Origin of the sequence: Pseudarthrobacter niigatensis, from assembly GCF_030812615.1 — a bacterium.
GTDB classification, from domain to species: Bacteria; Actinomycetota; Actinomycetes; order Actinomycetales; family Micrococcaceae; genus Arthrobacter; species Arthrobacter niigatensis.
Genome location: NZ_JAUSTB010000013.1, coordinates 1 through 114973 on the forward strand (window position 1 = coordinate 1; position 114973 = coordinate 114973).

General features: G+C 67.3%; 95 protein-coding genes, 5 tRNA genes, 1 pseudogene and 1 riboswitch (1 of these 102 cut by a window edge). Of the genes and pseudogenes, 55 read left to right on the top strand and 46 right to left on the bottom strand.

Going from position 1 to position 114973, the window contains the following annotated elements; all coding sequences use genetic code 11:
- From J2T23_RS16420 to J2T23_RS16450, 7 genes are all read right to left on the bottom strand, one after another.
- A partial coding sequence (locus J2T23_RS16420) for an amino acid permease (RefSeq protein WP_307361718.1) occupies positions 1-686 on the bottom strand: 686 nt, incomplete at its 3' end.
- A 46-nt stretch (positions 687-732) separates the two neighbouring features.
- Positions 733-1692 carry a glutaminase gene (locus J2T23_RS16425; protein ID WP_307361721.1) on the bottom strand — a complete coding sequence of 320 codons (960 nt, stop codon included), beginning with the start codon at positions 1690-1692 and terminating at the stop codon, positions 733-735.
- Positions 1689-3284, bottom strand: coding sequence for a PucR family transcriptional regulator (locus J2T23_RS16430; protein WP_307361723.1), 1596 nt, complete (start codon positions 3282-3284; stop codon positions 1689-1691). Before J2T23_RS16430 ends, J2T23_RS16425 begins: the two co-directional genes overlap by 4 nt.
- Positions 3285-3524: 240 nt before the next feature.
- Positions 3525-4301, bottom strand: a complete 777-nt coding sequence (locus J2T23_RS16435; protein ID WP_307361726.1) for a maleylpyruvate isomerase family mycothiol-dependent enzyme — start codon at positions 4299-4301, stop codon at positions 3525-3527.
- The gene (locus J2T23_RS16440; RefSeq protein WP_307361728.1) at positions 4301-5143 is read right to left on the bottom strand and encodes a fumarylacetoacetate hydrolase family protein; all 843 of its coding nucleotides are present in this window, start codon (positions 5141-5143) and stop codon (positions 4301-4303) included. Before J2T23_RS16440 ends, J2T23_RS16435 begins: the two co-directional genes overlap by 1 nt.
- On the bottom strand, positions 5143-6273 hold the full coding sequence (locus J2T23_RS16445) for a cupin domain-containing protein (protein ID WP_307361731.1): 1131 nt from the start codon (positions 6271-6273) through the stop codon (positions 5143-5145). The genes J2T23_RS16440 and J2T23_RS16445 overlap by 1 nt, the downstream gene beginning before the upstream one ends.
- Before the next feature lie 108 nt (positions 6274-6381).
- A complete protein-coding gene (locus J2T23_RS16450) occupies positions 6382-7188 on the bottom strand; it encodes an IclR family transcriptional regulator (RefSeq protein WP_307361734.1) in 807 nt (268 codons plus the stop codon).
- Between the two features lie 48 nt (positions 7189-7236).
- On the opposite strand from J2T23_RS16450, the gene J2T23_RS16455 reads away from it, so the two are divergent.
- The 5 genes and pseudogenes from J2T23_RS16455 to J2T23_RS16475 all read left to right on the top strand — a co-directional run.
- A complete protein-coding gene (locus J2T23_RS16455; protein WP_307361737.1) occupies positions 7237-8532 on the top strand; it encodes an MFS transporter in 1296 nt (431 codons plus the stop codon).
- On the top strand, positions 8525-9772 hold the full coding sequence (locus tag J2T23_RS16460; protein ID WP_307361740.1) for an FAD-dependent oxidoreductase: 1248 nt from the start codon (positions 8525-8527) through the stop codon (positions 9770-9772). Before J2T23_RS16455 ends, J2T23_RS16460 begins: the two co-directional genes overlap by 8 nt.
- Before the next feature lie 117 nt (positions 9773-9889).
- Positions 9890-10930: an LLM class flavin-dependent oxidoreductase gene (locus tag J2T23_RS16465; protein WP_307361743.1), complete on the top strand. Its 1041-nt coding sequence runs from the start codon at positions 9890-9892 to the stop codon at positions 10928-10930.
- A 37-nt stretch (positions 10931-10967) separates the two neighbouring features.
- Complete coding sequence (locus J2T23_RS16470) at positions 10968-11594, top strand: alpha/beta hydrolase (RefSeq protein ID WP_307361746.1); 627 nt, start codon at positions 10968-10970, stop codon at positions 11592-11594.
- Positions 11595-11827: 233 nt separating this feature from the next.
- Positions 11828-12070 (top strand): annotated as a pseudogene (locus tag J2T23_RS16475) (CocE/NonD family hydrolase C-terminal non-catalytic domain-containing protein); the annotation flags it as partial.
- Here J2T23_RS16475 and J2T23_RS16480 read toward each other — a convergent pair.
- Positions 12071-13126, bottom strand: a complete 1056-nt coding sequence (locus tag J2T23_RS16480; protein ID WP_246839777.1) for a LacI family DNA-binding transcriptional regulator — start codon at positions 13124-13126, stop codon at positions 12071-12073. It abuts the pseudogene before it with no gap.
- A 222-nt stretch (positions 13127-13348) separates the two neighbouring features.
- Here J2T23_RS16480 and J2T23_RS16485 point away from each other — a divergent pair, with 222 nt between their 5' ends.
- From J2T23_RS16485 to J2T23_RS16535, 11 genes are all read left to right on the top strand, one after another.
- Complete coding sequence (locus tag J2T23_RS16485) at positions 13349-14707, top strand: ABC transporter substrate-binding protein (RefSeq protein ID WP_307361749.1); 1359 nt, start codon at positions 13349-13351, stop codon at positions 14705-14707.
- Between the two features lie 6 nt (positions 14708-14713).
- Positions 14714-15724, top strand: a complete 1011-nt coding sequence (locus J2T23_RS16490) for a carbohydrate ABC transporter permease (protein ID WP_307361751.1) — start codon at positions 14714-14716, stop codon at positions 15722-15724.
- Positions 15721-16644: a carbohydrate ABC transporter permease gene (locus tag J2T23_RS16495; protein WP_018762443.1), complete on the top strand. Its 924-nt coding sequence runs from the start codon at positions 15721-15723 to the stop codon at positions 16642-16644. Before J2T23_RS16490 ends, J2T23_RS16495 begins: the two co-directional genes overlap by 4 nt.
- A 2-nt stretch (positions 16645-16646) precedes the next feature.
- On the top strand, positions 16647-17495 hold the full coding sequence (locus tag J2T23_RS16500; protein WP_141158153.1) for a sugar phosphate isomerase/epimerase family protein: 849 nt from the start codon (positions 16647-16649) through the stop codon (positions 17493-17495).
- Positions 17492-18652, top strand: coding sequence for a Gfo/Idh/MocA family protein (locus tag J2T23_RS16505; protein ID WP_307361755.1), 1161 nt, complete (start codon positions 17492-17494; stop codon positions 18650-18652). The genes J2T23_RS16500 and J2T23_RS16505 overlap by 4 nt, the downstream gene beginning before the upstream one ends.
- A 3-nt stretch (positions 18653-18655) precedes the next feature.
- Entirely contained in the window at positions 18656-19561 is a 906-nt protein-coding gene (locus J2T23_RS16510) for a sugar phosphate isomerase/epimerase family protein (RefSeq protein ID WP_307361758.1), read from the top strand.
- Positions 19562-19564: 3 nt separating this feature from the next.
- Complete coding sequence (gene uxaC, locus J2T23_RS16515) at positions 19565-20968, top strand: glucuronate isomerase (RefSeq protein WP_307361760.1); 1404 nt, start codon at positions 19565-19567, stop codon at positions 20966-20968.
- A complete protein-coding gene (locus J2T23_RS16520; protein ID WP_307361762.1) occupies positions 20965-22377 on the top strand; it encodes a mannitol dehydrogenase family protein in 1413 nt (470 codons plus the stop codon). The genes uxaC and J2T23_RS16520 overlap by 4 nt, the downstream gene beginning before the upstream one ends.
- A 36-nt stretch (positions 22378-22413) precedes the next feature.
- Positions 22414-23643 (top strand): D-mannonate dehydratase ManD, encoded by a 1230-nt coding sequence (gene manD / locus J2T23_RS16525; protein ID WP_109044767.1) that lies wholly within the window; start codon positions 22414-22416, stop codon positions 23641-23643.
- A 31-nt stretch (positions 23644-23674) separates the two neighbouring features.
- A complete protein-coding gene (locus tag J2T23_RS16530) occupies positions 23675-25954 on the top strand; it encodes a gluconokinase, GntK/IdnK-type (protein ID WP_307361765.1) in 2280 nt (759 codons plus the stop codon).
- A gap of 76 nt (positions 25955-26030) precedes the next feature.
- Positions 26031-26768 (top strand): hypothetical protein, encoded by a 738-nt coding sequence (locus tag J2T23_RS16535; protein ID WP_307361767.1) that lies wholly within the window; start codon positions 26031-26033, stop codon positions 26766-26768.
- A 13-nt stretch (positions 26769-26781) separates the two neighbouring features.
- On the opposite strand, the gene J2T23_RS16540 is transcribed toward J2T23_RS16535, so the two are convergent.
- Positions 26782-27132 (bottom strand): DUF7793 family protein, encoded by a 351-nt coding sequence (locus J2T23_RS16540; RefSeq protein ID WP_141180746.1) that lies wholly within the window; start codon positions 27130-27132, stop codon positions 26782-26784.
- A gap of 440 nt (positions 27133-27572) precedes the next feature.
- Between J2T23_RS16540 and J2T23_RS16545 the strand changes: the two genes are divergently transcribed.
- Positions 27573-28607, top strand: a complete 1035-nt coding sequence (locus J2T23_RS16545; protein WP_141180747.1) for a zinc-dependent alcohol dehydrogenase family protein — start codon at positions 27573-27575, stop codon at positions 28605-28607.
- Positions 28608-28720: 113 nt separating this feature from the next.
- Here the strand turns inward: J2T23_RS16545 and J2T23_RS16550 are convergent.
- Positions 28721-28810: transfer RNA gene (locus tag J2T23_RS16550), tRNA-Ser, on the bottom strand.
- A 109-nt stretch (positions 28811-28919) separates the two neighbouring features.
- Between J2T23_RS16550 and J2T23_RS16555 the strand changes: the two genes are divergently transcribed.
- From J2T23_RS16555 to J2T23_RS16570, 4 genes are all read left to right on the top strand, one after another.
- Positions 28920-30509 (top strand): HNH endonuclease signature motif containing protein, encoded by a 1590-nt coding sequence (locus J2T23_RS16555; RefSeq protein WP_307361771.1) that lies wholly within the window; start codon positions 28920-28922, stop codon positions 30507-30509.
- Between the two features lie 69 nt (positions 30510-30578).
- Positions 30579-31607, top strand: a complete 1029-nt coding sequence (locus J2T23_RS16560; RefSeq protein WP_307361773.1) for a zinc-dependent alcohol dehydrogenase — start codon at positions 30579-30581, stop codon at positions 31605-31607.
- A gap of 3 nt (positions 31608-31610) precedes the next feature.
- Positions 31611-32006: a 6-pyruvoyl trahydropterin synthase family protein gene (locus J2T23_RS16565; RefSeq protein WP_141158141.1), complete on the top strand. Its 396-nt coding sequence runs from the start codon at positions 31611-31613 to the stop codon at positions 32004-32006.
- Entirely contained in the window at positions 31973-33091 is a 1119-nt protein-coding gene (locus tag J2T23_RS16570) for a glycosyltransferase family 4 protein (RefSeq protein WP_307361776.1), read from the top strand. Before J2T23_RS16565 ends, J2T23_RS16570 begins: the two co-directional genes overlap by 34 nt.
- Positions 33092-33138: 47 nt before the next feature.
- Here the strand turns inward: J2T23_RS16570 and J2T23_RS16575 are convergent, their stop codons facing one another.
- Positions 33139-33654 carry a nucleoside deaminase gene (locus tag J2T23_RS16575; RefSeq protein WP_141180750.1) on the bottom strand — a complete coding sequence of 172 codons (516 nt, stop codon included), beginning with the start codon at positions 33652-33654 and terminating at the stop codon, positions 33139-33141.
- A gap of 55 nt (positions 33655-33709) precedes the next feature.
- Here J2T23_RS16575 and J2T23_RS16580 point away from each other — a divergent pair, with 55 nt between their 5' ends.
- The 3 genes from J2T23_RS16580 (at position 33710) to J2T23_RS16590 (ending at position 35690) form a co-directional block, all read left to right on the top strand.
- A complete protein-coding gene (locus J2T23_RS16580; RefSeq protein ID WP_307361778.1) occupies positions 33710-34534 on the top strand; it encodes a phosphatase PAP2 family protein in 825 nt (274 codons plus the stop codon).
- A gap of 12 nt (positions 34535-34546) precedes the next feature.
- The gene (gene upp / locus J2T23_RS16585) at positions 34547-35182 is read left to right on the top strand and encodes a uracil phosphoribosyltransferase (RefSeq protein ID WP_141158139.1); all 636 of its coding nucleotides are present in this window, start codon (positions 34547-34549) and stop codon (positions 35180-35182) included.
- Between the two features lie 103 nt (positions 35183-35285).
- Positions 35286-35690: a VOC family protein gene (locus tag J2T23_RS16590; RefSeq protein WP_307361781.1), complete on the top strand. Its 405-nt coding sequence runs from the start codon at positions 35286-35288 to the stop codon at positions 35688-35690.
- Between the two features lie 175 nt (positions 35691-35865).
- Here the strand turns inward: J2T23_RS16590 and J2T23_RS16595 are convergent, their stop codons facing one another.
- The 6 genes from J2T23_RS16595 to J2T23_RS16620 all read right to left on the bottom strand — a co-directional run bounded on the left by J2T23_RS16595 (position 35866) and on the right by J2T23_RS16620 (position 44893).
- Positions 35866-36564: an aggregation-promoting factor C-terminal-like domain-containing protein gene (locus tag J2T23_RS16595; protein WP_307361782.1), complete on the bottom strand. Its 699-nt coding sequence runs from the start codon at positions 36562-36564 to the stop codon at positions 35866-35868.
- A gap of 5 nt (positions 36565-36569) precedes the next feature.
- A riboswitch (cyclic di-AMP (ydaO/yuaA leader) is annotated at positions 36570-36733 on the bottom strand.
- A gap of 199 nt (positions 36734-36932) precedes the next feature.
- Positions 36933-39086, bottom strand: a complete 2154-nt coding sequence (locus J2T23_RS16600) for an ArnT family glycosyltransferase (protein WP_307361784.1) — start codon at positions 39084-39086, stop codon at positions 36933-36935.
- Between the two features lie 6 nt (positions 39087-39092).
- Complete coding sequence (locus J2T23_RS16605) at positions 39093-41186, bottom strand: glycosyltransferase family 39 protein (protein WP_141180754.1); 2094 nt, start codon at positions 41184-41186, stop codon at positions 39093-39095.
- Positions 41183-42577, bottom strand: coding sequence for a bifunctional glycosyltransferase family 2/GtrA family protein (locus J2T23_RS16610; protein ID WP_246857348.1), 1395 nt, complete (start codon positions 42575-42577; stop codon positions 41183-41185). Before J2T23_RS16610 ends, J2T23_RS16605 begins: the two co-directional genes overlap by 4 nt.
- An 86-nt stretch (positions 42578-42663) precedes the next feature.
- The gene (locus J2T23_RS16615; RefSeq protein ID WP_370871452.1) at positions 42664-44175 is read right to left on the bottom strand and encodes a sensor histidine kinase; all 1512 of its coding nucleotides are present in this window, start codon (positions 44173-44175) and stop codon (positions 42664-42666) included.
- Positions 44153-44893 (bottom strand): response regulator transcription factor, encoded by a 741-nt coding sequence (locus J2T23_RS16620; RefSeq protein WP_141158133.1) that lies wholly within the window; start codon positions 44891-44893, stop codon positions 44153-44155. Before J2T23_RS16620 ends, J2T23_RS16615 begins: the two co-directional genes overlap by 23 nt.
- Positions 44894-45119: 226 nt before the next feature.
- Between J2T23_RS16620 and J2T23_RS16625 the strand changes: the two genes are divergently transcribed.
- The 3 genes from J2T23_RS16625 to J2T23_RS16635 all read left to right on the top strand — a co-directional run bounded on the left by J2T23_RS16625 (position 45120) and on the right by J2T23_RS16635 (position 48179).
- Complete coding sequence (locus tag J2T23_RS16625; protein WP_307361788.1) at positions 45120-46115, top strand: hypothetical protein; 996 nt, start codon at positions 45120-45122, stop codon at positions 46113-46115.
- 558 nt (positions 46116-46673) lie between these two features.
- Complete coding sequence (locus J2T23_RS16630) at positions 46674-47540, top strand: winged helix-turn-helix domain-containing protein (protein ID WP_141158132.1); 867 nt, start codon at positions 46674-46676, stop codon at positions 47538-47540.
- Between the two features lie 111 nt (positions 47541-47651).
- On the top strand, positions 47652-48179 hold the full coding sequence (locus J2T23_RS16635) for a SixA phosphatase family protein (RefSeq protein WP_141158131.1): 528 nt from the start codon (positions 47652-47654) through the stop codon (positions 48177-48179).
- Here the strand turns inward: J2T23_RS16635 and J2T23_RS16640 are convergent.
- On the bottom strand, positions 48157-49086 hold the full coding sequence (locus tag J2T23_RS16640; protein WP_307361791.1) for a LysR family transcriptional regulator: 930 nt from the start codon (positions 49084-49086) through the stop codon (positions 48157-48159). The genes J2T23_RS16635 and J2T23_RS16640 overlap by 23 nt on opposite strands.
- Before the next feature lie 72 nt (positions 49087-49158).
- Between J2T23_RS16640 and J2T23_RS16645 the strand changes: the two genes are divergently transcribed.
- A complete protein-coding gene (locus J2T23_RS16645) occupies positions 49159-50163 on the top strand; it encodes an EamA family transporter (RefSeq protein ID WP_307361795.1) in 1005 nt (334 codons plus the stop codon).
- Positions 50164-50731: 568 nt separating this feature from the next.
- Here J2T23_RS16645 and J2T23_RS16650 read toward each other — a convergent pair.
- The 5 genes from J2T23_RS16650 to J2T23_RS16670 form a co-directional block, all read right to left on the bottom strand.
- Positions 50732-51379, bottom strand: a complete 648-nt coding sequence (locus J2T23_RS16650) for a TetR/AcrR family transcriptional regulator (protein WP_141180758.1) — start codon at positions 51377-51379, stop codon at positions 50732-50734.
- On the bottom strand, positions 51376-53412 hold the full coding sequence (locus J2T23_RS16655; protein ID WP_141180759.1) for a YhgE/Pip domain-containing protein: 2037 nt from the start codon (positions 53410-53412) through the stop codon (positions 51376-51378). The genes J2T23_RS16650 and J2T23_RS16655 overlap by 4 nt, the downstream gene beginning before the upstream one ends.
- Positions 53409-54131: an ABC transporter ATP-binding protein gene (locus tag J2T23_RS16660; protein ID WP_141158126.1), complete on the bottom strand. Its 723-nt coding sequence runs from the start codon at positions 54129-54131 to the stop codon at positions 53409-53411. Before J2T23_RS16660 ends, J2T23_RS16655 begins: the two co-directional genes overlap by 4 nt.
- 67 nt (positions 54132-54198) lie before the next feature.
- Positions 54199-55653, bottom strand: a complete 1455-nt coding sequence (locus tag J2T23_RS16665) for a dihydrolipoyl dehydrogenase family protein (RefSeq protein ID WP_307361798.1) — start codon at positions 55651-55653, stop codon at positions 54199-54201.
- Positions 55654-55729: 76 nt separating this feature from the next.
- Positions 55730-55806, bottom strand: a tRNA-Arg gene (locus J2T23_RS16670).
- A gap of 276 nt (positions 55807-56082) precedes the next feature.
- On the opposite strand from J2T23_RS16670, the gene J2T23_RS16675 reads away from it, so the two are divergent.
- Positions 56083-57915, top strand: coding sequence for a phosphoenolpyruvate carboxykinase (GTP) (locus tag J2T23_RS16675; protein ID WP_141158124.1), 1833 nt, complete (start codon positions 56083-56085; stop codon positions 57913-57915).
- Between the two features lie 139 nt (positions 57916-58054).
- Here the strand turns inward: J2T23_RS16675 and J2T23_RS16680 are convergent, their stop codons facing one another.
- The 4 genes from J2T23_RS16680 to J2T23_RS16695 all read right to left on the bottom strand — a co-directional run bounded on the left by J2T23_RS16680 (position 58055) and on the right by J2T23_RS16695 (position 61742).
- On the bottom strand, positions 58055-59215 hold the full coding sequence (locus J2T23_RS16680; protein ID WP_307361801.1) for a globin domain-containing protein: 1161 nt from the start codon (positions 59213-59215) through the stop codon (positions 58055-58057).
- A gap of 139 nt (positions 59216-59354) precedes the next feature.
- Positions 59355-59804 carry an RrF2 family transcriptional regulator gene (locus J2T23_RS16685; RefSeq protein WP_141158122.1) on the bottom strand — a complete coding sequence of 150 codons (450 nt, stop codon included), beginning with the start codon at positions 59802-59804 and terminating at the stop codon, positions 59355-59357.
- A 15-nt stretch (positions 59805-59819) separates the two neighbouring features.
- The gene (locus J2T23_RS16690; protein WP_307361803.1) at positions 59820-60317 is read right to left on the bottom strand and encodes a hypothetical protein; all 498 of its coding nucleotides are present in this window, start codon (positions 60315-60317) and stop codon (positions 59820-59822) included.
- 6 nt (positions 60318-60323) lie between these two features.
- Entirely contained in the window at positions 60324-61742 is a 1419-nt protein-coding gene (locus J2T23_RS16695) for a phosphomannomutase/phosphoglucomutase (protein ID WP_307361805.1), read from the bottom strand.
- Positions 61743-61893: 151 nt separating this feature from the next.
- On the opposite strand from J2T23_RS16695, the gene J2T23_RS16700 reads away from it, so the two are divergent.
- On the top strand, positions 61894-64098 hold the full coding sequence (locus J2T23_RS16700; RefSeq protein ID WP_307361807.1) for a RecQ family ATP-dependent DNA helicase: 2205 nt from the start codon (positions 61894-61896) through the stop codon (positions 64096-64098).
- Here the strand turns inward: J2T23_RS16700 and J2T23_RS16705 are convergent.
- The 4 genes from J2T23_RS16705 to J2T23_RS16720 all read right to left on the bottom strand — a co-directional run bounded on the left by J2T23_RS16705 (position 64022) and on the right by J2T23_RS16720 (position 68602).
- On the bottom strand, positions 64022-65503 hold the full coding sequence (locus tag J2T23_RS16705) for an MFS transporter (RefSeq protein WP_141158118.1): 1482 nt from the start codon (positions 65501-65503) through the stop codon (positions 64022-64024). The two genes, J2T23_RS16700 and J2T23_RS16705, sit on opposite strands and share 77 nt — an antisense overlap.
- Before the next feature lie 117 nt (positions 65504-65620).
- A tRNA-Ser gene (locus J2T23_RS16710) sits at positions 65621-65709 on the bottom strand.
- A 92-nt stretch (positions 65710-65801) separates the two neighbouring features.
- Positions 65802-66341, bottom strand: coding sequence for a GNAT family N-acetyltransferase (locus tag J2T23_RS16715; protein ID WP_307361809.1), 540 nt, complete (start codon positions 66339-66341; stop codon positions 65802-65804).
- Positions 66342-66346: 5 nt separating this feature from the next.
- Positions 66347-68602, bottom strand: coding sequence for a prolyl oligopeptidase family serine peptidase (locus tag J2T23_RS16720; RefSeq protein ID WP_307361811.1), 2256 nt, complete (start codon positions 68600-68602; stop codon positions 66347-66349).
- 84 nt (positions 68603-68686) lie between these two features.
- Here J2T23_RS16720 and J2T23_RS16725 point away from each other — a divergent pair, with 84 nt between their 5' ends.
- A complete protein-coding gene (locus J2T23_RS16725) occupies positions 68687-70621 on the top strand; it encodes an FAD/NAD(P)-binding protein (protein ID WP_307361813.1) in 1935 nt (644 codons plus the stop codon).
- Between the two features lie 88 nt (positions 70622-70709).
- Here J2T23_RS16725 and J2T23_RS16730 read toward each other — a convergent pair whose 3' ends face one another.
- Together J2T23_RS16730 and J2T23_RS16735 are read right to left on the bottom strand one after the other, a co-directional pair.
- Positions 70710-75227: an ExeM/NucH family extracellular endonuclease gene (locus J2T23_RS16730; protein WP_307361816.1), complete on the bottom strand. Its 4518-nt coding sequence runs from the start codon at positions 75225-75227 to the stop codon at positions 70710-70712.
- Between the two features lie 419 nt (positions 75228-75646).
- Positions 75647-75734, bottom strand: a tRNA-Ser gene (locus tag J2T23_RS16735).
- Positions 75735-75841: 107 nt separating this feature from the next.
- Between J2T23_RS16735 and J2T23_RS16740 the strand changes: the two genes are divergently transcribed.
- The 9 genes from J2T23_RS16740 to J2T23_RS16780 all read left to right on the top strand — a co-directional run bounded on the left by J2T23_RS16740 (position 75842) and on the right by J2T23_RS16780 (position 85901).
- A complete protein-coding gene (locus tag J2T23_RS16740) occupies positions 75842-76825 on the top strand; it encodes an NAD(P)H-quinone oxidoreductase (protein ID WP_307361820.1) in 984 nt (327 codons plus the stop codon).
- A gap of 116 nt (positions 76826-76941) precedes the next feature.
- Entirely contained in the window at positions 76942-77547 is a 606-nt protein-coding gene (locus tag J2T23_RS16745; RefSeq protein ID WP_307361822.1) for a PadR family transcriptional regulator, read from the top strand.
- Positions 77544-78281 (top strand): ABC transporter ATP-binding protein, encoded by a 738-nt coding sequence (locus J2T23_RS16750; RefSeq protein WP_307361825.1) that lies wholly within the window; start codon positions 77544-77546, stop codon positions 78279-78281. The genes J2T23_RS16745 and J2T23_RS16750 overlap by 4 nt, the downstream gene beginning before the upstream one ends.
- Positions 78281-81136 (top strand): permease-like cell division protein FtsX, encoded by a 2856-nt coding sequence (locus tag J2T23_RS16755; protein ID WP_307361828.1) that lies wholly within the window; start codon positions 78281-78283, stop codon positions 81134-81136. The genes J2T23_RS16750 and J2T23_RS16755 overlap by 1 nt, the downstream gene beginning before the upstream one ends.
- Before the next feature lie 146 nt (positions 81137-81282).
- Positions 81283-83580, top strand: coding sequence for a carbon starvation CstA family protein (locus tag J2T23_RS16760; RefSeq protein ID WP_307361830.1), 2298 nt, complete (start codon positions 81283-81285; stop codon positions 83578-83580).
- Positions 83580-83783 (top strand): YbdD/YjiX family protein, encoded by a 204-nt coding sequence (locus tag J2T23_RS16765; protein WP_141158108.1) that lies wholly within the window; start codon positions 83580-83582, stop codon positions 83781-83783. Before J2T23_RS16760 ends, J2T23_RS16765 begins: the two co-directional genes overlap by 1 nt.
- Before the next feature lie 78 nt (positions 83784-83861).
- Positions 83862-84488, top strand: a complete 627-nt coding sequence (locus tag J2T23_RS16770) for a bacterial proteasome activator family protein (RefSeq protein WP_141158107.1) — start codon at positions 83862-83864, stop codon at positions 84486-84488.
- Positions 84489-84495: 7 nt separating this feature from the next.
- Positions 84496-84939 (top strand): hypothetical protein, encoded by a 444-nt coding sequence (locus J2T23_RS16775; RefSeq protein WP_141158106.1) that lies wholly within the window; start codon positions 84496-84498, stop codon positions 84937-84939.
- 116 nt (positions 84940-85055) lie between these two features.
- A complete protein-coding gene (locus J2T23_RS16780) occupies positions 85056-85901 on the top strand; it encodes an aldo/keto reductase (protein WP_141158105.1) in 846 nt (281 codons plus the stop codon).
- A 143-nt stretch (positions 85902-86044) separates the two neighbouring features.
- Here the strand turns inward: J2T23_RS16780 and J2T23_RS16785 are convergent, their stop codons facing one another.
- The 3 genes from J2T23_RS16785 to J2T23_RS16795 form a co-directional block, all read right to left on the bottom strand.
- Complete coding sequence (locus J2T23_RS16785; RefSeq protein ID WP_141158104.1) at positions 86045-86230, bottom strand: hypothetical protein; 186 nt, start codon at positions 86228-86230, stop codon at positions 86045-86047.
- A 94-nt stretch (positions 86231-86324) separates the two neighbouring features.
- Positions 86325-87275, bottom strand: coding sequence for an NmrA family NAD(P)-binding protein (locus J2T23_RS16790; protein ID WP_307361873.1), 951 nt, complete (start codon positions 87273-87275; stop codon positions 86325-86327).
- Positions 87276-87400: 125 nt separating this feature from the next.
- Positions 87401-88435 (bottom strand): hypothetical protein, encoded by a 1035-nt coding sequence (locus J2T23_RS16795; RefSeq protein ID WP_307361833.1) that lies wholly within the window; start codon positions 88433-88435, stop codon positions 87401-87403.
- A 117-nt stretch (positions 88436-88552) separates the two neighbouring features.
- Here J2T23_RS16795 and J2T23_RS16800 point away from each other — a divergent pair, with 117 nt between their 5' ends.
- On the top strand, positions 88553-89794 hold the full coding sequence (locus J2T23_RS16800) for an NAD(P)/FAD-dependent oxidoreductase (RefSeq protein ID WP_141180776.1): 1242 nt from the start codon (positions 88553-88555) through the stop codon (positions 89792-89794).
- 52 nt (positions 89795-89846) lie between these two features.
- Here the strand turns inward: J2T23_RS16800 and J2T23_RS16805 are convergent, their stop codons facing one another.
- From J2T23_RS16805 to tmk, 6 genes are all read right to left on the bottom strand, one after another.
- Positions 89847-90494, bottom strand: a complete 648-nt coding sequence (locus J2T23_RS16805; RefSeq protein WP_307361835.1) for a hypothetical protein — start codon at positions 90492-90494, stop codon at positions 89847-89849.
- A gap of 141 nt (positions 90495-90635) precedes the next feature.
- Positions 90636-91571 (bottom strand): polysaccharide deacetylase family protein, encoded by a 936-nt coding sequence (locus J2T23_RS16810; RefSeq protein WP_307361839.1) that lies wholly within the window; start codon positions 91569-91571, stop codon positions 90636-90638.
- Positions 91572-91863: 292 nt separating this feature from the next.
- Positions 91864-91936: transfer RNA gene (locus J2T23_RS16815), tRNA-Thr, on the bottom strand.
- A 106-nt stretch (positions 91937-92042) separates the two neighbouring features.
- Complete coding sequence (locus J2T23_RS16820; RefSeq protein WP_307361842.1) at positions 92043-93611, bottom strand: alpha/beta hydrolase; 1569 nt, start codon at positions 93609-93611, stop codon at positions 92043-92045.
- Positions 93608-94771, bottom strand: coding sequence for a DNA polymerase III subunit delta' (locus J2T23_RS16825; protein WP_141158098.1), 1164 nt, complete (start codon positions 94769-94771; stop codon positions 93608-93610). The genes J2T23_RS16820 and J2T23_RS16825 overlap by 4 nt, the downstream gene beginning before the upstream one ends.
- Positions 94768-95478: a dTMP kinase gene (gene tmk, locus J2T23_RS16830; protein ID WP_246839771.1), complete on the bottom strand. Its 711-nt coding sequence runs from the start codon at positions 95476-95478 to the stop codon at positions 94768-94770. Before tmk ends, J2T23_RS16825 begins: the two co-directional genes overlap by 4 nt.
- A 132-nt stretch (positions 95479-95610) precedes the next feature.
- Here tmk and J2T23_RS16835 point away from each other — a divergent pair, with 132 nt between their 5' ends.
- Both J2T23_RS16835 and J2T23_RS16840 read left to right on the top strand, forming a co-directional pair.
- Complete coding sequence (locus tag J2T23_RS16835; protein ID WP_307361844.1) at positions 95611-96801, top strand: trans-sulfuration enzyme family protein; 1191 nt, start codon at positions 95611-95613, stop codon at positions 96799-96801.
- A 9-nt stretch (positions 96802-96810) separates the two neighbouring features.
- Positions 96811-97164 (top strand): DUF2516 family protein, encoded by a 354-nt coding sequence (locus J2T23_RS16840; RefSeq protein WP_141158096.1) that lies wholly within the window; start codon positions 96811-96813, stop codon positions 97162-97164.
- On the opposite strand, the gene J2T23_RS16845 is transcribed toward J2T23_RS16840, so the two are convergent.
- Positions 97149-98003, bottom strand: coding sequence for a class I SAM-dependent methyltransferase (locus J2T23_RS16845; protein WP_307361848.1), 855 nt, complete (start codon positions 98001-98003; stop codon positions 97149-97151). The genes J2T23_RS16840 and J2T23_RS16845 overlap by 16 nt on opposite strands.
- A gap of 103 nt (positions 98004-98106) precedes the next feature.
- Here J2T23_RS16845 and J2T23_RS16850 point away from each other — a divergent pair, with 103 nt between their 5' ends.
- A complete protein-coding gene (locus J2T23_RS16850) occupies positions 98107-98853 on the top strand; it encodes a phosphoglyceromutase (RefSeq protein ID WP_141158094.1) in 747 nt (248 codons plus the stop codon).
- A 68-nt stretch (positions 98854-98921) separates the two neighbouring features.
- Here J2T23_RS16850 and phoU read toward each other — a convergent pair whose 3' ends face one another.
- Positions 98922-99584, bottom strand: a complete 663-nt coding sequence (gene phoU / locus J2T23_RS16855; protein WP_307361850.1) for a phosphate signaling complex protein PhoU — start codon at positions 99582-99584, stop codon at positions 98922-98924.
- Between the two features lie 204 nt (positions 99585-99788).
- Between phoU and J2T23_RS16860 the strand changes: the two genes are divergently transcribed.
- Together J2T23_RS16860 and J2T23_RS16865 are read left to right on the top strand one after the other, a co-directional pair.
- Positions 99789-101033, top strand: a complete 1245-nt coding sequence (locus tag J2T23_RS16860) for a sensor histidine kinase (protein ID WP_141183266.1) — start codon at positions 99789-99791, stop codon at positions 101031-101033.
- On the top strand, positions 101030-101710 hold the full coding sequence (locus J2T23_RS16865; RefSeq protein ID WP_141180782.1) for a response regulator: 681 nt from the start codon (positions 101030-101032) through the stop codon (positions 101708-101710). The genes J2T23_RS16860 and J2T23_RS16865 overlap by 4 nt, the downstream gene beginning before the upstream one ends.
- Positions 101711-101787: 77 nt before the next feature.
- Here the strand turns inward: J2T23_RS16865 and J2T23_RS16870 are convergent, their stop codons facing one another.
- Positions 101788-102375: a hypothetical protein gene (locus J2T23_RS16870; RefSeq protein ID WP_307361876.1), complete on the bottom strand. Its 588-nt coding sequence runs from the start codon at positions 102373-102375 to the stop codon at positions 101788-101790.
- A 271-nt stretch (positions 102376-102646) separates the two neighbouring features.
- Here J2T23_RS16870 and J2T23_RS16875 point away from each other — a divergent pair, with 271 nt between their 5' ends.
- From J2T23_RS16875 to J2T23_RS16910, 8 genes are all read left to right on the top strand, one after another.
- On the top strand, positions 102647-103129 hold the full coding sequence (locus J2T23_RS16875) for a CarD family transcriptional regulator (RefSeq protein WP_011690592.1): 483 nt from the start codon (positions 102647-102649) through the stop codon (positions 103127-103129).
- 105 nt (positions 103130-103234) lie between these two features.
- On the top strand, positions 103235-104017 hold the full coding sequence (ispD, locus tag J2T23_RS16880) for a 2-C-methyl-D-erythritol 4-phosphate cytidylyltransferase (protein ID WP_141180783.1): 783 nt from the start codon (positions 103235-103237) through the stop codon (positions 104015-104017).
- Positions 104014-104526 carry a 2-C-methyl-D-erythritol 2,4-cyclodiphosphate synthase gene (ispF, locus tag J2T23_RS16885; RefSeq protein ID WP_141158090.1) on the top strand — a complete coding sequence of 171 codons (513 nt, stop codon included), beginning with the start codon at positions 104014-104016 and terminating at the stop codon, positions 104524-104526. Before ispD ends, ispF begins: the two co-directional genes overlap by 4 nt.
- Before the next feature lie 9 nt (positions 104527-104535).
- Positions 104536-106005, top strand: coding sequence for a cysteine--tRNA ligase (cysS, locus tag J2T23_RS16890; RefSeq protein WP_307361856.1), 1470 nt, complete (start codon positions 104536-104538; stop codon positions 106003-106005).
- Between the two features lie 80 nt (positions 106006-106085).
- Entirely contained in the window at positions 106086-107075 is a 990-nt protein-coding gene (gene rlmB, locus J2T23_RS16895) for a 23S rRNA (guanosine(2251)-2'-O)-methyltransferase RlmB (RefSeq protein ID WP_141158088.1), read from the top strand.
- Between the two features lie 89 nt (positions 107076-107164).
- Positions 107165-109264, top strand: coding sequence for a glycogen debranching protein GlgX (glgX, locus tag J2T23_RS16900; RefSeq protein WP_307361859.1), 2100 nt, complete (start codon positions 107165-107167; stop codon positions 109262-109264).
- A 30-nt stretch (positions 109265-109294) separates the two neighbouring features.
- A complete protein-coding gene (locus tag J2T23_RS16905; protein ID WP_307361861.1) occupies positions 109295-109783 on the top strand; it encodes a guanyl-specific ribonuclease in 489 nt (162 codons plus the stop codon).
- A 7-nt stretch (positions 109784-109790) separates the two neighbouring features.
- Positions 109791-110147: a barstar family protein gene (locus J2T23_RS16910; RefSeq protein ID WP_307361863.1), complete on the top strand. Its 357-nt coding sequence runs from the start codon at positions 109791-109793 to the stop codon at positions 110145-110147.
- Between the two features lie 75 nt (positions 110148-110222).
- Here the strand turns inward: J2T23_RS16910 and glgP are convergent, their stop codons facing one another.
- Positions 110223-112841, bottom strand: coding sequence for an alpha-glucan family phosphorylase (gene glgP / locus J2T23_RS16915; RefSeq protein ID WP_307361865.1), 2619 nt, complete (start codon positions 112839-112841; stop codon positions 110223-110225).
- 191 nt (positions 112842-113032) lie between these two features.
- Between glgP and J2T23_RS16920 the strand changes: the two genes are divergently transcribed.
- On the top strand, positions 113033-114973 hold the 5' portion of the coding sequence (locus J2T23_RS16920; protein ID WP_307361866.1) for an alpha-1,4-glucan--maltose-1-phosphate maltosyltransferase. Its footprint extends 102 nt past the window's final position; 1941 of the gene's 2043 nt are visible here — the first part of the coding sequence; its start codon is at positions 113033-113035; its stop codon lies off the right edge, out of view.

The window sequence follows — 114973 nt, forward strand, 5'->3', positions numbered from 1 at the left end:
TTGGGGAAGATTCCGCCGTTGTCGGACAGGAGGCTGATGCCGACCTGCTGGCCGTCGACGGGGGTGCCGAAGATGACGAAGTAGGTGCCGATGATCAGGAACGCGACGAGGGCGGCGACTTTGATGAGGGCGAACCAGAATTCCATTTCGCCGAAGACTTTCACGGAGACCAGGTTCAGGGCCAGGACGACGAGGAGGGCGGTCAGGGCCCAGGCCCACTGCGGGACGTCGGCCATCCAGGGGATGTAGTTGCCGAAGAAGTGCATGTAGAGGGCGGCGGCGGTGATGTCCACGATGGTGGTGGTGGCCCAGTTGATCCAGTAGAACCAGCCGGAGACGAACGCGGCTTTTTCGCCGAAGAATTCGCGGGCGTAGGAAACGAACGAGCCCGATGAGGGCCGGTGCAGGACCAGTTCGCCCAGGGCGCGCAGGATCAGGAACGCGAAGAACCCGCACACCGCGTAGGCGATGACCAGGGACGGGCCGGCCGCGTTGAGGCGGCCGCCGGCGCCCAGGAACAGGCCGGTACCGATCGCGCCGCCGATCGCGATCATCTGGATCTGCCGCGGCTTGAGGTTCTTGTGGTAACCCTTGTCCTCCGCGTGCAGGGAGGTCTCGGACGCATGCGCGTGACCACCATCAATCAGGTGGTCGAACTCAACCTCGTCATTGGGGTTGTTGGGCATGGGGATTCCTTTCGATCCGGAAAAGATCTTGGTGGATGGGGGAAACTTAGAAGACTGACCAGCCGGTGCGGTCGGAGAGGTCGGCCAGGGCGGCGGTGCCGGCGAGGGAGTTGCCTTTGGCGTCCAGGCGCGGGCTCCAGACGCAGATGGCGCATTGTCCCGGGACGATGACCAGGATGCCGCCGCCTACTCCGCTTTTGCCGGGCAGGCCCACCCGGTACGCGAATTCGCCGGCGGCGTCATACATGCCGCAGGTCAGCATGATGGAGCCGATCCGTTTGGCCTCGCTCGGGGACAACACGGCTCCGGGGGCTCCCTGGCCGTCGTTGGCAAGGAACAGGCCTGCCTTGGCCAGCTGGACGCAGGTCATCATGATGGAGCACTGGCGGACGTAGTTCTCCACCACTGCCGCGGCCGGCTGGGTGAGGTTGCCGAAGTCCTTGAGGAAGTGGGCCAGGGCCAGGTTGCGGCTGCTGCCGGCGAGTTCACCGGCAGCAGCGGCCTCGTCGATGAACGGCGCCGGCCCTCCCTCCTGGCCTGTTTGTCCTCCGGTACCCGCCTGCCGGGTGAGGAACTGCAGGAGGTGCGCGGCGGCGTCGGGCGTCTCTTCCATCAGGTGGTCCGTGACCACCAGGGCGCCGGCGTTGATGAAGGGATTACGCGGAATACCGTGCTCGGCTTCGAGCTGGACCAGCGAGTTGAAAGCTGTTCCGGATGGTTCGCGCAGCACCCGTGACCACAGCAGGCCGGACCGGCCGCGCTGCAGCGCCATGGCCAGGGTGAACACCTTGGAGATGCTCTGGATGGAGAACGGGACGTCCGCGTCGCCGGAGCTGAAGACCTTGCCGGAGGTGGTGGCAACGGCGATGCCAAAACGGTTGAAGGGGACGGCCGCCAGGACCGGGATGTTGCCGGGTACGGCACCGGTTTCCTTTCGGGGCCGGTGTTCCCGGACGATCTCCTCGAGGAGGATGTCCAGGGGCGGTGCGCTGAGTGTGGTGCTCATTTCCTGCCTGAAGTGTTGTTGGAGTCGGCCCACTCCTGGAGATGGAGCAGGGCCACCAGTGAGTCGCGCGGGTTGCTGAAGTCCAGGCCGGTCACCCGGGCCGCCTTGGCAACGCGGTAGTAGACGGTGTTTTTGTGCAGGTTCATGTGTTTGGCGCATTCGGAGACGTCGAAGCAGGCGTCGAAATAGGCCTGCAGGGTTGCTGCGAGTTCGGTATCCTCCTGGAGCAACGCCGCCATGCTGCGGTGCCGGAAGGGTGAGCTGTGGAAGTTCCGGACCGCCTCGCGGTACAGGATTTCCGCCTCGAAATCATCAACGGTGGCCACCGTGCCCGGCGTGGCGTTCCGCACGCAGGCCAGCAGCGCTTCAGTGATGCCGGTGACCCCGTGGATGGACAGCAGGTCCGGCGCCAGCGGTCCGACGGCGGCGAAGGGAATGATGCCGAGGTGTTTGCGGGCATCCTTGACCACCGCTTCGGCAAGTGCCCTCAGCCCCGCCTCCGCCGTGCCGGACTGGAGGTCCGGCAGGATGATGGCGGTGTCACCGTTGAACTGGCCCACGACGGCGGACGCCTTGTATGCAGCGGCGTGAATGGAGGCCAGGTTGGCCAGTTCTCCGTGCTTGAGCGCGGCGTCGTCAGCCCGGGAGTCGGCGTCGGACATGCCGATCAGGAGAAGCGCCGCGGGACGCTCCGAGGGGATCTTTCCGCTGTGGGCGCTGGCGGCGGCCTCGGCGGGACCTGACAGGATCCGTGCCACCCGGTCCTCCCGCATGTGGACGGACTGCTGGTTGCGGTATCGGATCAGTTCGGCGGAAACCCTGGCTGCGGCTCCGGTGAGGACGTACTCCACGTCCGGGCCGAAGCCTTCTCCGGTCTCCTGGAGCCAGATGTAGCCCATGATCCGCTCCCCGGCGAAGAGCGCGATGGCCACCCGTTCACGCAGCCCGTCCTGGGGCCGGGCAGGCACGCGGACGGGCTGCCGGGTGCGGTGGAGTTCGCGGTACGCGCCCAGGTCCTTGAGCAGCAGCTCGTACTTCCGCGGGCCGCGGCGGGACAGGATGGACGCTTTGCGGAGCTCATCGATGTCGTTGGTGACGGTGGAGTACGCCAGGACCTTGTTGGCCGCGTCCTCGATCAGCACGTGGCTGGAGGTGAGCCTGGCCGTGGTCTGGGCGATGGCGAACAGGTCTTCCTCGAGCAGGGTGAGGACTTCGCTTTCGTAGCTGCGCGGCTGGATCCGGTCTTTTGCGATGGACAGCAGGCGGTCCCAGTCGGCGGCCGGATCAACCAGCAGGAGGCCCGAGCCCGCTGCCTGCAGGAGTTCTTCCGCTTCGGAGAGGCCTTCGCGGTTGCCTTTGACGGCTACTACCGGGGGCGGGTCTTTCAGGAGCCGCCGGAGCGCCGGCAGGGCGGAGCGGCCGCGGACACCGATGAGCAGGACAAACGCGCCGGCAGCCTGGACGGACTCGTCGTCGGCGTCGACAATCAGGAACCGTTCGATGGCCGGCGCCGAGGGGGCGGGGCGGAGGATGAGGCTGGCGAAGCCAAGGGGAAGATCCGAGAGGATGTCGTCCACCGTAACCGCGGCCATGGGTTGTCCTTTTGCGTCGATCCCGCCGGACGGCTCTGTCCGGTGACCTCATGCTATCCAGCGGCCGCCGTCCTGATTATGTGCCGGGTCCCAAACTCGGGCACGGATTTTTGGTTTCCAGCCCGAGGCGCAGGTCCGCTGCCTGGGAGCCGCCCGGACAGCAACACCAAAGGCGGGCCAGCGTATGCTGACCCGCCTTTGGGAGTGTGGCGATGGCTTGCCTGGACTTTGGATCTACAGCTAGATCCAGGCGGGTGCCGGGGGCGCGGGGGTGACCGATTCCCCGTCGCCGCCTTCCATTGTTGGACGCTGTGCCGTCGTGCCGTCCGTGCCGCGGCCGGTGGCCCACTGCGCGATGGCGGCCAGGGAGCCGGACACCACGGTGGGGGAAGCGGATGACGTGTCCCCGAAGATGAGCGGGGACGGCTGCCCGGTGACCTCGACCACGAGGTCCTTGTCCGTGCCGCGGGTGTGCCAGGCGCCGGTGATGTCCGTCAGGAGCCGTTCCAGGACGGGGGCGGGGATGTCCTTGAACGTGGCCCCGTTGTCCAGGTCCACGGCGTGCACCCACACTTCCCGGGTGCGCATCCACACGGTCTCTTCGGCCGGGACGGTCCTGCCCTGGACGGTTTTGACCTTGTGGTGCCAGTTGTCGGCGGGCAGGTCGCGCCATTCGACGTTCAGGTGCACGGCGGAGTGGTCGAACAGGTTGCGCAGGGCGATCGGGGACAGCGTCGCGCCGAAGTCGATCTCGTGGTTGCGGACCTCAACGGACGGGTACATCGGTGTTTCCACCCCGGTGGCTGCCCACTCGACCAGCCGGGCGATGGCCCGCGCGTTGTAGCCCACGTGGGCTACAACGTGGCGGCGGGTCCAGCCCGGCAGGAGCGAGTCCCCGTCCAGTTCCGCGTCGCTGAGCTCGTTGAGCTTGCGGGCGAAGAACGCGGTGCCGCGCCGGGCCTGCAGGAGCCCGTCGAGCAGGACGGGATCAGTGGCCTGGTCGTGCCGGGCAACCATCAGGCTTCCTTGACCACGCGGTTGGTCAGCTGGCCCAGGCCCTCGATGGTGGTGACCAGGACCTGGCCTTCCTGCAGGTAGCGCTTGGGGTCCTGGGCGTGGCCCACGCCGCCGGGGGTGCCGGTGGCGATCACGTCGCCCGGGTTCAGGGTGATGATGGTGGAGATGTAGGAGACCAGGAACTCCGGGGTGAACACCAGGTCCGAGGTGGGGGTGGACTGCTGGACTTCACCGTCCACGGCGGAGGTCATCAGCGGGCCCGCGGTGAACTCGTCCTTGGTGACCAGGGCCGGTCCGAACGGGGTGGACTTTTCCCAGGTCTTGCCCTGCAGCCACTGGATGGTGCGGAACTGGTAGTCGCGCATGGAGACGTCGTTGAGCACGGAGTAACCGGCGATGTGCGCAGCGGCTTCGGCTTCGGGGATGCGGCGGCCGGCCTTGCCAATGACGACGGCGAGTTCGGCTTCCCAGTCCACGGTGTCCGATTCCTGCGGCAGGGCCAGGTCGTCGTTGGGACCGATCAGCGACTCGGCGTACTTGGCGAACAGGGTGGGGTACTCCGGAACTTCCCGGCCCATTTCCTTGATGTGGTTGCGGTAGTTGTGGCCCACGCAGATGATCTTGCCGGGGGAAGGCACGACGGCGGCGAGATCGGCGCCGGCCAGGGCGTGGGTTGCGCCCTTGGCTTCCTTGGCGGTGGTTTCCCAGGCGGGGTCCTGCAGCAGGGCCCCGACGTCGGAGAACCCCGGGATTTCGGTGAGGGTGTCGCCGTCCTGGCGGACCGCCGTCGTGCTCTTGCCGTTGCCGGTGCCGGCGGGGAGGCGGAGGGTGAGGAGTTTCATTACTTGCTGCGTCCTTCGATGTAGGTGCGGTTGAAGTTCAGGCGCTCAAAGATGGGTGCGTCGCTGAACCGGAACAAATCAAACTCGGATTCGGCCTGCAGTGACCAGGCGGCCCAGGACGGGACCACGAACAGGTCGCCCTTGGCGAGGACCCTGGTTTCGCCGTTGAGGGTCACGGTGCCGGTGCCTTCGAAGACCTGCCAGACACTGGAGCCCACCTCGCGGACGGTCTCGGTCCAGGCCCCGGCGCGCAGCCGGTGGAACTCGGCACGGATGGTGGGCATGACATCCCCGCCGGTGGTGGGATTGGTGTAGCGGACCGCGGCGTGGCCCTGGGACACGGTGGCCGGATGGCCCTCGTCTTCCAGGAGCAACTGCTCGCGCAGCGCGGCGTCGGTGTACTTCCACCGGTAGGCGGCGATGGGGGAGTTGGTGGTCTCATCCAGTCCGGAGAGCGGGCGCAGTCCGGGGTGGGCCCAGAGCCGCTCGGAGCGGGAGATGTCCGGGGTGGCCTCGTCCGTGACGCGCTCGGTGCCGAACTCGAAGAACCCGGCATCGGCGTAGTGGACGAACGGGATGTCCAGCCCATCGATCCAGGCCATGGGCTCATCGGTGTCATTGTGGTGGCCATGGAAGTTCCAGCCCGGGGTGAGCAGGAAGTCGCCGCGGGACATCCGGACCGGGTCACCGTTCACCACGGTCCACACTCCCTCGCCTTCGACGACAAAGCGGAAGGCGTTCTGCGAGTGGCGGTGCTCGGGGGCGGTTTCGCGGCCGCCCAGGTACTGGATGGCGGCCCAGAGGGTGGGGGTGGCGTACGGGGTGCCGGCCAGGCCAGGATTGGCCAGCGCGATCGCCCGGCGCTCCCCGCCCCGGCCCACGGGCACCAGGTCGCCGGCGCGGGCGGCGAGCGGGTACAGGTCGTTCCACCGCCAGACGTGCGGTACCGCCTTGGGGGAAGGGACCATGGGCATCAGGTCCGCGATCTCCGTCCACAGGGGAATCAGGTTTTCCTTGTTGAAGTCCTTGTACAGCTGCTCGAGCTGGGCAGCCTCCTCGGGGGTGGGCTCGGGAACATGGTGTTCCTGTGCCACGGATTCGTGCGTTTGGTTTTCAGCGCTGATCGACACTGGCCTTCTCCTTGCGTGCGGACTGACTGCGACGTGGATTCGACCCTAAGGAATGAGCGCTGTGATCCCCAGCATATTCTGTACAGCAGAAAGAGCTGCCAGTCGTGGTCAGGCGCCCGCACCGCCGTCGGCCGGATTGGCCGCGATGTCCATCTCCAGTTGGCGGCGGGTTTCCATCATCACGCCCACCAGCCCTGCGTCGAACAGCGGCCGGAACCTGGCCACCGGAGTGGCCACGCTCAAGGCGCCCACCACCATGCCCCTGCCGTTGTGCAGCGCCATCCCGAAGGCGCTGATGCCCTCCTCGGTGCCCTCGAAGTTGGCAGCGAATCCGTTGGCCCGCACCGACTCAAGTTCGCGCAGGAATGCCGGGTACTCGGCGTCGGGAATGTAGTCGCCGGCCAGCTCCGCGTTGGGGCCGCGGAACAGCTGTTCCAGCGCGGCCGGTTCCAGCTCCGCCAGGATGGCTTTGCCTCCCGATGCCTTGTGCGCCGGGAGCAATGTCCCCTGGCGGTCACCCACGCGCAGGATATTCGAGCTTTCCACCGTGTCCAGGAACCGGACCTTGGTGCCCACCCGGATCATCAGGTTGACTGTCTCGTTGGTGCGGGCGCACAGGACTTCCATGTGGGGCCGGGAGATGTCGCGCAGCTGCCGGGTCCAGCTGAACCCGGCAGGGCCGGCGCCCATGGCCGGGCCCGGCACGTAACGGCGCGTTTCGTCCTGCACCGCGAAGCCGCGGTAGACCAGCATGGCAAGCAACCGGTGGGCTGTGGACGGGGCCACGCCCAGTTCCGCCGCGGCGTCCTTGAGTCGCAGGCTGCCCACGTCCCGCAGGAGCTGCAGCAGCTGCAGGGCGTTGTCCACCGCCTCAATGGAGTAGGTGGGCTTCCGTCGGGCCGGAAGATTCTGCATAACAGAATCTTATGTGCGGAGCGGTATGGCTGCCAGCACAGTGGTGGGATGAATCACACAACTTCCGCTGCAGCGCCGCAGCGCACGGCCGTCCCCGCCCCGGGCGCCGGCCGTTCCGGGTTTCCCCGGCGTTCCGTGCTTGCCGTCCTGGTGTGCTGGCTGCTGGTCGTTTTCGACGGCTATGACCTGATCGTCTATGGGACGGTCCAGGGCTCGCTCATCAGCGATACCGGCTGGGGCCTGACCAAGGCCACCGCCGGCACCATCGGGTCGATGGCCTTCATCGGCATGATGATCGGAGCGGTCTTCGCAGGCCGCATGTCCGATAGCTGGGGCCGCCGGCGCACCATCATCGGCTGCGCCGCCGTGTTCTCCCTCTTCACCATCCTCTGCGCCTTTGCCCCCAACGCGCCCGTCTTCGGCGGCCTGCGGCTCCTGGCAGGCATTGGCCTGGGCGGCCTGGTGCCGTCGGCCAATGCCCTGGTGGCAGAACTCGTTCCCGAAAAGTGGCGGTCCACCATCGCCACCCTGATGATGTCCGGCGTCCCCATCGGCGGTTCCATCGCCGCCCTCGTCGGCATTCCGCTGATCCCGGCCTTCGGCTGGCCGGTCATGTTCCTGGTGGCCGTCGTCGCCCTGGTGGTGGTTATCCCGCTGGGCATCCGCTACCTGCCGGAGACGCTGGCGCCGGACCACAAGCGCGGAGCCCGGGGCGGTGCCGCCAAGGAAGCCGTCGGATTCGGGTCCCTGCTCCGCGCGCCCTACCTCGGCACCAGCCTGCTGTTCGCCGTCGGCACCCTGGTGACCCTCTTCGCCTGGTACGGGCTGGGCACCTGGCTGCCCAGCCTCATGCAGCTGGCAGGCTACAACCTCGGGTCCGCCCTGACGTTCGCCCTGGCCCTCAACCTTGGCGCGGTGGCGGGTTCGGTGCTCACCGCCTGGGCGGGCACCCGCTTCGGCCCCATCCCCACCGCCATCGCGGCAGCGGCCGTGGCCGCCGTCGGATTGCTGGTCCTGGTCACCGGGCCGCCCGTCGCCGTCGTCTACCTCATGCTGGTGCTTGCCGGCGTGGGCACGCACGGCACCCAGTGCCTGATCATCGCCGCCGTGGCAAGCCACTACCCGGCACACCTGCGCGGCACCGCCCTTGGCTGGGCGCTTGGCGTGGGCCGGATCGGGGCCGTGGCAGCGCCCCAGGCCGGCGGGCTCCTGCTCGCAGCGGGCCTGGGCGTCAACTCGAACTTCCTGGCATTTGCCGGAGCAGCCGCAGCAGCAGCAGTCCTGCTCGCAGCCGCCGGTACCAAAATCAAGAAATCAACAGCAGTAGGAGTTTCCAATGTCTAACCTCAAAGCGTCCACCGACGTCCTGGTAGTTGGCGGCGGCATGGCCGGACTTGCCGGAGCGCTGGCGCTTCGCGAAAACGGTGCCGATGTCACCCTGGTTGAAGTGGCACCCGCCTTCGGTGAAGTCGGCGCCGGCCTGCAGATGGCGCCCAACGCCTCCCGCGTCCTCAAGCGCTGGGGCCTGCTGGAGAAGGCACTGGAAATCGGCGTCCAGCCCAAGCACCTGGTGTTCCGCGACGCCATCACCGGCGAGGAACTCACCCGCCAGACCGTGGGCGGCGAGTTCGAGGAACGCTACGGCGCCCCCTACGTGGTGATCCACCGCAGCGACCTGCACCGGATCCTGCTCGAAGCCTGCCAGGAAGCCGGCGTTACCCTGGTGAACGACGTCCTGGTGCAGAAAGTGGAGACCGACGGCGACCGCGCCCGCGCCTACACCGCCAAGGGCGAGGTGTTCGAGGCTGACGCCATCCTGGCAGCGGACGGGCTGAAGTCCACCCTGCGCGCCATCGTTGCCAGCGACGGCCCGGTCAACTCCGCCTACGTGGCGTACCGCGGCACCGTGCCCATCACCGAGGAAACCCCTGCGGCGGACCTGGAGGACGTCATCGTCTACCTTGGCCCGAACTGCCACCTGGTCCAGTACCCGCTCCGCAAGGGCCAGCTGCTCAACACCGTGGCAGTGTTCAAGTCTCCGTCGTTCGAGCGCGGCGAAGAGCAGTACGGCGGCGTGGACGAACTCCAGGCAGCCTACAAGGACTGCGTCCCCGCCGTGCAGGAAGCCCTGAAGAACCTGGCCACCGGCATCCGCTGGCCCATGTACGACCGCAACCCGATCGAGACCTGGGTTTCCGGCCGCATGGCACTGATCGGCGATGCCGCCCACCCGATGCTGCAGTACCTGGCCCAGGGCGCCTGCCAGGCGCTGGAGGACGCTGCAGTGCTGCAGGACGCCGCCAGCAACCGCGTCTTCACGGCCGAAGGCATCGACGCCGGTGCGTGGGAGGACGCCTTCCGCGAGTTCAACGAAACCCGCGCAGCCCGCACCGCCCGCGTCCAGCGCACCGCCCGTATCTGGGGCGAGTCCTGGCACGTGGACGGCGTGGCACGCGTCCTGCGGAACATGCTGTTCAAGAGCCGCGGCGACAACAACTTCCAGTACAACGACTGGCTGTACGGCCGCAACGAGCCCGGTGCCCCGGCTGAGGTTCCGGCCGGAGCCAAGCTGGTGGAAGCCTAAGCACCGCCAGCCAAGGCGGGCGTACGACGGCGGGTGGCCCCCGGCGTCGTACGCCCGCCTTCTTGGATGGAAGGGAAGGTGCCGGAATAGATCCACACGGTTGAATGTTCAACCAATATGGACTTTGGCATTTTTACTTTTGGCGAACTGTCGCGCAACGGACAAACCGGGCTGGCCCAGTCGCCGCACCAGCGGCTGGAAGAGATCATTGGGCTGGCCAAGCTGGCCGACCAGGCGGGCATCAGCTTCCTGGGCCTGGGCGAGCACCACCGCAGCGACTTCGCGTTGTCCGCCCCCGAAATGGTGCTGGCCGCAGTTGCCCGCGAGACCACCAACCTGAGGCTGGGCACTGCCGTCACCGTGCTCTCCACTCAGGACCCGGTGCGGCTCTTCGAACAGTTCGCCACCCTGGACCTCATATCCGGCGGCCGCGCCGAGATCATCGCCGGGCGCGGAGCGTTCATCGAGTCGTACCCGCTGTTCGGCTACGACACCGCGGATTACGACGCCCTCTTCGACGAAAAGCTGCGCATGCTGCTGGAGCTGCGGGACAACGCCACCCTGGAGTGGCAGGGCACATTGACCCAAAGCATCCCCGGCATGGACATTGCCCCCCGGCCGCTGCAGGAAAAGCTTCCCGTCTGGGTGGGGGTGGGCGGGACGCCGGCGAGTTTCGCCCGTGCGGGACGCCTGGGCCTGCCGTTGTTTGTTGCACTGCTGTCCGGACCCGAGCGGTTCCGCCGCCTGGTGGAGCTGTACCGGCACACCGCGGCCGAGGCCGGGCATGACGCCTCCGCCCTTCCGGTGGGTGCCGGCGGCCACTTCTACGTGGCGCCCACCTCCCAGCAGGCACGCGATACCTTCTATCCCTATTACCGGGCCTATTTCGAACAGAACATGCCCCGGCCGGTGGACCACTTCCCGCGCTCAACCTTCGATGACTGGTCCGAACCCGGCGGCGGCCTGCTGGTGGGGAGCCCGCAGCAGGTGGTGGAGAAGATCCTGGCCATCCACGAGGCGCTGGGAACCAGCCGGTACATGGCCCAGATCGGACTGGGCGGGCTGCCGTTTGCCGAGACGGCGCGTTCCATCGAGCTGCTCGCCACCGAGATCATGCCCGCCGTCAACCGGGAAATCGGGGCCCCGGCCACTGCCTGACCCAAGCCATTTCCACCACCAACACCGAGGAAAAGATATGCACGCACCGTTCGCCGAACCCACCGTCGCCTGGCAGAGCCCCGACGATCCCAACCGCCCGCTCGTGGTGCTGCTGCACGGGCGCGGATCGGATGAATCAGGAATCATCGGGCTGGCCAGCCACCTTCCCGCAGGCCCCTCCTACGCGGCCGTCCGGGCACCGATCCCGGCAGGGGGCGGGTTCGCCTGGTTCGCGAACCGGGGGACGGGGCGGCCCGTGGCCGGGTCCCTGGCCCAGACAATGGAATGGTTCAGGACGTGGCTGGAGCCGATCGCCCCGGAAGGCCGGCCGGTGATCCTGGTTGGCTTCAGTGGCGGTGCGGCGTTCGCGGGCGGGTTGCTGCTGGCTGATCCGCAGCGTTTTGCGGGCACGGCAATCCTTTACGGGACGCTGCCGTTCGACGCAGGCGTCCCGACGTCGCCGGACCGGCTTGCCGGCGCCCCGGTGTTCCTGGCCCACGGTGAAGCCGACACCGTCATCCCGGCCGACCTGCTGGGCCGCACCTGGGACTACCTCCTGGGGGCCTCCGGTGCGGACACCCACGCCCGCAAGGACCCGGGCGGGCACGCCCTCACCGCGGAAACTGCCGCCGGGCTTGGTGCGTGGATCTCCGAACGGGCCTAGCTTGCGCTGCCCTGGTCAGCCTTCGTCGCAGAGCAGGTGGTACCAGCTGTCCGCCAGCACTTCCAGGGCGTGCTCGCGGTTTGGCTCCATCTTGCGGCGGGTCCACAGCGTCGCCACGTAGTCCAGCTGCGTGAAGGCCAGGGTGCCGCGGATGTGGCGGGTTTCCCCGGCGAAGCGTCCGGCGAGCTGACCGCACCACCGAGGGCAACCCCTACCATCCGCACACCCGCGCGGTTCCGGTGGAGCCGGGGAGGATCGAGGAATACGTGGTCCGCCTCTACCCGTTCGCTAACACCTTCAACCCGGGGCACCGCCTGGTAGTGGAGCTGTCCAACGGCGAGCCGCTCGCCGACGAACACAACTCGCTGCTCCCGCCTGACGCCTTCCACCTCCCGGTGGGCAGGCCGGTCACACACAAGATCTACCGCGACGCGCACCACCAGTCCCGCCTGGTCCTGCCGTTTACCGTGGGCTGATCAGGCAGGCGCCGGACCCGTTGACTCCCTGACAGTCAGGTGGGTGGGCATGACGGCGAGCTGCCGGCTGGCACTTCCCGACAGCGGGTTGAGCTGTGCCAGCAGCATGGACACCGCCACCCTGCCCGCCTGCTCTATGGGGCTGGAAATGGTGGTCAGTGGGGGATTGCAGAAGTCCGCGCCGAAAATGTCATCGGACCCGACGATGCTTATGTCCTCCGGAACCCGAATGCCCCGTGCTTTGAACCGCTGGAGCATGCCAATGGCAAGCAGGTCATTAAAGACGATGCAGGCTGTTGCCCCCGTCCTGACTGCAGCATCAGCGGCAGCAGCCCCCGACGTCGTCTTCGGGGTGTAGGGGCCGATCCGGTGGATCTCCATGCCGCGCTTAGTGGCGTCCTCTTCGAAAACCTTCCACCGCATCTGGTTGGACCAGGAGGTGGGCGGTCCGGCCACATAGCAGACTTTGTGGTGGCCCAGCGAGGCCAGGTGCTCAAGGGCCTGGATGATGGCCGAGGGTGTATCGATCATCACCGTCGGTGCGCTGGTGGACGCGCGGTTGAACGTCACCAGGGGCTGCGACTGCGAGACCTCCGCAAGCTGGGCGTCCGTCAGGCGTGAAGCGGCAAGGATGAAGCCGTCCGCGGACTTGCGCATCTTGTGCAGGGCATCGAGTTCCATCTCGCTGGACTCCTCGGTGTCCACCAGGAGCTGGGTGACCCCGGCCGCCTTGAGCTGGTGCTGGGTGCCGCGGATGATGTCGAAATAGAACGGGTTGGTGATGTCGGGTACCAGGACGGCCACCGCATTGGTTCGTCCGGAACTGAGGCCGCGGGCCTGGGAGCTGGGCACGTAATTGAGCTCCGCGGCCGCTTCCTCGATCCGGGCCCGGGTCCGCGGGTTGACCCGGTCGGGCCGCGCGAGGGCCCGCGACACGGTGGAGGTGGCCACCCCGGCGAGTTCCGCCACGTCCCGGATGGTGGGTGGGCGGTCCCGCCGGGCGCCTGCGTCAAGGCTTGCCGGGACTGACGACGCCGTGGTTGCTGGGTCTGCCATCGCTGGGCCTTCCTCGCGGACCGGGATAAGACCGGCCATCTGGGGTTTCCAAGGCTACTCGTTCCCGGAATCCTGTTGAACTCAATCTGAGCATTTATGGCAACTTTTGGCAACCGCTTGCCAGTCGCGTTGCCATCTTCCTAGACTGACTCTCGAGTCGCCTGCAGTGATCTCCGCCACAGGACGGATGTGGCCATGCGGGTGTCCTAGAGGAGAAAAACAATGAGGTTTAAATCGACTACTGGGCTTGCGGCGATAGTCACAGCTGCAGCGCTCGCCTTGACCGGGTGTGGATCGAGCTCCGGCAACGGGGGCGGCTCAACCAGCTCGGACGGCAAAGTGGACGGCACCGGGAAGACGCTGAGCGTCCTGGTGAACGTTTCCAGCCAATACCCGGAACAGCAGAAGCAGTGGCAGTCCGATATTGCCGCGAAGTTCAAGGCCGAGACCGGCGCCGACGTGAAGTTCGAAACCTTCGCTTCGGCCAACGATGAACTCACGCGCATCCAAACGTCCGTGGTCTCGGGCCAGGGCCCGGACGTCTACAGCCTCGGAACCACGTTCACCCCCACGGCATATGCCACCAAGGCCTTCGTGACCCTCTCCGACGACGACTGGAAGAAGGTGGGCGGCAAGGACCGCTTCAACCCGGCAACCCTGGGAATTTCCGGACCGGACAAGGACCACCTTGCCGGCATCCCGTTCGTCAGCCGGCCGTTCGTCATGGCGTACAACAAGGACCTGCTGGCTGCGGCGGGCATCGACAAACCTGCCACCAACTGGGATGACCTGGCTGCCCAGGCGAAGAAGATGACCAAGGACGGCACCTACGGCATCGCCACGGGATACAAGGACAGCTTTGATCCCTGGAAGTTCATCTGGGCCATGTCCGTCCAGGCAGGCAACCCGCTGGTGGACGGCAACAAGCTGAAAATGGACGACCCCACGGTCAAGAAGGCCTACGAAACGTACTTCGGCTGGCTCACCAACGACAAAGTGGTTGACCCCGCATCCATTGGCTGGAGCAACAGCAACGCCGTGGCCGCCTTTGCCAGCGGCAAGGCCGGGTACCTGATGATGACCACGTCCAGCTCGATTCCCACCCTCGACAAGTCAGCCGTCGCCGGCAAGTACGAGTACGCCCTGATGCCTACGATCGCTCCGGGCCAGACCCAGTCCAAGTCCGATGGCGACGCCGCCAGCATCCTCTCCGGCGACAACCTGGTGGTGGCCGATTACTCCAAGCAGAAGGACCTGGCGTTCGCCTACATCAAGCTGATCACCTCCAAGGACGAGCAGCTGAACTACCAGAAGGTCTTCGGCGACCTTCCGGCCAACGCGGAGGCCCTCGCCACCCTGACCGATGCCAAGCTCAAGCCGCTGGCCGATGCCGCCGCCAAGTCCAAGGCCACCCCGTTCACGGGCGCCTGGGGCGACATCCAGCTGGGCCTGCTCAACGTCACTGTCCAGTCGATCCCGGACCTGGCCGCCGGCAAGGTGGACGAATCCGCGCTCGACTCCCGAATCAAAGATGCCCAAAACAAGGGCCAGGCTTCCCTGGACCGGGCCTCCAAAGGATAAGTTCTGATGTCAACCGACGCCTCCCATGAAGTACGGCCTGCGGTGGAATCCGCCGCAGGCCGGGCGCCCCGGGCCGCCAATGACGCCGGGCAGCAGCCCGGCCCCAGAGACGGCCTGCGGCGCAAGGGCCTGAGCGAGCGGAACCGCCCGCTCTGGATGCTGATCCCCGGCGGGGTCCTGATGATCATCATCATCGTGGTACCGCTGCTGCTGGGCATTTACATGTCCATCCTCAACCTGGACCAGTACACGCTGCGGAAGTGGGTCAGTGCACCAATCATCGGAGCCGAAAACTTCGTTGAAGCCGTCACGAACTCGCCGCTGCTGCATGCCGTGTGGCTCAGCGTCAGCTACTCGCTGCTTGCCATGGTTGTGACCCTGCCGCTGGGCATTGCCGCTGCCGTGGCAACCCAGAACGCCTTCAAGGGCCGCGCCCTGATCCGTTCGGTGTTCCTCATCCCGTATGTCCTGCCGTCCTTCGTGGTGGCAACCGTCTGGCGGACCATGCTCCAGCCCGGCGGCATCGTGGACGAAGCCCAGGCCACCGTGGGAATCCACGTGGGACTCTGGCTCAACGGGCCGCAAACGTTCTGGACACTGGTACTGGTCCAGATCTGGGCTTCCTGGCCGTTCATCTACCTGCTGGCGTTGTCCGGCCTGCAGTCCGTGGACCACGAGGTGCACGAGGCCTCAGCCCTGGACGGGGCGTTGTGGTGGAACAAGCTCCGCTACGTGATCTTCCCGTACCTGAAGGGACCGCTGGCCTTGGCTTTCCTGATCGGAATGCTGCACCACATCAACAACTTCACCCTTCCGTTCGTGCTGTTCGGCGTCCCGGCTCCGTCGGACGTGGAAGTCCTCCCCATCCTGACCTACGTCACCAGCTTCCAGAGCTTCCGCTTTGGCCTGAGTGCTGCGATGGCCTTCATCTCCCTGGTGCTCATCGCCATCCCGCTGTTCGTCTACCTCCGCGCCGTGAAGCTTGACGACGCCGACACCCCAGGAGCGAAGAAATGAGCGCCACCATCGCCGGGCGCCGGAGCGCGCCGACCGCGGACGTCGACCGTCCGGGCTCACACCGCCAGCACGAGGTGCTGCGGCTCCTGCCCGGCCCCCTGCTGGTCATCATCCTTGTCTTCCTGGGTGCACTCGTCCTGATTCCGGTGCTCTACATCTTCCTGGCATCGGTGAACTCGGACATCGGGGTTGCCAACGGCGAGTTTTGGCCGTCGTCGGTGACGTTCGAGAACTACTCGAAGATCTGGACCAGCGTGGGCCTTGCCACCGGCCTGACCAACAGTGTCCTGGTGGCCGGATCAACCGCCGTGGTATCGGCGGCCTTGTCCGTGTCCACCGCGTTCGTCCTGGTCCGGTACAGCTTCCGTGGCAGGCTCAGCATCCTGCGCGGCCTGCTGGCACTGCAGTCCGTCCCGGGAACCCTGATGGTGCTGCCGGTGTTCGTGCTCTTTTCCTCGGCGGCAACCTACCTCGGCATCCAGGTGATCGGAACCCAGTGGGGCCTGTTCGTGACGTACCTGACCTTCGCCATGCCGTTCTCCACCTGGGTGATGGTCACCTACCTCCGCGGGCTCCCCAAGGAGCTGGAGGAAGCAGCCAAGATCGACGGCGCGTCCAACCTCGGCGTCCTCTTCCGCATCGTCCTGCCCCTGAGCTGGCCCGGCATCGTCGTCTCCGGCATCTTCGCTTTCCTGCTCGGCTGGAACGACGTGCTGTTCGCCTCGGTGATGACGCGCCCCGAAAGCCAGACCGCCGCCGTCGCCCTGCAAATCTTTGGGGCCTCGCAGGAAGGCGGCGCCATTCCCTACTACGGCCAGATGATGGCCGCAGCCCTGGTGTGTGCAGCACCGGTGGTCATTCTCTACCTGATTTTCCAGCGTTACCTAGTAGGCGGGCTGACCGCCGGAGGAGTTAAATAACCATGGTTTCGACCACCCAGGTCACGTGGCAGCTGTCAGGCTTCGGCGACGAAATCGACGACGACCCCGCAGTCCAGATAGCCGTGCTGCAGGCCCTCGGCGCCAACCACATCGAGGTCCGCAGCGCATGGGGAACCAACATCGTGGACCTCAGCGACGGGCAGCTGCAGGCACTTGCCGCCCTCCTGGCAGATAAAGGCATGAAGGTCTCGGCCATTGCCTCGCCCATTGGAAAGGTGGACGTCAGCCTCCCGGTGGAGCATGAGGTGGAGCGGCTGCGCCGGGCAGTCAATGCAGCCAGGGTGCTGGACGCGAAGTACATCCGCATCTTCTCCTTCTACTACGGCGAGTCAGTCCAGGTGGACAGCATCCGGGATGACGTCATGGAACGTATGCGGGCCCTGGCCGATGTCGCTGAGGAAGCCGGCGTGATCCTCCTGCACGAAAACGAAAAAGACATCTTTGGGGACGTCCCGGACCGTGTGCTGGACATCATCGAGACCGTGGACTCACCAGCCCTGAAAGTGGCCTGGGACGCCGCCAACTTCGTCCAGGTGGGCGTCAAGCCCTTCGACGAGGGATACGCAAAGCTGCGGCCGCACCTGGAATACCTCCAGGTCAAGGATGCCCTCTTCGCCAACGGCCACGTGGTGCCTGCCGGCGAAGGAGACGGGGACGTCCTGAAGACCGTGGAGGCGCTCAAAGCCGACGGCTACGAAGGCTTCGCTTCCCTTGAGCCGCACCTGGCAGGTGCCCACGGCCTGGGCGGATTCTCCGGCCCCACGGCCTTCGGCATCGCAGCACGCGCCTTCGCCAAAGTCACCGCAGAAGCAGGAGTCCAGACCGCATGAGCACCTTGAACGCAGCCATCACCGGGTGCGGCGTCATTGGCCGCACCCACGCCGTAGCCCTCCGCGAATTCCCGGAAGTCCGCATTGTCGCCCTCATCGATGCCATCCCGGCAGCCGCCGAAGCACTCGCAGACTTCATCGAACAGCAGGGCGGTACACGGCCGGCCCTGTACACCACCCAGGCCGAGGCCTTCGCCAATGAAGACATCCACCTCGTGGCACTGGCGACTCCCAGTGGCCTGCACATCCAGCAAAGCCTCGAGGTGCTGGCGGCAGGCAAGCACGTGGTCATCGAAAAGCCCCTCGACGTGGACCTCAGCCGGGCCCAGGAAATCGAGGCAGCCGCGAAGGAAGCAGCCGGCAAGGGCGTCGTTGCCTCGGTCATCAGCCAGCACCGGTTCGACCAGTCCAGCGTGGCGGTGTCCCAGGCCATCGCCGATGGGCGCTTCGGCAAACTGACGTCCGCCATCGCCTCGGTGGCGTGGTGGCGCAGCCAGGGCTACTACGACTCCGGCGACTGGCGCGGCACGTGGGCGATGGACGGCGGCGGCGCCCTCATGAACCAGGGCGTGCACACCGTGGACCTGCTCCTGTGGTTCATGGGACGGCCGGTGGAAATCTTCGCGCACACCGCCCGCCTCGCGCACGAACGCATCGAAGTGGAGGACACGGCAGTAGCCACCGTGACCTTCGAGAACGGCGGCCTGGCCGTCCTTCACGCCACCACTGCCGCCTACCCGGGATTGACCGTGCGCGTGCAGCTCATGGGCTCCGAGGGCTCGGCCGTGGTGGACAACGACCGGCTGGAGTACTTCCACAGCAGGGCCGCAGGCGGTGCCTCGGCGGACATGGGACTCCAGGGCGGCGGCAACCAGGCGGAGGAAGAACTGGCCAAGTACCCCGAGGAAGACTACAAAGCAGCCGATCCCACCGTGTACCCGGCCGGCCACGTCCGTCAGTACCGGGACATCCTGGCCGCCATCGCCGGTGGGAAACAGCCCGGCGTAACCGTCAGCGACGCCGTCAATGCCCTGGCCGCGGTGCGTTCGGTGTACGTCTCGGCCACCCTCGGCCAGCCCGTCCTCTTCGAGGATGTCCTGGCAGGCAAGTACAACGACCTCGAAGTCCGCACCGGCACCGCGGCAGAAAGCGCCTGAGCCATGAAGTTTTCAGTATTTACCGCATCAACCCCCGAGTGGACCCCCGAGGATGCCGTCCAGCAGCTGGCCGGCCAGGGCTGGGACGGCGTCGAATGGCGCATCACGGACCAGGGCGACGCCCCCGAGCCCGGCTTCTGGGCCGGGAACAAAGCCACCGTGCCGCTGGCCGGAATGGAAGACCACCTGGACCGGATCGCCGCCATTACCAGCGACGCCGGCCTGGAGTTCTCCGGCATCGGCGGGTACGCGCGGTGCGACAACCACGGTGATGTGGACCGCATGCTCGCCGCCACCGCCAAGCTCGGAGCCGGCCAGGTGCGGGTGACCACGCCGCCGCTCGGAACCGCAGCCTGGGGCAACGAACCGGCCAGCGGCACCCCGTACCCGGAGCTCTTCGCCGCTGCCCGCCGCGATTTCGAATGGATTGCCGAGCGGGCGGCGCACCACGGGGTGAAGGCGCTCGTGGAGCTGCACCACCGCACCATCACCGCATCGGCATCATCGGCGCTGCGGCTCCTGGACGGCCTGGACCCCCGGCACGTCGGCGTCATCCATGACCTGGGAAACCTGCTGATCGAAGGGCAGGAGGACTACCTCCCCGCCTTCGAACTCCTGGGCGATTACCTGGCGCACGTACACGTGAAGAACGCGGTGTGGGTGGACAGCGGCGAGACCGACGAATCAGGGGCAGCCATTTTCAGGAACGAGTGGGCGCCCCTGCGCGCGGGCCAGGGCAGCGTACTGCAGTACTTCAAGGCGCTCGCCGCCTTCGGATACGACGGCTGGGTGACCGTGGAGGACTTTTCCACTGAGCTGCCGCTGGCCGAACGAACCGCCGGGAACCTCGAGTACCTCCGCGCCACGGCCGCCCTGGCTGGGCTCAATGTCGCAGCCGGGAGGCGTTGAGCCATGGCGCAGACCATAGCGGACCACCCGGACCGGCTCCTGCCCGCCGATCCCGGGGTCCGGGACATTGCCCGCGCGCTCTTCTCCCGGGTGGAAGGGCTCCCCATCATCTCCCCGCACGGGCACGTCGACGCGGCGGTCATCGAACAAAACACCCCGTTCCCGGACCCGGCCGCACTCCTGGTCACTCCGGACCACTACGTCACCCGCCTGATCCACGCCGGCGGGGCGACCATGGACCAGCTGGGCCTGGGCAACCAGCCGGCAGACTCGCGGCAGGTGTGGCGGCACTTCTGTGAAGCATGGCCCGCCTTCGAGGGAACCGCCTCCGGGTACTGGATCCGCCAGGAGTTCGCCCACGTCTTCGGCCTGGCCGAGGAACCGTCCGGCCAGAACGCGGACCAACTCTACGATGCACTGCAAGCCAAATTGTCCGAGCCCGGTTTCCGGCCACGGGAATTGTTCAAGGAATTCAACATCGAGGTGCTCGCCACCACGGATGATCCACTGGACTCACTGGACAGCCACGCTGCGCTGCAGGCGGACCCCGCCTTTGCAGGCCGGGTGCTGCCCACCTTCCGGCCGGACCAGTACTTGAACATGGCACATCCGGCCTGGCAGGAGAACGTGGAACGCCTCCTCGGCTCTGCGGGGGAGGGTGCCACCGGCTACGCCGGGTACATCAAGGCACTTGAGTCGCGGCGCCGGCACTTCGTGGAGCGCGGCGCCGTCTCCGCCGACCACGGCGTGTTCACGCCTGCCACCCTGAAACTGGACGACGGCGAGGCCGAGCGGCTTTTTGAGCGCGGCAGGACGGGCCAGGCGAGCGCCCGGGACAGGGACGCCTTCGAAGCCCACATGCTGTACCAGATGGCCAGGATGTCGGTGGAGGACGGGCTGGTCATGACCATCCACCCGGGCTCCTTCCGGAACCACCACGCACCCACGTTCGAGGCCTTCGGCGCCGATACCGGGCACGACATCCCGGTGGCGGTGAACTACACCGAAGCCATCCGGCCGCTGCTCCAGGACTTCGGGACCGCCAAGGACTTCCACCTGGTGCTGTTCACCCTGGACGAGACCGTCTTCTCCCGGGAGCTGGCCCCGCTGGCCGGGTTCTACCCATCGGTGTACCTCGGTGCGCCGTGGTGGTTCCTGGATGCCCCGGACGCCATGCTGCGGTTCCGCTCGGCGGTGACGGAGACGGCTGGCTTCTCGCGGTCCTCCGGGTTCATCGATGACACCCGCGCCTTCTGCTCCATTCCGGCCCGGCATGACACCGCCCGGCGAATCGAGGCGTCCTTCCTGGCCAGGCTGGTTGCTGAACACCGGGTCACCGAGGAACGGGCGCACGAACTTATCGTGGACATCGTGGACGCGTCACCCCGGCGGGTGTTCAAGCTGTGAACGCCGCGCCGCTGGCACTCAACCGCAGCCTGAAGCCGCTGCCCAAGCCTCCGGTGCGCATCGTGCACCTTGGGCTGGGGGCGTTCCACCGCTCCCACCAGGCCTGGTATACCCAGCACGCCCCGGACGCGGCGGAGTGGGGGATCGCGGCGTTCACGGGCCGCCGCCCCGACGCCGCGGCAGCGCTGTCCCGCCAGGACTGCCTCTACACGCTGGTGGAACGGTCGGCCGGCGGGGACAGCTTCGAAGTCATCGGCAGCATTGTGGAAGCGGTGGACGGCGCCAACACCGCACGGCTCTGCGAGCTTGTCGCGGCGAAGGAGACGGCGGTGGTCACGCTGACCATCACCGAGGCGGCCTACGGGCTGGCCGCGGATGGAACGTTCGACGCCGGCACTCCAGGCGCCGCGGATGACCTCCGGGCGCTGTCGGCAGCAGCGTCCGGGGAGGCCGGAGTGCCCGGCACGCCGCTGGGGCGCCTGGTGTTGGCCCTTGCCAGGCGCCGGGACAGCGGCTCAGGACCCATCGCCGTCGTCAGCTGCGACAACTTGTCCGCAAACGGTGAAGTTGCCCGCCGGGCCGTCCTGGGACTGGCCTCCGGATGGGGTTCCGGGCTGGCCGGGTGGATCGAGGCGAACGTCAGCTTTGTCAGCACGTCCGTGGACAGGATTACGCCGCGGACCACCGAGGCGGACATCGCAGAGGTGGAAGAGCAATGCGGTTACAGCGACAATTCGCCGGTGGTGGCTGAACCTTTCCGGAACTGGGTACTCAGCGGGGACTTCCCGGCCGGGCGTCCCCGCTGGGAGGAGGCCGGCGCCGTCGTGGTCGGTGACATCGAGCCCTATGAGAACCGGAAGCTGTGGCTCCTCAACGGCTCGCATTCCATCCTTGCCTACGCGGGACAGCTCCGCGGGCATGCCACCGTGGCGGACGCCCTGGCAGACCCCCTCTGCCGGAAAGCCGTGGAGGACTTCTGGGACGAGGCAGCCCACCACCTGCAGGGGGAAGGACTGGACATCCCGACGTACCGCCGGGCCCTGCTGGAACGCTTCGGAAACGAGCGCATCGCCCACCGGCTCGCACAGATCGCGGCCGATGCCACCACCAAGCTGCGCATGCGGGCGGTACCCGTGATGGCGGCGGAACGGGCCGACGGCCGCAGTGGCGCAGGCAGCGCTTTGATGCTTGCCGCCTGGATTGACTACGTCACCGCGGGAAACGACTTCCAGGATCCGCTCGCCGCCGAAATCCAGGCTGCTGTGGCACTTGACGGCACCAATCGGGTGCAGGGTTTGCTTCGCCTCGTCAGCGCTGCCCTCGCAGAGGACCCTGGCGTCGTCGCCCTTGTTTCCCGGCTGCTCGGATCCTTCGCAACGACCCCGGCCGCCACCCCTGCAAGTACCTGAAACCCGCTTTTACTTCCGGAAGGAACAGTTAGTCCCATGAAAATCATTGCCGCCGATGTGTTCGTTACCAGCCCCACCCGAAACTTCGTGACCCTCCGGATCACCACGGACGACGGCGTGACGGGCATCGGCGACGCCACCCTGAACGGCCGCGAGCTCGCCGTCGCCGCCTACCTGAAGGAGCACGTCGCGCAGCTGCTCATCGGCAAGGACCCGCACCGGATCGAGGACACCTGGCAGTTCCTGTACCGGAGCGCCTACTGGCGTCGTGGCCCGGTCACCATGGCGGCCATCGCCGCCGTGGACATGGCGCTTTGGGATATCAAGGGCAAGGTTGCCGGGCTTCCCGTGTACCAGCTGCTGGGCGGGGCGTCCCGGAACGGGCTGCGCGCCTATGGCCACGCGTCCGGTTCGGACATCGAGTCGCTGTTCGATTCCGTACGGGAACACCTGGAACTCGGCTACAAATCCATCCGGATCCAGACCGCCATCCCGGGGATCAAAGCCGTCTACGGCGTGGCTGCCCAAGCGCAGGCGTCGGGGGAACGGTATGACTACGAGCCCGCCGGCAGGGGAGCATTCCCGCAGGAAGAGGACTGGGACACCCGCGCCTACCTGCGGCACCTGCCCACGGTCTTCGAGGCTGTCCGGAACGAGTTCGGCCCCGAGATCCCGCTGCTGCATGACGGACACCACCGGATGACGCCCATCCAGGCCGCGAAACTGGGCAAGGCACTGGAGCCCTACGACCTGTTCTGGCTTGAGGATTGCACCCCGGCGGAGAACCAGGAAGGCCTGCGCCTGGTCCGCCAGCACACCACCACACCGCTGGCGATCGGTGAAATCTTCAACACCGTGTTCGACTTCCAGACGCTGATCAAGGAACAGCTGATCGACTACGTCCGGGCAGCGTCCACGCACTTCGGCGGGATTTCGCCGCTTAAGAAGGTCATGGACTTCGCGGCGCAGTACCAGATCAAGTCAGGCTTCCACGGCCCCACGGATATTTCCCCCGTGGGCTTCGCCGCGCAGCTGCATGTGGGCCTTGCCATCCACAACTACGGCATCCAGGAATACATGCAGCACTCGGACAAGACCAACGAAGTCTTCGAGCAGTCCATGACCTTCACTGACGGCTACCTGCACCCCGGCGACAAGCCCGGCATCGGCGTCGAATTCAACGAGGAAGCCGCCGCCGCCTATCCCTACCAGCAGGCGTACCTGCCCTACAACCGCCTGGTCGACGGCACGGTGCATGACTGGTGAGGCTGGCCGCGACTGGTAAGGAAAGCACCCGATGAGCAAGATCCGAATCATCGTCATGGGCGTCTCCGGCAGCGGCAAGACCACCATCGGCGATCTCGTGGCCCGCGAACTGGGCATCCCGTTCCTGGACGGCGATTCCCTGCATCCTGTGGAAAATGTCGCCAAGATGGCTGCCGGCACGCCCCTGACGGACGAGGACCGGTGGCCCTGGCTCGCAACCGTGGGTGCCGAGCTTGCCAAGGCAGGCGACGGCGGACTGGTCCTCGCCTGTTCGGCCCTTCGCCGCAGCTACCGCGACGCCATCAGGGAACAGGCTCCGGACACCATTTTCCTGCACCTGAATGGCAGCAAAGAGGTCTTGAAGGCCCGGACGGAAGGCCGCACCGGACACTTCATGCCTCCCGCGCTGCTGGACTCACAGCTGGCCACCCTGGAACCGCTGCAGGAGGATGAACGCGGGGTCGTTGTGGACATCGCCGCGCCGGTTCCGGACGTGGTGGCCCAGGCACTCAAGGGGATCTCCGCCGTCGTACCTTCACCCAAGGGAACCCATGGCACTGCTTCCCGGCGGTTCGACGTCGACCTTGCCGCCGCGCCGTTCAATCTCGACGCCGACGCCATCGCCTGGGTGGAGGCCACCCTGGGTGCCATGACGCTCGAGGAAAAGATCGGGCAGCTGTTCATCAACCACAACAACGATTACTCACCCGAGTACCTCGACGGCGTGCTGGACACGTACCACGTGGGCGGCATGCGGTACCGTCCGGGACCTTCCGCGGCCGTGCAGGAACACATCCGCTACGCCCAGACCAGGACCCGGATTCCGCTGCTGATCGCGTCCAACCCGGAGATGGGCGGAGCCGGCAGCTGCGACGACGGCACTTTCGTCTCGACGCACCTCCAGGCCGGCTCGCACCCGGACAAGAATATTGCCCGGCAAATGGGGCAGGTGGCCGGGGTGGAGACCGCGGCGTTGGGCTGTAACTGGGCTTTCGCGCCGATCGTGGACATCCACTACAACTGGCGGAACACCGTCATTTCCACGCGTTCTTTCGGCAATACCCCGGAAATCGTGGTGGAACGCGCCAAAGAATACTTCGACGGCATCAGCGAATCACCCACGGCCTGCGCCATGAAGCACTTCCCGGGCGACGGAATCGACGAGCGCGACCAGCACGTGGTCACCTCCTACAACACCCTCCCCTATGAGGAATGGGACCGGACCTACGGGCACGTGTACCGGGAAATGATCGCGCACGGAGTGCAGTCCATCATGGTGGGCCACATCGGGGCGCCGGAGGTTTCCCGGCGTTTCCGGCCGGAACTGTCCGATACGGAGATCCTGCCGGCCACGCTCTCACCCGAACTGCTGCAGGACCTGCTGCGCGGGGAACTAGGCTTCAACGGGCTGGTCCTCACGGATGCCTCGCAGATGGTGGGCCTCACGCAGGCGAAGAAACGCAGGGACCTGGTGCCTGCCACGATCGCCGCCGGCTGCGACATGTTCCTCTTCTTCCGGAACCCGGCCGAGGACTTCCAGTACATGCTGGACGGCTACAAGTCGGGCGTCATCACCGAGCAGCGGCTGCACGACGCCCTGCGGCGCATACTCGGCCTGAAGGCGTCGCTGGGCCTGCACCTCAAGCCTGTTGACCAGCTCGTGCCGCCGTCGGAGGCGCTTGCCGTCATTGGATCCGCTGCGCACCGTTCGGTGGCTGCGGAGATCGCCGACAAGACCGTGACCCTGGTCAAAGACACCGCGGGAAATCTGCCCATCACTCCGCAGACCCATCCCAGGATCCGCCTGTACGGAATCTCAGGCGGGTCCGATTTCACCCGCGCCGACCCGCTGGCCTACCTGGAGGTGGTCAAGGAGGAACTCGAGGTTGCCGGATTCGAGGTGTCCTTGTTCCGGACGGCTGAACAGCGCGAAGCGGCGGGGGAGACCGGGGTGAACTTCATGTCCATCATCTCCGAAGAGGCTACTGGGAATTACGCGGAGAAGTACGATGCTGCGTTTGTCTTTGCCAACGTCAAGGGCTTCGCGCAGGAGGCAGCCATCCGGATCAAGTGGTCATCGCCAATGGCGGCGGAAATTCCCTGGTACGTCACGGAGGTGCCCACCGTGTTCGTCTCCCTCAATCAGCCGAACCACCTGATCGACGTACCCATGGTCAAGACAGCCATCCACGCGCACACCGGGACACGGGAAGCGATCCGGGCTGCCGTGGAGAAGATCCAGGGGAAGTCCGAGTTCCAAGGGACGTTCAACGAGAACGTGTTCTGCGGGTCCTTCGACACCCGGCTGTAGGGGCTTTGGACTCTGGGGGCCTCGGGGTGTCCGTTTGTAGCCTCGAGGCATCCCTGGAACCAAGAGGAGGAGTGCCATGGGCGGCACAGCGGCGGGTCTCGGTGTCCGTTCCGGTCCACAATCCGGGCCTGGCCCCCAGCGACGCCGGCTTCGCGGTTTCCTTGCGGCCGCCGTCGCAACCGGTCTGTCCACGCATGGTCTCTTGCCGCGGGTCCTGCGGACATGGGGTGCCACCGGGCCTGAAAAGACTGCGCCGCTTCCGGGCGACGAACTGATTCCCGACGCCGACGACGTCTGGACCATGGCGGTTACCGTCGCCGCACGCCCTGGCCAGGTCTGGCCATGGCTCGTGCAGATGGGGGTGGACCGTGCGGGCCTGTACTCCTACACCTGGGTGGAGAACGGGTTGCTCCGCCTGGGCGTTAGCAATGCGGAGCGGGTGCATCCAGAGTGGCAGGACCTGAAGGTGGGAGACATCATCGCCTTCACACCTGGTGGTTACCCGGGCGGGCGGCGCGGGCCGCGTGTAGTGGACCTGGCTCAGGACCGCCACCTCGTCCTGGATTCCAGCCCGGGTGCCCCGCCCGGAACAGTGACCGGTACGTGGCAGTTCGTGCTGCACGACGCCGGCCCTTCAGGTACCAGGCTGCTGCTTCGGACGCTGACGGGCCCCGGGCGGCCACTCGGTCTTCGCGTGACGGACTTCCTGCTCCGGCCCGGCTACCTTGTCATGGACCGTGCCATGCTGCTTGGCGTCAAAAAGCGCGCCGAGGGCGGGGCACTAAGGAATCCGTCGCCGTCGACACTGCTCTGACCTCAGCAGGCCCTCAAGGCTCTGCCTGCGTGGCCCTGCCTGGCATCCCGGTTGGGGCGGCCTGCTCCGATAGCCAATGCAATGCCTCGCTCCGGTCGGTGAAGTAGGCCGTGGGAGTCAGCGACCGCTGGGAAAACGCGGCCACCACTTTGCCCGTGGGTCCGTCCCCGACCAGGGCGACGGCGGAAAACCCGCGGTAGGCGTTCATGCCGGCCCTGGCCTCCGGCGTCAGCCCGGCAACTCCCGCGAGATCCACCAGAACGGGCAGCATCAGGCCAACGCTGAGGCCTTCCAGGACCCGGGCAGCACGTACCGCAAGGTCGTACGTTATGTGGACGCCGGGGTTCCACTCCAACTGCAGCACGCCCCTATCGCAAGAGGCAGCAAAGTATTCGTTCATTCCCGTCCTGGATTCTCATTCAGCGCTTGTCTTCCGGACACCTGACTCCTTGGGCTTATTCTGCCTGATGGCTGCGACAATCGGTTGACCAGCGGTTATACCTGAGGCGTGAGCTGCACCGTCCGCTTCGCTGATGTGTAGTGAAGGCCTCCAGGCGTCCTGACCCTGGGCCGATCGTCCGGGGTTCCTTCCAGAACGCCCACGTCGGCTATTGGGCGGCAGTGGCCTTCCAAGGCAGGGGGCCGACGCGCAGTTGGGACAGGCCCGACGACGGTCCCCTGGCAGCACGCTGCGGCCAATACATCGTCTTGGGGAGGTTTTCAACGCATCGGGCCCACATGGGAAGATGTCGGCCTGAGCCGCTCAAGCACGTGGGCGGCACAACGTCGATATGTGGAGGTCATGTGCGCGCGATTGTCTTGGATGAGATAGCTGGGCCGCTGGCCGTCCGGGAGGTTGGAGAACCTGAGGTGCCGGTGGGCGGCGTCGTCATCAGCGTCGTTGCCACGGGGCTTTGCCGCAGCGACTGGCATGCTTGGGCCGGTCACGACGACATAGCGCTGCCGCACGTCCCGGGACACGAGTTCGCCGGAGTCGTTGCCAGTGTCGGCCCGGGAGTGACGAAGTGGACGGCCGGCGACCGCGTCACCGCGCCCTTCGTGGAAGGATGTGGCGGCTGCGAGTGGTGCCTCGCCGGCAATGCGCAGGTTTGCCCGCAGCAGCAACAGCCAGGCTTTACTCACTGGGGTTCCTTCGCCGAGCAGGTAGTAATCCACGCTGCCGACACCAACCTTGTGGCAGTTCCCGACGGGGTCAGCTTCGAGGCTGCCGCCAGCCTGGGCTGCCGGTTTGCCACCGCTTACCGGGCTCTGACCGGACGGGCCGGCCTCAACGCCGATGAATGGGTTACCGTCATCGGGGCAGGCGGCGTGGGGCTCAGCACCGTCATGATCGCCAAGGCCCTCGGCGGCAATGTGATCGCTGTTGACCGGAACCCGGCCGCCCTTGAGGTGGCTGCGCGCCTCGGCGCGGACCATGTCCTAACTGCAGCCGGTTCAGACATTCCAGCCCAGGTGCACGCACTCACGGGAGGGGGCCATGTCTCAGTCGACGCCGTCGGCAGCGAGCAGACGTGCGCCGACGCACTCCTGAGCCTGCGCCGCCGGGGCCGGCACGTCCAGATCGGGCTCCTGCCGCCGGTGGAAGGCCACCCCCGTGTGCCCATGGCGCGCGTGATCGCCTGGGAACTGGACGTCTTTGGAAGCCACGGGATGGCCGCCGCGGACTATCCCGGAATGCTCGCCTTGATTGAGTCGGGGGCACTTGAACCCCAGAAGTTGATCGAACGCGTCATTGGGATGGACGAAGCTGCCGAAATGCTGCCCCGGCTGGACACCGCGAAGCTCGCGGGCATGACGATGATCGATCCGACGCGCTGACGCATTCGGCGCGGACACCGGGCGGTAGGTCACGTTGCAGCGCCATCGGGGCACCTCCCGGAATGAAGAAAGGCCCTGCTTCTCTTTTGCAAGTGAAGCAGGGCCTTTCTACGTGGCGGTGACGGTGGGATTTGAACCCACGTTGGCTTTTACACCAAACAACATTTCGAGTGTTGCACCTTCGGCCGCTCGGACACGTCACCAACCTCAATAGGGTACCGGAGCAAGGCCTGCATCCCCAAAACGTGCGCACACCCAGCCAGTGCTCCGGCCCCCGTATTGATTGTCGTACCCCCTTGTCATGATGGGTTTATGGGGAAAGCGGCGGTGGTGAGGGCGTTTGGGGAGATCTGTGCTGCCCTGGCTGTGCTGAATGCTGAGGTGGACGGGGCTGGTGTGGAGCCGTTTTCTGCGGCTGATCCGTTGGCTGGTGTGGCGGCTGGGTGCCTGGACATTCTGGCCGGTGCCCGGGAGGTGGAGGCCGGGTTCGCTGGCCTGAAGGCCAGGGCTGCGGTTGGGTATGCGGAGAGCGCCGACGTGGTTGCGGGGCCGGATGTGCCGGTGCGTGCGCGGGAGATGGCGGTCGCGGCGGAGATCGGGTGCGTGTTGGCTCTGGGTCCGCGGGCCGCGTCGTCGTTCCTGACGGCCTCGCACGCCGTTGTTGCCACGTTGCCGCTGACCTTGTCGGCGTTGCAGGCCGGGGTGATCTCCTGGGGCCACGCGGTGGTGATGGCGGACGAGACAGCCTGCCTTGATGCTGCGGGGGCGGCGGCGTTGGAAGCCCATTTCCTGGACCCGGGCGCCGCGGACCCGGCGCGGGGCTGCCCGGTGGGTGCGTTGCCGGCGCACCGGTTCAAGGCCAAGGCCCGGACCTGGCGGGAACGCCACCACGCCGAGAGCATCGAGGCACGCCACGCCAATGGGGTCGCGGAGCGGCGGGTGGAGTTCCGGGCGGACCAGGACGGGATGGCCTGGCTCTCCGCGTATCTTCCCGCGGACCAGGCCCTGGCCGGGTGGAACCGGCTCACCGCGACCGCCCGGGGCCTGCAGGGCCCCGGCGAGGGCAGGACCCTGACCCAGCTCCGGGCCGACACCTTCGCCGACGCGATCCTCACCAACGGCACCGGCGCCAGCGACACCCGTGCAAGCGGCAGTCGCGGTTTGACCGAAGGCGCGAGCGGCAGCTCCTGCGGCGGTGCGGGTGCGAGTGGCAGCTCCACCGGGGGTGTGGGTGCTGTCCGGGACCGTGTGCTGTCGCCGGTCCGGGCGCAGGTGCTGGTGACGGTTCCGGTGTTCTCGCTGCTGGGCCTGACGGACGAGCCGGCGGTGCTGGACGGGTACGGGCCGGTTCCGCCGTCCATGGCACGGGAGCTGGTGGCCTCCGGGGCGGGGTCGTTTTACCGGGTGTTGGTGGACCCGCGGGACGGGGCCCCGTTGGAGATCGGCCGGACGAGTTACCGGGTGACAGGTCCGATGCGGGCGTGGTTGCGGATGCGGGACGGGAAGTGTCCGTTCCCGGGGTGCAGCAACAACTCCCTGGACAACGATGCCGATCACATCCTCGCCTGGGCCAAGGGCGGCACCACCGGAATCAGCAACCTGGGACAGCCCTGCCCGAAGCACCACAAACTCCGACACGCCACGGGCTGGAAACCCACCCCCGCCACCAAGAACGAACCACCCGGCTGGACCTCACCCACAGGCCGCCACTACCAAAGCGAACACCAAGACTGGGAACCACCACGATGGCCTCCGGGATGGTCCTCTGGATTTTTTAAAGGTGAAAGGTACCTGTCACGTGGGCAAAACATGACAGACGAAGAAATGGTGCCTAAAGAACTGCGCGTCGCCAGAGAGCGAAGCGTCCTCGAAGAAGCGCTCCTCAAGCACCTTGTCTCTTGACGCGATCAACCCGCCACGCGTCGTCGGACTTTCCCCGCCGACGCGCGTCCGGATAGATTCGTCAGCAAGATGACAAATTCACAGACTCCGATCCACGCCACCGCATACTGGACCACTGCAAAGGAGCATGGCGAGCTCAGGGCCGAGGACGTGCCCGCCCCGGGACCCGGTGAAGCGCTGGTCCGTGCCCTCTACTCCGGCATCAGCAAGGGCACCGAAATGGTGGTCCATGCCGGGGCAGTGCCGCCGCGGGTCGCGGAGGAAATGCGGGCCCCGCATCAGGAAGGCCAGTTTCCCGGGCCCGTGAAATTCGGCTACTTGTCGGTGGGAGTCGTGGAGGACGGGCCCGAAGGGTGGAAGGGCCAGCGCGTGTTTTGCCTGAACCCGCACCAGGACCTCTACGTTGTCCCGGTGGAGTCCCTGACCAGGATTCCCGACGACGTTCCCTCCCGGCGGGCGGTCCTCACGGGAACGGTGGAAACGGCGGTCAACGCCCTGTGGGAAGCCGGGCCAAGGCTGGGGGACAGGATCGCCGTCGTCGGTGCCGGGTTGGTGGGCGGAATGGTGGCCACGCTCCTGCGCACTTTCCCGCTGCAACGCCTGCAGCTTGTGGACCTGGACGCGGGGAGGAAGCAGCTCGCGGACGCCCTCGGGGTGGACTTCGCACACCCGGACGAAGCCCTGGCCGACTGCGACATCGTGTTCCACTGCTCGGCTTCGCAGGAGGGACTGGAACGCAGCCTGCAGCTGGTCGGCGATGAGGGTGACGTGATCGAAATGTCGTGGTACGCCAACCGGGAAGTCACTGTGCCGCTGGGGGAGGACTTCCACGCCCGGCGCCTGTCCATCAGGGCCAGCCAGGTTGGTGCCGTGGCACGCGCCCGGCGCCACCGCCGCACCAATGCCGACCGCCTGGACCTGGCAGTGTCGCTGCTCAAGGCCCCCGTCTTCGACGCATTCCTGACAGGTTCGTCCCGGTTCGAAGACCTGCCCGGCGTCGTCCAAAGCCTGGCGGACGGTACCTTGGAAGCCCTGTGCCACGTCGTCGAATACCCCGCCACCAGCCCAGCTGCCCACGACTCCGAAACCTTGAGGTAACCCATGTTCAGCTTGACCGTCCGCCGCCACTTCATGATCGCCCACAGCCTTCCGCGTAAAGCCTTCGGACCTGCACAGGGACTCCATGGGGCCACTTTCGTGGCCGAGGTGACCTTCCGCCGCCGCGCGCTGAACGATGATGCGATCGTCCTGGATATCGGTGCCGCCGGAACCATCATCGAGGAAGTACTTGCCGACCTGAACTACAAAAACCTGGACGAGCATCCGGATTTCGACGGCAAGCTCAGCACCACGGAGGCGCTGGCCGAGTACATTGCCAATAAAGTCGCCACCCGGATCAAGGACAGCGACGACGGCCGCGAACTCGCAGGCCTCGACGTCACGCTGCGCGAGAATCCGGACGCGTGGGCCGCCTATTCCCTGGACTTCACCGCCTGACCGTGCGGCACATCCGGCTGCTGGTCCCCGGCAACATCCGCCACAGCTCGGGCGGCAACGTCTACAACGCGCGCCTGGTTGCCGCCCTCCAGGCCTTGGGTGCAGGGGTTGAGGTCATTGCCGTGGAGGGCGCCTGGCCGGATGCCGGCGCACACGATCGACGCCGGTTGGGCGCCCTCCTCGGGGCGTGGGACCAGGAAACACATCCCGGGCTGCCTGTGGCGATCGTGGATGGACTGGTGGCCGTCGGCGCTCCGGACGAACTGGAATTCGCTGCGAAGGCCGGCCGGCAAACGTGGGTCCTGGTGCATATGCCTGTGCCGGAAGATGCAGGCGGCCGGGCCCTTCTACGTGAGGGCAGGGCTTTGCGCGCCGCAGCCGGCGTCATCTGCACCAGCACGTCTGCGGCAAACGAGCTCCGCAAACGGGGGCTCCCGCAAGCGCGGGTCGTCCTGCCCGGAGTTGTCCCAGCAGCCCAGGCCTGCGGTTCAACGCCCCCGCACCTGGCCCTGGTGGCCGCCTTGCTGCCCAACAAGGACCAGCTGCTGGCCGTGGAAGCACTCGCCCAAATCCAGGACGTGCCATGGACTGCGTCCCTGGTGGGATCCGACCGCGCCGACCAAGCCTACGCGCAGGAAATCCGGGGCGCCGTCCTCGCCCACGGATTGCAGGAACGGGTCCGGCTCACCGGCGAGCTGACCGGTGAAACACTGGAAAATGAATGGGCGAAGACCGACCTCAGCCTGTTGCTGTCCCGGGCGGAGGCATTCGGAATGGTGGTCACCGAGTCCCTGGCCCACGGCATCCCCGTCGTTGTCCGGGAAGAGACAGGGGCAGTGGAGGCCCTGGGCATGGCAGGATTAACAGCGGCCGACGGCGGCCCCCGCCTTCCCGGGGCAGTGCTGCGGCTGCCGGCCGGGGGACAGGAAAGTCCCGGACTGCTGGCAGGGGTCCTGCGGCGGTGGCTTGGGGACGCCGCTCTCCGCGAAAGCTGGCGCGCAGCAGCGCTGGAGGCGCGGACGAGGCTACCGGACTGGAGCAGTACCGCCCGGGAAGTGCTGGCCCTGCTGGGGGCCCGGGACTGACAGCGGGACTGGAGACCGGGCCGACTGCGGACCGGGGCTGTGGCCTTCTACGGCTGCGGGCTGATACTCCGGTGTCCCGCGAAAAACTCCCGCAACAGTAGGGCGCACTCTTCCTCGCGGACGCCCGGGTACACTTCAACCCAGTGGTTGAGCCGCCGTTCGCGGAGGATGTCGAACACGGAACCGGCAGCGCCGGCCTTTTCGTCCCAGGCACCGAACACCACCCGCGGGATCCGGGCCAGGACGATCGCGCCGGCGCACATGGCGCAGGGTTCCAGCGTGACCACCAGCGTGCAATCAGACAACCGCCAGCCGTCGCCGCTGCCGCCGCCGAGCCGTGCCCGTTCCTGCAGCCGGGCCGCCGCTTCCCGGATGGCCACCACCTCGGCGTGGGCCGTGGGGTCGCCCAGTTCCTCCCGCTGGTTCCGGCCGGAACCCAGGACCCCGCCGTCGGGCCCCAGCACCACGGCGCCGATGGGAACATCCTCCGTGGCGAGTGCCCGGCGCGCTTCCGCCAACGCAAGGCCCATCCAGGCATGATGTTTCTTTTCGGGCAACGGCATGGCTCAATGATAGTTTCGGGGATACTCAGGTTACTTACCGACGCCGGGAGGCACCATGGACACTCTTCGGGATCGCCTAGGTCTTTGGTTCAAGCCCTATGCGGCGCTGGTCCTCACCATCCTCGTGGGCGGTGCGATCATCGTATCCCTGGCCTTGCTTGGCGCCGAGGTGTACGACAATGTGGTGGATTCCGCGGGCCTGGCCAACCTGGACAAGCCGGCCCTGGCCCTGTCGGAGAGCTTGCGCAGCCCCGGCCTCGATGCGTTCGTTACCGGCTTCACCAATATCGGCGGCGGAATCGGAATGCCCATCCTCGCCAGCATCCTGACCGCCTGGCTGACCTTCCTCAGCCGGAACTGGCGGCCCCTCATCCTGATTGGCGGCGCAGCGGCCGTCTCCATCATGGCCACGACGTTCGGCAAGAAACTGGTGGGCCGCACCCGCCCGGACCACGCGGACGCCGTGCCCCCTTACGAGGATTCACCGTCATTCCCCAGTGGCCACACCCTGAATACCACCGTGGTGATCAGCCTGGTGGTGTACCTGATCTGCCTCCAGTTCCAGGCCACGGTGGTTCGCGTCTCGGCCATCACGGGCGGCACGCTGTTCATCATCGCCATGGGGCTGAGCCGCGTCTTCCTTGGCCACCACTGGCTGACCGATGTCATGGCCGGGTGGCTGCTCGGCCTGACGTGGGTGGGCGTGGTCATTCTGGCGCACAGGTTGTTCCACCTGGTCCGCAGGCGGGAGCACGCCGGTGCGGCGCCGTCGTTCGACCGTCCAATCGTCCGCGACGTGGTGGCCGAGGAAGCGCACCATGGGGGCGACGGCGGCAGTGAGCACGCCCACGGAGGCCACAACAAGGACACCGCCGGATGATAGTTTTGGGGGATGCGTACTCTCGTTGTTGACCACCCCCTGGTCGCCCACAAGCTCACCGTCCTGCGGGACAAGAACACGCCGTCGCCTGTCTTCCGGCAGCTGACGGAAGAGCTGGTGACGCTGCTGGCCTACGAAGCCACGCGGGAGGTCCGCACCGAGCCCGTCACCATCGAAACGCCTGTCAGCACCACCATCGGTACGGCGTTCACCAAGCCCACACCGCTGGTGGTCCCCATCCTCCGGGCGGGCCTGGGCATGCTGGAGGGCATGACCAAACTGGTCCCCACCGCCGAGGTGGGCTTCCTGGGCATGGCCCGGGACGAGGAAACGCTGGACATCATCACCTACGCCGAGCGCCTCCCCGAGGACCTGACCGGCCGCCAGGTGTTCGTCCTGGACCCCATGCTGGCCACCGGCGGCACTCTGCGCGAGGCCATCAAGTTCCTGTTCAAGCGGGGCGCTTCGGACGTCACCTGCATCTGCCTGCTGGCGGCTCCGGAGGGCCTGGCCAAGCTGGAGGAGGAACTGGGCGACGCAAACGTGCACATCGTCCTGGCCTCCATCGATGAGAAGCTCAACGAGAAGTCCTATATCGTTCCCGGGCTGGGCGATGCCGGCGACCGCCTCTACGGCATCGCCGGGTAGCCTCCCGCCGTCCGGACGGGACCTGTCGGGGAGGGACTTCGCAGACGGCTCTCATTTTGCGCTGGGCCTTTTCGGACCGGTGCCCCGCCGCTAGCCTGTGCGGATGGACTGGAAACTCGAACTTGTCTTTGTCCCTGTCTCCGACGTTGACCGCGCCAAGGACTTCTACGTCAACAAGGTGGGCTTCAACGCCGACTATGATGAGCGGCCCTCGGACGACCTCCGTTTCGTGCAGCTGACGCCGCCAGGTTCGGCCTGCTCCATCTGCATTGGCGAGGGGCTGACGGACGCACCTCCCGGCACCGGCTCAAACCTGCAACTGGTGGTCAGCGACATCACCGCGGCGCATGACTTCCTGAAAACCAACGGTGTGGACGTCAGTGACGTGGACGTCCAGGACTGGGGACACTTCGTGTACTTCGCCGATCCGGACGGCAACAAGTGGTCTGTCCAGTGCATACCGTGGCGGAACGCCGGGGCAGACGCGGCGCCAAGCCCTGCACCTTAAACCAGTGAGGGCCGCATCCCCGGGGATGCGGCCCTCACTGCGCGGTAGTTCCCTGCCGGGCCCCACTCCAAGGCGAACGACGGCGGGGCCAGGGACGCGTCGTCGGGCGGCCGTCAGTGCTGGAAAGGCTCAGCTGAATGTGCCGCTTCGACGCGCCGCGGCAGGGAAATGGTGCCTAGTACCAGTTGTGCGCCAGGTGGAAGTTCAGTGCGCCGCAGGGGGACTGGTAGCTCTTCTTGATGTAATCCAGGCCCCAGTTGATCTGGGTCCGGTAGTTGGTGAGGTAGTCCGCACCTGAGCTGGCCATCTTCTCGGCGGGGAGGGACTGGACTATTCCGTACGCCCCGCTGCTGGGATTGGTAGCTGTGGTGGTCCAGTCGGATTCCTTGGTCCACAGGGTCTGCAGGCACTGCATCTGGTCCGGTCCCCAGCCGAATGTGGCCAGCTGGCCGGCGGCGTATGCCTGGGCGCCGGCGGGATCGTTGACTGCGACGGCGGGTGCAGGCTCGGGGGCAGGGGCCGGTGCGGGTGCCGGGGCAGGTGCCGCCGGTGCGGGAGCCGCGGGCGCTGCTGCCGGAGCCGGTTCAGCCGCCTGCGGTGCAACGCTGATGGCTGCGGGAGCGGGGCTCTCCACTGGGTTGGAGCGGATTTCGCTCTTCTCGATGCTCATTTGGGCGTCGGCTGCTGCCGTGTTTGACTGGGTGGACGACGCCGGGGTCATGCTGCTGGTGGCCTGTCCGGCCGCGCCTACCCCCACCAGTACCGCGCACGATGCCGCAAGGACGGCGGCGCGCTGGCCGAGGGTGGTCTTCTTGGCCTGCGGTTTGGCCCTGTGTTTAGCCTGCAGGCATGATTCTGCCGTGTTTTTGGACATGATTGATCGCCTCTCACACCTGCGGAGTTAGCTGTCGGGTTCGGATGAGGGCATCCGGCCGTACGGAAAGAAAATCACGTACTGGCTTAACCCCAAGGGCAGTCATTGCCCGGGACGGTGGGTCCCCCGCCTCTGCCGTTGCTCAATCGGAATCCGGGGAAGCGGCAGAGCTTGGCGTCAACCCGGGATATGCGGCCCGAACGGAAACCGCACCCAATCGACGGTACAGGAAGATTAAGCAGAAGTCACATTTAGGTAACGGAAGTCACGGATTCCGCGCGTCGGTTTGCGGGCGCACGCGCCGAGGATTCGCTAAACGGAAGCAGTCCAGCCCGCCGGGGAATTCCGGTCCGGGCCGGACTGCCTCGCTACTGGCCTGCCAGGGCGTACACCGTGGTGCCACCGATGCTCTGCGACTGGAAATTGGCGGCCACCCACTCAGCGATCTGCGTTGCTGCATCCGAGCCGCTGGTGGAACGCATGGTCCCGCCCGCGATGAAGAAATGGATCTTTCCCTGGGACACCAGCTCCTGGAACTGCGCCAGCGTGGGGGAGGGATCGGTGCCGTTGAAGCCGCCCACCGCCATGACTGGAAGTTCGGTTGCCAGCTGGTAACCGGCGGCGTTGTTCGAACCCACCACGGCCGCAGCCCAGGTGTAGCTTGAGGCCCCCGCCCGGAGCGCGGTGAGCAGCCCGGCCGACGGCGTCGGGGCACCCAAGAGGCCGCCCATCCCTCCGCTGCGGCCCCCGGCAAACCCTGTGCCGCCTTGGGTACCTGGCTGCCGGAAGCCCTGTCCCTGCGTGCCCTGTCCCTGCGTGCCTTGGGCTGTGCTGCCTGTGCCACCGGTGCCAAATCCGTTCCCGTTGCCCCCAGTGCCGCCGGGCGCTCCGCCCGGGCCCGTACCGCCCGGGCCCGCACCGAACCCTGACGTGGGGCCTGCGCTGACGATTGCCCCGCTGTGCACCGCCGATGCCGTGGAGACGGAGTAGGCAAGCGGCCCGGCGAGCGACGCAGCAACGGCCAGCACCGCCGTCGTCCGCTGGAGGGAGCGGCGGCCCAGGAACCGGTTGAGGCCCACTCCGGCGGAAGCGGCCAGCCCTGCCGCCAGCACCAGCCAGCGCAGCCACGGACCGTAGGCAGAGGTGGTGCCCAGCAGGGAGAACGCCGTCAGGGCTGCCGCTGCCACCGCCGCCGCGAGCGGGATTGCAGCGGCCAGCTGCTGCCTGTGCTGCCACAGGAGAACAGCGCCCAGGCCGGTAAGTGCCGCAATGCCGGGCGCCAGCGCCACCGCGTAGTAGGGGTGGATGATGCCGGCCATGTAGCTGAACACCAGGCCCGTCACCAGGACCCACGAGCCCCAGGCCACCACCGACGCACGCACCGGATCCGTCCGCGGCGCCCGTCGGCCCACCCACAGCAGGCCCGCCGCGAGGATCAGGGCGGAGGGCAGCAGCCACGCTATTTGGCCACCGAACTCGCTGTTGAACATCCGGAACAGGCCGGGGACGCCCCAGCCGTTGCCCCCGCCCACGCTGCCCGTTTCGTCGCCCGTCAGCCGCCCCAATCCGTTGTAGCCAAGGGTGAGTTCCAGGATGGAGTTGTCCTGCGACCCGCCAATGTAGGGCCGCATGCTGGCAGGCGTCAGCTCGACGGCCGCGAGCCACCAGCCCGCGGAAACAACCATCGCCGCCCCTGCCGCGGCCAGCCGCAGGAGGCGCCGGCCCAGCCTGCCCGGCCCCGCAACCATGTAGGCCAGGGCGAACCCGGGAACCACCAGCAGGACCTGAAGTTGCTTGGCCAGGAAGCCGAAGCCCAGGAACACGCCGGCCAGCAGGAGCCAGCGCAGCCGGTCCTCCTGGATTGCACGGAGGATCCCGTACCCGGCGGCAGTCATGAGCAGCACCAGCAGGGCGTCAGGGTTGTTGAACCTGAACATCAGCGTGGCAACCGGCGTGAGGGCGAGGACGGCAGCGCCCAGCAACCCGGCCCGGTGGGCGACGGTGTGGTCACCCGTGGCCTGCACCGCGGCTCGGCGCACCGCAAGGTGGAGCAGCCAGGCGGCCCCGACCCCCATCAGCGCTTGCGGGACCAGGATGCTCCACGGGTTCAATCCGAAGATCCGGACGGACAGTCCCATGATCCACAACGAGGCCGGCGGCTTGTCCACCGTGATGGAGTTGGCAGCGTCCGAGGAACCGAAGAACCAGGCAGTCCGGTCCTGCGATCCCGCCTGGGCCGCGGCGGAATAGAACGCGTTCGCCCAGCCTGATGCGCCGAGGTTCCACAGGTACAACACGGCCGTTCCGGCCAGTACTGCCGCCAGTTCCAGATGCCGCCGGAGGGCCTGGGGATTCCGCGGAGGCCGGACGGACTTTGTCCCGCTGTCCCCGGCGGACGTTGTTCCCCCGTCGTCGGCAGCCCGGGCCCTTACGGCCCGGGGTCCGGCTGCCCGTGCCCAGGAGGGACGCTCAACGCCGGTCGCGGTGCTTGAGAACGGCGGGGTCGGGTAGTGGCTGGCCATGGCGTGCTACTCCGCCAGGCGGTAGACGGTGGAGTTGCCCACGGTCTGCGCCTGGAAGTTCGCCTGCACCCAGGCGGCCACCTCGGAGTTGCCGCCGCGGCCGCCCATGCCGCCTCCGCCCATGCCGCCACCCTGGATGTAGTACCCGATCTCGCCCTTGGACACCATGTCCTGAAACTCGGCGAGCGTGGGGTACGGATCCCCGCCGTTCCAGCCGCCCAGCGCGATGACGTTGGTGTTGGTGGCCAGTTCCAGACTGGCTGCCTGGCTGGCGCCCGAGACGATGGCGGACCATTTGGTGGTGGTGGAGGAGAGCAGCGCGGTCACGGCGGCGTCGGTGGTCCCTTCACCGCCGGGGCCACCGCCCGGACCACCATTTCCAGTCGTGGGGTCAAAGCCGTTCGCCGGGTCGAACCCGTTACTGCCGGAGGCTGCCCCGTCAGTTCCGGCGCCTGCGTCCGTGCGGTCGCCGCGGGCGCCAGCGGCCCGGTTCCCAAAGCCGCCTGCCGACGAACCCGCGGGCCCCGACGTCGGAATGGAGCCCGAGTGCGCGGAAGCGGCGGTGGCCAGGGTCCAGGCAGTTGTGCCGAGTCCGCCGGCCAGCAGGGACACGACGACGACGGCGGCCGTACCTGCACGCCGGAACCGTCCGCCCGCCCCCAGTGCGTCGAGGCGCAGGAGGATCCCGGCAGCTGCCAGGACGCCAAGGACGATCGCGGCGATGCGCAGCCAGGGGAGCCACTCGGCATCCCGGCCCAGGAGTACGGCGGACCAGATGGAGGTGCCCAGGACCGTCACGGCCAGCACAATCCGCGCCGCCCAGTAGGCACGGCCGCGCCAAAGTTCCACGGCGCCGATGCCAATCAGGGCGGCGATCGCCGGGGCGAGCGCCACGGAGTAGTAGGGGTGGACAATACCGCTCATGAAGCTGAAGACTCCGGCGGTGACCAGGAGCCAACCGCCCCACAGGATGAGCGCTGCGCGGCTCGGTGAAGTGCGCACTTCACGCCGCGTGAACCACAGGCCGGCCACCAGCAGGACCAGCGCCGCGGGCAACAGCCACGACACCTCGCCGCCAAAGCTGGTCCCGAACATCCGGAGCAGGCCGGCGGCACCGCCGAATCCTCCGTTCCCTCCGCCGAAGCCGCCCCCTGGGCCGCCGGCTGCGCCTCCTGCGGCGCCGCCGGGCATCCCCTCACCCGAACCGGTGATGCGGGCCAGCCCGTTGTAGCCGAAAGTCAGTTCGAGGAAGCTGTTTGTAGTGGACCCGGCCATGTACGGCCGGGCAGAGGCGGGCGTCAGCTGGAACAAGGCAACGTAGCTGCCGGCCACCACAACGATGCCGCCGAGTGCGCCCAGCAGGTGCACCACCCGGCGTCCCACCGGGGCCGGTGCCGCCCACAGGTAAGCCAGCGCCAGCGCCGGTACCACCAGGAATCCCTGCAGCATTTTGGTGAGGAACGCCAGGCCAATCACGGCGCCCGCCGCCACCAGCCATTTCCAGCCCGCACGCTCGATGGCCCGGGTGGTGAAGTAAGCCGCCAGCACCAGGCACAAGGTGAGCATGGCGTCCGGGTTGTTGAACTTGAACATGAGCGCAGCCACGGGCGTCAGCGCCAGGGCCCCACCTGCCAGCAGGCCTGCCGCAGGCCCGGAAACCCTCTTGACCGCAAGGTAGAGGAAGCCGACGGCGGCCACGCCCATGAGCGCTTCAGGCACCAGCATGCTGAGTGACGAGAATCCGAAGATACGGCCCACGAGGGCCGGGATCCATAGCGCCGCAGGTGGTTTATCAACGGTGATGGCGTTGCCGGCGTCGAGCGAGCCGAAGAGGAAGGCGGTCCAGTCCTTGGTGCCGGCCTGGATGGCTGCGGCGTAAAACGAGTTTCCGTAGCCGGTTGCTGCGAGGTTCCACAGGTACAGGACGGCAGTGGCCAGCAGTAGCGCGGCTGCGGAAGGCCGCACCCAGCGTGCCTGGTTCCCGAAGGCGTAGCGCTGCCAGCGGGGCGTGGTCCCGCCGGATGCCCGCCGGAGGTCCGGGACGGGGGAAGGGGCCGGCGTGCCGGCAGAGTGGCCGGCGGGAGAAATAGTGGAGGTCATGATGCTGCCGTTTCTGTGGAGGGGGCCTGGGTGCCGGCTTCGGTGTTTTCGACGGGCTGTTGTGCCGCAATGGTGGTGCCGCCCGTGTGCGTCCGCGGCGTCCGTTCCCGGAACACCCAGAGCCGGAACAGCAGGAACCGCACAGCCGTGGCCGCAAGGTTCGCCGCCAGGACGGTGAGGACTTCCGCCCACCGGTCAGGCGTCGTCGTCCAGTGCACCAGGGCAAGCGCCCCGGAGGTGAGCACCAGGCCGATGCCGAACACGATGAGCCCCTCGAAATGGTGCCGGACCGGGTTGCCGCCCTGGATGCCGAACGTGAAGCGCCGGTTGGCTCCGGTGTTGGCCACGGCGGTGACCAGCAGCGCCAGGAAGTTTGCCAGCTGCGGATCCATGAAGCCTCGGCAGAACAGGAAGATCAGCAGGTAGGCAAGCGTTGAGGCGGCACCGATGGCGGCGAAACGGACCAGCTGGCCGAAGAGGCTGCCGCGGCGGGTCTGTTCGTCGGCCCGCGACGACGCGGGCAGCGGCCCCCGCGCCAGGGCTGCGCGCAGTTCCGGGACCGGGATCCGGCCGTAGACCAGGTCGCGGGTGAGCCGTGCCATCCCACGGATGTCGGCCAGCGCCGTGCGGACCACGTCAACGCTCGAATCCGGGTCGTCAACCCAGTCCACGGGGACTTCATGGACGCGCAGGCCGCAACGTTCGGCCAGGACCAGCAACTCGGTGTCGAAGAACCACGAGTTGTCCACCGTGTAGGGGAGGATCTGCTGGGCGACGTCGGCCCGGATGGCCTTGAACCCGCACTGGGCATCACTGAACCGGGCAGCCATCAGTGAATGGAGCATCAGGTTGTAGCCGCGCGAGATGAACTCCCGCTTTGGCCCGCGGACAACGCGGGAGTTGCGGGTCAGGCGGGTGCCGATTGCCAGGTCCGAGTGCCCGGAAATCAGGGGTGCCAGCAAGGGGGGCAGCGCTGCAAGGTCGGTGGAAAGGTCCACGTCCATGTAGGCCAGGACCGGGGATGGGGAAGCCAGCCACACTTTCCGCAGTGCATTCCCGCGGCCCTTCTCATCCAGGTGGACCACCGTGACCTCCGGGAACTCGCGGGCCAGCCGTTCGGCGATCTTCAGGGTTCCGTCCGTGCTGGCGTTGTCCGCCACGGTGATCCGGAAAGTGTGCGGGAAGGTATCCAGCAGGTGCCCGTGGAGCCTGCGGAGGCATTCCTCAAGGTCACGCTCCTCGTTGAAGACGGGGATGGTGACATCAAGGACGGGGACGGCGGTGCGCGTGTCAACGGGGGCGCGCCGTACGGCACGTCCCCCGGAAGGAAGGCCCGGCGGCGCTACCGCGGCGTCCTGCAGGGTTCCTGAAGTGGAGTCGGTGAGCGTCATGCATCAACAGTGGCGCCGCCTTATTTGTGGGCTTTAGGCGCAACCTGTGACGTGCCTGTGTAAGTCAGCCCGAGGTGGGACGCCGGTCAGGATGCGGCGGAACCGGCGGCCGGAAGACGGACGGCGAACTCGGTCCTCCCCGGCCGCGAAACCAGTTCCACGGTGCCGCCGTGGGCCATGACGATGGATTCGACAATGGACAGGCCCAGGCCGGAGGAACCCTCGGAGCCGGAGCGGGCGGCGTCCGCCCGGGTGAAGCGCGAGAAGATGCTGCCCTGGAATTCGGCCGGGATGCCGGGCCCGTCGTCGGTGACGGTGACCACCACACTGCCATCGGCCGAGCGCATCACGCCGGTGGTCACGGTGGTCCCGGCCGGCGTGTGCTTCCGGGCGTTGGAGAGCAAATTCGCCAGCACCTGGTGCAGCTGGGTGGTGTCCCCGCGGACCGTGACCGGCTCGTCCGGCAACGTCAGCTGCCAGGTATGGTCCGGAGCCATGACCTTCTCGTCGCTGACGGTCTCGACCACCAGCTGGGTCAGGTCCACGTCCGTGGTTTCGGTGGCCTTGCCCTCATCCAGCCTGGCCAGCAGCAGCAGGTCCTCGACCAGCGCGGTCATGCGCTCCGACTGGCTCTGCACCCGGCCCAGCGACTTCCGGCCGTCTTCGGTCAGCTGCTCGGTCATGCGCATCAGTTCGGTGTAGCCGCGGATGGCGGTCAGCGGGGTTCGAAGTTCGTGGGAGGCGTCGGCCACAAACTGGCGCACCTTCATCTCGCTGCGCTGCCGGGCTTCCAGCGCGCTGGAGACGTTGTCCAGCATCAGGTTCAGGGCGTGGCCCACGCTGCCCACCTCGGTGGTGGGGTGCGCCGCGGACGCCGGCACGCGAACCGCCAGGGCCACCTCACCGGCGTCGAGCGGCAGCTTGGAGACCTTGGTGGCGACGTCGGAGAGCTGCTCCAGCGGCCGCATGGTCCGGCGGATCAACGCCGTGCCGGCCAGCCCGATGAGGACCAGGCCACCCAGCGAAACCAGCACCATCGTCAGGACCAGTGACGCTTCGGTGCTCTGTTTCGTGGCCAGCGGCAGGCCTGTGATCACCACATCGCCGTAAGGGGTTGCGGTAGCCATGAGGCGGTAGTCGCCATTGGACAGCTCCCGGTTGACCGGGACGCCGTTGTGGGGGAGGGCCTGCAGCGTGGCGACGTCGCGGGAGGTCAGCGCGGTGCGGGTGGCATCCGAGGAGAGGAAGCCCGCTTCCCGGCTGACCTGTCCGTTCACCACCCGGGCGTTGAGCGTGCCTACGCTTTGCCCGCGCGCGTCCAGGGGGTCGGGGCGGCCGGAAGGGTTGCCTTCCGGTGGACGCCCGCGGGAGGCCAGCATCAGCTGCGCATCCAGCTGGTTGGTGAGGACTACGTCCATCGACGCGTAGCTGACCACCCCGATGGCGCCGGAGATGGCCACCAGGAGGGCCATGGACAACAGGATCAGCCGGGTACGGAGGTGCCAGGTGGAGGGGTTGAACCAGGACCGGCCGGCGGGCCGGGGGACTCCGGAAAGAGACACGCGTTTCCTTTGGCTAGTCTGCAGGCTTGATGACATAGCCCGCGCCGCGCACGGTGTGGATCATCGGCGGGTGGCTCGCTTCGATCTTCTTGCGCAGGTAGGAGATGTACAGTTCCACGATGTTGGCCTGCCCGCCGAAATCGTAATCCCACACATGGTCCAGGATCTGGGCCTTGCTGACCACGCGCTTCGGGTTTTCCATCAGGTAGCGGAGGAGCTCGAACTGGGTGGCCGTCAACTGGATGTCGTCCCCGGCGCGGGTGACTTCCCGGGTGTCCACGTTGAGGACAAGATCGCCCACCACCAGCTCGGCGGTGTCCATCGCGGCCACCCCGGAACGCTGTACCAGCCGGTGCAGGCGGAGCAGGACCTCCTCCATGCTGAAGGGTTTGGTGACGTAGTCGTCCCCGCCGGCGGCCAGCCCCACGATGCGGTCCTGGACATCATCCTTGGCCGTCAGGAACAGCGCCGGCACCTCCGGCGCGAAGGCGCGGATCCTGCCCAGCAGCTCCACGCCGTCGAACCCCGGCAGCATCACATCGAGCACAAGCACGTCCGGGTGGAAGTCCTTGGCGAGCTTGACCGCCGTGGGTCCGTCAGCGGCGACGGCCACCGACCAGCCGGCCATTCGCAGGCCCATGCTCATCAGTTCGGACAGGCTGGGCTCGTCATCGACCACCAGGGCGCGGATGGGGGAACCATCCGGATGGGTGAGCTGGGGAAGGTTGTTGGTCATGGGGTGCGGGGATGCCATGGGACAACTCTCCGATCTGTCGGTTTGCCGATGCTTTGCCAATGCTGTGTCTCGGCTGTGAACTCCAGCCTAGCCACCTGTCCCTTGGGTGGGTGGCGCCTTCCCGCGCGGCCCGGCCAGGTCACAGCAAGGCTTGGCTTGCAGCACAGCCCCCGCACAGCTAGGCGGCAGAGCCTGTTGGGACAACAGCATCACGACCAACCGCTACGACCTCCTGGAGGAAGCCATGGATCAGCAAGACAACGCCCACCCGGGGGCAACAGGCCGCAACGGCCAGGGCCGCCCCGCCGATGACGGCCGGGAGCAGGCGGACAAGCCGGCGCCCGTTTGGGAAGGTTCGGCGGATGGCGACGGCCGCGGTGGCGGGGCCCGCGAATGGGAAACCCAGGGACATGCCGCCGCGCAGGAGCCGGCGGGCCGGGACCAGCCACACTGGGACCAGGCCCCGCAGGGGAAGCCCGCCCAGGGTTGGGGTGCCCCCGCTTCCGGTTCGGCTTCCCCGGGGTGGGGTACGAAGACGGCAGCGGGCCGGGTGCCCGGCCCCGGCACGGGGTGGGGCGCACCGCAGCAGTACGCACCCGGTACGCCGGCCCGGGCCGCCAAGGGGAACTGGACCGCGAAGAAGGGTGCGCTGGTGGGCGGCATTGCGGTGGTTGTGGCCGCCGCAGCCGGTGCCGGCGCCTATGCTGCCGGGAACGGAACGGCTGCGGCGAACGGCGCCCAGGGAATGGGTGCCGCGGGGCAGTTCGGCCCGGGCAGCCAGGGCGGCATGACAGGTCCGGATGGCCAAAGCGGCGTGGACGGCGGCGGAATGGCCGGCGGCATGGGGATGGACGGTGGGCCCGGCGGGCTGGGCATGGGATCCGCGGGGCTCAACGCGGCCGTCCATTCTGAATATGTCGTCCTCGAAGGCTCCAGCTACGTCACCATGGCTGGCCAAACCGGCACAGTGACCGGGATTTCGGGAACGTCCCTGACCGTGAAGAGCGAGGACGGGTTTTCCCGTACCTACACCGTGGGCTCCGACGTCCAGGTCACCCAGGGAGTGCGGCAGCGCGGCGGCAATTCCACCGGCAGTACGCTCAGCCTCTCAAATGTGGCCGCAGGGGCCAGGGTGCGCGTCACGGCCCTCAAGGAGTCGGACACGTACACCGCGAAGACCATCCAGCTGGCCACATCCACGACCGCCACGACCCCCAACTCCGGAACCAGCAGCAACTGACGCGGCATTAAACACCGGCGGACCGTCCTGCCTTCGTAGCCGCGCACCCGGTCGCGGGCAAAAAACCGGCCGAAGGCGGGGCGCTGGCTGGACACGGCTATGGCGATTCCACGTCAAACGGTTGAATTTCGGACGTATTCGGTAAACCTGACGTTAGTCGAATTTTATTCTGGAAAAGCTGGAAAAGCAGGGCGATGCCGGGATAACCATTCAAATTCTTCCCTGCTTCCGAAATAGTGACATGCAGCACAATTTCGCGTTTTGTCTCACAATGCGGACTATCCGGTCCATTGTTACTTGCAAGTTGGCATTGTTACGCGGCACACTTCCAATGTGAACAAGAACTCAACAGCACCTGCAGCCGCAGAATATTGGCCCAGCACATCCGCTGCTGCCGACATGCGCTGTTGTCGAATGCACGCCTGACCTTCCCACCCACCGAAGTTCTTAGGCATTCGCCCCCAAGCCCAGCGTCGGGCGCCCCTCCCCGGTCCGCGTGACGGGGAAGCCAGCATTCGAGCCGCGGAGACGGCCATTTCACATTGAGGTAAGCATTTCATGTCAGTTGCATCCGGATACGTCCACATCTCTGTCCGTAACGCCGCCAAGGCAGGCCAGCCTTCCGGCCTCCGTCCCGGTTTCGGCCCGCGACCCTCGCTTGCTCCCTCCACTTCCGGAAGCGGCTTCCCGGCCCAGGGCTTCGCCCCGCAGGGATACAACCCGAACTCCTACGGCCAGCTCCGTGCTGTGCACCCCGCCGAGTCCGCTCCCATTACCGCGCCCACTCCTGTGGTGCCCGGCGCAAACCAGGTCCGTCCGGTAGCCAATGACAACGTGGCCCGCGGGTTCGTCCTGTACATGGGCATCGACGAGGAAACCGCTGCAGCAGCCGGCACCTCCATCGCCAAGCTCGCCCAGGAAATCCGCGCCTACGCCCAGTCCCTGGTCTCCGGTGCCGAGAGCTACGCAGCCGTGGCGGTAGCCCCCGCAGGCACCCCCGGTTCCGCGCTCGACGTCGTCCGTTCCACCTTTGGCGACCCGACGGTCAACTCCCGCCAGCGCACCGAAACGCCCCGTCCCGCCCAGGCGCAGGAACCGCGTCCCTCCGGCGTGCTCATCGACCTCGCCCGCCGCGAAGTCCACCTTGACGGCGAATCCCTGAACCTGACGTTCAAGGAGTTTGAGCTGCTCAACTACCTCGTCGAAAACGGCACACGTACCGTGGGCCGCGACGAGCTCCTCGAGGGGCTGTGGCGCAACGCCGAAGAAGTGCCTAACGAGCGCACCATCGACGTCCACATCCGCCGCCTCCGCTCCAAGCTCGGCCGCCTCGCCAACACGGTCCGCACCGTCCGCGGCCAGGGCTACCGGTTCTACGAGCACCCTGAGGTTGTTGTGTGGGCCGCTCCGGAATACTCGATCTAAGTTTCTTTCGCGCGGAGGCGACCTGTCCTGTCGGGCTGGTCGCCTCCGCTTTCGCGAGGCGTCCTTGGGGCGACCGCGCTCGTTCCTCCCCACCGGCGCTAGGCTTGGGCCATGAGTTCGCACCATGTCCGACGCCTTGTGATCATGCGCCATGCCAAGGCGGATTGGCCCGGAGGCGTGGCGGACCACGAGAGGCCCCTTGAGGAACGCGGACACCGCGAAGCCCCGCTGGCCGGGCGCTGGCTGCTCAAGCACAACATCCTGCCAGACTTCATCTTGTGCTCCAGCGCCCTGCGTACCCGGCAAACGTGCACCTGGGTCTGCGCCGAACTCGGCGACAAGGCGCCCACGCCCAAACTCGAAGACGGCCTGTACGCGGCATCGGCCCTGCGGATGCTGGCGGTGGTCAACCACGTGCCGGACACTGTGACCACGCTGATGCTCATCGCGCACCTGCCGGGCGTGCAGGACCTGGCCATGCACCTGGCCTCACGGGATTCGGACCATGATGCCTACATGGACGCCGCCACCCGCTTCCCCACCAATGCGCTCACCGTCCTGGAGACAGAGAAGCCCTGGGCGGAACTGGACGGTCAGGACGCCCGGATTACCAGGTTCAAGGTTCCCCGGGCCCATTAGCGGCAACCCCGCTGCCGGCAATCTCGCGCAGCAGCGCCGCTACGTGCCTGATGCCCGGGCTGGCCGTCATGGTTCTGCGGTGGACAAGCCCCACTTGCCGGGCCTGGACCGGTTTCACTACCTGGACGGCCGCCACGTCCGGAGGCAGCGCCGGCCGGCCAAGGCGGGGTACCAGAGCGACAGCCACTCCCTGCTCCACCAAGGCGATATGCGTGGCGAAATCGGGGTCGTAGATCCTGATGTCCGGGACCCGCCCCAGGTCGGCGAAAATCCGCAGGAGGGCCTCATTGCAGATGGCCCCGTCGGGTGTGCTGATCCAGCGCTCATCCACCAGTTCCGCGGGTTCCACCGAGGATTGTTTCGCGAGCGGGTGGCTGCCGTGCACCAGGACATCCGCCACGTCCTCGCAGAGCCATTCAAGCGCCAGGTGCTCCGGGATCACCAGCGGCACCGAGTTCCAGTTGTGCACCAGGCCCAGGTCGGCTTCGCCATTGGCAACCCGGGCCACGGCCTCGCGCGGATCCTCCGCCAGGACGGAAATCTCGAGTGCGGCCTCCGACTGCCCAATCCGCGCGAGCATGGGTCCCACCAAACCCCGGCAGGCGGTGGAGAACGAAACGAGGCGGAGGCTGCCGCTGGGCTTGTCCGGATCCGCCAGCAGTGTTGACTCGAGTTCCTCGAGCTCGGCCAGGATGCGCCGGCCATAAGCGGCCAGGGCCAGCCCGCGTTCGGTCAGCAGGACCCCGCGGCCGCGGCGTTCCAGGACCGCGAACCCGCCCTCCTTCTCCAGCTTCTTCACCTGCTGGGATACGGCCGACGGGCTGAACCCCATCGCTTCCGCGGCGGCAATGACTGTACCGTGCTGCTCGATGGCCGCGAGGGCGCGCAGGGACCCGATGTCGATCATGAAGCAAAGGTACATGATTTAGTGTTGAATTAGGCGCTGGTGCTTCATTCGTGGCTCTGCCAGAGTGGGAGGGTGAACCTGCGCGATTCCCTCCTTGCCGTCGTCGTTGCCCTGCTGTGGGGCCTGAACTTCGTGGCCATTGACGTCGGGCTGCACGCGGGCGGCCAGGAGTTCCCGCCGCTGCTGTTCGTGGCCATGCGCTTCGTCCTGGTGGTCTTCCCGTGGATCTTCTTTGTCCGGAAGCCGGAGGTCTCCTGGAAGGCCATTGTCGGGGTCGGGCTCTTTATGAGCGCCGGCCAGTTCGGCCTTCTCTACCTCGCCATGGCGCTGGGCATGCCCGCGGGCCTTGCATCGCTGGTCCTGCAGGCGCAGGTGCTGCTGACCGTCCTGCTCGCTGCGGCCTTCCTGGGCGAGCGGCCCAGCCGGCGCCAGCTGGCGGGGGTGGTGCTTGGCGTGGCCGGACTCGCCCTCGTGGCCGTGGGACGCAGCGCCGTGGCACCGCTGCTCCCGCTGGTCATTGTCCTGGCCGCTGCGCTCTCCTGGGCGGCCGGAAACGTCATCGCCCGGAAAGCCAAAGCAGCGTCGGGTTTGGGGCTGGTGGTGTGGTCAGGCGCAGTGGTGCCGCTTCCGCTGGCAGCGCTTTCACTGCTGGTGGACGGGCCCGGCACCGTCTGGCAGTCGCTGGCCACCCTTCAGGCACCCACCATGCTCAGTGCCCTGTACACCGCTGTTTTCGCCTCGCTGGTGGGCTACGGAATCTGGAACCGGCTCCTTGCCAGCCACCCGTCGTCGGCCGTTGTTCCCTTTACGTTGCTGGTGCCGGTGGTGGGCATGAGCGCTGCGTGGCTGGTCCTCGCGGAGGTGCCTTCGCCGACGGAGCTGGCAGGCGGCATGCTCCTCCTGGGCGGCGTGGCGACGGCGGTGCTCACCGGTCCAGGCAGGCAGCGTCAGCGGCGGGGGACGGAGCCGCTGCCGGACCTGGGTGCCGGCCTCGGCGCGGGTGGAGCGGACGACGGCGGTCGCTTGGCCGCGGTGGACACCGCGCGGGCGGCGGACCGGGGCGCCGACGTCCGCTGAGCGGCAGATCCCTGTGCGCCGGCTTTTTGACCGCCTGTCCTGGGTGCGGGGGGTGCGGCGGCCCGGGGGCTGCGTGCCGTCGTTGCACCGGTCCGTGGTGATGGGCCGCGCTGGGAGGAAGGACGCTGTGCCGCTGGCCGTGCCGCCGGCCTGCGGACAGTTGCCGGACGCCGCCTTCCCGGCAACAATGCGCCCAGGAAGAGGACGCCGAAGGTGGCCACCAGGGCGCAGGCGGCCCCAAAGAAGTAGTTGTCGGGATCATTCGTGGGCAGCGGCGTGCCCAGGAGGGAGGACTGGCCGTCGAATGCCAGCTCCCAGGTGCTGAGGAACGCCAGGGAAAAGCCGAGGGCCAGCGCGGTGCCGGCGCCGGCGGCCAGCAGCGCCGCATGCCGCCGCCGGACCAGGACCTCGGCGACTGCTGCCAGGTACGCCAGCCCCAGGACACCCGCAAACGCAACGAACACCGGCTCGGCGAGGGTCATCGCCGTGAGCACCAGCAGCCCCGCAGCAACGATGCCGCAGATCACCGCGAACTTTCCGCTCTTCCCCGTATGGCGCATGTGCTCCATCATCCCCGAGGAGCTGGCCCCTTCAGGACGTAGCCGCGCATGATCGCCATGATTGCTGCAACGCTTTGGTCACGGGTGCGCTCGGGGTTGTAGGTCTGCCGGTCAAGGCCCACCACGAAGCATGCGCCAAAGATGGCCGTTTCCAGGCTGCCCCTGGACACCGAATCGTCCACTGGGTACGCCTCGGCCACCTTTTCCACGGCCTGGCCGATGACCTCCAGGAGCTCCCCGCGCAGCACGGAGAACGTGCCCTGCCATTCGCTGGGTATCCGCCAGTTTTCGCTGACCCAGAGGCGCGCGAAGGAGGGGTACTCTGCCATGAAGTCCATGGCCTGGCCGATCATCGCTTCCATGGCGAGCAACGGGTCGCGGCCGGTCGCTCCGGCGTCGGCGGCCTCGAGCAGCCGCGCCTTGAGGATGTCCACGCCATGCCGCAGGAGCTGTGCGATCAGCTCCGACTTGCTGCCGAAGTTGTAGTAGACGGTGCCCTTGGAGACTCCCGCCGCTGCCGCGATCTCATCCACGGTGACGCTGGCGGCCCCGCGCTCGCCGATCAGTTCCATGGAGGCGTCGAAGAGCTTCTGGCGGGTGGCGTTGGTCCTGGCGGGCCGCAGCCCCTTGCCGGCGGGTGTCAGTTCAGTGGTCATACCGCGATCTCCGGCTTCAGGGTCTTGAGCGTCCAGTACTTGTTCTTCCGCACCGCGAGGGTGGACATGGCCGCGCCCAGCAAAGTGTAGCCCAGCAGTCCCACGAAGGTAGGGGCAATCATGGACAGGTCCCCGCCGTAGATCAAGTGCCGCATTCCGGTCACCACATATCCCATCGGCAGGACCTGGTGCACCACATGCAGGGGCTCCGGCGTGGTCTGCCACGGGAACGTGCCGCCGGAAGACACCAGCTGGAGGACCAGGAGGATGAGGACCACCAGCTTGCCGGGGGAGCCCAGCAGCGCCACGATGCCCTGGATGAGCGCGCTGAATGCCATGGCAGCGGCCAGCATCAACAGCCACATCAGGACCGGATGGGAGGGGTTGAGCCCCAGCGCGGCGTCCGCCACCAAGGTCAACAGCGATGCCTGCACCACCGAAACCACGAAGAAGGGCAGCCAGCCGCCCAGGGCGATCTTCCACGACGGCGCATTGGATGCCAGTGCACGCTGCGTTATGGGGCGCATGGCCTGGACCAGCATGAAGATCCCGATCCACATGGCCAGCGTGAGGAAGAACGGCGCCAGCCCGGCACCGTAGGACCCGGCCTTGGCCTGGGAGACGTTGCTGACCGCCACAGGATCTGCCATTACCTGGGACAGGTTGCTCTTCTGTGCGTCGTCAGGGTTGGGGACCTGCCCGGCGCCCTTGCCGATCTCGTCCGACAGGGTACGGGAGCCGGTGGCGGCCTGGCCCGCGCCGTCCGCAAGCTGGGCGGCACCGGCGTCGACCTTCCGTGCGCCGTCGGCAAGGCTGGCGGCTCCGTCGACGGCGGACTGCTCACCGGCTGCCAGCGCCGCGGCACCCGTATGCAGCTGGTCAGCCCCCGCCGAGGCCTGCGAGATGGCGTCCCTGAGTGCCGGCATCCCGGCCGCCAGCCGGGCGGCGCCGACGCTGACCGCTTCGGAGCCGTTGGCCAACTGCTGGACCTGGGCCGCATCCGCCTGGATCTTGCCCTTGGCGGCTGCCACCGGGCTGGACGTGCCGGCGGCATCGAAGTCCGCCAGGACTTTGTCCGCCTGGTCCTGGGTCAGGACGCCGGACGCGACCAGCCTGCTGTTGGATTCGACCACACGGCTGCGCAGGCCCTGGTCCGCCGCCTCCAGTTGGGCTGCCATGTCCTGGACCTTGGCGTTGAGCTGGGCGTTTCCCGCGGCCACCTGGGCGGCGCCGGAAGCCAGGGTCTGGGTATCGGTGGGCAGGGTGGCTGTCTTGTCCTTGAGGACCGCCAGGCCGCTGCTGAGCTGCCCGGCGCCGTCTGTCAGCTGGTTGGCGCCGTCGCGCAGCTTCAGCTGGCCCGCGTACAGCTGGTCCGCGCCGCTGCTCAGGGCTGAGGTCCCCTCGTGGAGGGTGACCGCACCGTCCCTGAGCGTGGCCACGCCGTCGGCCAGCTGGGAGGCGCCGTCCGCCGCCTGGACCATCTTGGAGTGGATGGTGCCAAATCCTGTGAGCAGCTGGTTGGCGGTTTCCTCGCCCACTTCCTTGGCCACCGTGGTGTGCACGGCCGTGGTCAGCTTGTCCACGATGGTGCTCAGGAGGTAGTTGTTCGCATCGTTCGTAGTCACGTTCAGCATGGCCTGGCTCGCGGAATCAAAGCTGCCCGGCGAGACCAGGTTGGCGGAGAAATCCTTGGGGATCTTCAGCGCGAACGCGTACTGGCCGCTGCTGACGCCGGCATCCGCTTCCGCCGAGCTTTCCACCGGCACCCAGTGGAACACGTTGCCCTCCACCAGGCTGTCCGCCACCTTTGTCCCGGCCTCGAGGCGCGTGCCGTCGGCATTGGTGGCACCGGAGTCCTCCACCACCAGGGCGGCATCCAGGTTGTTCAGGTGGCCGTAGGGGTCCCAGTTCGCGTACAGGTAGACGGCGCCGTAGAGCAGCGGGACCATGGTCAGCGCCAGGATGGTCAGCTTGGGCAGCAGCCCACCGGTCATGCGCTTGAGTTCGGAGCGGGCCAGCCGCAGGACAGTCACTTGGCAACCTCGGTTTCGAGTTCGGTTTCCTGGTCTTCGGGGGCGGTCTCCGCCCCGGCGGAGTGCTTGCCGGCGGTGGTCCCAGGTTCGGGTTCGGGCGCCGCGTTGCCGATCGCGGCCACCGGTCCGTCCCACGAGGCGGGGACGGCGCTGACCGCCGCTACGACGGCGAGGGGCCGCCCGGCGTCGTACGCCAGCTCCCGGAGGCGTGGCAGCCACGTGAGGTCGTCGGCGCTGTGCCGGTCCGGTGAGTCAACCACCAGCAGGTCCGTGCGGGGATTGGCCAGGGCCAGCGCGGTGAGCAGTTCAAGCCGCCGCTCCGGATCCAGCTGCTCCGTCCACAGGCCGGCGATATCTTCGAAGCGGTTGACCTTCAGCCACGGGCCGCTGAGCAGAGCACCCCGGTACCGGCGGGGCACCAGGGCGAGGTCCTCGGTCACCAGGTCCCGGACGCTGAGGTGTTCCTCGGGTTCGTTGACGCCGGGGGAGTCCACCAGGGCAGCGGACAGGCGCAGCTGCCTGGTCCGGGAACTGCCGTCCCAGCTGAGCTGCCCTTCCGTTGCTTTCATCCGGCCGCTGAGCAGGAGGGACAACGCCGTGCGCTGGTCCTGCCTGTCCCCGGTGACGAGCAGCAGTTCGCCGCGCGCCACCGTCACCGAAGTGGGGGGAAGCAGCGGATCCCGGCGCCCTTTGGCCTGGAGCTGATGTGCAGAGAGCAACGATCACCTTTCGCAGAAGAAGTCTGCATCAAGGCTAACCGAACTGACTGGTCAGTTCAAATAAAGCCTAGAGGCCGTACTTCTCCAGGAGGCGGAGCCATACCTCGCTGATGGTGGGGTAGGAAGGGACTGCATGCCAGAGCCGGTCCAGCGGCACCTCGCCCACCACGGCGATCGTTGCCGCGTGCAGCAGCTCGGCTACGTCGGGGCCGGCGAAGGTTGCGCCAAGGAGGACCTTGCGGTCCTCGTCGACCACCAGCTGCGCCCACCCTTCGTAGTTCTCCGAGTGCAGTGAGGAGCCGGCAACCTCGATGGGCAGCTCCACGGACGAGGCGTTGTATCCGTCCTTCCTGGCCGCCTTCAGCGTGCGTCCCACGCTGGCCAGCTCGGGGTCCGTGAAGACGACGCTGGGCACCGCATGCTGGTTGGCCGTCTGGGCGTAGCGGGTCCAGTCGCCGGGTGTTCCGTCCAGCGCGCCTCTTGCCCGCGCGGCGATGGCATCGCCGGTGGCGCGGGCCTCGTACTTGCCCTGGTGGGTGAAGAGGTTCTTGCCGGCGGCGTCGCCCACGGCGTAGAGCCACTGTTCGTCCCCGGGCGTTTCCCGGACCAGGCCCGAGGCGTCGGCGGACAGGGACAGGTGGCCTGATTCATCGGGCTCGAAACCAATGCTTTCCAGGCCCAGGCCCTCCAGTGCCGGATGGCGGCCGGTGGAGACCAGGACCTTCTCCGAAGTGACAGTGGTTCCGTCCCCAAGGCTTACGGTGAGGGTGCCGTCGTCGTTGGCGCTGATCCGGTCCGTGGCGGTATGCAGCCGGAGTTCGACGCCGTCCGCCCTCAATCCCGCGGCGACCAGCGCCGAGGCTTCTTCCGGAAAGGTGCCGAGCAGTCCGCTGCGTGCCACCAGGGTGACGCTTGAACCAAGGCGGGCGAAGGCCTGGGCCAGTTCGGCGCCGGCCACTCCGCCGCCCAATACCGTCAGCCGCTCCGGGACCTCGCCGGCGGAGGTCGCTTCACGCGTTCCCCAGACCTGGACATCCTGCAGCCCTTCGATGGGCGGTGTGTTGGGGGTGGACCCCGTGGCAAGCACCACGGCATGCCGCGCACGCAGCAAGTGCTGCGAGCCGTCCAGGCCGGCCACCTCGACGGCCTTGGGGCCGGTCAGCCAGGCATGGCCACGCACCAGTTCAATGCCGGTGTCCTTGACCCACGAAACCTGGCTGTCATCCTGCCAGTTGGAGGTGAAGTAGTTGCGCCGCTCCAGGACGGCGGCGGCGTCCAGGGTGCGGGTGACCGCTTCCTTTGCCCCTGGCGTGGTCTGCGCCCCGTGGAGCGCCGTACCAGGGCGAAGGAGTGCCTTCGATGGCATGCACGCCCAGTAAGAGCATTCCCCGCCCACCAGTTCCGCCTCGACGAGCACGGCCGTCAGGCCGCCCTGGACCACGCGGTCGGCCACGTTTTCCCCTACGGCGCCAGCGCCGATAACAACAACATCAAATTCGCGCCCAGCGGCCTCGGGATTCATGAGCAAAGCCTAGCCGGGGGAAGGTGTCCTGGCAGCACTAAAAAGGTCCGCACCGGCGAACCGGTGCGGACCTTGTTGGTGCGCCCAAAGGGATTCGAACCCCTGACCTTCTGTTCCGTAGACAGACGCTCTATCCAGCTGAGCTATGGGCGCATTCCGTGTCCCGGGAGGAGAACCGCTCTCCCCGAACCTCGAATTACTTTACGCGAGGCGCCGCCCGATGCCAAATCGAAGCGGCTGTAATCTAGGCGACTAGACCGGTCTAGGTGACCTTTGTCACTTAATTGGCGTTTTCGCGGCAATAATTCCTTGATTTCCCGCGGAATTCAGTTTCGGTGACTGGAGATGTCAGTCAAGCTCCCAAAAAACTCCACTGGTCCGGACCATAGCATTTAGGACACACCGATGAACCCGAGGAAGGGAACTGCAATGGGCGATCTGGCGCAGAAGCCGCTGCTTGAGAAAGCACCCACCACACATGCCGGCCTGCTGGCGTGGGTCGAAGAGGTTGCTGAGCTTACGCAGCCGGACCGCATCTACTGGGTTGACGGCTCCGAAGAGGAAAACACCCGCCTCACGGACGAACTCGTTGCTGCCGGCACCCTGACCAGGCTCAACCCGGACCTGTTCCCGAATTCCTTCGCCGCGTTCTCCGATCCCGCCGACGTTGCCCGCGTCGAGGAGCAGACGTTCATCTGCTCCGAAAACGAGCGCGACGCCGGCTTCACCAACAACTGGATGGATCCGCGGGAGATGAAGGACAAGCTGCGTGGCCTGTTCGCCGGCTCCATGCGTGGCCGCACCATGTACGTCATCCCGTTCGTCATGGGCCACCTCGACGCCGAGGACCCCAAGTTCGGCGTCGAAATCACCGACAGCGCCTACGTTGTTGCCTCCATGCGCATCATGGCCAATATCGGTACCGCGGTGCTGGACAAGATCACCGAGACCAACGCCTTCTTCGTCCCGGCACTGCACTCCCTGGGCGCACCGCTCGAGAGCGGCCAGGACGATGTCGCGTGGCCCTGCAACCCGGACAAATGGATCGTGCACTTCCCCGAGGAGCGCTCCATCTGGTCCTTCGGCTCCGGCTACGGCGGGAACGCCCTGCTGGGAAAGAAGTGCTACGCCCTGCGCATCGCCTCCGTGATGGCACGCGACGAGGGCTGGCTGGCCGAGCACATGCTCATCCTCAAGCTGACCTCGCCGGAAAAGAAGAACTACTACGTTTCCGCCGCCTTCCCCTCCGCCTGCGGCAAGACCAACCTCGCACTGCTCGATCCCACCATCGAAGGCTGGGAAGTGGAGACCCTGGGCGATGACATCACCTGGATGCGGATCGGCAAGGAAGGCGAACTCCGCGCCACCAACCCGGAAGCGGGCCTCTTCGGCGTTGCGCCCGGTACCGGCTGGGGCACCAACCCCAACGCCATGCGCGCCATCGCCAAGGGCCACAGCATCTTCACCAACGTCGCCCTGACCGACGACGGCGGTGTGTGGTGGGAAGGGATGACCGACGAGGTTCCGGCCCACCTGACCGACTGGGAGGGCAACTCGTGGACTCCTGATTCGGACAAGCCGGCAGCCCACCCGAACTCCCGCTTCTGCACGCCGATCTCGCAGATCGACATGCTGGCCGAGGAATACTACAGCCCCGATGGCGTTGAACTCTCGGCCATCCTGTTCGGCGGCCGCCGCAAGACGACCGTTCCGCTGGTCACCCAGGCCCGCAGCTGGACCAACGGCATCTTCATGGGCTCGACGCTGTCCTCCGAGACCACTGCCGCGGCCGCCGGCCAGGTAGGCGTGCTCCGCCGCGATCCCATGGCCATGCTGCCGTTCATCGGCTACGACGCAGGCGACTACCTGAAGCACTGGATCAGCGTCTCCGGCAAGGCAAACCCGGAACGCCTGCCCCACATCTTCCTGGTGAACTGGTTCCGCCGCACGGCTGACGGCGGCTTCGCCTGGCCTGGCTTCGGGGACAACGCCCGCGTCCTCAAGTGGGCCATCGAGCGCATCGAGGGCAAGGCCGACGCCGTGGAGACCCCCATCGGATACGTTCCGGCCGGGCACTCGCTGGACCTCACCGGCCTGGACCTGACCCACGCCCACGTGGAGGACGCTGTCCGCGTGGACCGCGAGGAATGGGACGCGGAGCTGGCCTCCATCGAGGAGTGGTACGCCAAGTTCGGGGATTCACTCCCGGATGCCCTGCGTGCCGAGCTCGATTCGCTCAAGGAACGGATGGCCAAGCACTAGCAGCCGCCCCACCCTCCCTCACGACGACGGCCCCGCACCTTTTCGAAAAGGTGCGGGGCCGTCGTCGTCCTCCAACCGGGGCCTCCGCCGCCGAGGGTTCCCTGGCTGAGCGGAGCGAAGTCAGGGAGGCGGTGGGGACTCAGCTGGCGAGCCAGATGTCCGGGCCGAAGACCTCGTAGTGGATCCGGGTGGCGGGGATGCCAGCGTTGATGGCCTCGTTGCGGATGTTCTTCATGAACGGCAGCGGGCCGCAGAGGTACAGCGACGCGTCGGCGGGGAGGTCCACCTCGCGCAGGGACATGAAGCCTTCCCTGGCGCCGCTGACCGGCTTCTCCAGCCAGAGCTGCAGTTCGGCACCGTCCAGGCGTTCGACGTCGTCCGTCATCTGGCTGCGCAGGGCCCAGCTGTCCAGGGTGCTTTCGGCATGCAGCACCAGGACCTGGCGGTCGGAGCCGGACTCGGCGAGGGAACGCAGGATGGAGGCGGTGGGCGTGCAGCCGATGCCTGCGGACGCGAGGACCACGGGGCCGTCGCCCTCCTTGAGGGTGATCTCGCCGTAAGGATTGGAAATTTCGACGACGTCGCCCACCTGCACCGTGTGGTGCAGCACGGGGGAGACCTCGCCGCCGTCGTCCAGCTTGGTGGTAAAGGTACGGCTGGTGCCGGCGTCGCCGGAGAGGGAGTACTGGCGCACCTGGCGCAGGCCGTCCGCAACGGCCACCTTGACGCTGACGTACTGGCCGGGAAGGGCAGGGGTGACGGGCGTGTCGTCCGCGGGCTCAAGGGTGAAGGTCATGGACCCGGTTCCCGCCGGCGCCTTGGCCGCAACCCGCCAGGGCGTCCACATTTTGTCGTTGGCCTGCGCGGCGTAGAGGCCCTTTTCGAGCTTGATCAGGGCGTCCGCCATGAGCCAGTACACCTCGGTCCAGGCTTCGGCGATCTCGGGAGTGATCACCTCGGCCAGGTCTTCGGCGATTGCGGCGAACAGGTGCTCGTAGACCACCTGGTACTGCGGTTCGGTGATGCCCAGGGAAGCGTGCCGGTGGGCGATGCGGGAAAGGACCGTTTCCGGCAGCGTGCCGGGGTTGTTCACCAGGTGGGTGGCGAAGGCCGCGATGCTGCCGGCGAGGGCCTGCTGCTGGTTGCCGGAGCGCTGGTTGGAGCGGCTGAACAAGCCATCCATCAGTTCGGGGTGCGCCGCGAAGAGGCGGGCGTAGAAGTTGGGGGTGATGGATCCGATCCGGGAGCCGACCAGCGGCAGGGTGGCCTCAATGACGGGGCGGGACTTGTCCGAGAGCATCTGTACTCCTGAGGTTATGGCCGGGGCCTTCGTCCGGCCGGATGAAAACTCGTATCTGAAATGCGAGTATTTCTGCCTCATTTCTACACCTTGTAGAAGTTCGGAATCAAACTGGGAGCGGGCACCCGGTTAGGGGCCCTCAGAGGCCGGGACGGAGGCCAATCATCTGGAAAACCGGAGCCATCTGCCGGGCCTGGGGGAGCTCCCCGATTACCACCGAATCAAGCTCGGCGTAGAAGGCCTCGCGGGCGCGGGCCAGGGCGCCGCGGAGCCTGCATTCATTGATGAGGGGGCAGTTCCCGCCCGGGGACACGCAGTCCGCGGGATCCGTGCGGGTATCAAGCTGCCGCAGGATTTGGCCTACCGTGGCGATGCGTCCCGCATGGCTGAGCCGCGAACCGCCGGACCGGCCGCGCACCACCTCGATCAGGCCCATGGTCCGCAGCCTGGCCATGGCCTTGCTTACGTGGTTGTACGGTGTCCCCACCGAGTCCGCGATGCCCTGGGTGGTGAGCAGCGTGCCGTCCGGAACGGCTGCGAGCACCATGAGTGCCCGCAGGCTCACGTCAGCGAAGGCGTTGATTTTCATGGCGACAACTCTGGTCTAGTCCACCCAGATTACGGGCTCGCTGGCGTCGGCGCCGAGCTCGCCGTATTCCCAGGACTGGGTGGTGGCGTTGGCCGAGTAGGGAAGCACGGCGGCGAAGAGCGAACCATCCTGGTGTTCAGCCGCCACGTGGATGGCATCCGAATCCTCCTCCACCAGCAGGATGTCGCAGACCACTGCGGCGGCGCGGAAGTCGCCGCGGTTCTGGCGGAGGAGGGCCTGCAGGTCGTGGATCATGGCGTCGGCGTCAAACTCCCCGTCACTGCCCTCTCCGCCATCCGCCGGGGAGACGGCAACCAGCCGCACCTCGCCGTCGTTCTGCACGGTCAGGGCGAAGGGCAGGAAACCGCCGGCGCGCTGGAGCTGCTCCTGGGCCGCGCTGACGCCCGTGCCCAGGAGGTTCTCCAGGTCTGTTGCCGTCGCTTCGGGGACGGAATCACGCCAGCTCTCCTGCCCGCTGTGCCCGTCCGCCGCCGGCCCTTTGTGGTGGGTCATCCGGTGCTAGGCCCGCACCAGGGCCAGGACCCGGTCGCGGACGCGTTCCATGGTGGCGCGGTCCGTGGCCTCGGCGTTGAGCCGCAGGAACGGTTCAGTGTTGGACGGGCGAAGGTTGAACCAGTAGCTGCCGTCATTGGCCGTGAACGTGCTGCCGTCCAGGTTGTCGATGGTGAGGTCCTCGTCCGCGAACGCCTGGCGCACGCGCTCCACGGCCGCCGGCTTGTCCTCCACCTCCGAGTTGATTTCGCCGGAGCTGACATAAGGCTCGTATTCGCGGGCCAGGTCGGAGAGCGGGCCGTCCTGTTCACCCAGGGCCGCCAGGACGTGCATGGCAGCCAGCATGCCGGTGTCAGCGTTCCAGAAGTCGCGGAAATAGAAGTGCGCGGAGTGCTCGCCGCCGAATACTGCGCCTTCCGTGGCCATGACTGCCTTGATGAAGGAGTGGCCCACGCGCGTACGGACGGCGCGGCCGCCGTCGTGCTCCACCAGTTCGGCGACGGCGCGGGAGGTCAGGAGGTTGTGGATGATGGCGGGCTTTTCCTCGCCCTGGGCCTTGGCCCGGGCGATCTCGCGGCGCGCCACCATGCCGGTGATGGCTGACGGCGACACGGGCTCGCCCTTTTCGTCAATGACGAAGCACCGGTCGGCATCGCCGTCGAAGGCCAGGCCGATGTCCGCGCCGTGTTCGATCACTGCGGCCTGCAGATCGCGGAGGTTTTCCGGCTCCAGCGGGTTGGCCGGGTGGTTGGGGAAGGAACCGTCCAGTTCGAAGTACAGCGGAACGATGTCGAAGGGCAGCTTCGGCAACAGCGCGTCACCCAGGACGGCCGGGGTGGTCAGGCCGGCCATGCCGTTGCCGGCGTCCACCACCACCTTCAGCGGACGGGACGAGGAGAGGTCAACCAGCTTGCGGAGGTACTCGGAGTAGTCCTTGAGCACGTCGCGGACGCTGATCAGGCCGCGGGAGCCGGCCGCGGGAATGGAACCGGAGTTCAGGTACTGCTCCGAGAGGGCCTGGATGTCCTTGAGGCCGGTTTCGGAGGAGATGGGAACGGCGCCTGCCTTGGCCATCTTGATGCCGTTGTATTCGGCGGGGTTGTGGCTGGCGGTGAAGGTGGCTCCGGCGCGGTTGAGGAAGCCGCAGGCGAAGTACAGCTCATCGGTGGAGATCAGGTCCAGGAGTTCCACGTTGGCACCCCGGGTTGCCGCCCCGTTGGCGAAGGCCTTGGTGAACTCGGGGGACGAAGGACGCATGTCCCCGCCCACCACGATGGTCTGGCCTTCGAGCTGCAGGACATCCACGAACGCGGCCCCCACGGCTTCGACGATGTCGGCGGTGATCGACTCGCCGACGATCCCACGGACGTCGTAGGCCTTGAAGGATGCCGAGAGATCAAATGTCGTTGTCTGTTCGCTAGTCACGGGCTTTATCTTACGTGTGCGGCGCATGTGGCCAACGGGTTTGGGGAGAACCTGCGTCACAGCAGTGGCTTTGCAGCGCGTGCCTGGCAGGTTTCCACATAGCGGCGCCATCGCTGTGCGGGGTGTCGGAGGGTGCTGGGATACTGAACCAATGGCCAATAACCAGTACGCGTCCACAGTTTCCGCTACCGCAGTTGCAGATACGGCAGGCCCGGACGGCCCGGGGACCGCCACGCACGCCGAGGCGCTGGAGGTCCTTCGCGGCCTGGTGGGGAACCCGGGCGCCGTTTTCCACGAAGGCCAGTTTGAAGCCATTGAGGCATTGGTCGACGGCGGGCGGCGGGCCCTGGTGGTCCAGCGCACCGGCTGGGGCAAGTCCGCGGTGTACTTCGTGGCATCCCTGCTGCTGCGCCGCCGGGGGGCCGGGCCCACGCTGATTGTCTCGCCCCTGCTGGCCCTGATGCGGGACCAGGTGGCTGCCGCCGCCCGGGCAGGGGTTCGGGCCGTGGCCATCAACTCGGCCAACCAGCTGGAGTGGGACACCGTCCGTGAGCAGCTGGCCGCGGACGAGGTGGACGTCCTGCTGGTGTCCCCGGAGCGGCTCACCAACCCGGCGTTCCGGGAGACCCAGCTGCCCGAACTCCTCCGCCGGACAGGGCTGCTGGTCATCGACGAAGCCCACTGCATTTCCGACTGGGGCCACGACTTCCGCCCCGACTACCGCCGGATCGCGGACCTCATCACCCGGCTGCCGGACACGGTGCCGGTCCTGGCCACCACGGCCACGGCCAACTCACGGGTGGTGCATGACATCGAAGAACAGCTCGGCGCGGGCGTGCTGACCATCCGCGGCTCCCTGGGCAGGGACTCGCTGCGGCTGGGTGTCCTGTCGCTGCCCAATTCCAAGGAGCGGCTGGGATGGCTGCTGACCCATCTGGCCGACCTTCCCGGCAGCGGCATCATCTACACCCTGACCGTTTCCGCGGCGGAGGACACTGCCCGGCTCCTGTCCGAGGCGGGACACAACGTGCTGGCCTATACCGGGCGGACCGATCCGGCGGACCGGGAGCGGGCAGAGCAGCTCCTGAAGGGCAACCAGGTCAAGGCGCTGGTGGCCACCTCTGCGCTCGGAATGGGCTTCGACAAGCCCGATCTTGGCTTCGTTGTCCACCTCGGTGCGCCGTCGTCGCCGGTGGCGTACTACCAGCAGGTGGGCCGCGCCGGCCGTGGCGCCGCGAACGCCGATGTCCTGCTGCTGCCCGGGTCCGAGGACCGGGAAATCTGGCAGTACTTCGCCACCGCGTCCATGCCGTCGGAAGAGAAGGCAGCGGCCGTGCTGACTGCGCTGGCCGAGGCCGGCGCCGCGCTGTCAACGGTTGCCCTGGAGGCCAGGGTGGACCTTCGCCGCACTCCGCTTGAGCTGCTGCTGAAGGTCCTGTCCGTGGACGGAGCGGTGGAGCGGGTCGGCGGCGGCTGGCGTTCCACCGGCAAGCCCTGGGTTTACGACGCCGAGCGCTACAGCCGCATTGCGGAAGCCCGGGTGGACGAGCAGGACTCCATGGTCATCTACCAGGACACGGCTGGTTGCCGGATGGAGTACATCACTTCGGTCCTGGATGACGAGACAGCCCGGCCGTGCGGCCGGTGCGACAACTGCGCCGGCCAGTGGTTCCCGGCGGACGTGGCAGCCGACGCCACGGCTGCAGCCAGCCAGACCCTCAGCAGGGCGGGCGGCGTCCTGGAGCCGCGTCTTCAATGGCCAAGCGGCATGGACCGTCTTGGGGTGCCCGTGAAGGGGAAACTCAAGCCGGGCGAGGGCCTCTCGGACGGGCGCGTCCTGGCCCGCCTGACGGACCTCGGCTGGGGCGGGGCCCTGCGGGAGCTGTTCGCTGCCGGCGCGGAGGACCGGCCGGTGGATCCCGGACTGCTCCAGGCCTGCGTGCAGGTACTGCGCGAGTGGGGAACCGGGGACGCCCGGAACCCGGGATGGAGCGGGGCGGGCAGGCCGGCCGCCATCGTGAACGTCCCATCCCGCGGCAAGCCCCAGCTCGTGGGCTCGCTGGCACGGGGCATCTCCGAGATCGGGCGCATTCCCTACCTCGGGGAGCTGCAGCTGGCGCACGGCGGTCCCACCGGCGGGCGCGGTGGCAACAGCGCCTACCGGCTGGCGGGCGTTTGGGACCGGTTGGTGGTGGGCTCCGAGCTCGAAGCCGCCCTGCAGTCCGTCCAGGGGCAGCCGGTGATGCTCATCGACGACCTTACCGACAGCCGGTGGACCCTCACCGTCGCGGGGCGCGCCCTTCGGTTGGCCGGGGCGGGAGCGGTGCTGCCGCTGGTGCTGGCGCAGGCCGGCTGACTGCGGCCCCGGCATGCCGGGGGAGCAGGATGCTGTCCACGGTGCTTGCCAGCATCAGGACGGCCATCGCCAGGAATGCGCCGCGGAAAGGGCCCGCCGGGTCCTGGGCCGCGGAGGTGAGGCCCTCGAAAGTCCGGATCAGCAGGGCCGCGATGGCGATGCCGGAGCCTGTGCCGAGCTGCACCAGCGTGGCGGACACGGTGTTGGCGGAGGTTAGCTGGGCCGGAGGAATGTCCGCGTACTGGACCGAGGCGTAGGCCGAAAAGCCGATGGAGCGGAAGGCGCCGCTGCATACCAGCAGTACGGCCATCAAAGCCGCCGGGGTTTCCGGTGTCAGGAAGGCACAGAGGGCGAACGTTACGGCTGATGCCAGGGAGGCGAACACCAGCACCGCCTTGAAGCCGAACTTACGGATCAAAGGTGTGGTGGCCGGTTTGATCCCGATGTTGCCAATGAACACGGCTGCCACCAAGGCGCCGGCGTGCAGCGGCGACCAGCCGAAGCCTGCCTGGAACATCAGCGGCAGCAGGAACGGGACGGAGCTGATGGTGACCCGGTAGACAAAGCCGCCCGTCGCCATGGCACGGAACGTCCGGGTGCGGAAGACCTGCAGGTTGAACAGCGGGTGGGGAGCCCTGCGCATCCACAGGACGGCCCCGGTCAGTGCAGCGGCTCCGGCAGCGGCACTGATTCCGGCCCAGGGAAGTCCCGGGTGGCTGCTGGCAAGTTCCAGCCCGGTCACCAGGGCACCGACGCCAACCGTTGTCAGGAGCATTCCCGGCCAGTCGAGCCGCCGGCCGGGATCGCCGGGCACCGTCGGAACCAGCCGAAGCGATGCCGCAAAGGCGGCCACGCCAAGCGGCAGGTTCACCAGGAAGATCCAGTGCCACGACAGGTACGTGGTGAGCGCGCCGCCCACCAGGGGCGCGAGGACCGGTGCCAGGAGCCCGGGCCATACCAGGAACGCGGTGGCGCGCAGCAGGTCCGACTTCGGTGTTCCACGCAGCACCACCAGCGTTCCCACCGGGACCATCATGGCGCCGCCGGTACCCTGGGCAATGCGGCTCATGGTCAGTGTGGCCAGGTCCTGGCTGAGCGCACAGGCCAACGATGAGAGGGTGAACAGCGCGATGGCTGTACAGAAGATCCGCCTGGCCCCAAAGCGTTCGGCGAGCCAGCCACTGAGGGGAATGCCGATGGCCACCGTCAGCAGGTAGGCGGTCATGGTGATGTTGACGTTGGCGGCGGGGACGGCAAAGTCAGCCGAAATGCTGGGAATGGCAGTGGTGAGGACCGTGCCGTCCAGGAATTCCATGAAGAACGCTGCCGCTACCAGGAGGGCGAGGCGCGGATTCCATCCCGTCCGGGCATCGTCGTGGTGGTCTGGGTTGCTGGGTGCCGCCATGGGCCAATCCTGCCACTGCGGCACCGGCGGCGCCCGCGGTGTCCGTTGGCCGGACAGCGCGTTCCACAAGCCGCCGGAAACGCAAAAGGCCCCGGTCCAGGGGACCGGGGCCAAACGCGGAGACGGGGGGATTTGAACCCCCGGTCGAGTTTAACCCCGACCCTTCATTAGCAGTGAAGTCCATTCGGCCGCTCTGGCACGTCTCCAGTTGCTATTACTAGCCCACCAAGGATACGCAGATCCGGCCATGCAGTGCAAAACGGTGCCCGCCACAGGCTCCGCCCCGGGTCAACAGGGTTCAAGTGCTCCGCGGCCGGCCCTGCGCCGGGCGGACCATCCGGATCTCCCGGAGGTCCTCCCACGCAGGCAGGACGTCCTCTGCGCCGTCCGGTGCAAAGCCGAAGCGGCGGTAGAAACCGATGGCCCGCCTGTTGGCGGCTGCCACCCAAAGGCTCGCTGCCCTCGAGCCGATGGCAGCGTCCAGCAAAAGGCCGCCCAAGCCAAGGCCCTGGTGCGAGGCCAGCAGGTACAGCCCCCACAGCTCCAGGTCTCCGGAGGCGGGCGGCGGGTGCCCTTCCGGGGAGCCGGGGGCAGGCAGCCGGCGGGAACCGGCAAATCCCACCACCGTCCCGCCGTCGCACGCCACCCACGCTTCGGCAGGATCCGCGCGGTCCAGCAAATGCTGCCAGAGCCGCAGCCTGTCCGCCGGGTCCACGGCGGCGAGGAAGGCATCGGACAGCATGCCCCGGTAGGTCTCCTGCCAGCAGCGGACGTGCACCTGGGCCAGCCGCTCTATGTCCGCGGCAACAGCCCGCCGAACGGCCAGGCGGGATGCCATGGCCGTCAGCCCGCCAGCGCTTTCCACAGGAAGTGCTGGCTTCGCGCCTGCAGGGCAGCGGCCTGCCGGTTGTCGGAGGCGCCGGCGTGGCCACCCTCCAGGGCCTCGTGGAACCACACGTTCGGGATGCCCATGGCCAGCATCCGGGCGGCCATCTTCCGTGCCTGCACCGGGCCCACCCGGTCGTCCGAGGTCGCGGTCCAGATGAACGTCTCCGGGTACTCCACCGCGTCCTTGAGCAGGTGGTAGGGGGAGAAGGTCCTGATGTATTCCCACTGTTCGGGGTCGTCGGGGTCGCCGTACTCGGCAATCCACGAGTGCCCGGCGGAGAGCTTGGTGTAGCGGCGCATGTCCAGCAGGGGCACACCGCAGGAAACGGCCCGGAACAGTTCCGGATACCGGGTGAGCATGTTCCCCACCAGGAGTCCACCATTGGACCCGCCCACGCAGCCCAGCCGCCGCGGCGAAGTGACACCGCGGGAGATCAGGTCCCGCGCCACTGCTGCGAAGTCCTCGTAGGCGCGGTGGCGGTTTTCTTTCAACGCGGCACGGTGCCAGGCCGGCCCGTACTCGCCGCCGCCGCGGATGTTCGCCACCACATACACCCCGCCGCGCGAGTGCGGCGCCTTCCCGTCGCTGCCCTCCGAAACCGTGGTCCGCCGCTCCAGCCACGCCCGGCCAACGGCGCCGCTGTAGGCAGGCGTCCGTGACACCTCGAACCCGCCGTAGCCGGACAGCTGGGTGGGGTTCTGCCCGTCCAACGCCAGCCCGCGCGGCGCCACCTGGAAGTACGGGACCCGGGTGCCGTCGTCGGACACGGCGAAGTGCTGCTCCACCTCATAGTCATCGTCGGCAAAGAACGACGGCGAGGTCTTGACCACCGCGTGCCGGCTCACCACGCCGGACGTCCCGGCGCTCCCGGGTTCCAGGTTGCCGGGTTCCAGGGTGCCGCGCATCAGGGTGGTGGGAGTGGTGAAGCCGGTGGCGATGAGCCAGAAGTCATCACCGGCCCCGCCGTCGGCCGGTGCCTCGTCCTCGTCGTCCACCGCGTAGGCGTTCACGTCATGCAGCGGCGGGCAGGCGTCGAGGAGGGTTGCCGCCCAGCCGCCGTCCGTGTTGCCGGAAGGCCGGGACGGGTCGAGCACCCGGATTTCGGAGGAGACGTCCTTGAGCAGGTTGAGCAGGAGGAAGTTCCGGGTCCAGCTCCAGGACTGCAGGGAAGTGTGGGCATCGGGGGTGAACAGGACGGTGAGGTCCCGGCTGCCGGCGAGGTAGTCCTCGAAATTGGCGGCAAGCAGCGCGCCGGAAGGGTAAGTGGTGCCGTCCAGGGCCCAGTCCTGCTGCGGGCGGAAGAGCAGCCAGTCCCGGTGTGCGCTGACGTTGACGTCGGTGGGCACGTCGATCTGCACCCAGCTTCCGTCCCGCAGCACGAAGTTGGTGCGGTTGAAGAAGTCGATGTAGTCCACCGCGAAGGTCCGCTCAAAGCCGGGCGTGGAGTCATGGGCCGCCATGGCCATCATGTGGTCTTCGGGCACCTCGAAGAGGCGCGGAGCCGCAGCCAGGGCCTCTCCGCGCTTAAGCGTCACTGCCGTCCGGGCGTAGGAGGAGGCCGTCTTGGGCAGCCCGTCCGCGGTGGAGGCAACCAGGAGGGCGTCGGCGTCGAGCCAGGAGACGTTGCCTTTCGCCGTGGGGAGGTCAAACCCGCCACGGGCGGGGTCCACGAAGCCGCGCGCCTCGACGTCGAACTCGCGGTACCGGTTGGCGTCGCCGCCGTCGGGGGAGAGGGCAAGCAGCGCCAGCCGGTAGGGCTCCCCGGCCGCGGGGCGCAGGAACGTGGCACCGTGGAACACCCACTCGTCGCCTTCGGCGCGGGACAGCTCGTCAACATCCAGCAGGACATCCCATTCCGGGGAGTCGGTGCAGTAGCTCTCCCAGGTGGTCCGCCGCCACAGGCCTTTGGGGTTCTGCTGGTCGCGCCAGAAGTTGTAGTACCAGTCTCCGCGCTTGCCCACCATGGCGATCCGGTCCGTGGAGTCAAGGACCTCCAGGATGCCGGCCTCCAGTTCGTCGTAGCCGCTGCCCTCCAGCAGGTCCTCGGTGCGGGAGTTTTGCTCCTTGACCCAGGCCAGCTGCTCCTCGCCGTAGATGTCCTCCAGCCACACATTTTCGTCGACGGGTTCCGGCGCGGTTTGGCGGGAGTTGGTGCCGGTGGTGTCCCCGGGGCCGGGAACGGACGCTTGATCAGCTGCTGTGGTGGTCATGCGCCCCATCCAAACAACATCCCCCATGGCTGGCAAGTCAAGCGTCCGGCGCACGCTCCGCTTCCAGCCCGTACGCTGTATGGCGTGGAAATATCGCAGAGCAACCGGGCCGTCATCATCGGTGGCGGCCCCCGCGGCACCAGCGTGCTGGAGCGGCTGCTCGCCCACACCGCCGTCGCCCGCAGCCCGAAAGCGCCCCTGCACATCGACGTCGTGGATCCCTACCCGGCAGGCCCGGGACATGTGTGGCAGCCGGGACAATCCCGGCTGTTCCTCATGAATACCCAATCGTTCTATCCCACCCTGGTTCCCGAGGATCCGGCGCTTCCCGCACCTGTTGCCGGCACCACCTTCGACCAGTGGCGGGCCCGGCAGCAGCGGGATCCGCTGCCGTCCCTCACCGCGGAGGAACGGGCGGAGCTGGCGGTGTTGGGATCGAATGATTTTCCCAGCCGTGCCCTCTACGGCCGCTACCTCCGCTGTACCGTGGAGGAGCTCCTGGGCAAGGCATCCGACGGCGTCACGGTTGAATTCCACGAAACGGCCGCAACGTCGGTGCGTCCGGCCGGGGACGGAACGTTCGACGTCGGCCTGGCCACCGGAGCGGCCATCCGCGCCGGTTCCGTGGTGCTCGCCCTGGGGCATGTGCCGTCCCGGCTGAACCCCGAACAGCGGGAGCTGCAGGCGGCCGCCGGGCAATTGGGCCTGCAGTACTTTCCCCCGGCCGTTCCCGCGGATGTGGACTGGTCCCAAATCCCCGCCGGGGAACCGGTTCTGGTCCGCGGCATGGGCCTGAACTTCTTTGACACCATGGGCCAGCTCACCGAGGGACGCGGCGGCAAGTTCGTGCCCAACGGCAGCGGCCTGGTGTATGAACCGTCCGGCCAGGAACCCCGGATCATTGCGGCCTCGCGGCGCGGGACCCCGTACCGTGCCAAGGCGGCGCTGGACGGCTACTACGCCTCCTCCATAACGCTCCGGTACCTCACCGAGGCCGCCATCGAGAGGCTGGCGAAGGCTGGGATCCGCCCTTCGTTCGACCATGACCTGTGGCCGCTCCTGCACCGGGATGCCCTGTGGGCCTATTACTCAACGCTGGTGCGCTCGCAGCCCGGCGCGGTGCCCGACGCGCCCGCCTTCCTCGCTGCCCTGGAGGAAGCCCTGCAGCCGCACGCGCACAGCGCCGCGAACTGGGAGGACAGTGTTGAGAGCGTCCTGGCCGTCCACGTCGGCCCCCGCCACCGCCTGGACCTGCCGGGGCTCGCGGCCCCGCTGGCGGGGCGTTCCTTCGAGTCCCGCAGCGCGCATGATGCTGCCGTCGTGGAGTTCCTGCTTGACGATGCGCGCCGCTCAGCGCTGGGCGAGGACGACCCCGTCAAGATGGCCATCGGCGCGCTGCACCACGGGCGTGCCGTCCTGAAGACGGCGGTGGCCGACGGCGGCATCACCGATGCGTCATGGGTCGCCGGCCTGCGGGGCTGGTTTGAATCGTTTGTGGAGGGACTGGCCAGCGGACCGCCCGCACTGCGGTCCGAGCAGCTCGCGGCCCTGGCACGGGCGGGGGTGGTCAGCTTCGTGGGGCCGGACCCGAAATTCGGCGTGGACCGGAGATCGGCGCTGTTCACCGCTTCCTCGCCGTGGGTGGCGGGGCCGCCGGCCGCGGCCCGGACCCTGGTGGAGGCGCTGGCCCCCGGCAACCGGGTCTCGGCCAACGATTCACCGCTCCTGGCGCAGCTGCTGGCCGACGGGCTGGCGCGGCCCAAGCTCATGATGACTGCCGAAGGTGCCCCCATCGAGTCCACCGGCCTGGACGTGGAGCCGCACCCGTACCGCCCGGTGGCGGCCAACGGGTCGGTCACCGAGGGCCTCTTCGTGCTGGGGCTGCAGCTCTCCTCGGCCCAGTGGGGCACCGCCATCGCCGCAGAGGCTGTGCAGCCCGGCGGGCCTGCGTACCGCAGTGGCCAGCGCACGCTCCGTGACGCGGACGAGATTGCCGCCGCCATCCTTCGCAGGGCGTAATTCCCAGGTCTTAAAGGGCGATGCGCCATCACTTATGGCCGCTAAACCGTCGGAATAGGGACCACAAGTGATGGCGCATCCAGTGGTGTTAGCCCCGCAGGCAGGCGCGGTACGCGGCCATGGCCTGGCCGTAGTTCGCCTGGCCCTCAAGGTCCGCGGGCCGGGTGGGCTTGACCGGCGGGACGCAGACCGGCTGCGACGGAGTGTCCGCCGCAACCAGGACCGCAGTCCTGACCACCGTGCCGGATTCGACGGCGGTGAGCACCAGGGTGCCCGTCCCCGCTGCAGCGCCGGCCGGCACGGCAAGGTTCACGGCGGCGGCCCCGGCGGCGACCGGGACCGTACCCAGCGGGGTGACCTTTCCGGCGGCGTCGGTGAACGAAGCTTCCAGTGCCGTGTTCACCGGGCTGCCCAGCGACGTCAGGTCAAGCTTGGAGACCGTCAACGTGATGGGCTCTCCCGGCTTGACCCCGTCGGCAGTGGTGTTGGCGACAGCCACCGAACGCCGGGCGAAGTCGGGGGATACCGGGCTGCTCTTCTGGAGGTACCCGATCCAGGCATCCCGGTCCACCAGCCCGGAATCGCGGGTGTTGGTGCCCGCGGTGAAGATCCGGAAGTTGTCGCCACCGGTGGCCAGGAAGCTGAAGGTTCCCACCCGGTAGGACTTGGCCGGGTCCAGCAGGTCGCCGTTCACCCGCACGGACGTGATCCGGTCACCGGCCGGGCGGGCGGCGTCGTAGGTGTAGTTGACGTTCTTTGACAGGCCCAGCTGCAGGTAGGCCCGGCTGGGAACCGTGCCGTCGGCGTTGGTTTGCCACTGCTGTTCGAGCAGCGTCTTGAACTGCGCACCGGTCAGGGACGTGGTCCACAGGTTGTTCACGAACGGCAGGACCGCATTGGCCTCGGCGTAGGTGATGGTGCCGTCCGGTGCGTAGTACAGCTCGTTGCGCAGGCCGCCGGGATTGACGACGCCGATCTCCGCGCCGCCAAGCTCGGCCGGCTGCAGAGAAGAGAGCAGGGAGTCGGCCACCAGGTTGCCCAGGGTGGATTCGCTGCCGCGGTCATCGCGCTTGGCACCACCGGTGGCGTCGGTGGTGAACGCCGTGGTGATGTCCTTGGCGACCGAGCCGATGGGCTGGTTGCCTACCACAGAGGCGTCCGGGAGGGCCTTCTTGACGATCGCGTCCACGGCGGCCACGCGCGGGTAGGCGGCCACCAGCTCTGCTGCGGGGTCGGTGGTGCGCTTGACGTTTCCGGCCTTGTACCCGGTCACCTGCTTGGTGGCCGTGTCCACGGTCAGCTGGATCTGGCCCACGTTCTCACCGTAGTTGCCGGTCTGCACGATCGGCCGGCTCTTGCCCGCGGCGCCCGGCACCCGGGCGTCCCACGCGTACTCCTTGTGGGTGTGGCCGGTGAAGATCGCATCCACCTCGGGGGAGGTTTCGGTGACCAGCTTGGCGAAAGGCCCGCCGGCTGCCACTTCCTGTTCCAGCGTGGCGCCTTCCACCACCCCCGACCCGGCGCCGTCGTGGTCCTCAACGATGATGACGTCGGCAGCCTTCTCCGCCGTGATCCTGGCGGCCACCCTGTTGATGGCGTCCACCGGGTCGCCGAAGTCGAGGTCGGCGATGCCGGCGGGAGTCACCAGGGCGGGGACTTCCTGGGTGACGGTGCCGATTACTGCCACCTTGATGCCGTTCAGGTCCAGCACCGTGTACTCCGGCAGGACCGGTTCGGTGGTGCCCTTCTTGTAGACGTTCGCACCCAGGTAGGGGAACTTGGCGTTGGTGCCGCCGGCAGTGACGCGGTCGCGCAGGTCCGCCCAGCCGCCGTCGAACTCGTGGTTGCCCACGGCGGAAGCCTTCAGCTCCAAGGCGTTCAGGACGTCGATGGTGGGCTGGTCCTTGGCGACCGCAGACGCGAACAGCGAGGCGCCGATGTTGTCCCCGGCCGACAGGAAGGCCGTGGCACCCGGCGCGGCTGCGGCACGGAGCTTTTCGACGGTCCCGGCGACCTGGACGGTGTTGGAATCGATCCTGCCGTGGAAGTCGTTGATGTTCAGGAGGTTCAGGTCAACGGTGGCGGGGACTGCCGGGAGGTCCAGGCCCACCACCACGGGGTCGTGGTCGCTGGCGCGGAACTGGTCCGGTGCGTAGTAGTCGGTGACGTTGTTGTTGTAGCGGCTGTACTCCAGCGCCACGGATTCCACCGAGTTGATGTTCCAGATGTCCGCACCCGTGACCACGCCGTTGGCTGCCGGCGAGGCCAGGATGTGGTCCAGTGAGCCCACCAGGCCGCCGAAGAGGTAGGAGTACTTGGCCGTGCCGTCGGCATTCCTAGCCTTGTCGTCCTGGTTGACGTACCCCGCGCCGGTGAGGACGTTGATGGGGTCTTCCTTGCCGTACGAGTTGAAATCGCCGATCAGGAACACCTTGTCGGTGCCCTTGTCCTGCTGCAGGGAGTTGGAGAAAGCCAGCAGGGACTGCGCCTGGGCGGTGCGGGCGAGGTTTGAATTGCCCTGGCCCTTGTCGGTGTCGTCCGGAGTGGCAGCCGAGCCCTTGGATTTGAAGTGGTTCGCAATGGCGATGAACTTCTTGTCGTCAGGGGCGCCGACGGGCTTGAAAACCTGGGCCAGCGGCTTGCGGGCGCTGGCGAAGGCGACAGTGTCGTTGTGGATGATGGATTCGCCCACCGGCTCGGCGGCGGCCTTCTTGTAGATGAACGCTGTGCGGATCATGTCCTCGTCGGCCAGCGGGGGTGCATTCGCGGGGGTGCGGACGTAGTCCCAGATGCCCGGGGTGGGGATGTTAAGGGCCTCCACGAGCTTGGCCAGCGCGTCGTCCCTGTCCTTGCCGAACTGGGCGGAGTTCTCCACCTCCATCAGGGTGACGACGTCGGCGCCGGACTTGGAGATGGCGGCGACGATTTTGTCCTGCTGGCGTTTGAAGTTCCCGGCATTGGCGGCACCGCGGACGTTGCAGCCGCCGCTGACGGTGATGGGGTTGCCTGCGCGGTCGGTGTAGAACTTGCAGCCGGCGATCTGGTCACCGGTGGTGGGGAAGTAGTTCAGCACGTTGAAGGACGCGAGCTTCAGGTTGCCGCCCACGGCAGCGGGGGCCTCGGTGCGGGTGGCGCCGAAGCGGGCCGGCTGGACGGTGGCCTTGTTGGCCTCCGTCAGGTGGGTCAGCGGCTGGAACTTCCAGGAGTTGTTGGCGTAGCCCAGCACCACGTTGGTGGTGAAGCTGACGGGTGAGCCCACCCGGACCGGATCCGCGGTGGTGAGGTAGGGCAGCACTTCGGCCTTGGTGGTGGCGTCCTTGAGGAAGTTGGTGCTGGACCCGTCGTCGAGCTTGATGCCGCGGGCAGCGTTGTCCGCCACGACGGCGGCGTATTCTGCCGAGCCGTAGGGTGCCACGGCGGTTGGCTGTTCCAGCGCGGTGGTGCCGCCGGCCAGGCCGATCTCGCCGTACTGGTTCAGGCTGTAGTTGTCGCTGACGGTCATGGGGCCCTGGGGTGCCAGCAGCATGCCTTCCAGGGACTCGCGGAAGGCCTCGCCGGCCGGAAGCGTGAAGATGGTGGGCTTGACCTCGGGTGCGGCCTCGGACAGTTTGGTGAGGCCGGCAGCCGCCGTGACGTTCAGCTGGGTCATTCCGTAGTACTCGGCAACCGTGCCCGTGACCTGGACGTAGTCTCCGGCCTGCACCGATCCCACTGTGGCGGGCGAGTAGACGAAGATGCCGTCGGACGCGGCGTGGTTGGTGGCCGTGAGGTCACCGCCCGTGCCGGGGGTCTGGATGTAGTAGCCGTTGAGTCCGCCCGTGGGAAAGGCCGCGGTGACCTTGCCCTTGGTGGTGACGGCGGCTCCGGCCAGCGGGCTTTCGGCACCGGTGCCTTGGATCTCGGCGATAGTGCGGTTCACCGGGTCCGGGACCGGTGTGGGGTCCGGCGCGGTACCGCCGGAGGACGTCGGGGTGATGCCGGCGCTGAGCGTGAAGTCAGCGGCATTGCTGTTGCTGTCCGCGCCACCGGTCCGGTTCAGGCTCTTCACGTCGGTGTTGGAAGCGGGTGCCGCGGCGGCCTTGGCCTCATACGTGTTGGAGCTGCCGTAGCCCAGGAGATCGGCCACGCCCACGGGCTCCACCACAGACCCGGTGGGAAGTCCGACGGCGGTGGGCTGCTTGGCGAGCACAATGGTGCCTCCGCTGCCGCCGAAGTTGAGCGCCCCGGCCACGAGGTCCGGTGCGGGCAGGTCTGCGCCATTGGTGCCGTTGCTCCCGCCCTGCACCAGGTAGTAACCCTTGGCGGGAATGGACCCGGACAACGCGGCGACTCCGCTGGGAGCGGCCGTTCCGGTGGCGGAGCGGTACTGTACCGACCAGCCGTCCAGGGACATGGGCGCGTCCGAGCTGTTGTACAGTTCCACGAATTTGTTCTTGTACGCGGCGCCGCTGCTGCCGCCGCTCAGGTAGGCCTCGTTGATGACAACGGGGGATGTGCCGGCCGCGGCTGAGACCTCCGCGGCCGCCGGAACAGCAGCCAGCGGGGCTGCGATGAGCCCCGCTGACAATGCTGCGCCGAGCGCTGACTTCCAAGGTGTTTGATGCATCCGCTCTTACTTTCATTGAGGAGTACCGGGTGGGTGGTCCGGTGGGTGCGTCCATGGTTCATGGATCGGACTGGGCAGGATCGTGCCTGGCCTGGTGGTTGTCCAGGCACATGACAACAGCACTGAATGAACGCAAGGTTGCTGGCGCGTGCATTCGGTGGGGCGTTCCCCAGCGGAGCGCCCCACCGTCCGGTCCGGGCTTTTCCCCAAGCCCGTTCCGGAGATGCTGGTGGCGGGAGTGATGCCCGCCGACAACCCGGGGGTGTGCCGGCAGTCACAAACGATACCCGCCAGTAGCATCCGAATCCTGGTCCGGCAGGGGTTTGTCCAAAGAATTTACGTGCAGGCAACACGGAAGGGCCGCGGATCTTAAAGCAAAAACCCCTGGCGGCCGGTGCCGGCTGCCAGGGGTTCCCTTGCGGAAGGTAAGAGATTCGAACTCTTGGTACGGGGTTACCGCACACTGGTTTTCAAGACCAGCTCCTTCGGCCGCTCGGACAACCTTCCTCAGCTAGTAGTGTTTCATAGGCACTTGCCTGCAACAAAACAGGCCCGGGAAGCCCCCGGTGCACACTGGATGCAGCCAGGATTTGAGTCAGGAACGGGAGAGGTCCATGAAAGCCGTCTTTATATCTGAACCGGGCGGCCCGGAAGTGCTGGAAGTTCGGGACGTGGACGCCCCGGTTCCCGGCCAGGGCGAAGTGCTGATCGACGTGGTGGCAGCGGGGCTGAACCGGGCCGACGTCCAGCAACGCCGGGGGTTCTACCCGCCCCCGCCCGGCGCCTCCGAGGTCCCGGGGCTGGAAGTGTCAGGCCGGATCGCCGGCTTTGGACCCGGCGTCAGCAGGCCGTTCTCGCTGGGGGACAAGGTAGTGGCCCTGCTGGCAGGGGGTGGTTACGCGCAGCAGGTGGCAGTCCCGGCCGAGCAGGTGCTGCGCGTCCCCGAGGGCGTTGACCTCGTTACGGCCGCGTCGCTGCCGGAAGTGGCGGCAACGGTCTACTCGAACCTCATTATGACGGCGCAGCTGCAGCCGGGCGAGACAGTCCTGATCCACGGGGCCACGGGCGGGATCGGCACCATGGCCATCCAGCTGGCCAAGGCGTTCGGGGCCAAGGTGGCCACCACGGCCGGAACTGATGAGAAAGTCAGCACCGCCAAAGCCTTCCTGGGCGCGGACATTGCCATCAACTACAAAGAGGAAGACTTTCCGGAGAGCCTTCGGCGGCAGAACTGCGGCAAGGGGGCGGACGTCATCCTCGACGTGGTGGGAGCAAAATACCTCCCGCAGAACGTGGATGCCCTGGCCGACTATGGGCGCCTGGTGGTGATCGGCCTGCAAGGTGGCACCAAGGGCGAGCTGGACCTTGGGCTGCTGTTGAAGAAGCGGGCGGCCGTGGTGGCCACCGCGCTTCGGCCCAGGCCCGTGGCGGAAAAGGGTGCCATCATGACCGCCGTCCGCGACGCCGTGTGGCCGCTGGTGGCCGATGGCAGGATCCGCCCTTTGGTTGCCAAGACTTTCCCGCTGGACCAGGTCGGTGCCGCCCACCGCTACTTCGACAGCGGCGACCATGTGGGCAAGGTCCTCCTGGTCCTCTAAGGAATACATACCCGGTATTGCGCGAGAGGGTGATCCGGCTTAGGGTTGGTATACGCGGTATGCACGGGTCTTGGGGGCCTGTGCATGCCGGCAATGACTAAGCCCGGGGGAGCACCATGTCGATACGCCACAGCCTCCTCGCCCTGCTGCAGGACCAGCCGCGTTACGGCTATCAGCTGCGGGTCGAGTTCGAGAACCGCACCGGAGCCACCTGGCCCCTGAACATCGGGCAGGTGTACACCACCCTGGACCGGCTGGAACGCGATGCCCTGGTGGCCAAGGAGGGCGACGACGGTGAGGGCCATGTGGTGTACAGCATCACCCCTGCCGGCAAGGCGGAGGTGCGGAGCTGGTTCGCCGCCCCCGTGGAGCGGAACAACCCGCCCCGCAACGAGCTCGCCATCAAGCTGGCGCTCGCCGTCACCCTGCCCGGGGTTGATGTGCAGGCCATCATCCAGGCCCAGCGCGTAGCGTCCATCAGGGCCCTGCAGGACTACACCAAGGCCCGGCGCGACACCGCAGCGAACCAGAAGGCTACGGATACCGCCTGGCTCCTGGTGCTGGACTCGCTGATCTTCCAGACCGAAGCGGAAGTCCGCTGGCTGGACCTCTGCGAAGCCAGGATGGTCCAGCAGGCGCAGGCCGCCGCTGCGGGACCGGCCCGGAAGACGTCCAACGGGGCCACGGAAGATGCCCCGCTCAATGCGGACAGCCGCCGATGAGCGTGCCGGGGCCGCAGCAGGTCCTTGAACTCGCCAAGGTCGGCAGGACCTTCGGGGAAGGGGCGACGGCGGTCGCAGCCCTCCGCGGCGTGGACCTCACCATCTGCGCGGGGGAGTTCGTCGCGGTCATGGGTCCGTCCGGCTCAGGAAAGTCCTCCCTGCTTGCCGTTGCCGGCGGACTGGACCGGCCGACGTCGGGCGCTGTCTTCGTCGAGTCCACGCCCCTGGCCGGGCTGAACCTGAACGAACTGGCCCGCCTGCGCCGCCGGGCCGTTGGCTATGTGTTCCAGGACTTCAACCTGGTCCCCACGCTGACTGCCGCGGAAAACGTGGCGCTGCCTCTGGAACTGGACGGAACATCGGCCCGCAAGGCGCACCGGCAGGCAGCCGATGCGCTCCGGCAGGTAGGCATCCCGGAGTTTGCGGACCGCTTCATGGACCAGATGTCCGGCGGCCAGCAGCAGCGTGTGGCCATCGCCCGTGCGATCGTGGGCAAGCGGCGGCTGATCCTGGCCGACGAGCCCACCGGTGCGCTGGATTCGACAACGGGCCAGGGGGTCATGGAGGTGCTGCGTGCCAGGGCTGACGCCGGAGCCGCCGTCATGCTCGTCACCCACGAGCCCAGGCACGCCGCCTGGGCGGACCGGGTGGTTTTCCTGCGCGACGGACGCATCATTGACCAGGCGGCAGCCATGCACGACCCCACGATGCTCCTTACCCAGGCCGGACTCTGATGCCGCTTGACCTGGCTCCCGCGCCGCAGGGGCGCCGGAGCGGCCGCCGGGTTGCGTTGCGGCTGGCCCGCCGCGACATCGCCCGCCATAAGGGGCGCTCGCTCCTGATCGTCCTGCTGATCATGCTGCCGGTGGCCGGCATGACCGGCGCCGCCACCCTCTACCAGAGCTCACAGCGCACGCCCGGGGAGATTGTCCGGTACGAACTGGGCAACTCCCAGGCCAGGTTCAGTGTCCTGGCGGTTCCCAGCGCGGACTCCCTGCAGGATCCGCTCAATGATGGTGTCATCGCTTCCAGCTCCGGCCGCTACGACCCGGATTTCGAGCGGACAGACCCGGCCGACGCCCTCCCGGCGGGCTACGAAGTCCTTCCGCAGCGGACGCTCACGCTGACCACCGGCGTGGGCGCGGCCCTTGTTTCCTTGCAGGGCCGCGAGGTTGACGCGCTGAATCCGGCGTTTGACGGCAAGTACAGCCTGCTGGCCGGCCGCGCACCGCGGGTCGGGACGGAGGTGCTGGTTTCGCCGGGGTTGATGTCGCGGTTCCACCTCGCCTTCGGCCAGGAATTTACGACGTCGGCAGGAACCTTCGTCCCGGTGGGCACCATCCGTGACGCTTCCGTCGCGGACAGCAACAGCATCCTGTACCTCAAGGCCGGCCAGGCGCCCGGGGACCTTGCGGCGGGCCCCTCGACCCGCCAGTCTGTGTCCTACTACCTGGTGGGCCCCGAACCGGTCACCTGGCAACAGGTCAGGGAGGCCAACAGCGAAGGCGTGGGCGTGCTGTCCCGCAGCGTGGTGCTGGACCCGCCGTCCGCCGACCAGCGCACGGTTCCAGGTTCCCTGCTGCACGACAACTCCCCGGTGCTGGTGACCGTCTATGCCACTTTCGGCCTGGTCGGTGCGCTCGCACTGCTCGAGGTGGGCCTGCTGGCCGGAGCCGCGTTCGCCGTCGGCGCCAAGCGCCAGGTACGTGAGCTGGCACTGCTGGCATCCGCCGGAGCGGACACTTCCACCATCGGAGCCGTCGTCACTGCCGGTGGACTGTGGCTTGGCAGCCTGGCCGTGGCCGGGGGCGCCGCAGTGGGGCTGGGGGCCGCTGCCGTCGTCGTCCACGTGGTCCGTTCCACCGGTTCCGCCCGGCTGGCCGGCCTGCACCCGGACCTCCTCCTGACCGCCCTGGCCATGGCGATGGGCTTGGGCGCCTGCGTCCTGGCTGCATTGGTCCCGGCGCGCCAGGTGTCAAGGCAGGCCGTGCTGGGTGCGCTCAAATCCGGGCGGGCGCCGGCGCCGACGGGGCGCCGCACCACCGTGGCCGGCGTCGTCGCGCTGGCAGTTGCCGCAGGGCTGCTTGGGGCCGGCTGGCTTCTCAGCGGTTCCACGACCGATCCCGACCAGCGGGCGGAGCAACTGCCGGTGGTGGCCACCCTGCTGATCGCCGGGGCAGTGGCCGCAGTTGCGGGCCTGGTAATGCTGACCGGATGGCTGATCCTCCGGCTGACGTCCCGTACGCGCTGGCTTTCCCTCTCCCTCCGGATGGCGGCGCGGGACTCTGCGCGGAACCGTGGCCGGAGCGTCCCCGCCGTCGCCGCCGTACTCGCGGCGGCCACCCTGGCAAGCGCCGCCCTGGTGCTGTCAGCCAGCCAGCAGGCCGGGCTGCGGGACGCGCATTACTGGGGCGCCCTGGAGAACCAGGCGTACCTTCCTCTTACGGTGGACCAGCCCCTCGCAGCCGATGGCAGCATGCGGCCACGCATGCACATTGACGCCGGCGCGCTCTCCGCCGCGGTGGATGGTGCCATCGGGACTGTCCAATCGACCCGGCTCATCACCGCCCCCGCAAGCCTGCGGAACTGCCCCGAGGGCCCCGCAGATCCAGGCCTGCCGGCACTGACGGACACCTCGAATTGCCTGGTGTTTTCGCTTGCCAGGCCGCAGGCCAATACGTGCCCGACCACACCCATGGGACGGGTAGTGGACCCTGGGGACTGGCGGTGCCGCGGGTCCATGGTCAACGAACAGCCCTCCAGCCGGGCCATCCTGGTCGGCGGGGTGGACGACGTCCGCGCAGCACTGGGCCGCGATCCATCTGCGGAGTCCCTGGCGGTGCTGGACGCCGGTGGAATGATAGTGACCAACCCCGTCTTCGTCCGTGACGGAACAGTCCTGCTGGAGGGGAAAGATGTACGGACCCACGGTCCGGCGCCGTCCGGGCCCGGCACGGTGCCCTCGACGGTGAGGAGCACTTCCCTGGCCGCAACGGTACTCGAGCCTTCTGTCCCGGTCCCATACTTTGGTGTTGTCTCGCCGGAAACCGCCGCACGCCTGGAGCTCCACGCTGAACCCGCCGGGCTGCTGGTTCAGCTGGCGAAGTATCCGTCGGAGGCGGAGGCTGATGCAGCCTCCGCTGCCATCGCGGCCGTCTACCGGCAGCCTGGCATGGACTTCCGGGCCGAGCCTGGCATTTCCCAGGGCAGCCAGTGGATGACGTGGTCCATTGTGGCCGCCGCCGCGCTCATCACGTTCAGCGCAGCGGGCATCACCACCGGTCTCTCCCTGGCCGATGCCCGCACCGACCACGCCACGCTTGCCGGCGTGGGAGCCTCGCCGCGGCTGCGCAAGGCCCTGGCAGGATCGCAGGCCCTTTTCACCAGCGGCGTGGGCGCCCTGCTGGGGGTGCTGGCAGGGGTGGTGCCCGCCTTCCTGCTCGTCATGTCGTCGGACATGCGGACAGCAGTCGACGTTCCCTGGCTGCACCTCCTGGCCCTCGTAATGGCCGTGCCGGTGACGGGCGCAGTGCTTGCCTGGACCTTTACCCCTTCCGGGCTGCCCTTGTCCCGGCGCAGCGTGGCCTAGCCTGGGGCTTTCGACCCTCATTCGTCGCCGCGGCGCCGCCGCTCACCGCACAGCCGGGCGCCGCGCCGCCGTCGGCCGCGGAAGCTGGGGACCCGCGTTGGTAGGGTGCCCAGTAGGAAAAGTGGGATAACTCTCAAGGAGGAGACATGGCCGGAGCGCCTGACCAACGGAACAACGGATCCCGGGCGGAGGGCGGACTGGCTACGGACCCGGATCTTCCCCCGCCCGCCGTCGACCAGGCACGGCTCGACGCCGAGGACCGGAAATGGACCCCGGCGAAGATCGCGCTCTGGGCCGCGATTGCCCTGCTGGGCGGCGTTGCCTGGTTCATGCTGGCCATTGTGCGCGGCGAGACCGTCAACGCCATCTGGTTCGTCTTCGCCTCCGTGTGCACCTACCTGATCGGCTACCGCTTCTACTCCAAGGTGATCGAACGCTACATCACCAAGCCTGACGACCGGCGTGCCACCCCGGCCGAGTACAAGGCCGACGGCAAGGACTATGTCCGCACCGACCGGAACGTGCTCTTCGGCCACCACTTCGCCGCCATCGCAGGCGCCGGCCCGCTGGTGGGCCCGGTCATCGCCGCCCAGATGGGCTACCTTCCCGGCACCATCTGGATCATCGTGGGCGTGGTCCTCGCCGGCGCCGTCCAGGACTACCTGGTGATGTTCTTCTCCATGCGCCGCGGCGGCCGCTCCCTGGGCCAGATGGCCCGTGAGGAACTCGGCGTGATCGGTGGCACGGCAGCGCTCATTGCCACCTTGCTCATCATGGTGATCATCGTGGCCATCCTGGCCCTCGTCGTCGTCAACGCCCTGGGTGAAAGCCCGTGGGGCGTGTTCTCGGTGGGCATGACCATCCCCATCGCCCTCTTCATGGGCGTCTACCTCCGCTACCTGCGGCCCGGCAAAGTCATGGAAGTCTCCATCATCGGCTTCGTCCTGCTGATGGCCGCCATCATCGGCGGCGGCCTGGTGGCCCAGACCGGATGGGGCGCAGCCGTGTTCCACCTGGACAAGGTGACCATCGCCTGGGGCCTGATCATCTACGGTTTCATTGCCGCCATCCTGCCGGTGTGGCTGCTGCTCGCCCCGCGCGACTACCTCTCCACGTTCATGAAGATCGGCGTGATCGTGATGCTGGCGCTGGCCATCATCGTGGTCCGGCCCGAGGTCACCGTTCCCGCGTTCAGCGAATTCGCCAGCCGGGAAAACGGCCCCGTATTCTCCGGCGCCCTGTTCCCCTTCCTGTTCGTCACCATCGCCTGCGGCGCACTCTCCGGCTTCCACGCCCTCATCTCATCCGGTACCACCCCCAAACTGGTGGAGAAGGAACGGCAGACCCGGTACATCGGCTACGGCGGCATGCTGATGGAATCCTTCGTGGCCATCATGGCCCTGGTGGCCGCCATCTCGATCGACCGCGGACTCTACTTCGCCATGAACGCCCCCGCCGCACTGACCGGCGGCACCGTCGAAACCGCAGCCACCTGGGTCAACAGCCTTGGCCTGGCCGGAGTGAACATCAGCCCGGACCTGCTGTCCGAGACGGCGCGGAACGTTGGCGAACAAAGCATCGTGTCCCGTACCGGCGGCGCTCCCACCCTGGCGGTGGGCCTGGCGCACATCATGCACCAGTTCGTGGGCGGGACCGCCCTCATGGGCTTCTGGTACCACTTCGCCATTATGTTCGAGGCGCTCTTCATCCTCACTGCCGTCGATGCCGGCACCCGTGTTGCCCGCTTCATGCTGCAGGACTCCATCGGCAACTTCGTCCCCAAGTTCAAGGAGGCCTCCTGGCGTCCCGGAGCCTGGCTCTGCACCGCCATCATGGTGGCAGCCTGGGGCGCAGTGCTGCTCATGGGTGTCACCGACCCGCTGGGCGGCATCAACACCCTGTTCCCCCTGTTCGGAATCGCCAACCAGTTGCTCGCCGCTATCGCGCTGGCCGTGGTCCTGGCAATCGTTGCCAAACGGGGAACCTTTAAGTACCTGTGGATCGTGGCCCTGCCGCTGGCCTTCGCAGCCGTGGTGACCATCACCGCGAGCTACCAGAAGATCTTCTCCTCCACCCCTGCCGTGGGCTACTTCGCCAACAACGCGGCCTTCAGCAAGGCGCTGGCCGACGGCAAGAAGGAATTCGGCACCGCGAAGACGGTGGCCGCGATGGAAGCCGTGGTCCGCAACACCGTCATCCAGGGCTGGCTGTCCGTGATCTTCGTGGTGCTCAGCATCATCGTGATCGCCACCGCGCTCCTCGCCACGGCCAAGGCGTTCCGGGACCGGTCGGCAGGAGCGGCCATCACCGACAACGAGGACCCGGCTGTTCCGTCGCGCGTCTTTGCGCCGGCCGGGCTGGCACCAACCACGGCCGAACGTGAACTGGCTGCCGAATGGGAGAAGGTGCCCGCCGAGGCCCGGCTCGAACGGACCGGGCACTGATGAGCGCCGGGATCGCCCTGGTCGCCAACGGGTTCCGCGGGTTTGCCCGCTACCTGGGCGGCGTCATGGGCGCGGACGCCTACGCCAAGTACCTGGAACACCACCGGGCTGCCGGGCATGCCGAAGCGCCCCTGACAGAGCGGGAGTTCTGGCGGGACCGCACAGACCGCCAGGACAGCAACCCCCAAGGCCGGTGCTGCTGATTGAGCCCGCAGCGGACAAGCGCGCCACAGGCCTTCACAGGTGGACCGTGGCCGGACGGGCCGTGAGAGTATGAACGCATGAGCGATCCCAATGACACTCAGGCAGCTGAGGACCTTCCGGTAGAGGGTACTCCCGTGGACGACACGGAGGACCCCGTTCAGGTTCCCTCCGGGACGGACGGAAGGCCCAGGGGGAGCAGCCTGCAGGATCTGGTGGACGAGCCTGCCAAGGTGATGCGGATCGGCACCATGATCCGGCAGCTGCTTGAAGAGGTGAAGTCTGCCCCACTGGACGATGCCGCACGCGGCAGGCTGGCTGCCATCCACGCCCGCTCCATCAAGGAGCTGGAGGACGGCCTTGCGCCCGAGCTCGTGGCAGAACTGGACAGGATCAACCTGCCGTTCTCCGGTGACGCCACACCATCGGACGCGGAGCTTCGGATTGCCCAGGCCCAGCTGGTGGGCTGGCTTGAGGGCCTGTTCCATGGGATCCAGACGGCCATCGCCGCCCAGAACGCGGCCCGGGAACACGCAGCCGCGCAGCTGCAGCTGCGCCAACTGCCGCCGGGCACCATGATTGCGCCCGGCGTGGTGATCGGTGAAAACGGCGAGCCCCAGCGTGCCCCGGCCGGCGCCCGGCCCGGGCAACAGGGCCGGCCTGGTCAGCGTGAGGACCCGGACCACGGCCCGGGCCAGTACTTGTAGGATCCGCTTGGGCTTTTTCAGCGCCGCCAGGCAGGGGCGCAAGGACGACGTGGAGCTGGGAAAGGGTTTGTGGCGCCGCGCGCACGACCGTTTCCACCGGGGACTGGACCGCTTCCACCAAGTGCTCGAGGGCGTGGAGGATGACCAGCTGTACGGCGAGCTGCTGGAGATCGCCAACCAGTTGGCTGCTTTGCTGCCGCGCGTCCGGGCAGTCTGCATGGAAGCGCAGCGGCGCGCCCCAAGCGACGGCCTGGACATTCCCGCAGCACTGTCGAATGTCCACAGATCCCTGTCCAAGGCAGGAAATTCACTGGCAACCACAGCGGAGGCTGCAGCAATGCTGCGGCTCGCCGTGGGGCCGGTGCCGGTTGGCGCCGCGTCCGTCCACCGCCGCGCCGAGGCCGTCTTCCAGCAGGTGGACGACGCCGAGAGGCAGCTTCACTCGGAATAGGCCGGGCGGGTGCGCAGGAATATTCCCGATTTGGAAGCCTACTTTCCAGTTAAGCGCCTGGCTGACAGACCCGGATTCCGCCGCGTTGGGCTCCCCGGGTTTGGCAGGATAAAACCATGACTCTTTCACCTACCTTGACTTTCAACGACGGCAACACGATCCCCCAGCTCGGCTACGGTGTGTGGCAGGTTGAGGACGACGTGGCTGAAAAGGTTGTCCGGCAGGCGTTCGAAGCCGGCTTCCGCCACATCGACACCGCCAAGATCTACGGGAACGAGGCCGGCGTGGGCCGTGCCATCGCCAGCTCCGGACTCTCGCCCGAGCAGATCTTCATCACCACCAAGCTGTGGAACGCAGACCAGGGCTACGAGTCGACGCTCGCCGCGTTCGAGGAATCCATGGACCGGCTTGGGCTGGAAACGCTGGACCTCTACCTCATCCACTGGATGCAGCCCAAGCAGGACAAGTACGTTGACACCTGGAAAGCCCTGATTGAGCTGCAGAAGCGCGGACGGGTCAAGTCCATCGGCGTCTCAAACTTCACGGTTGAGGGCCTGCAGCGCATTATCGACGAAACGGGCGTGGTTCCGGCCATCCACCAGATTGAGCTGCACCCCTACTTCAGCCAGCTCGAACTGCGTGAGTTTGGTGCTTCCAAGGGCATCCTGACCCAGGCATGGTCCCCGCTGGGGCAGGGCGGCGAGCTGCTCAAGGACCAGGCCATCGCGTCCATCGCTGCCAAGCACCAGGCAACCCCTGCCCAGGTGGTCATCGCCTGGCACCTCGCGATCGGCAACGTGGTGATTCCCAAGTCCGTGACCGAGTCGCGCATCAAGGAGAACTTCGCAGCACTGGAGGTCTCCCTGGACGCCGAGGACATTGAAGCCATCAACAACCTTGACCGGACCGCGCGCGGCGAAGGCCGCATCGGAGCCGACCCGGCGGTTTCCGACTTCGCGTAGTCCCCAAGGCAGCGGTTCCCCGGCACCAGTTGCCGGTGGCCGGCCACGAAACCAGCGTCAGCCCGTGCTGCCGGCAACCACCGGCAGCACGGGCTGACGCCGTTAACCGGGCCAATGCCCGGGTCGAGCCAAGCGCGGACCGGTCAGGCGGCGATCTGGACGCGTTCCACGGTCACGGCGTCCACCACGGCCCAGCTGTCCTCTCCGTGGCAGTGCCGGCAGGCGAAGCGCTCAGCGTCTTCCAGGGTGTCGAAGACCTCGGAGCGGGCCCGGCCGCAGTCGGCGTCGAAGTACGTAACGTGAAATTCCTGTACTGCTTGGTTTTCCATAAGTCCAGTCTGCAACCGGGGTCTGACATTCTTAGGAACCGACTCAGCGTGTTGTTGAGGACGCGAGGCGTACGGACCGGGAAATTGCCGGCTATCAGTGCCCGGGATGAGCCATCGCCGGTTGGCTCCCGTCTCCGGTTGTCTCTTTCAGGTGCGCTTCGAGGACATCGCGGACCGAGGTCCACTCGTGCGGGCCATAGCGGTCGTTGTTGACATGCTGGAGCTCCGCCTCCCCGCTGAACATGCTGACGAAGTACTGCATACCCTGCCATGCGGGAAAGGCCTGGTCTTTGTCCTTCGACAGTAGCCGCCCAACCCTGCTCACGGCAGCCAACATACCGGTGGTCCCGGCCCATTGCAGGGAGAAAGGCGTCTCTGTGAGTTCGGTCATCGTCCGGGCAATACTGCGCGCCGTGACGCGGTCGCCGGCTATCTCGACCACGCGGGGTGCGTCCTCATCCAGGGCGGCAAGTGCGACGACGCGTGCGACGTCGTCCTTGGTGGTGAAGTCGAGAACCTGGTCCGGTGAGGACCAGAACAGGACCCGGTGGCGGTTAAACAGGATCATCGGCGCTTGCCCGGTGAGCATGTCGGCGAAGGCCCCGTTCAGCACGGAAGTTACGCGTATGGGTGCTGCGTCGAGTTCGGCGGCGAACTCGCGGCGGAGCTCGAAGTTGCGGTTGCTGCCGGGGGTGACCCGGCGGTAGTCCGCGGAGTAGTCCGACGGGATGAACCGTGCCACACCTGCGTCGACGGCGGCCGCGAGGAGCGCCCGCTGCGCGTCGACGATGACAGGACGCGCACCGCTGACGGCGGAAATGACGGTATCCACGCCGGACAATGCGGAGGCGAGGCCGGCCCGATCTGTGTAGGCAGCCTCGTGGATCTCCACACGATCCTCCCCGCCGTAGATGCCATGGGCCGTTCCGCTCCCGGGGCGTGTCAGGACCCGGACCGCGGCGTCGCGGCGGAGGAGTTCGCGTACGATGCGTTGGCCGAGGTCACCGGTGGCTCCGGCGACGAGGACGGTGATGGTAGTGATGATTTGCTCTTCTCGGTAGGTTTCGGTGAGGCGCCGGCGGGAGAATCGATGCGAGGGCCACGGGCTCGGGTTTGGCCCCCATGCAGAAATAGTACTTGGCGGCGCAGCGGGGGCTGGCTGTGAAGCAGTCAGCGATTGCCCAGACGGAGCACGCGTTCCTGTGCCAGCACGGTGGCCCGGCGGGCCTTGTCTGCCGCCCGCGCGGCCTGTTTCGCCTCGGCAGCGGTGGTGGCCAGCCGCTTGCGGGAGCGGTCCAGGCGTTCTTCGGTGGCTTGAAGCCGGCTCCTGAGTTCAGCTGTTTCCTGCTGCAGTTCCGCGATTTCCGCCCGCGCCTGCCCTTCCTGCTCCTGCAGCCCACCGGCCAGTTGCAAGGCTGCTTCCTGGGCCTCCTGGGCCTCCGCGAGGGCGGCCCTGGCCCGTTCAAGCGCTGGCGGCGAGGCAGGCCGGGGCGTCTGCCGGACTGCCTCAAGCCGGGGCCTGGCCTGCTTTGGCCCGGTGCCCTGCGGCGTCGTCGTTGGCGTCTTCGATGCCGCCGCGTTCGCCGCTGGCGTCTTCCTGGCTGGCGGCTTCACCCCTGTGGTCTTTGCACCTTCCAGCCGCGGCGCGGACCGGGGAGTACCGGCGGGACGGCTGGGCGGTACGGCCGGGAGCAGGCCGGGGAGGGCTACCGCACCGTCCAGGTCCACGTCGTTAGCGCCATCTGCGGAGAGGACTTTCAGCAGCCGCCCACTGGCAACGGCGTTGGCCGCCCCCGCGTCTGCCGTCATGGCCCGGAGGGTTTCCTCGACGTCGGAAGCCATCGCGTCGCTGATGGACCGGCCCTGCGCCCGGGCCACGGACCGGACGGTGTCGACGGCGTCTGCGAGCATGGTGCGCCGCTCACGGCCCAGCTCGCGGAGGGCAGCGGCATCCAGCGAGTCCTGGGCTGCCCGCATCCGCGCCCCCAGCTCATCCAGCCGGGCAGGCACCTCCGGCCGGTGGCGGGCAAGCATATTGAGCGCCCACGCAGCGACGGAAGGTTTCGGCAGGCCCCGGACCGCTGCCGCCAGGCCCTTGTCCCGGCCCGATGCTTCCTTGGCCGCGGCGGCGCGGGCTGCAATGAAGTCCTCCAGCGTTCCCGCATAAAGGCGGTTGGCGATGTCCGCCAGGGCTTCGTCATCCATGCCGCCATCTTAGGTGTCCTGGCTGCCTCGACAGATGCGGGGCAAAATGGCGCGGCGCAGCGGAGGTTGCGGGAAAGCACCCTGTTGCTCGCCCGCCGGGAGGGGTAAGTTGCACAAATGGACGATTCATATCAGGTCATCGTGGTTGGCGGCGGATTTGCCGGGAAGGCTGCGGCTGAGGAGTTGGGCCGCAAGGGCGTCCGCGTGCTGCTGCTTGACGCCAACAGCTACCAACAGTTCCAGCCGCTCCTCTACCAGGTGGCTGCATCGCAGATTGGCGTGTCCACGGTGACGCGGCCGCTGAGGGCGGAGTTCCGCGGAATCAACAGCGTCCGGGTCCTGACGGCGACGGTGACTGCCATCGACGCACCGAACCGGACCGTCACCACGGCCGACGGGTCCACTTACCGGGCCCAGGCCCTGGTCATCGCCACTGGAGCAGTGCCGAACTTCTTCAACACCCCCGGCGCAGATGAGCATGCCTACCCGCTGTACTCCGTCGCGGACGCCACCAGGCTCAGCGCGGCCATCACCGCCGTCCTGGACCAGGCCGACCGTGAGCCGGGAGCAGGCGCTGACGTCATTGTGGTGGGCGGTGGCCCCACTGGCGTCGAGACGGCCGGCGCGCTCGCTGAGAACGTCAAGTACCTGGTGCCAAAGTACTTCTCGCCGGAACTGGCCGATCGGTGCCACATCCACCTGGTGGATATGGTTCCAAACGTCCTCGCCGCGTTTTCGGAGAAGTCGCAGACCTACGCGCGGGACCGCCTGACGAAGCTCGGCGTGCAGCTGCATATGGGCCAGCCCGTGGCCGAAGTCCGGCCGGACGGTGTGACCCTCAAGGGCGGGACGGTCATTCCTGCCCGGATCGTGGTCTGGGCCGGTGGCCTGCAGGCCGGAAAAATCATCACCGAATCCGGCCTGGGGCAGGGGAGGGGCGGCCGGATTGACGTCCAGCCTGATCTGACCGCGCCGGGCGTCGAGGGCGTCTATGTCCTGGGTGACGCCGCCAACATCACGGACGCCGGCGGGAACAAGCTGCCGCAGTTGGGGTCGGTAGCCCAGCAATCGGGCAAGTGGGCGGCGCGCAATATCTACGCGGACCTCACCGGCGGCGTGCGCGAGCCTTTCCGATATTGGGACAAGGGGTACATGGCCATGGTGGGCCGCGGAGCGGCGGTGGCTGAGCTGGGCCGCCAACGGCTGCACTTGCAGGGGCCGTTGGCCTTCGTTTCGTGGCTGGCGGTGCACCTGGCCCTGTTGCCCGGCTTCCAGCAGAAAGTCAGGGCGCTGTTTTCCTGGGCTAATGGCTACGTGACCCACAGCCCGTCCCAGGTGGTGGTCGGCAGGCCGGACTAGACCCCGTTACGCAGGCGTGGCCGACCCATGGCGATGGCGCCCATCCACCGCGTCAGTTCCTCCCGAAACTGACGAGCCGGCCCGCGGCAGTCCAGCCGGATGATTCGTAGCGGACGGCTGCCTCCGGTTCAACCACCATGTGCAGGTACTCGGCGCCGTGCAGGAACGCCTCCTCCGCCATGGCGGCGAACAGGCCCTGTTCGAAGGTCTCCTGCTCCGGCCCCTGCGGCAGTTCGGTGACCGCCACCGCCGCGAAATCGTCCCGGATTTGGATGCGTCCCTTGGCGACAGGGTGGTCAAATACGGTTATTTCGACGGCGTCAAAAGTCTCCATCGGTGCCAGGGCCACCTGGGAGTTTTCCGGCAGCACCACCGGTCCGTTAAGCTCGGCCGTCGGTGCCATGAGCAGCACCCGTTCGGCCACGGGTGCCAGGCCCCCTGGTGCATGGTCCCTTGCGGCAGCGGCAGCGGCGTCGGCGCAGAGCAGGGTGAGGCGCACTCCGGCCTTGGCTACGGCGTTGCTTGCAAGCTCCTCGGTGCCCGGTCCGGGCCAGCCGGCAACGTACTCCTGGCTTTCCGGGTCCTGCCCGGCGCCTGCCCCGAGGACGAATCCTGAATCAACGGGGCCTGCACTGCGTTCCTGCAGGTCCGCCCACGCAGGGACCCATCCGATAGCGGGCAGTTCGTGGTGGTCCGGCATGGGATTCTTCCTAACGTCCAGCACCGGTCTGCAGTGTCCGGTGCGGCTGGGCTGGGGCTTTTCTGTCAACGTATCCGATCGGCACGCGGGCCGCCAGCGGGGCCGGAGGGGCTTGGTCCCGGCCTGGCCGCAGCGGACGGCCTAAGGCAGGTGAGCGAAGGACATCCCTGCCGAGAGCAGCTTGTCCAAGGCCTGCTTGACGCCTTCTGCCGTTCCCCCATTGGGGTGGTTGCCGTGGCAGATGACCACGTCCCCCGCCCGCGCCCTTCCCACCTCCCTGGCAACGACTGCGGCGGGAAAGGTCGCGCCGCCGTCGCCATTGATGCTGAAGCCCACCGGCTTCACGCCCAACGCACCCAGGATGTCCGTGGCGACGTCGTCCAGGTAGGCGGTGCCAGGGCGGAAGTACTTGGGCCGCTTGCCGGTGATGTTCGCCAGGGCCTCATCGTTTGGCATGACCTCGTCGTAAACCTCCCCCGCGTTCCTGGTGCCCGGAATGCCGTAGGCCGTGTTGCCGTTGGTGGACAGCGGCTTGTGGGACGTTCCGTGGTTGGCGATCTCGAAGAGCGGGTCTGCTGCCAACTGCCGGGTGGTGGCGGGGTTGGCTGCGATCCACCGCGAGTTCAGGAAGAGCGTGGCCGGGATGTGGCGCTGGCGCAACGTGTCAAGAAGGGCCTGGTCGCAGCCGCTGCCGCCGGGGCCACCGCAAAAGTCCAAGGTCAGTGCGATGCCCTGCCCTGGTGGCATCCGGGTCAGGACGCCGGGAGCCTCCAGGCCCCAGTACCGGGCCTGGTGCTTTCCGAAGGTATCGACAACCTGGGCACGTGACAACACGGGAGCGGCCGACGGGTTGGGCGCCGGTTCGTCACCGTCCGGACCGGAGTGCAGGACCGTCGAGCTGAGGTCGCCTGCGCCGTCGTCGGGCGCGGGCAGGTCGGAGGAGGTTGCTTTCTGCTTCTGGTCCGGCTGCAGGCTGGGCACCGCGGCGGACATGGTCAGTACCGCCGCCAGTAAAACGGCCCTGCGGCCGGGACCTTTTCCGTCCTGGCTCAGGTGCCGCGGGACATGTGGTTCCACTTCTAGTTCCTGTTCCCTGGCTGTCCTGCGGGCCTGGTCCGGTCCCGCCGGCCCGGACATGCGGACGTGGCAGGTGCGGTGTGACTGCAGCCTGCGGGGATGGCAGCGTCGAAGGCCATGGCGCGCGCAACAGCAGCCTGGGAGCGGGGGGTCATACCGGGAGGATACCTTGCCTGGCTTGCTGTTTCCTGAACTCCGCACGGCGTCGGAGCGGCGGCCGGCCGAAATGGCGCTTAACCAGCGAAAAACCCCGGAAACCCCTGAAAACAGGGGCTGTCCGGGGTTTATCCCGAGCTTCCTATCAGAATCGAACTGATGACCTTTTCATTACGAGTGAAACGCTCTACCGACTGAGCTAAGGAAGCACCGCATGAAAATCCCCGGCGGAACCGGGCGCTTCATGCAAGAGTCAACTGTAATAGAGTCCCCTCGCCCCGGTCAAAATGGGGCGGACGGAAGCTGCGGGAGCAGTCAGCAGACCGTGTTGTCGGCCGGCAGCTTGCCGCCCACCAGGTAATTGTCCACCGAGTCCTCAAGGCAGCTGTTGGCCCGGCCGTAGGCGGTGTGCCCTTCACCGCGCCAGGTCAGCAGTGAGGCGTTCCCCAACTGCTTGCGCAATGACGCGGCCCAGCCGACGGGGGTGGCGGGATCGCCGGTGGTTCCGATGACCACGATGGGGGAGTCGCCGCTGTATTCCACCGGCGCAGGCGTACGGACGTTCTTGTAGGGCCAGTCGGCGCAGGTGGTGCCGCCGTAGGCAAAGAAGTAGCCCATGGTGGGGGAGTCCTGTTCGAGCCGCTTCTCCTCCGCCCGCATGCCCGCGGCATCCGAAACCATGGGGTAGTCGAGGCAGTTGATTGCGTTGAAGGCGAAGGTGGAATTGGACGTGTACGAACCGTCGGAGGCACGGTCGGCGCCGAGGTCGGCAAGCCTGAGCATGAGGCTTACATCGCCGGACATGGCCGCCTCAAGGGCTTGGGTGAGTGCGGGCCAGCTTTGGTCGTTGTACAGCGGGGTGATCAGGCCGCTGACGAATGTGGTTGCATTGACCAGCCGCCCGTCCTTCGCCGTTCGTGGCGTCTCCTGGATGGAGTTGATGAGGTCCCGGATCTGTTTCACGCCGGAGTCGGCGTCGCCGCTGAGCGGGCACTTCCCTTGCTTCTGGCAGCTCGCAACGTAGGTGTGGAGTGCCTTTTCGAAAGCCTTGGCCTGGCCGCTGGTGAGCTCTTCGTTGCTGATGGAGGGGTCAAGGGCTCCATCAAGGACCATGCGGCCCACGTTGTCCGGGAACAGGGAGGCGTAGGTGGATCCCAGGAACGTGCCGTAGGAGTACCCCAGGTAGTTCAGCTTGGTGTCGTTTACGACGGCCCGCAGGACGTCCATGTCCTTCGCGGCGCTGACGGTGTCGATATGGGCCATGACGGGGCCCGTTTGCGCCGCACACTGCGAGGCGATTGCCTTGTTGTCCGCAAGGGCCGCCTGCAGCCCGGAATCGGTGTCAAGGGCGTAGATCTTGGCCCGGTAGGCGTCGCGTTCGGCGTCCGACATGCAGGTGACCGGGGCCGAGCGCTTCACGCCGCGCGGATCGAAGCCGACAAGGTCGTAGGAGTTTCGGACTGCGGCCGAAAAATGCGTTCCGGCGGCGTCCTTGACGAAGTCGTAGCCGGACGCGCCCGGGCCGCCCGGGTTGACCAGCAGGCTGCCGGTCTTCTTGCCCGTGCTCGGCGCCCGCAAAGCGGCCAACTGGATGGTCTCGCCGCCAGGATTGGCGTAATCCACGGGCACGGTCACTTTGGCGCACTGGAACTCCCCTTCGCACGGTTGCCAAACGACTTCCTGCGAGTAGAACTTCTCCAGCCCGGCCGGAGCGGACGCCACGATGGACGGATCAGCCTTGGCGGTGGCCGCCTCCTGCGGGTTCCTGTCGCCGCCGTTGAGGAGGCTGCACGAGGCCAGGACCATGGCCAGGACCATGGCACCCGCAGCGCGGACGGCGACCGCCAGGGACCTGTGGCGTGCGGGCAGGGAGCGGGCAGTCATCGGGTCTCCTTGGAAGGCTGGATCAGGCTGGCCGCCATGGACTCTATGGTCAGCAGCGGGGCCACATTGGTAGTGGTGATGCGTTCGCGGGCTTTGTTGATGGCGTCCATGCGGGCCAGCGTGGCTTCCGGGGTGGTGTGGGCTGCGAACTCCTCCAGCTCACCCCTCAGCTCAACGTTGACCAGTTCCACGGCGTTCCCCAGCTGGATGACCAGCACATCCCGGTAAAAGGACAGCAGGTCGGTGAGCGTACGGTCCAGGGAGTCGGTGATGGACCTCTTGGCGCGGCGTTTCTGGTCGTCTTCGAGCTGCTTCACCTGGCTGCGCATTGCTGGCGGCAGGGTGCCGGACTCCGGTGCTCCAAGCGTAGCAAGGAGGCTGGCCTTCTCCGCGGCGTCGCGCTCCTCATTGGAGCTGTTTGCCTCTGCCGTGGCGATCTTGACCAGTTTGTCCGCCATCATGACGGCGGCCGTTACGCCGCGCAGTCCCAGCGGAAAACGGACGGTTTCCAGGCGGCGTTCCCTTGCGGCAGGATCCCTGGCCAGCCGGCGGGCAATCCCCACGTGGCTTTGCGCCGTGCGGGCTGCCTGTTCCGCGAGGGCCGGGTCTACGCCGTCCCGCCGGACCAGCAGCGCTGCCACGTCCGAGGCCGGCGGCAAGCGGAGGGCCACGCTGCGGCAGCGGGAGCGGATGGTGACCAGGACGTCGGCAGGCGAGGGCGCACACAGCATCCACACGGTGCGCGGCGTCGGCTCCTCGATGGCCTTGAGCAGCACATTCGTGGTCCGTTCGGCCATCCGGTCGGCATCCTCCACGACGATGATCCGCCAGCGGCCCGACGACGGCCGGTTGCCCGCCGTCGCTACGAGCTCACGGGCCTCGTCTATGGTGATGGTGACTTTTTCAGTGCGCACAAAAGTCACATCGGAATGGGTTTCGCCCAAAATCGTGTGGCATGCCTGGCACTGTCCGCACCCTCGAAGGCCCACGTCTTCCTGGTCGCAGTTCAACGCGGCAGCGAACGCCTTGGCGGCGTTGGAACGGCCGGACCCCGGCGGCCCGGTGAACAGCCAGGCGTGGGTCAGGCCTTCGCCGCCCGCGGCCTGGCGCAGTTGTTCGACGACGGCGGGCTGGCCCTGGAGGTCATCCCAAACGGTCACGAGCCACCACCGCCGGAGGGTGTTCCCGGCGCCGGCACCGGCACCGCCTCCTCCGCCGCCGGCCCCTGCACTGCATCCAGCAGGGTGTCCACCCGGGCGAGGATCCGCCCGGCCAACTCGTCAACGGGGAGGCGGGCCGGGAGGACCAGGTAGGACCCGGGCCGGACGGCTGCCAGATCGAGGAATGCGTCCCGGATGCGGGTGTGGAACTCGTCGGCTTCGGATTCCAGCCGGTCCTCGGTTGCCTGGCCCGCGGTCCGCCGGCGGCGCCCCAGGTCCGGGTCGACGTCCAGCAGGACAGTCAGGTGCGGCTGGAGGCCAGAGGTGGCCCACTCGTTAAGGGTACGCACGGCGTCCTGGCCCAGGTTTCGGCCTGCCCCCTGGTAGGCCACGGAAGAGTCGATGTAGCGGTCGGTCAGCACCATCTCGCCGCGCGCAAGGGCAGGGCGGATCACCTGGGTGGCGTGCGCGGCACGGGAAGCCGCAAAGATCAGGGCCTCTGTATGGGCGTCGATCTCGCCGTTTCCGTGGTCCAGCACCAGTGACCGGAGCTTTTCGCCGACCGGGGTGCCCCCGGGTTCGCGGGTACGGAGCACGGTATAACCGCGGGCTTCCAGTGCCTCCGCCAGCCGGGCCGCCTGGGTGGACTTGCCGGCACCATCGCCACCTTCGAATGCGATGAATACGCCGGCCCTCTGTTTGTTCACTACTCAAGCCTACCGAGGCGTGGCGACAATCCCGGCTTCCGGAGACCTCCTGTGCAGGAGCAGTGGACGGACCGGCGTCCACAAAACGACACTGCTTTCCGGCCCGATTGGCTGGAACAGTACCCTTTGACCATGAGTCTTTCCGAGCACCAGGCCGCGTCCCTTACACCCGAGACCGTGGTGGTGGCGGCCGGACGCCCGCCGAGGGAAAGGGACCAGCCGGTCAACCCTCCCATCACCCTTTCGTCCACCTACTTTGGGACCGGCCCGCTCGGTGATGGCGACCGGGGCTACGGCCGGTACTCCAACCCCACCTGGGACCCCTTCGAGGAGGCACTCGGCCAGCTTGAGGGAGCGGCGCTTCCCGGGCTGCTCTACGCATCCGGACTGGCCGCGGTCAGCTCTGCGCTGTCCCTGATTCCGGCCGGCGGGGTGCTGGTCATGCCCAACCACAGCTACTCGGGCTCGCTGGTGATGGCCTCCGAACTCGCCCAAAAGGGCTTCATTGAACTCCGGACCGTGGACATTGCCGATACCGGCGCGGTCCAGGACGCCCTTGCACCCCAGGGTCCGGCCGCCAAAGCCGCTTCCATGCTGTGGCTGGAGAGCCCCACCAACCCCATGCTCGGCATCGCGGACATGGCCGCCGTCGCTGAAGCCGCCCACGCCGCCGGGGCGATCGTGGTCACCGATAACACGTTCTCTACGCCCCTGGTGCAACAGCCCCTGCTGCTCGGATCCGACGTCGTCCTCCATTCGGTGACCAAATACCTCGCCGGGCACTCCGACGTCGTCCTTGGCGCGCTGGTCACGTCCAACCCGGACATCCGCGCTGAACTGCTGCACCACCGCATCATCCACGGCGGCATCGCCGGCCCCTTCGAGGCGTGGCTCGCACTCCGTGGCCTGCGGACGCTCGCGCTGCGCGTGGAGCGGTCGCAGGAATCAGCCATGGTCCTCGCGGGCCGCCTCGCAGGGCACCCCGCCGTCGAGTCCATCCGGTTCCCCGGGCTCGACACCGATCCGGGGCACATCCGCGCGAAGGCGCAAATGAAGGGGTTTGGGTCCATTATCTGCATCCAGGTGGCCCCCGCGGCGGGCCTCAGCGGCGCCGACGCCGCGGACAAACTCGTGCGGGCCCTTGGCCTCTGGCTGCCCGCCACGTCCCTGGGCGGCGTCGAGTCCCTCATTGAACGCCGGCGCCGGCACTCGGCTGAACCCGCCAGCGTCCCGGAGAACCTGGTGCGGCTGAGCGTCGGGGTGGAGGGCGTCGAGGACCTCTGGGCTGACCTGAAGCAGGCGCTGGACACGCTGGGCGGCTAGGCTGGGTCTGTGGACGGTCGACTAATCATCAGTTACGTAGAGCAGGCAGTGTTCTTCATCCTTGGCCTGGTGGCTTTGGGTCTTGAGCTGTGGGCGTTCGTGGACTGTGCCCGGCACCGGCCCAACGCCTTCGAAGCCACTGGAAAACGGACCAAGACCTTTTGGCTGGCCTTGACCGGCGGCTCGGCCCTGATCGGCGTGATTTCGTTGTTCGGTTCCGGCGGGGGCCTCTTCAGCACGCTGGGCCTGTTCGGCCTGGCCGCGGTGGTCGCCGCCTCCGTCTACCTCGCGGATGTCCGCCCCGCCGTGAAGGACGCCGGCCGCGGCGGCAGCCGCAACATGGGCCCCTACGGCCCGTGGTGACCAGGCGCCACAGCGTCCCAGTCCACCGTTAGTTCCCCCAGGCGCCATCTGCCGGGACCGTCCTGGACCGGCCACCCGGCGTCGCGCAAACCTCGGCACATGCCCACCCAGCGCTGCCTGTTGCCAAATGAAGCAAGCGGCGCACTTCCAAACCATGCCTTGTCCATGGCCCGCATAAAGTCGTGAACACGTTCACCGGGGACATTACGGTGGATCAGCGCCTTGGGCAGCCGCTCAGCCACGTCCGAGGGCAGCCCGAAACTGCCGAAACGGACCGAAATGCCAAGGGACAGGGGGCGCTCCCGGTCCAGCGCCACCCACGTGACGCGACGTCCGATCTCGTCGCACGTGCCGTCCACGAACAAGCCGCCGGGGGACAACCGGTCCTGCACCAGCCGCCAAATGCCCGGTACATCCGCCTCTTCGTACTGCCGCAGGACATTGAAGGCGCGGACCAGCACGGGGCGCCCCGGGACGGGCAGTTCGAAGCCGCCCACCTGGAATGTCAGGCCGGGACGCTGCAGCGGAAGCGCCGCCCGGACGCGGTCGGGCTCAATTTCGATCCCGCAGACCCGCACGTCCGGCCTGATAACGGCGAGCCGTTCGTAAAGTTCGACGGCGGTGGCCGGCGTTGCGCCATACCCCAGGTCGACCACCAGCGGGTCCGCCGCGGACCGGAGGCGCCAGGCCTGCGGTCCCGTCAGCCACCGGTCAACCCGGCGCATCCGGTTCGGGTTGGTGGTGCCGCGGGTCACGTTGCCCACGGGGCGGCCCTTCGCGGCCGCGGACGTCCGTCCGGAAAGTTGCGGGGCGTCCACCCGCTCAGCCTTTTGAACCACCGCCCAACCCTATCGCCCGGCGCCGGTGTCCCGCCCATCCCGGCCCCGCGGGATCCTTGTAACGCTGGGCGGGGGGCAACACCGCTCAGCTAGGATGAAAATCATGACTTACAAGCTGATCCTGCTGCGCCACGGCCACAGCGAATGGAACGCCAAGAACCTGTTCACCGGCTGGGTGGACGTTGACCTGAACGACCAGGGCCGCGCGGAAGCAGCTCGCGGCGGCGAACTGCTGGTGGAAAACAACATCCTCCCGGATGTGCTCTACACCTCCCTGCTGAAGCGGGCCATCAACACCGCAAACATCGCCCTGGACAAGGCCGACCGCGGCTGGATTCCGGTCAAGCGCGACTGGCGGCTGAACGAACGCCACTACGGTGCGCTGCAGGGCAAGGACAAGGCCCAGACCCTCGCCGAGTTCGGCGAAGAGCAGTTCATGGAGTGGCGCCGCTCCTACGACACCCCGCCGCCGCCCCTGGACGACAACAGCGAATTCAGCCAGGCCCACGACCCCCGCTACGCGGACCTTGGCGACGCCCTGCCGCGCACCGAGTGCCTGAAGGACGTCCTGGTACGTCTCCTGCCCTACTGGGAATCGGACATCAAGGAAGACCTCAAGGCCGGCAAGACCGTCCTGGTCACGGCCCACGGCAACTCGCTCCGCGCGCTGGTCAAGCACCTGGACGGCATCAGCGATGAAGCCATCGCCGGCCTGAACATCCCGACGGGCATCCCGCTGGTCTACGAACTGGATGAGAACTTCCAGCCGATCAAGCCCGGCGGCACCTACCTTGACCCCGAGGCGGCCGAGCAGGCCATCCTGGCAGTAGCCAACCAGGGCAAGAAATAGGGCATTAGCCGCGAACGACGGCGGGCCGGCCACCTGGGTGGCCAGCCCGCCGTCGTTATCAGCAGTGTTTAGCTGTGCTCGGTGGCGTTCGGCTGCCACGCTCCGGTCACGAGGTAGGTGACCTTCTGGGCCACGGAAACGCCGTGGTCCGCGAAGCGTTCGAAGTAGCGGCTGGCGAGCGCAACGTCCACCGTGGTGGCGGGGGACTCGGTCCACTCGGGAGCAGCGATGGCCTTGAAGACGCTCAGGTGAAGGTCGTTGATGGCAGTGTTCGCCTTGAGGATGTCCCTGGCCACCTCGAGGTCGCGGCTCTCCAGCAGGACCGTCAGCTTGTCGGCGATTTCCTGGTCCAGTTCGGCCATCCGGTTGAAGGTCTCCGTCATGGACGCGGGAATCACGGTGGAGGGGTACCGGAGGCGGGCCAGCTGGGCGATATGCCGTGCCAGGTCACCCATCCGCTCCAGGGATGCGCTCATCCGGAGGGACCCTACGATCATGCGCAGGTCGCTGGCGACGGGACCCTGCAGCGCCAGGATGTCGATCGCGCGCTCATCCAGGCTGTTCTGGAGGAAGTCAATGCGTGCGTCCGCAGCGATGACGTCCTGGGCGAGGTCCACGTCCGCTACCTGGAATGAGGTAGTGGCCTTTTCGATCGCTTCGCTGACCAGGCGGGAGATCTCCACCAGCTGGTCACCAACCTGGGTGAGTTCTTCCTGAAAAACCTTACGCACGTGGGCGTCCTTTCCTTGGAACTCCCGCCGGCCGCTGCAGGGCAGCAGGAATCGTATCGCCGTTGGGCGCTCTGACCTCTAACTTTGTCATCGCCCGGTAAACGATTATGCCCACACAGGTGAACGTTAGTTGAACCTACGCCGTAACTGGCCGGAGTCGGCAGGAGGCGACAGGCAAGAGCATAAAGTGGACCTGTGGATCCTATTCTCATTGGTCTGGTTGCCGGCCTTATCGGCCTGGCGCTTGGCACGTTCGGCGTGCTTGCCTACCGGGTCAGCGAGAAACAGCGTGAACTGCTGGATGTCGATGCCGGGGAGCTCGCCTTGCCGGCCGGCGCCGCGGAGGTGCTCGCCGTCGTCGGCCGCGCTTTTGTAGTGCTCGACGACGTCGACGGCGTGGTCCGTGCCAGCCCCGCAGCCTACGCGTACGGCCTGGTCCGCGGGCACACCGTAGTGCACAAGGAACTCCTGGACATGACTGCAGGGGTCCGGCGGGACGGCGTCATCCTGGAAAAGCAGCTCGAGCTTCCGCGCGGGCCGCTGGGGCAGGGAACCATTATCGTCCAGGTGCGGGCGGCCATGTTGGGTGAGGAATACATCCTGCTCCTTGCCGATGACCGGACTGAAATCACGCGGACCGAAGAGATCCGCAATGACTTCGTTGCCAACGTCTCGCACGAACTGAAAACCCCCGTGGGCGCCATCTCCCTGCTGGCTGAGGCGCTGGAGTCCTCCGCCGATGACGAAGAAGCCGTGCGCCGCTTCGCCAAGCGCATGCACAAGGAGTCAGCCCGCCTGGCCGCGCTGGTCCAGGACATCATTGAACTTTCCCGCCTCCAGGGTGCCAGCGTGACACAGCAGGGCGGTCCCGTCGACATCAACGCGGTGATCGCGGAGGCCGTGGACCGCTCGCAGCTTCCCGCCGAAAGCAAGAACATCAGCATCGTGGTCGGCGGCCGGACGGAGGGGAAGGTGTTCGGGGACCAGGACCTTTTGGTCACGGCGCTGCGGAACCTCATCGACAATGCCATCCGCTATTCCCCGCCCAACACCCGTGTTGGCATCGGCGTTCGCTCCAGGGACGGCCTGGTGTCCATTTCCGTCACCGACCAGGGGGACGGGTTGTCGCCGGAGGACCAGGAGCGCGTCTTCGAGCGCTTCTACCGGGTTGACGCCGCCCGCTCCCGCCAGACGGGCGGTACCGGGCTTGGCCTGAGCATCGTCAAGCACGTGGCGTCGAACCACGGCGGCGAAGTGACGCTGTGGTCCCAGCCAGGCCAGGGGTCGACCTTCACCCTTCGGCTGCCCGAGATGGAAGGGCAGGACGGCGACGCCGGGCCGTCCAGTTCCGTCCGGCCGGCACTGCCGCCCGCCCAGGGGACGCCCGGGGCCACTCTTACCCAAGTACCACGCGCCGCCGGCGCAACAGAACGAGGAGCTAGCGCTTGAGCAGGATTTTGATTGTTGAGGACGAGGAATCGTTCAGCGATCCCTTGTCCTATTTGCTGGGCAAAGAGGGATTCGAGGTTGAGGTGGTGGACAACGGGCTGGACGCCATCACCGAATTCGACCGCAACGGCGCCGACCTGGTGCTGCTGGACCTGCAGCTCCCCGGGCTTTCCGGTACGGAGGTATGCCGCCAGCTCCGGCAGCGCTCCACCGTTCCCGTGATCATGCTGACCGCCAAGGACTCGGAAATCGACAAAGTGGTTGGCCTGGAGCTTGGCGCGGACGACTACGTCACCAAGCCCTACTCATCCCGGGAGCTGGTGGCCCGTGTCCGGGCCGTCCTGCGTCGCCAGGGCGAGCCGGAAGAACTGATCTCCGCCACGGTCCAGGCCGGGCCTGTCCGGATGGACATCGAACGGCACGTGGTAAGCGTGGACGGCGAACAGGTCCTGCTTCCGTTGAAGGAGTTCGAACTGCTTGAGATGCTCCTCCGCAACTCCGGCCGGGTGCTCACCCGCGGCCAGCTGATCGACCGGGTGTGGGGCTCCGACTACGTTGGCGACACCAAGACCCTGGACGTCCACGTGAAGCGCCTCCGTGGAAAGATCGAACCGGATCCTTCTGCCCCGCGCTATCTGGTGACCGTGCGCGGCCTCGGGTACAAGTTCGAGCCGTAGGCCCGAAGACACCGCAAAAAAGGGAGGAGCCCCTTGGGGCTCCTCCCTTTTTGTGTTTGTTTGTTCGAGCGTTCGCCTTAGCGGCTGGTGGCAGTCGCCGTTGCCGAGGTGCTGGAGGTCGCGGAGGCGGAGGAAGTTGCGCCCGCGCTGGCCGACGAAGAGGACGACGGCGTGGACGTCGCCGACGGGCTGGGGGTGGGGACGTAGTCCTTGTACTCCTGCAGGGTGGCGTCCAGGACCGGAACCTTGACCGTGCTGTTGACGTTGGTGCCGTTCTCGCTGATCTTGACGTCCACCAGGGAACCCGGCTTGCCGCCGGTGGTGCTGAGGATGGCCTCATCCGACTTTTCGTTCAGCAGGGTGTAGGAGTTGGCCTTCACCGGAACCTCGGTCTGTGAGCCCTTTGCGCCGTTGACGGTGAGCTTCACATCCTTGGAGGAGGAGTTGTAAACGGCACCGATCAGGCGGCCGGGCTCGTCCTCGCCGGTGGAAACAATAAGGATGTTCCGCAGCTGCAGCGGACCGAGGTCCGCGCGGATGCCGTCCGAGGCGGAGTACTGATGGCTGGTCTGCTGGGGCGTGATGTAACCGCAGCCCGCGGTCAGCAGGCTGGCGCCAAGGGCAGCAGCCGTCAGTGCCAGTTTGCCGCGCTGGGCCCGGTTCATCGCAGTGGAACGCACGTCACGTACTCCTCGAGAAATTTGAAGTCTTTTTCAGCCATAGCCTATCCGCAAAGAGGGGCAAACGAGGATTCGGCGGTGTCACATCCCCCGCGTGAGCGCTCACCGCATGCACTAATCTGCGCATCCGTCAAGGGGGTGAAGGGGTTCGATTGGGCCGTTTTCCCGCGTATTTTCGCGGTTGGGAGCCCTTTCTCCGGCCGGTCATATGCCTGAATCGTGATAAACTGGTCTGCGGGAAAGGGGAAATGTCCACATGGTATTTGAGGTCGGCGAGACAGTAGTTTACCCTCACCACGGTGCTGCGAAGATTGAAGAAATCAAGATGCGCACCATCAAGGGCGAAGAGAAGATGTATCTCAAGCTCAAGGTGGCTCAGGGTGATCTGACCATTGAAGTTCCAGCAGAGAACGTTGACCTTGTTGGGGTCCGGGACGTAGTGGGCAAGGAAGGCCTGGAGCACGTGTTCGATGTGCTCCGTGCCGAGTTCACGGAGGAACCCACCAACTGGTCACGCAGGTACAAGGCAAATCTGGAGAAGCTTGCTTCCGGTGACGTCATCAAGGTGGCAGAGGTTGTTCGCGACCTGTGGCGCCGGGATCACGACCGGGGCCTTTCCGCAGGCGAGAAGCGAATGCTGGCCAAGGCCCGCCAGATTCTGATTTCAGAATTGGCGCTGGCTGAGAAGACCGACGAGGAGAAGGCGGCAAGCGTTCTCGACGAGGTCCTGGCTTCCTAAAGAATTTAGCCCCGGCTGCACGCGCGTGCAGCCGGGGCTTTTTTGGGCCCACCCCGCGGTGTCCCAAGCATCCAAGCCATGGTGCGGCGTCGTAGGCTAGTCCGCATGAGTGAATCACCCACGCGCCTGGTCACAGCAGTCATCGTGGTTGCCGCAGGTTCCGGGCAACGCCTTGGCTACGGCATGCCCAAGGCGGCAGTGCCGCTCGGCGGAGAGCCGATCCTGATGCATGCCCTGCGCGGCATTGTTGCTTCGGGCGTGGCCAGCCAAGTGTGCGTGGCATTGCCTCCCGGCGACGAAGGACTGCGCCGGCTGTGCGACGACTTCCGGGAGGAACTTGCGGACGGCGGCCCCCTCCTGACGGTCGTTGACGGCGGATCCACCAGGGCTGAGTCCGTCCGCGCCGGAATTGCAGCGCTGATGGAAGGCATCGAGGCCGTCCTCGTCCACGACGCCGCCCGTGCCCTGACACCCGAATCCGTTTTCCACCGCGTCTGCGATTCCCTGGTCGCCGGCGCCGCGGCAGTTATTCCCGTGGTCCCGGTCGTGGACACGGTCAAGATGGTGGCGGCTACCACCGGCGGCGACGCCGCGGTTGCCCCCGAGCTTGTCACCGGGACTGCCCGTCGCGAGGAACTGCGGGCGGTGCAGACCCCGCAAGGCTTCACCCTCGGCACGCTGCTGCGAGCGCACGAAGCTGCCCAGGCCCTGGACCAGCAGCAGGCAGCGGCCGTCACCGACGACGCCATGCTCGTGGAAATGCTGGGCACTGCGGTGCACGCCGTCCGCGGGTCGACGCAATCCCTGAAAATCACCACACCCCTTGACCTCATCTTCGCCGAAGGCCTCCTCGAGGGTCCGCTCGGTGCCCGGTGGGTGGAGGGATGAGCCCGGACACCGTCCTGCCCCGCACCGGTGTGGGTATCGACGTCCACGCGTATGCCCCCGAGGATTCTCCGCGCCCGCTGTGGCTCGGTGGCCTGCTCTGGCCCGGCGAACGCGGCCTCGCCGGGCATTCTGACGGCGACGCCGTGGCCCACGCAGCAGCGGACGCCCTGTTTTCGGCTGCCGGCATCGGCGACCTTGGTACCCACTTCGGGACGGACCGCCCGGAATTCGCCGGTGCGTCCGGTGCCACGCTCCTCGCCGAGGCCGCACGGATCGTCCGGGCTGCCGGATTCGAGATCGGCAACGTCGCCGTGCAGTTCGTAGCCAACCGGCCCAAATTCGGCCCCCGGCGGGAAGAGTCGCAAAGGGTCCTGAGCGAGGCGGCAGGCGCCCATGTAGGCGTCACGGCAACCACCAGTGACGGCCTGGGATTCACCGGGCGCGGCGAGGGCGTCTCCGCCGTAGCCACCGCCCTGGTGTACCCGCAGCCCGCTGCGCCCATCAGCTAGTCTGGAGCGGTGACCCTGCGCTTCTATGACACCGCCTCCGCCGACGTCCGGAATTTCGTCCCCCTCGTCGAGGGCAAGGTCAGCCTCTACTACTGCGGTGCGACTGTCCAGGGGATGCCGCACGTGGGCCACATCCGTTCCGCCATCGCTTTCGACCAGCTCACCCGCTGGCTGCAGTACCGGGGGCTGCGCGTCACGGTTGTCCGCAACGTGACGGACATCGACGACAAGATCCTCGCCAAGTCCGAGGCCTCCTTTGACCCGGACTTCAGCCCCGAGCCGGGCGAGGTGGCCCGTGAGGAATGGTGGGCCCTGGCCTATCGCTACGAGCAGGAATTCCTGAAGGCCTACGACGCTCTGGGAGTCTCCCGCCCCACGTACGAGCCCCGCGCCACCGGACATATTCCCGAGATGCATGCCCTCATCCAGCAGCTCATCGACCGCGGCCACGCCTACCCCGCGTTGGACGACTCAGGCGACGTGTACTTCGATGTCCGCTCCTGGGACAAGTACGGCGCCCTGACCCGGCAGAACATCGACGACATGCAGGCAGCGCCCGACGCCGATCCCCGCGGCAAGAAGGACCCGCGCGACTTTGCGCTGTGGAAGGGTTCCAAAGAAGGGGAGCCCGCTACCGCCAGCTGGTCCTCGCCCTGGGGTGCCGGACGGCCGGGCTGGCACCTCGAGTGCTCCGCCATGGTGACCAAGTACCTCGGTGCCGCCTTCGACATCCACGGCGGGGGACTGGACCTCCGTTTCCCGCACCACGAAAACGAAATGGCGCAGTCGCAGGCAGCCGGACACCCGTTCGCCAACTTCTGGATGCACAACGGCATGGTGACGTACCAGGGCGAAAAGATGTCCAAGTCCATCGGCAACACCATCAGCCCGGCCGAAATGCTCGAACTCGCCCCACCGCGGGTGGTGCGCTACTACCTTGGCCAGGCGCACTACCGGTCCATCCTCGACTACCGTCCTACGTCCCTCCAGGAGGCAGCGGCCGCCGTCGAACGCATCGACGGATTCCTGGCCAAGGCTGCGGCCCGCTTCGGCGGGAATGCGGGCCCTATCGACGACGGCAGCCACGGCTCCTCATCGGCGAATGTCCAGGCATTCCAGGAGGCCATGGATGATGACCTCAACGTCCCGCGCGCCTTGGCCGCCCTGCACGAGACGGTCAGGGCGGGCAACACTGCACTCGCCGACGGGGATGATGACGGCGCCCGGAGCGCCATGCATGCCGTCGTCTTGATGACCGATGTCCTGGGGCTCAACGCCGTCGCAGGCTCTGAAAAGGCCAGCACGCGTGAGGCCGAAGCGCTCGACGTCCTGGTCGAGGCGCAGCTCTCGGCCCGGGCGGCTGCCCGCGCGGACAAGGACTGGGCGAAGTCCGACGCCATCCGGGACACCCTCAACCAGGCAGGCGTCCTGGTGGAGGACGGCCCGGACGGTGCCACCTGGAGCCTCAAGCGGGACTGAACAGGGCCGCTGTCCCCGATTTTTTTCGGGTCAGTAGACTGGTATGCAGATTCAGTCAGCACAATCAAGGGTGGGACATCATGGCCAACAATGGTCGCCGATCGGTTAAAGCGAAGAAGGGCCCAACCGTCGGAACCGGTGGCCATGGCCGCAAGGCCCTCGAGGGCAAGGGCCCCACGCCCAAGGCCGAGGACCGCGTGTACCACAAAGCGCACAAGGCCCGGCAGCTTGCCGAACGGTCTGCAGCGAAGCGGGGGACCGGTGCCCGCAGCGCCGGCGCTGCCAAGTCCGGCCCCAAGGGACGTGCCACCGAGGAAGTGGTTACCGGACGCAACTCCGTAGTCGAGGCGCTCCGTGCCGGAATTCCGGCGAAGGCCCTCCACGTTGCCATTCGCATCGAGATGGACGACCGGGTCAAGGAGTCCCTGAAGCTCGCGGCCGAACGGGGCATCCCGCTGCTGGAAACCGGCAAACCTGAACTGGACCGGATGACGGACGACGCCGTCCACCAGGGCCTGGTCCTGCAGATCCCGCCCTACGAGTACCTGGACGCCTACGAGCTCGCCGAGGAAACCGTGGACAAGTGGAAGAAGGGGCACATCTCCAACGCGCCGCTCTTCGTTGCCCTTGACGGCATTACCGACCCCCGGAACCTGGGTGCGATCATCCGCTCCGTCTCCGCCTTCAGCGGCCATGGCGTCGTGGTGCCCGAGCGCCGCTCCGTGGGCGTGACCGCCTCGGCATGGAAGACCAGTGCCGGTGCCGCCGTCCGTGTGCCCGTGGCCCGCGCCTCCAACCTGAACAACGCGCTGAAGCAGTTCAAGAACATGGGCATCTATGTCCTCGGGCTCGACGGCGACGGCGACGTTTCGCTGCCTGACCTCACGCTGGCGACCGAACCCGTGTGCATCGTGGTGGGCTCCGAAGGAAAGGGTTTGAGCCGGCTGGTCCGGGAAAACTGCGACCAGATCGTCTCCATCCCCATCGATTCCGCCATGGAGTCCTTGAACGCCTCAATGGCCGTGGGCATCTCGCTGTACGAGGTCTCCCGCCAGCGCTCCGCAGGATAGCTCCGCCTGCCCGTAACCTGCGGACGGATTCCCCGCGCCGCAGGGGCATACGGGCAGGCCAAGTGCCGCTGGCCGCTACTATTTAGGTGATGGTCATGCCGCTTTTCGACACTGCTTCCACCATGGACGCCTCCTCGGCTGTTCCCCTCGGTGTCAGCGTCCCGCGCGCTGATTCCGGCGGTACCCGGCACCACGCCGGCGGACGCGCCAACATTGCCTGCTTCGCCCCCGGCGTCGCCAGCCTGGACATCGCCTACTGCCCTCCCGGCGGCCAGTGGCGGACCCAGACCCTGCCCAACGTCACCAAGGGAGTCCACCACGGTATCGTGGAGGACCTGCCGTACGGATCGCGCTACGGCTTCCGCCCGACGTCGGACGGCCAGGCTTTGCCGCCGGAGCTTCCGGCAGAAAATGGCTCCGCCCGCCAGCCCCTGCTGCTGGACCCGTACGGCAGGGGAGTGGACCAGGGCGAGGGCTTCCTCACCAGCGTCCGCACCGCTCTCGACTTCGACTGGGAATCTGACGAACGGCTGCGTCTTCCCTGGCGCAACACCATCGTCTACGAGGCGCATGTCCGTGGCCAGAGCATGCTCCATCCTGACGTACCCGAAGAGCTGCGGGGGACCTATGCCGGCCTGGCCCACCCCGCCGTCGTAGAGCACCTCACCGGCCTGGGCGTTACGTCCGTCCAGCTCCTGCCCGTCCACTTCCACATCGATGAGCCACACCTGCAGGACCTGGGGCTCAGCAACTACTGGGGGTACAACACCGCCGCCTTCTTCGCCCCGCACCCCGGCTACGCCACCCGAGCCGCGCAGGAAGCGGGCCCGCAGGCGGTCCAGGACGAGTTCAAGGCCATGGTGAAGGCACTTCACGCCGCCGGGCTGGAAGTCATCCTCGATGTCGTCTACAACCACACGGCCGAGGGCACGGCGGACGGCCCCGTCCTGAGCTTCCGCGGCCTCGGTGAAGACACGTACTACCGCGTGGACGGCAGCGGCAAGTACATTGACACCACTGGCTGCGGCAACACCCTCAACTTCGGGGACCAGCATGTAGTCCAGCTGGTGCTTGACTCCCTCCGCTACTGGGTGGACGAATTCCACATCGACGGCTTCCGGTTCGACCTCGCAGTCACGCTCTGCCGCAACGCCGCAAACGAATTCGACCCCCACCACCCCTTCCTCACGGCCGTGGCCGCCGATCCCGTCCTGGCCGAGGTCAAGCTGATCGCCGAACCCTGGGACATTGGCTACGGCGGCTGGCAGACCGGCCGGTTCCCGCGCGGGTGGGTGGACTGGAATGACCACTTCCGCGACGCCGTCCGGACGTTCTGGCTGGCCGACCGGGCAGCCATCGATTCCGGCGGGCACGGCGGGACGATGGCAAAGCTTGCCGACGCCCTGTCCGGTTCCGCGGGCCTCTTCCAGGCCTCCGGCCGTTCGCGCCTGGCGTCGGTCAATTTCGTCACCGCCCATGACGGCTTCACCATGAACGACCTCGTGTCCTTCGACCGGAAGCACAACGAGGCCAACGGTGAAGAAAACCGGGACGGGCACGGGGATAACCGCAGCTACAACCACGGCGTTGAGGGCCCCACAGAGAACAGCGCAATCCTGGCACAGCGCGCCCAGTCGCGGCGCAACCTGATGGCGTCGCTGATGGTCTCGCTCGGCGTCCCAATGATCACTGCCGGGGATGAGCTGGCACGGACCCAGCACGGCAACAACAACGCCTACTGCCAGGACAACGCCATCACCTGGCTCGACTGGACGCTGACGCCGGAGGCACACGAGATGCTGCGCAGCACCAAACGGTACATCCGGCTGCGCAAGGAGTTCCTTGCCGCCCAGCCCCACGACTTTCCCGTCCGCGACGAACAGTCCTACCTCTACTGGTTCGACCAGCACGGCCAGCCCATGTCCGCCGAGCGCTGGAACAATCCGCAACACCGCGTCCTGCAGCTACTGCTCCGCGACGACGGCGGCGACCTTGCCGGACTGGTAGTGGTCAACGGAGGCGCCCATGACGTCGAGGTCACCCTGCCGGATGCCGGGAAGCCGGCGCCGGGCCTGTTCGAGCTGCGGCTCACCACCTCGCCCCGCCACAAGGAGCGGCAGGGTATCCAGGTGGCAGCGGGGGAGATCGACCTTGCCGAGGCCAACTCCATCAGCATCTACCGCACGTAGACTCCTCATCCACCCGTCAGGCAGACCCGCATGCGCAACCGCTCCATCCTCCCGCTGATCCTCACCACCCTGGTGGTGCTGGCCGTCGTGGCGTTCGGCGGCGCCGGGCTGCTGGGCCGGCAGACGGACGGTACGACGCCGGGAGCCGCCTCCAGCGCAGCGGGCACCCAGCGCGGGACGGCCACGTCCCCGGCCGCGAAGCAGTCGGCGTCGCTCCGAGGAGCAAACCCATCCAGCCTGCCTGAGATCCGGGAATCCGCCTTGCCGGTGGAGGGCCGTCGGGTGCTGGCGCTGATCCGGGCGGGCGGCCCGTTCCAGTACGGCCAGGACGACCAGGTATTCGGCAACTTCGAACGCGTCCTGCCCGCCCGGGACCGCGGTTATTACCGCGAGTACACCGTTCCCACGCCTGGCGAACCGGACCGGGGTGCCAGGCGCATCGTGGCCGGCAACGACGGCGAGAAGTATTGCACCGGGGACCACTACGCAACGTTCAAGTACATAGCGGAAGGCAGCTAGCACAACCATGAGAATCTTCTCCGGCGACACCTGGACCCTCGAAGAGCTGCAGGAACAGGTGGCCGACGCCGGGCGCCGCAGCGTGGTGGTCCCTCCGGCGGACAGCAAACGCACCGTCCTGGAGACCTTTGGCGAGGTGCTGGACTTTCCCGAGCATTATGGCGTGAACCTCGATGCGCTGAACGACTCGCTTCACGACTTCGCGGACAGCATCAGTGGTAACAGCAACCCTCCCGTCACGCTGCTGTGGCAGGTGGCGGCGCCGTTCCGCGCAGACCGGTCGTTCGGGATCATCTGCGAGATCCTGCAGGACGCAGAACGGTACGCGGGCAAGGACCTGGCCGTCACCGCCGTGCTTCTTTAAGTGACCGCGGCGCTTCCTTAAACGGAGCGGCAGGCCTGCCAGGAAGCAGGCCTGCCGGTCCCTGTCCGCAACGGGCTAAGCGTTCACGATCAGCCCAAGCTCGGCCTTCGAGGCCAGGGCGTCATGCCGGGGCAGGACGCGGACGGTGTACCCGAACGGCCCGGAGCGGTCGATCACCAAGGAGCTGCTGAACAGGTGGCGCCCGTTGCCCAGGTCCTCCTTCACCTGCAGCTCCATCATGGTGATGTCGGCCAGGGTGTCGTTCTCCTCGGCCCGGCCGTAGGCCACCTCCACGCAGACATCCTCCGGTGTGAGGGCGTTCAGGGCCACGTAGGCGTTGACCTGGAGCGTGTCGCCGATCTGCGGGTCCTCGGACACACCCACCGAATCCACGTGCTCAACGTGGACCTGCGGCCAGGCGCCGCGCACCTTGGCCGACCATGAAGCCAATGCGCGGGCCTGGGCGTACGAGTTGGCGGTGGCGCTGCGGCCCGCTTCCGCTGCCGGGCGGTACAGGATGTTCACGTAGTCGCGGAGCATGCGTTCAGCGGAGACCGCCGGACCCAGATGCGAGAGGGTGTGCTTGATCATGGACACCCAGTGCGTTGGGACCTTCTCCCTCGGCGTGGTCGAGGGACCGGCAGCGCCTGCAGCCTCGGACACCGTGCTGCCGTAGAAGCGCGGTGCCACCTGCGTTTCCAGCAGCTCATACAGTGCCGCCGCCTCAATGTCGTCCCGCTCCTCGGGGGAAGCGTCGTTGTTGGCCGTGGGAATGGCCCAGCCGTTCTCGCCGTCGTACATCTCATCCCACCAGCCGTCCAGGACGGAAAGGTTCAGGGAACCGTTCAAGGCCGCCTTCATGCCCGACGTGCCGCAGGCCTCCAACGGACGCAGCGGGTTGTTCAGCCAGACGTCGCAGCCCGGGAACAGGGTCCGGGCCATGGCGATGTCGTAGTTGGGCAGGAACGCGATGCGGTGCCGGACCTCGGGGTCATCCGTGAAGCGCACCAGGTCCTGGATCATTTTCTTCCCGGCGTCGTCGGCCGGATGCGACTTTCCGGCGATCACCAACTGGATGGGGTGGTCCTTGTGCAGGAGCAGCGCCTTCAACCGCGCCGGTTCGCGCAGCATCAGGGTCAGCCGCTTGTAGGTGGGCACGCGGCGGGCAAAACCAATGGTGAGGATGTCCGGGTCCAGGACGTTGTCCGTCCAGCCCAGCTCCGCGTCGGCCGCGCCGCGCTTCTTCCAGGCCGCCCGCAGCCTGCGGCGGACGTCCTCCACCAGGGCAGCGCGCATCTCGCGGCGCAGCGCCCAGACGTCGGCGTCGCTGACGTTGTAGGCCAGGTCCCATTTGCCCAGCGCTTCGGCCTCGCTGCCAAACTGGTCGCGGGCGAGCTTGGAGATGCGGCTGTCCACCCAGGTGGGAACGTGCACGCCGTTGGTGACTGACGTGATGGGCACCTCGGAGTGGTCGAAGCCCGGCCAGAGGGCGGAGAACATGCCGCGGGACACCTCACCGTGGAGCTTGGCCACGCCGTTGGCGCGCTGGGCCAGGCGCAGGCCCATGACCGCCATGTTGAAGACGGCCGGGTTACCGTCCGCGTAGTTCTCCCGTCCCAATTCCAGGACACGGTCCACGGGCACGTCCGGAGCGAGGCCGGCCTGGAAGAAATGGCTGATCTGGTTGATCTCGAACCTGTCGATGCCGGCCGGGACCGGCGTGTGGGTGGTGAACACCGTGGAGGCGCGGCCCGCGGCAAGGGCCTCGTCGAAGGTCAGGGCCTCCTCCCCGGACATCAGTTCCTGGATGCGTTCGATCCCCAGGAACCCCGCGTGCCCTTCGTTGGTGTGGAACACCTCCGGCGCGGCGCAGCCCGTCAGCTTCTGGAAGGCGCGAAGGGCCTTGACCCCGCCCATGCCCAGCAGGAGTTCCTGCTGGAGCCGGTGGTCGCCGCCGCCGCCGTACAACCGGTCGGTGATGCTGCGGGCGGCGTCGTCGTTGCCCGGCACGTTGGAGTCCAGGAGGAGCAGGGGAACACGGCCGACGTCGGCCCGCCAGATGTGTGCCAGGAGCCGGCGCCCGTTGGGAAGGGGCAGGGATACCTCAAGGGCCTTGCCGTTGCCGTCCGGAGACGGCTCCCGGAGCAGTGTCAGCGGCAGGCCGTCCGGATCCAGGACGGGGTAGGTCTCCTGCTGCCACGCATCGCGGGACAGTGACTGCTTGAAGTAGCCGGCCTGGTACAGCAGGCCCACCCCGACGAGGGGAACGCCGAGGTCCGAGGCTGCCTTCAGGTGGTCGCCGGCGAGGATGCCCAGGCCGCCCGAGTACTGGGGGAGGACCTCGGTGATGCCGAACTCGGGGGAGAAGTAGGCAATGGAAGCGGGTGCATCCGGGCCCAGGCCCTGGTACCAGCGCGGCTCCTGGAGGTACCGGTCAAGGTCCTGCTCGGCGGCGCGCACCCTCTCCACCACGGACTGGTCCGCAGCGAGTTGCTGGAATTCCTCGCGGCTGACCATGCCCAGGAAGCCGATGGGGTCCTGCCCGCTTTCCTCCCAGAGGCGCGGGTTCAGCCCCGCGAAAAGTTCCCGGGTGGGCCGGTGCCAGGACCACCGCAAATTGCTGGCCAGCCTGGCCAGGGGCCGAATGGGTTCGGGGAGGACTGTACGGACCGTAAACCTGCGGATTGCCTTCACCTGCGTCACACTAACCGACAACATGCGCGGCTGGAACCAGCTTTCGGTTTCTTTTGGGTAAATGACAGGGGCGTGAAGAAATTCAGCCGCGGCACACCGTTTTTAGTGAGCAGGCTTAGCAATCCGGGGCATTTCTCGCTAACGTCGAGCCTGTGACGACTAACTCAGGAACCAGTGCAGCATCCACCAAAATGCCCCAGCGCAGTATCACCGAGGGCCTGCGGTTCGGGCGTTTTCCGATTACCGCCGTGCAGCCCGTCGTCGAGGGCGGCAAGTTTCCGGCCAAGGCCCTGCCCGGCGAAGCCATCGTGGTGGGCGCCACCTGCTTCCGCGAGGGGCACGACCAGCTCGGCGTCAGCGCGGTGCTCCTGGACCCCTCCGGTGCCGAGCGCCAGCGCGTGCGCCTCGCGCCGCCCCGCGGGGAACGGGGCATGGGCACGGACCGTTGGGAAGGCGTGCTCACGCCGTCGGAAACGGGGAACTGGTCCTTTGCCATCGAAGCCTGGCACGACCGCTACGGCACCTGGCACCACAACGCCGAGGTGAAGATCGACGCCGGGGTCGACGTCGAACTCATGCTCGCCGAAGGTGCCAAACTGCTGGGCGAAGCATCCGCCGAGGACTTCCGGGACGACGTGGACCGGGCTGCCCTGCGGCACGCCTCTGAGGTCCTGGGTGACCAGTCCCGCAGCACGGAGGAACGGCTTGGTGCCGGGTTCAGCCAGGAAATCGCCGACGTCGTTGCCCGCCAGCCCATCCGGGAACTCGTCACCGTCTCCGAGAAGTACCCCCTGCTGGTGGAGCGGGACCGGGCCGGGCGGGGCGCCTGGTACGAGTTCTTCCCCCGGTCGGAAGGCGCCGTCAAGGACCACAACACCGGTGCCTGGACCTCGGGTAACTTCCGGACCGCGGCCAAGCGGCTGGACGCCGTCGCTGCCATGGGGTTCGACGTCCTCTACATGCCGCCGATCCACCCCATCGGCCTGCAGTTCCGGAAGGGGCCCAACAACACGCTTGTCGCCGGCCCCCACGATCCGGGTTCACCGTGGGCCATCGGAGCCAAGGAAGGCGGACACGACGCCATCCACCCCGACCTCGGATCCTTCGAAGACTTCGACGCGTTCGTGGCCCGTGCCAACGAACTGGGACTGGAAGTGGCCCTGGACCTGGCGCTCCAGGCTGCCCCTGACCACCCCTGGGTGCAGTCCCATCCGGAATGGTTCACCACCAGGGTGGACGGCAGCATTGCCTACGCGGAAAACCCGCCCAAGAAGTACCAGGACATTTACCCGCTGAATTTCGATAACGATCCCGAAGGCCTTTCGCGGGAAATCCTGCGGATAGTGCTGCTGTGGGTCAGCCATGGCGTCAAGATATTCCGCGTCGACAACCCGCACACCAAGCCAGTGTGGTTCTGGGAATGGCTCATCGCGGAAGTGGACAAAGCGGTGCCCGGCGTGGTTTTCCTTGCGGAGGCCTTTACCCGCCCAGCCATGATGCACGCACTGGGCAGGGCGGGCTTCCAGCAGTCCTACACCTACTTCACGTGGCGGAACACCAAGAAGGAAATCGAGACCTACTTCGAAGAAGTAAGCCACGAGTCCCCGGCGTTCTTCCGCCCCAATTTCTTCGTCAATACCCCGGACATCCTCACGGAATACCTGCAGTATGGCGGGCCGGCCGCGTTCCGCATCAGGGCGGTACTTGCCTCCACGGGCAGCCCGCTCTGGGGCGTGTACGCAGGCTACGAACTGTACGAGCACGTTGCACGGCCCGGTGCCGAGGAATACATCGACAACGAGAAGTTCGAGTACAAAGCGCGCGACTGGGACGCGGCCGCCGAGTCCGGACGCTCTCTGGCCCCGTACATCACGCGGCTGAACCACATCCGGCGGGACCACCCCGCGCTGCTTGACCTCCAGAACCTGACGGTCCACAACAGCACCGACGACTCAACGGTGGTCTACTCCAAGCACAAGACCCTTCCCGACGGATCCAAGGACACCATCATCGTGGTGGTCAACGTGGACCCGCACGTGACCAAGGAATGCAGCGTGGCCCTGGACCTGGCAGCCCTGGAACTGGACCCGCAGGACATCACGCCCGGCGGCGGCTTCTACGTTGACGACCTC

What these genes read in the sequence shown, in the direction of transcription:
- J2T23_RS16435 (WP_307361726.1), bottom strand. Translation starts at nt 4,301, where the DNA reads ATGGTTGCCCGGCACGACCAGGCCACTGATCCCGTCCTGCTCGACGGG.
- J2T23_RS16555 (WP_307361771.1), top strand. Translation starts at nt 28,920, where the DNA reads ATGGGGAAAGCGGCGGTGGTGAGGGCGTTTGGGGAGATCTGTGCTGCC.
- J2T23_RS16685 (WP_141158122.1), bottom strand. Translation starts at nt 59,804, where the DNA reads ATGAAAATCAACGCCTTCGCTGACGTGAGCCTGCGGGCACTCATGGTG.
- rlmB (WP_141158088.1), top strand. Translation starts at nt 106,086, where the DNA reads ATGGCCAACAATGGTCGCCGATCGGTTAAAGCGAAGAAGGGCCCAACC.
- J2T23_RS16805 (WP_307361835.1), bottom strand. Translation starts at nt 90,494, where the DNA reads ATGCCGGACCACCACGAACTGCCCGCTATCGGATGGGTCCCTGCGTGG.
- J2T23_RS16470 (WP_307361746.1), top strand. Translation starts at nt 10,968, where the DNA reads ATGCACGCACCGTTCGCCGAACCCACCGTCGCCTGGCAGAGCCCCGAC.
- J2T23_RS16425 (WP_307361721.1), bottom strand. Translation starts at nt 1,692, where the DNA reads ATGAGCACCACACTCAGCGCACCGCCCCTGGACATCCTCCTCGAGGAG.
- J2T23_RS16905 (WP_307361861.1), top strand. Translation starts at nt 109,295, where the DNA reads ATGCGCAACCGCTCCATCCTCCCGCTGATCCTCACCACCCTGGTGGTG.
- J2T23_RS16700 (WP_307361807.1), top strand. Translation starts at nt 61,894, where the DNA reads ATGGCCAATAACCAGTACGCGTCCACAGTTTCCGCTACCGCAGTTGCA.
- J2T23_RS16505 (WP_307361755.1), top strand. Translation starts at nt 17,492, where the DNA reads ATGAGCACCTTGAACGCAGCCATCACCGGGTGCGGCGTCATTGGCCGC.
- J2T23_RS16850 (WP_141158094.1), top strand. Translation starts at nt 98,107, where the DNA reads ATGACTTACAAGCTGATCCTGCTGCGCCACGGCCACAGCGAATGGAAC.
- J2T23_RS16875 (WP_011690592.1), top strand. Translation starts at nt 102,647, where the DNA reads ATGGTATTTGAGGTCGGCGAGACAGTAGTTTACCCTCACCACGGTGCT.
- J2T23_RS16760 (WP_307361830.1), top strand. Translation starts at nt 81,283, where the DNA reads ATGGCCGGAGCGCCTGACCAACGGAACAACGGATCCCGGGCGGAGGGC.
- J2T23_RS16800 (WP_141180776.1), top strand. Translation starts at nt 88,553, where the DNA reads ATGGACGATTCATATCAGGTCATCGTGGTTGGCGGCGGATTTGCCGGG.
- J2T23_RS16575 (WP_141180750.1), bottom strand. Translation starts at nt 33,654, where the DNA reads ATGCCGTTGCCCGAAAAGAAACATCATGCCTGGATGGGCCTTGCGTTG.
- J2T23_RS16770 (WP_141158107.1), top strand. Translation starts at nt 83,862, where the DNA reads ATGAGCGATCCCAATGACACTCAGGCAGCTGAGGACCTTCCGGTAGAG.
- J2T23_RS16440 (WP_307361728.1), bottom strand. Translation starts at nt 5,143, where the DNA reads ATGAAACTCCTCACCCTCCGCCTCCCCGCCGGCACCGGCAACGGCAAG.
- glgX (WP_307361859.1), top strand. Translation starts at nt 107,165, where the DNA reads ATGGTCATGCCGCTTTTCGACACTGCTTCCACCATGGACGCCTCCTCG.
- J2T23_RS16910 (WP_307361863.1), top strand. Translation starts at nt 109,791, where the DNA reads ATGAGAATCTTCTCCGGCGACACCTGGACCCTCGAAGAGCTGCAGGAA.
- J2T23_RS16590 (WP_307361781.1), top strand. Translation starts at nt 35,286, where the DNA reads ATGGACTGGAAACTCGAACTTGTCTTTGTCCCTGTCTCCGACGTTGAC.
- J2T23_RS16750 (WP_307361825.1), top strand. Translation starts at nt 77,544, where the DNA reads ATGAGCGTGCCGGGGCCGCAGCAGGTCCTTGAACTCGCCAAGGTCGGC.
- ispD (WP_141180783.1), top strand. Translation starts at nt 103,235, where the DNA reads ATGAGTGAATCACCCACGCGCCTGGTCACAGCAGTCATCGTGGTTGCC.
- J2T23_RS16745 (WP_307361822.1), top strand. Translation starts at nt 76,942, where the DNA reads ATGTCGATACGCCACAGCCTCCTCGCCCTGCTGCAGGACCAGCCGCGT.
- J2T23_RS16455 (WP_307361737.1), top strand. Translation starts at nt 7,237, where the DNA reads ATGAATCACACAACTTCCGCTGCAGCGCCGCAGCGCACGGCCGTCCCC.
- J2T23_RS16605 (WP_141180754.1), bottom strand. Translation starts at nt 41,186, where the DNA reads ATGACCTCCACTATTTCTCCCGCCGGCCACTCTGCCGGCACGCCGGCC.
- J2T23_RS16730 (WP_307361816.1), bottom strand. Translation starts at nt 75,227, where the DNA reads ATGCATCAAACACCTTGGAAGTCAGCGCTCGGCGCAGCATTGTCAGCG.
- J2T23_RS16740 (WP_307361820.1), top strand. Translation starts at nt 75,842, where the DNA reads ATGAAAGCCGTCTTTATATCTGAACCGGGCGGCCCGGAAGTGCTGGAA.
- J2T23_RS16785 (WP_141158104.1), bottom strand. Translation starts at nt 86,230, where the DNA reads ATGGAAAACCAAGCAGTACAGGAATTTCACGTTACGTACTTCGACGCC.
- J2T23_RS16495 (WP_018762443.1), top strand. Translation starts at nt 15,721, where the DNA reads ATGAGCGCCACCATCGCCGGGCGCCGGAGCGCGCCGACCGCGGACGTC.
- J2T23_RS16675 (WP_141158124.1), top strand. Translation starts at nt 56,083, where the DNA reads ATGGGCGATCTGGCGCAGAAGCCGCTGCTTGAGAAAGCACCCACCACA.
- J2T23_RS16680 (WP_307361801.1), bottom strand. Translation starts at nt 59,215, where the DNA reads ATGCTCTCGGACAAGTCCCGCCCCGTCATTGAGGCCACCCTGCCGCTG.
- J2T23_RS16640 (WP_307361791.1), bottom strand. Translation starts at nt 49,086, where the DNA reads ATGATCGACATCGGGTCCCTGCGCGCCCTCGCGGCCATCGAGCAGCAC.
- upp (WP_141158139.1), top strand. Translation starts at nt 34,547, where the DNA reads ATGCGTACTCTCGTTGTTGACCACCCCCTGGTCGCCCACAAGCTCACC.
- J2T23_RS16615 (WP_370871452.1), bottom strand. Translation starts at nt 44,175, where the DNA reads ATGTCATCAAGCCTGCAGACTAGCCAAAGGAAACGCGTGTCTCTTTCC.
- J2T23_RS16690 (WP_307361803.1), bottom strand. Translation starts at nt 60,317, where the DNA reads ATGACCCACCACAAAGGGCCGGCGGCGGACGGGCACAGCGGGCAGGAG.
- J2T23_RS16595 (WP_307361782.1), bottom strand. Translation starts at nt 36,564, where the DNA reads ATGTCCAAAAACACGGCAGAATCATGCCTGCAGGCTAAACACAGGGCC.
- J2T23_RS16535 (WP_307361767.1), top strand. Translation starts at nt 26,031, where the DNA reads ATGGGCGGCACAGCGGCGGGTCTCGGTGTCCGTTCCGGTCCACAATCC.
- J2T23_RS16465 (WP_307361743.1), top strand. Translation starts at nt 9,890, where the DNA reads ATGGACTTTGGCATTTTTACTTTTGGCGAACTGTCGCGCAACGGACAA.
- J2T23_RS16565 (WP_141158141.1), top strand. Translation starts at nt 31,611, where the DNA reads ATGTTCAGCTTGACCGTCCGCCGCCACTTCATGATCGCCCACAGCCTT.
- J2T23_RS16490 (WP_307361751.1), top strand. Translation starts at nt 14,714, where the DNA reads ATGTCAACCGACGCCTCCCATGAAGTACGGCCTGCGGTGGAATCCGCC.
- J2T23_RS16510 (WP_307361758.1), top strand. Translation starts at nt 18,656, where the DNA reads ATGAAGTTTTCAGTATTTACCGCATCAACCCCCGAGTGGACCCCCGAG.
- J2T23_RS16715 (WP_307361809.1), bottom strand. Translation starts at nt 66,341, where the DNA reads ATGGCATCCCGCCTGGCCGTTCGGCGGGCTGTTGCCGCGGACATAGAG.
- J2T23_RS16755 (WP_307361828.1), top strand. Translation starts at nt 78,281, where the DNA reads ATGCCGCTTGACCTGGCTCCCGCGCCGCAGGGGCGCCGGAGCGGCCGC.
- J2T23_RS16600 (WP_307361784.1), bottom strand. Translation starts at nt 39,086, where the DNA reads ATGGCCAGCCACTACCCGACCCCGCCGTTCTCAAGCACCGCGACCGGC.
- J2T23_RS16430 (WP_307361723.1), bottom strand. Translation starts at nt 3,284, where the DNA reads ATGGCCGCGGTTACGGTGGACGACATCCTCTCGGATCTTCCCCTTGGC.
- J2T23_RS16630 (WP_141158132.1), top strand. Translation starts at nt 46,674, where the DNA reads ATGTCAGTTGCATCCGGATACGTCCACATCTCTGTCCGTAACGCCGCC.
- J2T23_RS16580 (WP_307361778.1), top strand. Translation starts at nt 33,710, where the DNA reads ATGGACACTCTTCGGGATCGCCTAGGTCTTTGGTTCAAGCCCTATGCG.
- manD (WP_109044767.1), top strand. Translation starts at nt 22,414, where the DNA reads ATGAAAATCATTGCCGCCGATGTGTTCGTTACCAGCCCCACCCGAAAC.
- J2T23_RS16765 (WP_141158108.1), top strand. Translation starts at nt 83,580, where the DNA reads ATGAGCGCCGGGATCGCCCTGGTCGCCAACGGGTTCCGCGGGTTTGCC.
- uxaC (WP_307361760.1), top strand. Translation starts at nt 19,565, where the DNA reads ATGGCGCAGACCATAGCGGACCACCCGGACCGGCTCCTGCCCGCCGAT.
- J2T23_RS16450 (WP_307361734.1), bottom strand. Translation starts at nt 7,188, where the DNA reads ATGCAGAATCTTCCGGCCCGACGGAAGCCCACCTACTCCATTGAGGCG.
- J2T23_RS16560 (WP_307361773.1), top strand. Translation starts at nt 30,579, where the DNA reads ATGACAAATTCACAGACTCCGATCCACGCCACCGCATACTGGACCACT.
- J2T23_RS16650 (WP_141180758.1), bottom strand. Translation starts at nt 51,379, where the DNA reads ATGACCACTGAACTGACACCCGCCGGCAAGGGGCTGCGGCCCGCCAGG.
- J2T23_RS16780 (WP_141158105.1), top strand. Translation starts at nt 85,056, where the DNA reads ATGACTCTTTCACCTACCTTGACTTTCAACGACGGCAACACGATCCCC.
- ispF (WP_141158090.1), top strand. Translation starts at nt 104,014, where the DNA reads ATGAGCCCGGACACCGTCCTGCCCCGCACCGGTGTGGGTATCGACGTC.
- J2T23_RS16870 (WP_307361876.1), bottom strand. Translation starts at nt 102,375, where the DNA reads ATGAACCGGGCCCAGCGCGGCAAACTGGCACTGACGGCTGCTGCCCTT.
- J2T23_RS16460 (WP_307361740.1), top strand. Translation starts at nt 8,525, where the DNA reads ATGTCTAACCTCAAAGCGTCCACCGACGTCCTGGTAGTTGGCGGCGGC.
- J2T23_RS16720 (WP_307361811.1), bottom strand. Translation starts at nt 68,602, where the DNA reads ATGACCACCACAGCAGCTGATCAAGCGTCCGTTCCCGGCCCCGGGGAC.
- J2T23_RS16610 (WP_246857348.1), bottom strand. Translation starts at nt 42,577, where the DNA reads ATGACGCTCACCGACTCCACTTCAGGAACCCTGCAGGACGCCGCGGTA.
- J2T23_RS16620 (WP_141158133.1), bottom strand. Translation starts at nt 44,893, where the DNA reads ATGGCATCCCCGCACCCCATGACCAACAACCTTCCCCAGCTCACCCAT.
- J2T23_RS16625 (WP_307361788.1), top strand. Translation starts at nt 45,120, where the DNA reads ATGGATCAGCAAGACAACGCCCACCCGGGGGCAACAGGCCGCAACGGC.
- J2T23_RS16820 (WP_307361842.1), bottom strand. Translation starts at nt 93,611, where the DNA reads ATGACTGCCCGCTCCCTGCCCGCACGCCACAGGTCCCTGGCGGTCGCC.
- J2T23_RS16705 (WP_141158118.1), bottom strand. Translation starts at nt 65,503, where the DNA reads ATGGCGGCACCCAGCAACCCAGACCACCACGACGATGCCCGGACGGGA.
- J2T23_RS16485 (WP_307361749.1), top strand. Translation starts at nt 13,349, where the DNA reads ATGAGGTTTAAATCGACTACTGGGCTTGCGGCGATAGTCACAGCTGCA.
- J2T23_RS16480 (WP_246839777.1), bottom strand. Translation starts at nt 13,126, where the DNA reads ATGGCAGACCCAGCAACCACGGCGTCGTCAGTCCCGGCAAGCCTTGAC.
- J2T23_RS16665 (WP_307361798.1), bottom strand. Translation starts at nt 55,653, where the DNA reads ATGAATCCCGAGGCCGCTGGGCGCGAATTTGATGTTGTTGTTATCGGC.
- J2T23_RS16795 (WP_307361833.1), bottom strand. Translation starts at nt 88,435, where the DNA reads ATGGATGACGAAGCCCTGGCGGACATCGCCAACCGCCTTTATGCGGGA.
- J2T23_RS16500 (WP_141158153.1), top strand. Translation starts at nt 16,647, where the DNA reads ATGGTTTCGACCACCCAGGTCACGTGGCAGCTGTCAGGCTTCGGCGAC.
- J2T23_RS16635 (WP_141158131.1), top strand. Translation starts at nt 47,652, where the DNA reads ATGAGTTCGCACCATGTCCGACGCCTTGTGATCATGCGCCATGCCAAG.
- J2T23_RS16835 (WP_307361844.1), top strand. Translation starts at nt 95,611, where the DNA reads ATGAGTCTTTCCGAGCACCAGGCCGCGTCCCTTACACCCGAGACCGTG.
- J2T23_RS16530 (WP_307361765.1), top strand. Translation starts at nt 23,675, where the DNA reads ATGAGCAAGATCCGAATCATCGTCATGGGCGTCTCCGGCAGCGGCAAG.